Consider the following 93,777-nt stretch of genomic DNA (forward strand, 5'->3'; position numbering starts at 1 on the left):
ACTACCATAAGTTGCTAAGGAAAACAAAAGTATTATTGTGATATAATTTTTTTAATCGGATTGAAAGCTGAACTTAACTTTATAAAAAGGGGGGAGACTATTGAAAGCTAACTTGTCTCCTATTCACAAAAAGGGCACACGATATTATTTAACAATTAATAAGAAATTTTGGATTAGCCATGTCGTATCATTAATGTGGTTAATTTTTTCAATCTATCTTTCAATTCCGTGGTTAGATGATTTATCTGATGTTGTTACCTTTCCCGTTGCAATCATTATTATAAGTGGTATTGCTTATATTCCGGGCTATATGAGCACTTTTTTAGTAATAAGTTTACTACTCGATAAACAACCTAATTTTAAAAATGAATTTCCTACGGATTCGGTTACAGTATTAGTCGCGGCTTATAATGAAGAAGGAGCTATTTTTAATACGTTAAAATATATTTCAAATCAAGATTATACTGGTCAAATAAACGTTATTGTGATAAATAATAACTCAACTGATAAAACAGATCGTGAAGTAATGAGAGCGAAAAAAGAGTTAAAATCAAATATTACGTTAATCCATGAATCAAAGCCAGGTAAGTTTCATGCTCTGAATAAGGGTTTGGATTATGTAAAAACGCCTTATGTTATTACATTAGATGCAGATACATTAATACATCCTTCAGCGCTCAGATATTTAGTTTCAAGGATGAAAAGTAGTCCTTCTGATGTTTGTGCGGTTGCTGGTTCTATGCTAGTGCGTAATAGCCGTGAAACATTTTGGACTAAAATTCAGGAATGGGATTACTTCTTAGGAATTGCTTCAATTAAAAGACTGCAAGGATTGTATCAAGGAACACTTGTTGCTCAAGGTGCATTTAGTTTATATAGAACTGATTGTGTAAAGGAAGTTAATGGGTGGCCAGATGCGATTGGAGAAGATATCGTTTTAACTTGGAGACTTTTACAGAAAAAATGGAAGGTTTATTTTGAACCATTAGCAGTAGCATTCACTGATGCACCGACAACGTTTGGTCACTTTGCTAAACAAAGATCAAGATGGGCTAGAGGAATGGTTGAAGGGCTTATTGAAATTAAACCTTGGCAACAGCCGCAGGTTTATACTAAATATTTAACGGGTATAAATCTAATGATGCTTTACTTAGATTTAGTTTACACTTTATGTTGGATACCTGGATTGATTTTAGCCTTTTTTGGTATTAATTTAATAGTCGGTCCAATGACACTATTAGTTCTTCCGTTAACATTCGTGAGCTACTCAATCCTTTATTTTTATCAGCGAAATTACGTTTTCCGCAATTTAAATTTAAGAATTAGAAATAATCGTATCGGATTTTTATTCTTCCTATTATTTTATCAAATGATTATGTCACCAGTTTCACTTTATGGTTATATTCAGGAATTTTTTAAATTAAAGCGAGTTTGGGAATAGAAACCTTTTAAATAGCAAAGAGGACCTTAAAAGTTAAAGTACTTTTTTAGGTCCTCTTTTGTTTTATTCATTAAGAAAGTTTAAATTGGCAGAAGAGAAGAAAAAACGAAGTAGTTCCAATTTTAGGAATTAAGTATAAGTGCTACTACCCCTTTGTTTTCGCCAATCGGCGAGTTTTCTTTATTCTAAAAAAAACCGATCTCGAATTTCCTTGGAAGGAATCATACATGTTTCATTTTTACCAAAAAATTTATAGCGATTTTTAGCAATAAGTCGATAGAAGAAATTACGGATTGGTTTAGGAATCATTATAAAGACAAAGCATAATTTTGGCCAACCGTCTAAATGTTTTGCAATCCTGAGTGCTGCTGAAGATTCATATTTAATTTTTCCATTTTGTATTAGAATAATTGAATCAATCGAACTAAGTTCAGGATGTTCTAAAATAAGTTTTTCTCCAAATGATGATTGTAAAGCGGCAAAATGAAAATAACCTTTACGGTCATGTTTAATAATAAATTGAACAGCTCCATTACATAAAATACATTCTCCATCGAAAAGTATAACTGGATTATCGCCCATTTTAATCCCCTACTTATTATTCTTGGTTAACCATATGGTAAGCAACATTTCTCAGATGTTGCAATAATGGATCTTTAATTTCTTCGTCTAAATCTACATCGTCCATAGCTTTTGCCATGCAATCCAACCAGTCATGAGCTAATTCAATTGTAATTGGAAACGGTAAATGACGAGCGCGCATTCTTGGATGACCTCGTTCCATACTATAATATTGTGGACCGCCTAAAAATTGTGTTAAAAATAGTTTTTGTTTTCGTGCTGTTTCTTCCCAGTCACCTGGAAATATAGGTGATAATCTTTCGTGTTTAGACACATAAGAATAAAAAGTATCAACTAGCTCTTCCAATTTTTCTTTCCCTATATATTCATACATTGTTTGATTTTGATTAGTCAAAAGATAATACCTCCATTTATTTCAAAAAATACAGTATAGATAGGTTTATTTTATCTCTTTTTAGACTTTATGAGAAGCAAATAGAGCAGGTACAAAGTGGAAAAAGGTTAGGTTGGGGTATGATTATGAAGAAAAGTTGGCTCAAAGGAATTGATTAATTTGTTAAACCCCTTTTCTAAATAGAAGAGGGGCTGTCACTTTCATATGCTTTTATTAATTCATTTAAATTAATTTTAGTTTTCGTTTGGAGGACTGCTTTCATCACGCGTTCAGATTTTTCTAGATTAGGGTCATTTAATAATTGTGGTAAAATAGAGGGAACAATTTGCCATGAAACGCCGAATTGATCCTTTAACCAACCACATACTTGTGAGCTTTTGTCTCCGTCTTTTGAAAGTTTATCCCAATAATAATCGATCTCTTCTTGAGAATCACAATGGACGATGAAAGATATTGCTTCAGTAAATTTAAAATGTGGACCTCCATTTAATGCAACAAAATCTAAACCTTCTAAACTAAATTGGATCGTCATTACAGATCCCTGTTCCATCTCACTTGGGTCGTGTCTTACCTTGCCGTAACGGGTAATTCTTCCTATTTTTGAATTCTTAAAAATTGAAGTGTAATAATTTACAGCTGCCTCAGCCTGTGTATCAAACCATAAATTCGTTGAGATTTTTTGAATTTTACTTTGCATAGCTTTTCTCCTTTATTACTAAAAACGTTATAATAATTAGAAATTAGTTTTTAAAATTTGACTACAAATTTTACTAGTTTTCCCTTTTATGGAACACTAATTCAAATAATAGGAAATATAACAAATTGATATTATACTAGCATAGGAGGTGTAGCAATGAATCAATGGGCGCCAAAGAGCGGAAGAGTTATTTTACATGTTGATATGAATTCGTTTTTTGCTTCAGTTGAAATAGCAAATGATCCATCATTAAAAGGTAAACCGGTAGTTGTAGCCGGAAATGAAAAAGAGCGCAGGGGTATCATCGTAACTGCAAGCTATGAAGCTCGTGCTTTTGGAATTCGTGCAACAATGCCATTATGGGAAGCACGAAAAAAATGTCCTGAGATGATTGTGAAAACTCCAAATTTTGAAGCTTACCGAAAGGTCTCAAGGCAAATATTTGAAAAATTAGGTGCAATAAGTCCTAAAATTGAAGTAGCATCAATTGATGAAGGTTATATTGATATAACTGATTGTGATGAGAAACTAGGTCATCCAATTGAAATAGCTAAAATGATTCAGTCAATGCTGTTAGAAGATCTAGATATGCCATGTAGTATCGGGATTGCTCCAAATAAGTTTTTAGCAAAAACTGCTTCAGATATGAAAAAACCACTTGGAATTACTGTTCTTCGAAAAAGAGATGTTCCTACTATTTTATGGCCCAGAAAAGTAGGAGATATGCATGGCGTTGGTAAGAAAACGGAAGAAAAATTAAATGAAATTGACATTATGACAATAGAAGATTTGGCAAAAAGTAACGAAAAGAAAATACAAGATTTACTAGGCGTAAACGGTAAATCATTAAGAAATAAGGCAAATGGAATAGATGATAGAGAAGTCGATCCTAGTCGTATGCTTTCACATAAGACAATTGGTCAATCAACGACATTTTCAATTGATGTATTTGAAGAACCGATGATTGTAGAGAAGTTTGAAGCACTTTCCAACCGTGTTGCTGAACGTTTAATTAAGAAAGGTTTAGTTGCAGACACAGTAACAATTACTCTTCGTTTCAGTGATCGGAAAACAATTAACCGGAGTAAAACACTTTCTACACCTGTACAACAAGGTGATGAAATATTTAAAGAAGCATTTGACCTTTGGAAAAGAAACTGGAATGGAGAATCATTACGTTTAATCGGAGTAACTGCATCTCAATTAAATCCGAAAGATGAAGTATCTAAGCAATTGGATCTATTTTCTTTTGAAAAGGATGCAAAACAAGAACCATTATTTGAAACATTACATAAATTGCAAGATAAATATGGTGAACAAGTTATTAGTTTAGGTAGACAAAAAAAGAAAATTGACCCAAATAATATATTAGATATATTGAAATCTACTGAGTAAATAACCATTTTTGAGATGTATTTTTCAATGAAAAAAAGGCGGTCTAGTAGCTTGACCGTCTTTTTTGTTAAATTTTTTAAACTTTTTCAATGATTATTTTGCTTGCTGTTGGAAGATATTGTGCTACTGCATTTAGTACATTTTGATCATCTTCATAAGCTCCGACTTGTACTCCGTCGACGATTACTCTATGCATCTCAGAATTAGACTTAGCTGTTAAGTTAAATGCTTTTGCCAATCCATTTACATGCCCTTGCGCTACTTTTTGACGCCAATTTGGGTCTTTCAGTTTAGCTGCATCACTGGCATTATCAATGAATCCATTTTCAGTTAGAATTGATGGCATATTTGATTCACGTAATACATGAAAATTAGCTTTCTTCTTACCTCGATCAGCTAAACCATTTACCTTTACGATTTCTGGATGTATAACGTTTTGATATTGAGCTGAAGTAGACGTATCCGACAAACCATCGTATATATAATCCTCGTAACCAGACGCTGATGTATTAAAAGAATTGATATGAACCGATAAAAAATAGTCAGCACCCCATGAGTTTGCATCGTTAGTACGTTCTGATAAAGAACGATCAGTATCTGTAGATCTACTCATTCTAACGACTACATCATTATAGTTGTTCAATAAGTCTCTAATTCTTAATGCGATATCTAAAGTTAGGTCTTTTTCCTTTAATCCATTGCCGACTGCACCTGAATCAGTGCCACCATGACCTGGATCTAAATAAAGTTTTAACATTATTCTAATCCCCTCCTTGTATTAAACTATTCAAAGTGCTTTCCTTTGAAATGGACAAGCAACCACCGACATAAAACAAATCATGATAATTTTTACATTGTAGAAAATGAAATAGAGCTGTAACAGATCTACTATTTTAAGTGAAAAGTATAAATTTAAATTAGAATTCGTATTTAAGTAGGGGATTAGCAGAATATTGTCGAATTTAATTCTTTATTAAGTTAATTTGTTTTATAACTAACCCAGGCCAGCGCCAAGGAGGAAAAGTATGTTTACAAAAATGAAAGTAAATGAACATGTTTATTCATCAAATCGTAATGTGGTGTATGCGAGAAATGGTATGGTAGCTACTTCACAACCATTGGCTGCACAAGCAGGCCTAGATATTTTAAAAAAGGGTGGGAATGCAGTTGATGCAGCAATCGCAACAGCTGCTTGTCTAACTGTTGTTGAGCCGACTTCAAATGGAATTGGTGGAGACGCATTTGCATTAGTTTGGATGAACGAAAAGCTATACGGTTTAGATTCAAGTGGACCTGCACCTAAAAATATATCGATTGAACAAGTTAAAAATTTAGGTTATGAAACGATGCCTAAATTTGGCTGGATCCCAGTGACTGTCCCTGGAGCTCCTGCTGCTTGGGTTGAGTTATCGAATCGGTTCGGAAGGCTTTCATTAAAGGAAGTGTTACAACCGGCGATTGAATATGCTCGAGAAGGTTTTCCAATTTCACCTACTTTAGGTAAGTTTTGGAAGAGGGCTTATGAAATTTACAAAAAAGAACTAAATTCTGTTGAGTTTGATGCTTGGTTTGAAACGTTTGCTCCAAAGGGAAGAGCTCCAGAAGTAGGAGAAATTTGGTCATCGTTAGATCATGCAATAACGTTGGAAAAAATTGCTGAAACAAATGGGCAGGATTTTTATAAAGGAGAAATAGCAGATAAAATTATTGCATCTTCTAATCAACACGGAGGCTTTTTAACAAAAGAAGACTTACAATCTTTTAAACCAGAATGGGTAAATCCAATTAGTATAAACTATAGAGGCTATGATGTATGGGAAATTCCACCTAATGGACAAGGCATCATTGCGCTTATGGCCTTAAATATTTTGAAAAATGAACAGTTTGATGAAAAAGAGAACGCATTGACATATCATAAACAACTTGAAGCAATGAAGTTAGCCTTTGCATGTGGAAAAGAATATGTAACGGATCGGAAATTTATGAAGACTTCAGTCGAAAGCTTGCTAAGTGATCAGTATGGCAAAGAACGTTTTCAAGAAATATCTGAATCAGCAAGTACACCGTTACCAGGTAGACCAGCAAATGGTGGTACTGTTTATTTAGCAACAGCTGATAGCGATGGAAATATGGTCTCGTTTATTCAAAGTAATTATATGGGATTTGGGTCTGGGATTGTTATTCCAGGAACGGGAATCGGTTTACAAAACAGAGGGCATGATTTTAGTTTAAATGAGTTACATGCTAATGCTTTAATTGGCGGGAAAAAATCATATCATACGATTATTCCGGCATTTTTAACAAAAAATAATAAAGCTATTGGACCATTTGGTGTAATGGGTGGGTACATGCAGCCTCAAGGACATGTACAAGTAATAATGAACAGCATAGATTTCCATTTAAACCCTCAAGAAGCTCTTGATGCACCAAGATGGCAATGGATTGAAGGGAAAACGATCGAAGTTGAACCGAGTTTTTCTCAATCAATGGTAGTAGATCTTCAGTCCAAAGGTCATGAAGTCAAGTTTGCAAAAGAAACTGGTAGTTTCGGACGTGGACAAATTATATGGAGAAATGAAGAATCCGGGGTTTTAATGGGTGGTACAGAATCGAGAACGGATGGCTGTATAGCAAGTTGGTAAAATTGAAAAGGAATTGATTTAATGAAACAATTAAGTATATTTATCGCATTTTTTCGCAGTAGCATATTAGGATATGGTGGTGGCCCATCAACAATTCCTTTAGTTTATAAAGAAGTCGTCGATACATTTAAATGGATGAAAGATGAAGAGTTTTCAGAAATATTAGCGATTGGAAATATGCTTCCAGGACCTATTAATACAAAGTTAGCGGGTTATATTGGCTATCGAATTGGTGGTCTGATTGGAATGCTTAATGCAATTATCGCAACGATTTTACCGACGATTATTTTAATGATTGTTCTTTTAACCTCATTAACTTCATTTAAGGACATTAAATGGGTAAATGGGATGAAGGAAGCAATTGTACCTGTTGTTGGAGTGATGTTAGGCGTATTAACGTGGCAATTTTATCAAAGCTCGAAAAAAGGATTGAAAACACCAACAATCTTAATTCATTTAGTTGTAGGTTTGATTCTTATCCAATTTTTGCATATCCATCCTGCAATCATAATCGGTGGATTATTACTGTTTGCAATCTTTCAGCCAGTAAAGTCAACTTCCCGAGAACATCCTCATAAGAGGAAGGGAAGTGAAAACTGATGATTTATTGGAAACTGTTTCTTTCTTTTTTTATAACGAATCTTTTGGGTTATGGTGGCGGACCTGCAACAATTCCGTTAATTCAAAATGAAGTAGTTACACAAAAACATTGGTTATCACAGCAAGAGTTTCATGAAGCTTTTGCGATGGGGAATGCTTTACCAGGACCGATTGCAACTAAAATGGCAGGATATATCGGATATAAAATTGGTGGGGTTTTTGGTTCGTTTATAGCAGTATTTGCGACAGTTATACCATCTTTATTATTAATGATTTTGTTAATTAGGTTATTATATAAAAATCGAGAATCAATTCGAGTAAAAAGGTTGACAGCATATGTAAAGCCTACAATCGTTATATTATTAGGTCTTCTAACATACCAATCTTTTTCAGATTCATTTCATGATATAGGCGCATTCCAAGTTGTTTTTATTGCTGCATGCACATTTTTCCTAATGGAAAAATTTAAAATTCATCCAGCTTTTGTAGTACTTGGTGCATTAATATATGGCGCAATTAATCTTTAAGACATGCCATGGAAATATAGAAAAAAGAAACCAATTAATTGGTTTCTTTTTCTTTTTCTTCTTTTTCTAATTCTTCTTGTTTTGCGATTGCTTCTTCGTAATCTTTATTAAACCAAAGCGGATCCAAATTATCTACTTCACCATTGTAATTTATTAAAATCTCTTCACCAGCTTTAATATCTCTGTAAGCGAAGAAATCAAATGTGTGATTATCAAAGTTAATGTCGTAAACAGCATTTGCTTCATATGAATGGTTGAATAGCATGCCGTATCCTAGAAGAATGGCTGTATGATTTATACCATACTCAAATGCATAATCTGCTAATAAAGTTTTCTCAATATGTTCATGCTCTTCGTTCGGGTAAGAAATTACTGGCGCTTCGTGTATAAGCTCTCCTTTTGCAATATCGCGTGTTGCAAAAACGCCTCTGTTAAATTCGCCGTCACTTAATGTAGAAATTTTAATTTCAATCATAATTACACCTATAATTCTCTCTAAAGTCTATATAGATAGTTTGCCACTATTTTAAATATAAATCAATTTTTTATATTTTTTACACGAAATAACTTAAATTAAATTTTTACAAGATTTTGTAGTTCAGACAAGGTTGACAATGAAACCGAATTGGCTAAAAAAGTGAAAAGCTTTTTCAAATAGAAAAATAATGAAAATTAGAGAATTCTAAGTATATAATTTGCCAATTCATCAAAATATAAAATTGTTCTAGTTTATAGGGAGGCAGTTTATGATGAAAATTTTTTATAAGATTATGTTTTTATTGATTGTAATGTCTTCTATTCTTCCTAGTAATATGCATGCAAGTGCTGCTACTAAAAACGATTTTCTACAAATCGAAGGATACAAGTCAAAGCATTCACATCCTGTAAATCAAATTCCTAAGGTTACTGATCTATTCCAAGTTTCAACGAATCAAATTTTAGTAACTTTTGATGCACAAGTTGAACTTAGTGAAGGAACAAAAGCATCAGTTTATTGGATTCAAAGTCTGTCAGATACAATCCCAACAGGCATTGCATCACTTGGAAATAACAGCAAATTTAACGCAAGTAATGCTTTATCAAGTAACCAAGTAACGATTACAAAAGTACAAGGAGATAATAATTCATTCTTGTTAACGTTTAAACAAGAAATTCCGTCGAATAAACGATATAAACTTGTCGTTCGTAATTTGAATGCTCCTGGTGCTAAACCTTTTAATGGCTTAAATGGCATGAAAGTATTTACGGGTAAATAATTAACTTGATTACACACTGATATCCCCTAAGTAAAGGGGATTTTTTTTGTCTACATACGATTTAGTTTTCAAAATAAGATAGAATATGGAATTGACATTGACGTTGCGTAAAGGTGTATTGTTAAGTTGTCAGGAGGTCGTTACATGGAGTATACAGTTCAAAAGCTTGGACATTTAGCAGGAATCAGCACTAGGACTCTTAGATATTATGATGAGATTGGTATTCTTAAGCCGGCAAGAATAAACTCATCTGGATATCGTATATATGGTCAAGCGGAAGTAGATCGATTACAGCAAATTCTATTTTATAGAGAACTAGGGATGAATTTAGAAAATATAAAAGAAATTGTTACATCACCGAATTTTAACAGTTCCAAAGCTTTAAAAGAACATCGTGAACAGCTTCTTGATAAAAGAAAGCAATTGGATTTATTAATTTCAAATGTAGAAAAGTCAATTGCTCAAAAGGAAGGGAGAACTATTATGACTAATAAAGAAAAATTTGAAGGCTTTAAGAAAGATATGATAGAAGAGAATGAAAAGCAATATGGTAAAGAAGCACGTGAAAAGTATGGGGATGAAGCTGTTAACAAAGCAAACCAAAAAGTAATGAATATGACAGAGGAAGAACATAAAGAAGTAACGCGACTATCTGAAGAGTTGACAAAAACATTAGCCGAAGCATTTAAAATAGGTGACCCATCTAATGAGATTGCACAAAAAGCAGCTGATTTGCATAAGCAGTGGTTAAGTTTCTACTGGAGTAAGTATAGTAAGGAAGCTCACGCTGGATTAGCACAGATGTATGTTGATGATGAACGCTTTCGAGCATACTATGATAAAGAACAACCTGGAACAGCTGAATTTTTAAGAGATGCCATTCAGATCTACACAAATAATATAAAATAAGTAAAAAGGTGTACTTAGAGTTTATCTAAGTGCACTTTTTTCATAAAATAAGGGAAAAAATATTAATTCTATTTAGTAAAATTTGGTATAATAATTTTTATCATGACGAATTTAAGATATAATTTAAGTAAGGCAGTATGATAAATTTTTAAATAATGGAATGTTTATGTACAATATAGGTAAGAATTTGATTAAATAATTCAATTTTTAAACTAAGGATGTACTGCGATGGAAGAACAATTTATACCAAGGAAAGACCGACATAAGAAAAATTTATTTAAAAAAGGTCCAAATATTGAACGAGAAAAAGTAAAATTTAGCACTTATTTATTAAGTGTATTTTATTATTTTCTATTATTTTTAATTTTTAATCTCGTACAATTTTATATATTTAGATATGCAAACCACTATCACTCATTTAAACTAATAGGAAATTATGATTTAGTTAGAGCGGTGTTATCAGCAATAATTTATCTAATTTGTATAATTTGTATTGAAGATACATATAAAAGATCTCGCATTCCTTCGACGTTTATTCGCTTGTTAATACCAATAGTGGTGTTTATTGTAGCAATGGCGACTATGTATTTTTTTATCTATGTATTTTTTTAAAATCAACTTAGAGAGCCACAAGCATTCAAAACAGTTAAAAAATACTTCTGGATGATAAGAAGCTGTGTGATGTTGATTTCCACTGCAGGATTCTCGCTTTCCATGGGGCGAGACCTGAGCCTCCTCGGCTGTGCCTGTGGGGTCTCAGCCTTCCCGCATCTCCCATAGGAGTCGAGAACCCTTCCGTTACAATCAACTCATTAAAATAAAAAGGATGTTAAAATGAACTTTATTAATCCCACTCATTACTTTTAAAATTCTGAAAAAGAGCTACTTATAAAGTTTGTTGGTATTCAATAATAATTATCTATCAAATCAAATAAAAAACATCATCAAAAGATTACAAATTTACTATCAAATATACCGCATAGTAATGTTTTAACTATTGACCATTTTATATTTCAGCACTTTGAAAGTATTACATCAATAAAGGATGTAATACTTTTTTGAATTAAACGATTCATCTTTATTAGATAGTGGACATGATCCTATTTAATTTGAGCTGTTTTGATTAGTTTTGATCATGGATGACTCACATTCATTTCTAATAGTCTTTTATGAATCCAGACAGCGGCTTGGGTTCCTTCGCCCATTGCGATTGTGACCTGTTGTGAATGGGTCACAAGATCACCTGCTGCCCATACATTTGTTATATTTGTCTCTTTTGTTCGGGTGTCTACAATGACATGTTTGTTATTTAGCATTTTTACACCTAGTTGAATTGCAAGACTGTTTTGTACTTCATTTCCACCGAAGGCAATGAAAGCTCGCTCTCCATAAATTTTTTCACCGCTTTGTAAACAAATGCCATTAAACGTAGAAACTCCATCTTTTAGAACTTCTTTGATATTTTCTTTTCGGTATTGAATCCCATTTTTCATAAGTCGCTCGTGTAAATCTGGAGTTAATTCATTACCTTCGTGATTAATATATGTAATTTGATTTGACCAATAAGTTAATGTAATGGCAAGTTCAGCACCTACATCTCCAGATCCTAGTATGATTACACTTTTATTTAAAACTTCATATCCATCGCAATCTGGGCAAACGAATATAGTAGACCCAAGACAATCGACTAAATTATTAATTTGTGGAAATCGATCAATTAGCCCAGTCGCCAATAATATTGTTTTGGCAGAATAAGGCTTTCCAGCAATCGTCTCCATTTTGTAGTGATTGTTTACATTTTGTACACTGATCACTTTATCTTCAAGAAAAGATATGCCGTAATTTTCAGCATGTTTTCTTCCTAGTTGCCTTAGTTGTTGTCCACTAATCCCAGTTGGCCATCCTAATATATTCCGATATGATTTACATAATGTTGAACGACCATAATTTGAGTCTATTACAAGTACTTTCCTTTGGTATCTTCCAAGCTGAATGGATGCTTGTAATCCTGCAAAGCCTCCTCCAATAATGATACATTCGTATAATTCGTTCATAACCTTTTCTCCTAAATCAATTATTACAATTTCATATATGTTCAATTTTTCCAATATAACAGTTTCTAAACGCATATTTCTCATTTACTCTGTTTATCCTAAAATTAATTTTTTGTTGATTAATATTTTCTGAATATTTAAAGTGTGTTACGATTCTTCTATTAATAGATAACAGAATTATTTTTTAGTGGAAGGAGTTAACATGAGTACAAATAAGATTGCACTATCAAATTCAAGAACAAAAGGAATTATTCTCGTATTAACTGCGGCCATTTTATGGGGAATTTCTGGAACTGTGGCACAGTTTTTATTTCAAAAAAATCATTTTAGTCCAGAATGGTTAGTTGTTGTCAGATTGCTTTTTTCGGGTATCATTTTACTAATTTTTGCTAGTTTAAAGGAAAAGAAAAATATTAGTGAAATTTGGAAAAATAAAAAGGATGTCATAAGTTTATTTTTATTTAGTATTTTTGGAATGCTAGCGGTTCAATATACATATTTTGCAGCAATTAAAAATTCAAATGCTGCTACAGCGACTATTTTGCAATATTTAGCTCCAGTTATCATTACTTGGTATTTGGCAATGCGTTTAAAAAAAATGCCTACTACTAAAGAGATATTTGCTGTCATTTTAGCACTTGTCGGTACATTTTTATTAGTAACACACGGAACGATTAAAGGACTATCTATTACTGGTTGGGCACTATTTTGGGGGCTAGCATCTGCATTTTCTTTAGCATTCTATTCTTTGCAACCTCAAAATCTTTTAAAAAAATATGGGTCAACAATCGTAGTAGGGTGGGGAATGCTAATTGGAGGAATTTGTTTCAGTTTCATCAACTCACCTTTTCATTTTCAAGGTCACTGGTCAATTAGTGCATATTTCGCAGTGATTTTTATTGTTATTTTTGGGACATTAATTGCTTTTTACTGCTATTTAGAGAGTTTAAAATATATTAATGCTTCTGAGTCTAGCTTACTTGCTTGTGTTGAACCATTATCTGCTGCAGTGTTATCTGTAATTTGGCTAAATGTAAATTTTGAATTAGTAGACTGGATCGGAAGCCTATGTATTATTAGTACTATCGTTATATTATCGATTACTGATCACAAGGTCGAAGCTTAAAGCTTAATTTAATAGACCTTTTTCTGTCACATAAGAGCAGAAAAAGACAGGAATGATAAATTTTAAATTGATATGATGTATTTAAGGGAGGAGTCCTATGGCTTGGGTTGAATCATTACAAAAGGCAATTGATTATATCGAAGACAATTTACTACACGAGTTAACGATTGAAGAGATTTCTAAGCAAGCAAATTCTTCAGTATTTCATTTTCAGCGAACATTTTCTATATTAACAGATATAAATATTGCTGAGTATATAAGGCGGAGAAGGCTGACATTAGCTGCAAATGAATTAACAACAACAGATCTAAAAATAATTGATATCGCCTTGAAATATGGATATGACTCTCCTGAATCTTTTTCAAAGGCATTTCGAAGACAGCATGGTGTAACGCCAAGTGAAGCAAGAAAGTTTATCGGAAAACTAAAATCGTATAACCGCCTTGTCATTCAGGTGAGTTTGAAGGGAGCAGAACCAATGCAGTTTAATATTGTAGAAAAAAGTGCTTTTCAAGTAGTTGGAGTGAAAAAAGAGTTTTCATTTCTAAATGACCAACAACAGCAGTTGATTCCTAAAATGTGGGAAGAAGTTAATTCAAATGGTACGAGTGACCGTTTGTATGAATTAAATAATGGTGATATTAAAGGTGTGTTAGGTGTTTGTATGATGAATGAGGAGCAAAAATCAAAAAATCTACTAGAATATTGGGTTGCAGCCGTGCATGAAGGTGAAACACCAGAGGGATTTGATCATCATGAAATATCTGCTTCAAAATGGGCCGTATTTGGTGTCCATGGGGCAATGCCAAGTGCAATGCAAGATGCATGGAAAAAAATATTTTCGGAATGGTTCCCTTCAAGTGGTTATACGCATGCAGGAATTCCTGAATTTGAACTTTATCCAGAAGGAAATCCATTTAGTGAAGACTATTATTCTGAAATTTGGATCCCAGTTAAATAAGTAATAGTTAAGAACAAAAAAAAGGTGTATTTCAATTAAGAAATGCACCTTTTTTATGTATAGATTCTAAATCTTCTTTAAGGCTAAATTATCCGCGTAATGATTCTAAAACTACTTGTGCCTCGTACCCTTCTGAGAAATCAATGATAGTTGCTTCTTCACCTTTAAGGGCTTTTACTAAATTATTAATTAATGAATCTGCTAATGTTTGATCGGATTCAATAGGCCTAATAGGTTCACCAAATTTTCCACCTTCTAGATCAGCCCAATTAACTAATGAAATAGTTCCTTCTGATCCATAAGCTGTAAATTTAATTTCTTCTTCACCCGCAATTTGGCTTAAGCCGTCTATTAATACAGGCGTTCCATCTTCTAATTCAAGAAAGGCAATGATCCCATTTTCAGATGCTAGTGGGTCAGTGGGATATTGAACATGCTTTGTAATGACTTTCATCTTACCAAATATCTTTTGGATTTGTTGTATGTAATGGACACCAACCTCTAAAACATAGCCACCTTGTTCTTTCGTAGCAACCCATTCATTTTGTTGCCAAAGTCTTGGCCAATTTGGAAAACGCATTTTGAGTTCGACTCTTCTTATGTTCCCAACATATCCTGATTTAACTAAGCCAGCAAAGGACTTACTTCCAACATTGTAGTTTAGAGGAAAGTTCATTGCTTGAAAAATGCCTTTTTCTTTTGCTTGCGTAAATAGTGCTAATGCTTCCTCAGTTGAGTTCGCTAGAGGCTTTTCGCATAAAACATTTATTCCTTTTGAAATTACATCAGATACGACTGTATAGTGATATTTCGGAGGTACTGTAACGTAAACTAGGTCTAGTTCGGTATTTTCAAGCATTTCAAGATGATTTGTAAATGATTGAACAGACTCTAGTTGATTACTAATTTCTTGAACTCTAACTTGTAATGTGTCACAAATTGCTACAATTTTTGTTTCTGGATGATTTGAAAATAAAGGAATTAATCTTTGGGCAATTGCGCCAAGACCAATAATACCAACTTTTATCATAAGAAAAACACCTTTCAAAGTAGATTTATAATGTAATTATAGTAAGAAAAATTAAATTATTAAAGGATGAGATACTTATTTCTTACAGGTTTAAATTAAATCTAATGCAAATTCCTTAGTATGGATTGAATTTTGAGTAAAAAGATTCGTAATTTTCCAATTTTTAAAAGGTAATTTCGTCTGCTTAAGCGAATTCAATTCATAGATAAGTACTGGATGGAGGTGACATGTTGGAAAAGAAACCTGTGTATTATGATGGTAGTGGAGATTGGGAAGATACTATTCAACCTATAGTAATAAAAAATCTCTTGAGTATTGATCCTGAAATAAGAAAAAGTTTAGCTGCAAATCCATATGAAATTGATTGGAATCAAGTGAAGGAAAAATAATTTGTTAATTATTTTTATTTGTTCTTAATTAAGAATAATTTTTGTAGAATAAAAAAAGAGGATGTCTCAAAGTCAGTAATTAGACTTATGTGGACATCCTTTTTGATTATACTTTATTAACAGTTACCATCTAGATCGCAGCTAAGCGAAGATTGCTCACTTAGTTTTTCGTTATTTAACGCTTGAACAAATGCTTCTTTGCTTTGAACGCCTTGTAAAACTTTATCACCAATAATAAATGATGGTACTGCATTAATAAAATTAGGGTTTTGGATAGATGAATCGTATTTTGTACTTGAAACAGCTTCAATAAATTGAGAACGGTTTAAGCCAAGATTCTCTACAATCTCTGCAAGAACATTTACATCTCCAATTTCTTTACCTTCTGTCCAGAATCCAGCTAATACGGCTTGAGCATATTCAGAACCTTTGCCATTTTCTTCTGCAAATAAAAATCCTCTATGTGCTAACTTAGTAGAAGGGTGGGGATCCATTGTTGGTAAAATCATTTCAACGCCAAGCTTTTGAGCTAGTGGTTGAACACCGAATTTCCATCCTTGTTGAATATATGAACTATTAGGACTTAATGGTTCAGTCCCTTCAGGTCTTAGTTGGAATGGTTTCCATTCAAGCTCTACACCATCAACTTCTTTAAGTGCTTCCTCAAGTGGTTTTTTTCCTAAATAACAAAACGGACACACATAGTCCGAATAAATCGTAACTTTCATTTCATAAACCTCCTAAATCGATTAAAGAAAGTATATACAAAATTAGAACATAATCTCAATTTTTAAGCTCTCAATTGATTAGTTTTTAATTTATCCAATTAATAAAATTTTTTTGATTTCTCTACAAACTAAAGAAATAGAGCATGAAGGCTCTATTTCTTAGAATTATTTAAGTCATCGTTATGATTTTCCTCAGGTGGAAGATTTGTTTCAATTAAAGCAGGGTTTAGATCAAAGAATGTGTTTATAAAATACTTTCTTCTTAAAAGTAAAACGAAAAATAGTAATAGACCACAAATTGAAGTGAAGATCATTCCTGTAAGTAATCCACCTATATACATAAACGTATCCATTTGAGATGTAAACATTGACCATATTAATATTGAGAGGATTCCGTCTGCTAAAACAATGCCAAGCGATACTACTAAAAACGGTAGAAATTGACCAGTTTCTTTTGTTTTCTTTGAAACATACCTATATCCAATTGGTACTGATAAAAAGATTATAAAACAATAGAACAGTAATATGAAATCCCGAATAGACATAGTATCACACCTAACTTTTTTTGTTGGTACTATACTATATGCGAAATATTCATAAAATTGGACAAGATAATTTTTTTATTTTCCTATTTTTACTTTTTTCTTTTTGATTTCACCTTTTTCAGGCTTTACTGGAGAGAAGTTATCAAAATCTTTTTTGTTTTCTGGTACATCGATATGTCCTGTTCTGATATTTGCTTGATATAGATTAACTTGTTTTACTGTATCTTTATTTAAATTTTTCTTATTTTTTGAAAGTCCAACACCGTTTTCTTTTATACCCCATCTTAAGATACGGCCACCTTGAAAGTTTCCTTTCAATTTCTTTGTGATTACTTCATCGACACCTTTATCAATTCTTTTGATTGCAGATGTAAGAGTGACATTCTCTGGTAAACCTTCTTTATACTGATCTCGGTCGACGCCTATTACCCAAACTTTTTTACCACTTTTCTTTAATTTTTTTGCTTCAGTAAATACGCCTAGGCCTGTTTTTCCTGCTACTTGAAAGATTATATCAACATCTTCCCCATACAAAGATTTGGCCAATTTACTTCCTTCTTCAGGTTTGTCGAATGTATTAGCAAATTTAGTCTTTACTTTTATTTTTGGGTCTACTGACATAACACCTGCTTTAAAACCGTATTCAAATCTTTTAATAAATGGATCCTTTGTACCTCCCACAAAGCCAATCTTATGGGTTTTAGTATTCATTGCAGCTGCAATTCCTGCTAGAAATGCTGATTGTTCTTCACGATAAGTGATACTTACGACATTTGGTTTTTCAACAATCCCGTCAACGATGACAAAATCAGATTTCCTTTCTTTACTTGCAATTTCAGCGATTGCCTTTTGAAATGAATAGCCGATGCCAAATATTAAATCATACTTTTTCTTTGCATACTTCGTTAATTCTTTTTTTGCGTCCTTGTCTGAAGGGGCATCTGTTTTTACATAATTTTTCTTTTCCTTCCAGTTATGTTTCTCCCCCGTTTTTTTAATACCATCCCAGACTGCTTGGTTAAACCCTTTATCATGAATTTCAGTTTTCCCCATCACGATTCCGATTTTAAACTTTTTTTCTTTTTCATTGTATGAACTACTTATATTGTTATTTCGACTAGTACAGCTAGTCAATGTCATGCAAGTAATGATTGAAACTGTAGCGATTTGGAAAAAACGTTTTCGCATTGTTTTCCTCCACATAATTAAATTTAAAAACGAAGCTCTATTGTGTAAATTTCCCAATCAATTCATAAATCATTCTTTAAAGTGTTGGCAATTTAAATTACAAGTGGTACTGTTACAATTAGAAATGAATTAGATGGAGGCATTAACGTGAAGCTTGTATTTTTAGGAACGGGAGCAGGTATGCCATCGAAAGGTCGAAATGTAACAAGTATCGCTCTACAACTTTTAGAGGAAAGAGGAGTTACTTGGTTATTCGATTGTGGCGAGGCTACACAGCATCAAATATTACATACGCCAATTAGACCACGACGAATTGAGAAAATATTTATTACTCACTGTCATGGGGATCATATTTTCGGATTACCTGGGCTGTTAAGTAGTAGAACATTTTTAGGTGGAGAAGATTTATTAACTATTTATGGACCTAAAGGGATAAAGGAGTACGTTGAAACTAGTTTTAGAATTAGCGGTACATACTTAAAATACCCTATTAAATATATTGAGACGACTGAAGGTATTATTTTTGAAGATGACCAATTTATTGTCCAAGCGATCGAGCTTGAGCATGGCATTCAATCTTTTGGTTACCAAGTAATTGAAAAGGATTTACCTGGTGAATTAAATGTAGAAGAATTAAAGAAAATTGATGTAAAACCTGGACCTGTTTATAAGTTCCTGAAAGAAGGGAAAACCGTAACATTAGAAGACGGAAGAGTGTTAAACGGGAAGGATTTTATCGGTACCTCAAAAAAAGGACGCAAAATTGCAATTGCAGGGGATACGCGTATTACTAATAAAAGTAACTTACTTGCAAGAGGGATGGACTTAGTAGTTCATGAATCTACTTTTGCTGATGATGAATCCACTCACGCATATGATTACTATCATACAACAAGCACTCAAATTGCAAATGTCGCTAAAAGTGAGGAAATACAAACACTATACCTAACACATATAAGTGCAAGGTATCAAGGTGATTCTTCGATCAAATTATTAAACGAAGCACGTGAAATATTTGAAAATACATATATAGCGAATGATTTTGATGAATACGAAATAAAAAGAAAAGAATGATTTGCATATTTTATTTCACGTTAAAAAATTTAATTTTGTAAGGACGAAGAGTAATTATAAGTGCAACTTCTCATCTGTTTTCGTATAACAACTCGCCAATTGGAGAGTTTTCTTTATGAGCTTTGACTTTTAAGAAATTGAGTTCTGTACATAAAAGAATATTTTAGAGACATGATATAAGTATTCTGTGTAAAAGGAAGGTCGGGGCTTTGAAACAGTTAAAAGTTATCCTTTTATTAATATTAAGTTTCCAATTCATTTTGTATAATTCAAAAAACGTAAATGCTGAAAGTAAAAATCGTTATTATTATGAAAAGCAAGGTACTGCTATTTGGGAAGTACCAGTAAAAGAAAAAGTAATCGCTATTACTTTTGACGATGGGCCGAATGATGAATATACTCCTGCTGTACTAGATTTACTAAAGAAGTATAATGCTAAAGCTACATTTTTTTTAGTTGGTGAACGCGTTGCTAAATATCCTGAAGTTGCTTTAAGAGAAATTAACGAAGGACATGAAGTTGCAAATCATACTTATACTCATGCTAGACTTCAATATTTAACTGATGAGCAAATTAGAGATCAATTACATAAAACTCATGATGCGATTATTTCAGCTACACATGTTGAACCGGTCTTATTCAGACCACCGTTTGGTTATTATAGTGAGCGCTCAATCAATACGGTTCACGACCTTGGCTATTTAACTGTAATGTGGTCTTGGCATCAGGATACATTTGATTGGAAAAACCCAGGTGTTTATAAAATCGTATCAAATGTATTAAAAGATACTAGAAAAGGAGATATTGTTCTTTTTCATGATCACGGTGGTGACCGTAGTCAAACAATTGAAGCATTAAAACAAATACTACCAGCACTTCAAAAGCAAGGTTATCAGTTTGTAACAGTATCTCAGCTATTACAATTAAAAGCAGGAGTTAAATTACCTAGCTTTTAGTATAAAACCAGATCAATGGATATCCATTTTGATCTGGTTTTTTTGTTTACCTGGCTCCTTCTACTACTTAAGACCGATATAAAACCATTCCTCAGGCCATTATTCGAATATAAAAACTTGTATAAGATAGGAGTATAAGTTGAAAGGAGGCGACGAGGTCATGAAGAAGTTTTTATTTTTTATCCTCGTACTAATATTAATTGGAGTTGCTTTAGCGAATTTAGGTGGCTTAATTGCATTAGCACTTGGATTAGTCATTACGTATTTCAGTTTTAAAAAGTTTATGAAAACAGATTCTATTTTGATGAAAATCTTCTGGACGATTATCGGATTAATCGGTTTAGCGATAGCCATAAATGGTCTTCCTTCTTTAATAGGTGTTGCAGCAGCAATTCTGCTTTACTACCTATATAAAGATTATAAAAATCAAAAAAGACTAAAAGAAGATGAATATAAAATTTACGATGAAAATTTTAACCCTATAAAATAAGAGGAGCGTATGAAAATGAAAAACTTATTTACTAGAATTAAAGATCAAATCTCAGCAGATTTACATGGTTTATTAGATGAAAAGGAACAACAAAATCCAATTTCTCAATTAAATTACTTCATCAAACAATCTGAAAATGAGTTAGGCAAAGTAAGAGGATTGATTGATAAACATTATTCACTACGTACAAAATTCCAAGTTGAGCGTGAAGGATCTCTACAAATGGTACTTAAGAGAGAAGAGCAACTTAAGGTAGCAAACGAAGCCGGTGCAGAAGATTTAATTAAACGTGCAAGTGAAGATTTAACTTTTTACAAAGAACAAGCTGAAAAGTTTGCAGTTTTAATTACTAAAACAGAAGAAGAAATTAGCTTTATGCATGAGCAGCTTAATCAAATCGAAAAAAAATTAAAAGAGCTTCATACGAAAAAATATGATTTAATGTCTCGTCAAAACATGGCTCACGCTACAAAAAAGATTAATGAAACACAACATTTACTTAATAGTAAAATGCCGTCAATTGATTTCAACTATTTTGAAAAACAAATTCGCGATTTAGAATTAAGAGTCCGTTCAGAATTTGATTTACAATCATTTGATTATAAAATTGATCAATTAAAAAAAGATTTAAAAGTTAAATTAAGCAAATAGTTTAAAGAAGAAGAGAAGGTAATCACTTCTTTAGAGTGTAGAGAATCCCTTAAAAATTTCTCTACACTTTTATTTGTTTAGATGAAAAAATAGTCTGACGTACATTGATTTAGATAACAGAACATTAAATGCTTGTTGTCTAAATAGACAAATTTGTAATATCGTACTTAAATTTACACATGCCAAACAACCTAATTACCATAAATTGGGTTGTTTTTTTTGACATGAAATATATCCTAATGTTAGGATATAGGAGTCCTAATATTGAGAATATTATAATAATATTCAATTTAAATGGAGAGAAATATAAATGATTCTTTAAATAGAAAAACTAAAATAACCTTGGTTGATGCAAAAACAAAATAAACTGGATTTCGTGTTTGGATGAAGGCTTCCAGAGCTGATGTTGTAGAAATAGGTCTTTAAGAAAGACAAACAAACCCAAATAATACAAGAGCTTCTAATGTTGTACCGCCCTAGGAAGGAATAGCATTATTTGACGAGATTTTTCCCAAACACGTTGCAACCAATTCTAAAAATTTATCATTTTTCCCGCATGATGATAAAGATCAGCGAAGTGATTTATTTAAGAGAATTGGATTAGGTGCACAAAATTTGGAAAAATATATTTTAATAAGCTAAATTAGGAGGAAATAACAATGACAAGTGAAAAATTAAAAGTAGGTATTATTTTAGGTAGTACAAGACAGGGACGAGTTAGCCCACAAGTGGGAGAATGGCTTAAAGGATTAGCTGATAAACGTGAAGATGCAAACTATGAAATTGTAGATATAGCTGATTATCAATTACCTTTTTTAGGAACAACTGATGGAACTGAACCAGGAATAGCAGCTTGGAACGAAAAACTTAACAGCTTAGATGGATTCGTATTTATCGTTCAGGAATACAATCACAGTATTACAGGGGCATTAAAAAATGCACTTGATTTCGCTCGTGATGCCTGGAATAACAAAGCAGCAGGTATAGTTAGTTACGGTTCAACAGGCGGTGCCCGTGCAGCTGAACATTTAAGAGGAATATTAGGCGAGCTAATGATCGCAGACGTTCGTACTCACCCAACACTGTCATTATTTACCGATTTTGAAAACTATACTACTTTCAAACCAGCTGAATTACACCTTAATAATGTAAATGCAATGCTTGACCAAGTTGTTGCTTGGAGTGGCGCATTAAAAACATTGAGAAAATAATTATTATTGATAAGAATATCAGTCGCTAAAGAGCGTCTGATATTCTTTTTTTACTAGTGAATATAGTGAACGCCGTATGAGTTAAGAAATTCCACAAATGCCCTCTATCCTTAACTCAAGAATCCCTTCAATTATCACCTATAAAAAACTACAGCTATTTTTTAGGAATAAATTTCTCATTTAGAAATATTAATAAAATGTTGCCTTTGTATTGTTTAGTATAATTATTTGAAAATTAAGAATTAATTGCAAATACAAAAAAGGTACATTTTGAGAAAGAGCGAATTTATTATGAAAGGCTTCGAGATTGTTCAAAAGAGTTCTGTTAAAATAGTTCGAAATATAGTTTAAGGTACATCCGCAAAGTTTCCTGCAAATATACTAAACATCTTGATATACAGCGGGGAAAGAATAAGGAGGCTTAAAATTGAGGAAAGGTGGGAAGTGAGCTGATTATATCATAACTACTTTCGATAACAGCGCTTAAATCTACAGCTTGAAGAAGCTTTTATATGTGTAAATGTATTTTTTATTGAGAAAAATTAGGAATGATTCGTAAAATAAATATTGAAAGTAGGGTTTTGATTGAGAATTAAAAGTAATATTGTAAAAAAACATGATGTAGTACATTGTATGGTTTCTACGGAAGCGCAGTTTGCCTGGGATTTATTAAAGAAAACGAAGTATCGATGCATTCCAGTTTTAAGTGAAAACGATAAAGAGTATGTAGGAAATTTATATCGAGTAGATTTAGCTGAGTATTTAGTAGATAATGATTCTTTACAAGGGAAAACGGTAAATGATTTCGTACGTAAAGAATGTCCTCCTATTCAAGAGGATGCACCATTTTTTAAAGTGTTTTTTACGATTAAACGTTTTCCATATTTAGCAGTAGTAAATGATTTAAATGAATTTGTTGGGATTCTAACACATAAAACAGTTTTTGAGTTACTAGAAGAAGCTTGGGGACTGAAGGATGGCGGTTACTCCCTAACAGTAAGTACGATGGAACACGAGGGTGCATTAGCAACTTTAGCTAAACTCGTAAATAAATATTCGAATTTGAAAAGCTGTATTACACTAGACAGTGATTCGGTTTATAGAAGAATTTTAATTACACTGCCACCAACAATTAGTGAAGATGATTATAAAAAGCTGAAAAAAGACATCATTAAAAAAGAGTTTCATATTATGCATGAAGAAGTTGCAACTAATCATGCTACTCAAAAATAATAGTTAGTGAGCAAGGGGATTTGTAGATCCTCTTGCTCTTTTTAACTTGGCAACGGTGTATAAAAATCGATGTAGTTTCCAATTACTTCTTTCTTCCCCTAAAGGCTCGTCAGTCTATGAGTTATACTACAAGAATATTGGTCGGCATTAAAGTAGGATTTATTTATTTCCCCTTAATTCTGCCTTTATGTATGACATGATTAACTTCTTTATTTTTCTTCAATGAATCAATCTTTGATAGTAGGAGAGTTGATACTTTTTGAGGATAACTAAGTGGTTTATCTTTTGCTTCAACCATTGAATTGCCAACAACATAACTGATTGTTAGAAAGCCAATTAGTAAAATTAAAGTAACGATTAAAGCGAAAGTGATGAGAATACGCTTTATACTTGCTCGTAATACTTTATTGTTTGTTATTTTCATCATAAAAACTCTCCCCCTTAGGACAACACAGTTACCTGTATCATTTTATTACCTAAGGAGGAGAGTCATGACAAGCATATTAAACTTTATTAATTTTTTCATATTCCTCTTGGATTTCACGTGATCGTACAGTTGCCTCAATAAAGCAATTTAAAAATGAATTAGCAACTTCACGGTCTTCAAGTACAGATATTCCTGCTTGAGTTGTTCCATTTGGACTCGTAACTTTCTTTCTTAACGTCAATGGTGATTTATTCGTTTCTTGAAGCATTGAAATAGATCCCATTAGAGTTTGTTGAATAAATGGTTTAGCAATATCACGATGGATACCTAGTGCCATCGCAGCTCGTTCAAATTGTTCAATGACATAATATATATAAGCTGGTCCACTACCAAATAATCCAGTCATTGCATGTAATTCGTCTTCCTCTACTTTAGCTACAATACCAACTCGCTCAAATAATCTTTTTGCTGTTTGCACTTTTTCAAATGGAACTTCATCTGGGTATGCAAGAGCAGTTGCTGATTTTCGAACAAGAGAAGATGTAGTTGGCATTGCTCGAATTATATTCATATTTTCATTTCCAATCAGATGTTTAAGTGTACTGATTGAAACACCTGCTACTAATGAAATGATTAGTTGCTTTTCATTTAAAAGACTTTTACATTGTTCAAGTGCGACTCCAACATCTTTAGGCTTCATCGCTAAAAAAACTACACTAGAACCAGAGATGGCAAGCTGACGGTTAGTAGTAGCTAATACACCATATTTAGTATGTAATGTATCTAAACGATCAAGATCCTCTTTATTTGTAATAGCAATTTGATCACTTTCAATATACCCACTATCTATTAATCCTACAATTAATGCTTCTGCAATACTACCTGCACCTATAAACGCAACTTTTCCTAGAAACATTACACTCACCTCACCCTTATTATAATAGATAATTATATTAGAGAAACATATGCTATATTCCTTGTTGACATTGTGCTTTTATTTAATTTAATAAATTTATTTTTTGGCTTTAACTGGAGGTAAGTCATTTTTTTAGTAATATTAGACTGTGCTTTGAAAAATTTAAAGCAACTTAGTTTGTATTTTTGAAAATGTATATTAGAATTAACTGTAAGAAGATTCAGATAAGGAGGAATAAGGATGATCCCTGAAAATAAGATTCACCAACTTACACTCCCGGTTCCGTATGCTATGAATACAGTAAATGTATTTTTAGTTGAAGGAGATTTATTGACTTTGATTGATACGGGAACAAATACACCTGATACGTTAGATGCACTGAAGAGTGAATTAGATAAAATTGGTTATAAATTAGAAGATATTGAACAAGTAATTTTAACGCATCATCATCCAGATCATGCAGGATTATTAGAGGAGTTTAATGAGGATATAAAAATTTTAGGACATGAGAGAAATATTCCGTATTTAACTCAGGATGAATCGTTTTTAAACTACTACAATGAGTATTTTATTGAAAATGCAAAACTTTACGGAGTACCGAATGAGTTTGTAAAAAAAATGCCACGCACGACCGAGAAGATGCCGTATACAAGTAAGCGTTCATTAACTCATATTATCGATGAAGGCGATCGAATTGAAAGTATTTTTAATTTAAAGGTGTTGTACACACCAGGTCATGCAACTTCTCATATTTCTTTAATTAGTGAAGATGATGGTATTGCTTTTGGTGGAGATTTGTTATTAGATAAGGTTTCATCTAATCCAATTATTGAGCCTCCTTTAAATGGTGAAACAGAACGAGTAAAGCCATTACTTCAATATAATCATTCTTTAAAAAGAATAGCAGAACTTCCAATCACAAAATTATATACTGGACATGGTGACCCAGTTACAAATATTAAAAGTTTAGTAAAAAGTAGATTAGAAAAACAGAAGGCTAGAGCTGAAAAAGTATATGAAATGATTAAACAGCAGCCACTTACAGCCTATGAAGTTTGCCAAATGTTATTTCCAAAGGTTTATTTAAAACAACTTTCACTTACTCTATCAGAAACAATCGGTCAATTAGACTACCTGGAAAACTTAGGTTTTATTAGTTTAAATGAACGAAATGATGGTATACTTGAGTATAAAACGAATGAGCATTCAGTCAGTCAATAGTAGAGGTGGAAATTTTTGAGGTTAAGTAACCAAACAGTAGTAATAACAGGTGCTTCTAGTGGGCTTGGTAAAGATTTAGCTTTAGAGGCAGCGAAAAAAGACGCTAATATTGTCTTAATTGCTAGAAGAGAATCAGAGCTAAAAAACTTAAAGGAAAAGATTCAAGAAGAATTTCCTGTTAAATGTCATTATTTTGTAGTGGACGTGACAGATGAAACAGCGGTATATGATGCATTTCAACAAATTGAAGAACAATTTGATGGAATTGATGTTTTAATAAATAATGCAGGATATGGTCTATTTCAAACAGTTGAGCAAATGTCAATTCAAGAGATGAAACAAATGTTTGACGTAAATGTATTTGGCGTTATGACTTGTTCAAAGCTTGCACTTACATCTATGAAGTTGAAAGGTAAGGGACATATCATAAATATCGCTTCTTTAGCAGGGAAGATTGCGACGTCTAAAGCTGCTGCATACGCAGGATCTAAACATGCAGTACTTGGATTCAGCAATGCTTTAAGGCAAGAAGTTGAAAAGGACGGAATTATTATAACAAATGTAAATCCAGGACCGATGGATACACCGTTTTTTGATATTGCAGATGAGACAGGTTCATATGCTAAATCTGTTCGTAAAATGATGCTTGAGCCAGAAAAAGTTGCATCTAAAGTTATTTCGTTAATCGGAAAAAATATTCATGAAATTGATTTACCTTCTTGGATGGGATTTGGAACAAAACTTTATTCTTTATTCCCAAGAGTGAGCTATTATTTTATGATGAAGTTTGCTAATAAAAAGTGATGTAATCGATTCAATATGAAATTAAGTAAGTAGGATAAATAACATAATGAGTAGGTCCTAAAAATCTAGAGGGACCTCTCTTTTTTTATGCTTTGTAAAATTGAAAAAAGAGCTGTAAAAAAGAAAATAGAAATTGTGAATAGGTCAAACTGCAAATAAAAATGTTAATCGTTATTCAAGTATCTTAATTTGTAAAATATTTCTAATGACAAATTAGGATAACGGACCCATTCATTCTAACAGACAAGCCATAAGATATAGTGGTGGTAGTGCCTGGTAAACACTATTCCATACACTTCTTGTATAAAAAAAGGATTTTCAATGAAGATCCTTTTTTTTGTTTATCAACTAATGCAAATGGTTAGTTGATAAATCTTAAAGCGGAAGCTGTAGTTTTATTCTTTTTTAATTAAATGGCATATCAGTAGAACAAGGGAAATATTAACTTTCGCCGAATAATAGTAAAAGTGCCGTTTTAATAAGTCTTTTTGAATTGGAGAGAGAAAGTGAATTTAAAAACTTTAGCAACAGATATTTCAATTATTTATAAGAAAAATCCAAAGGTTGAAGCTGTTTTACTTGCTGGCTCAGTTTCACGAAATTGGGAAGATGCATTTTCTGATATTGAACTTTTAATATTTTGGAAAGAAGAACCGACTGATGAAGACAGGAAAACTCCTATTCAAATACTAAACGGAAATATTATTGATTTTCATGCTTTTGAAGAGGATGAGTGGGCTGAAACTTATATTACCAAGAATGTGAAACTTGAGATTAGCAGTTTTCTAACAAAAACGATTGAAAGAGTCATCGACGAAGTTATATTAAACTTTGAGACAAGCTTTGATTTGCAATGTCTTATAGCATCTATCTATTATGGTGTACCTTTATATGAGGAAGATTTGATTTCAAAGCTTAAAGAGAGAGTTAGTGAGTATCCAAAGGAATTAAGTGAGGCAATGATATTAGAACATATTGATTTTGGTAATCGATGGAATAATCGAGAAACATTGCTTAGCCGTAAAGACTGGTTGATGTTTTATAAAGTAGTTGTCTCAGTACAGACTAGTATAATGGCTTTGTTATTTGGACTTAATCGTCAATATGTCATACATCCTGGGTTCAAGTGGCAAAAAAACACTTTAGATACAATGAAGAAGAAACCAGAGAATATATTAGAACGACTTGAACTTATTTTCACTAGAAAGCCAGAAGATGGATTAAAAGAATTAGAATTAATAATTCAAGAAATTTATCAATTAATTCAAGATGAATATCCTAATATAGATTTATCAACTTATATTAACAAATCCGCGTTTTTACGACCAAAACGTATTTAATTTATTTATTGGTTCAAGAGCTTTTAAATACAGTTATTATCCATTTAATACTAAACGCATTGCGTAAGTTGAAGAAATTGATTGACAATTTTGTCGATGTTTTTAAGCTAACTGACAGTATTGATCAATTTAGAAATGGGGAAAATATTAATGCTTTGACGTTAAAAGCTAGACCAAACAAGGATTTTTTTTCAAGTGAAGAATTTAGGTAGAGAATTAAGAAGAAAAATTTCTTAGCAACTATAAAAACATTAATTCCTTGTTTATATAAATAGAAGAAAACACCACTAACATAGTAAATAGGAGGATTTTATGAGAAATGTTATTTTATTTTTACATTCTTCTTTAGATGGCTTTGTAGAAGGACCAAACGGTGCAATGGATATAGGATGGGTTGCTTACAATGAAGAATTAGAAAAGCATGCTAAAGAAATTTTAAGTACTGTAGACACAGTGTTTTGGGGGAAAGGGACATATGAAATGATGATGAATTATTGGACATCAGTACCCTCTAACCCTGATTCAACAGAATATGAAATTGAACATGCTAAATGGATAGAAGAGACATCAAAGGTTGTTTTTTCTACGACACTTGAACAAGCTGATTGGAAGAATTCAAGATTAGTAAAAGAAAATATTGAAGAAGAAATTAAAAACATAAAAAAGCAGTCAGGTAATGATATCATTATTTTAGGTAGCCCAAGGTTTGCACATAGTCTTATGGAACTTGATTTAATTGATGTAATTAAAATTACTATTTCACCAGTCATTATAGGAAGTGGATTACCTTTATTTAAGGGCTTAGGATCTAAACGCAGCCTCTCACTTGTAGAGAACAAAACATTTAATTCAGGTGTAATTGGCCTTACATATAATATTGTAAAATCATAATTAAGATATCATGTATCTATCTAGGTAACGCATGAAAAAATCGGCTGAAAAGCCGATTATTTTTTATGGAGCTATATGGAAGTATAGTTGATGAATAAGGATTGTCTGAAATTTGACTTTAAAATAGGACAAATTCCCCTTAGTTAGAAATATTTAGGTATAATTGTCTTGATCGTATTTATAACTCTGGTGGGGTAAAAAGTGAAAAATTCGATTTGAATAAACACTTTTATCACGGTTATTTGTTTTTTGACTTTCTCCTTACAACCTGACCACTTTTCTTAGAAATTAGGACTGATAGGTATTTTTGTTATGGATGCGATAGTTTAATATAATGCTAAGTTCAAATGAGATTTGTTAAAGAAATGGAGATTAAAGAAATGAAGTATTATTCAAAAGACTGGTACAAAGAAATGCAATTATATGGTTTCTTGAATTTTCCAGATACAAAGGAAGAATGGGATGAAACGATTAAGTATTTTGAATCGAATGGTAGAGATTATATTAAAAATCTTAAAGAAGACTTAGAATTTTTTAAAAACGATTTGCTAAAATTTCTTCCTGAATCGTTCCATTCATATATTAATGATGGAACATTGAATACAGCGTATCCATCAGAAAAACTTAGTAATATGATTAATAATTGGAAAGATGAATACAACCAGCACATGGAGGATCTGGATAAAGAGTATCGATCAAAATATAACGCGAGTAAAGATTTACTTCCAATAAGCATTGTAAAATTAAATGAGATTTTATTACATGATTCAAATGTAAAATCAATTGAAAATCTTTCAAACGATACATTTGTTATAAATTTAGATTGTGCAGGCGGATTTAATGATTTTACTGAAATCAAACTCACCTTTAAGGGAGTTAAAGATATAAGTATGCCTGAGAATATTAAAGGTGGTTTTTGGCTTTACGATGAGGTTTATCCAGCAAAGTCAGGTTTTGAACTTCATGTCCTATTCGACATTCCATTTATAGAATTTAAGATTGTGGCTGAAGATATAATAGTCGAAGGGAAGAGTGATAACTAATATTTAACTAATAGGTCATGGAAAGTACATCTAAGAATGTTGCATTCTAAAAAACAATCAGTACAACCTGGGAAAGTGTGAAGAAAAAATATGAAAAAAATCTTAATTTATATTTTAAGTTTGATTGTGGTCTCATTATTGTATAAAGGTGCTCTATTCTTTATCATTCCATTATTTGGTGCAGCCTTTATTCCATTAGTTCTTTTAGTTAGTTATCATAAATTCATCTTTAAAGATAATCTTTCTGGTAATTTATTTACAGTATTATTAACTATTGTGGCGATTCTAATTGGAAGTTTAGTTAATCATATCGGTTGGGTTTATAGTTCGGGTAACTATCATAATTTTTTCCATCCTGATCGTGAGTCGTTTATATGGTTGGAATACTTTACTCTAATTAATTTGGCAGGAACATTTGTATTAGGATTAGTCTTTCTAGTATTTAAAATGTTCCAAAGAAAAAACCAACTAGTTAATAGCTGAGTTCTGTCCCAAAAATCATCCATATTCGACTAACTCACGCATAAGTTGTAAAACTTGCTCGGTTGAATTGTTGAATAACCTAAGGGAGCCGAGAGTTTGTCTAATTAGTGCCGCTACTGTTGAAGGGGGCTATATTTTTTTGAGAGAATATCAATTAGAACTTTTCCATGCATTGAAAAATATTAAAGATTTAGAAGTCGACTTATCTAAAATCATATCTTAATAATCCTAGGGACAGTTCATTAAACAAAGAGTATAAGTTACTAAAACAAAAGTTAATCACCGAAGAAGAGATTTCTGCATTTAAAAAAGTGCAAAATGAAACTATAGAAAGTGTTATTTATAGAATACTGGAAATGATTGCTGGATATGGTGGTTTGTCTTATGATGTTGAATTAATCAATAAGAATAACAATGAATCCGTAAGAGGAAATATCGAATTACATGATCAATTTATGAATTATATTTACGACCAAGAAAATGAAAAATGAATATACCTTATGCAACGAACGCAATGCTATAGTATAGTAACACAGATCGAACGAATGATTTGAACCTACTTTACTAAGTAGCATTTTACTCGAAGAAGGAAAAACTGATTTAATATAGAATGTATTTGATAGTTCATACTACTATATCTGAAATTGGTAAAGGGGATACATTTAATGACAGAGGGTTTTTACAAAGTTCAAGAAGTACTTGAGAATTACAGAACAGCAGTGTATGAAAAAGATGTGGAAAAATTTTTATCCTTGTACGCTCCTGAAGTACATATTTTTGATGCTTGGGAGAATTGGGAGTGTAATGGTATTTCTTCTTGGAAGGAAAATGTAGTAGGTTGGTTTAACGGATTGAGAGAGGATGGCGTTTTACTTAATGTTGCATTTAATGATCTAGTAATTGAAGAAAATTCAAATCTCGCATTTGTTCATTGTGCTGTAACTTTTGCTGCACATCAAGAGGAATCTGGTGAGAAGCTTCGTCAAATAACAAATCGGTTCACGTACGGTTTAAAAAAAGTGAATGAAACTTGGGCTATAGTTCACGAACATTCATCATTACCAATAGACATTGGAACTGGTAAGGGAATTTTTAACTTGAAGTAAACAATAAACTATTTTGATACGCGCCTCTACAGGTTGTCTAATTTGACAATCTTTTTTTAGTTCAAAAATAAACAATTATATTTAACAAAGGCTGCATACAAGTCGGTAATCTGACTTATATGGCAGCCTCTTTTTATATTTAACACAATAATATTTTACTAGTAGTTATACATAATGTTATTTCAATAGTCTAACTTTATGAGCTTTCAACTATATATATATAAATGAGATATAAGTGAAAGATGGTGGGGTAGTATGACGAAAAGAGATTATTTAATAAAACCGCTTGTAGGTGAAAACTATCCAATAATTGATCGAGGAGAAACTATCTACTTATGGGACAAGCAAGGTAAGAAGTATATTGATGGTTCTTCAGGTGCTGTAGCGGCAAGTATTGGTCATGGCGTAAAGGAAATAGTTGATGAAATGGTAAAGCAGGCGAATAAAGTTGCGTTTGTTTACAGATCGCAGTTTACTAGTGAAGCTGCGGAATTATTAGCAGAAAAGATAGGTCAACTCACCCCAGGGGATTTAAACTGGAGTTTTTTTGTTAATAGCGGTACAGAAGCAACTGAAACGGCTATGAAAATGGCAATTCAACATTTTCAAGAAAAAGGAATTCAGACAAAAACTAAAATAATTTCGAGAAGTATGAGCTATCATGGTATTACGATGGGAGCCTTATCTATGTCGGGACATCCTTTAAGAAGGAAACGTTTTACTAGCTTACTAGCCGATTATCCAATGGTAGAAGCGCCATATTGTAAAAGATGTCCATACGAATTAGAACCTGGAAAGTGTGGCTTACTATGTGCTACTTCACTTGAGCGTTCCATTCAAAAATTAGGGTCTGAAAATGTAGCTGCTTTTATCGCCGAACCGATCGTTGGTGCAGCAGGTGCTGCGTTAACACCTCCGAAAGGATACTATGAAAAAATAAAAGAAATTTGTGAAAAACATGATGTACTATTTATTGCAGACGAAGTGATGACAGGAATTGGAAGGACCGGAGAAATGTTTGGAATTAATCATTGGGAATGTGTGCCCGATTTATTAGTTCTTGGAAAAGGATTGGCAGCCGGATATACACCGATTGCAGTTGCTATCGCAAGTGACCGTGTCATGCAACCGATATTAGAAGGAAGTCGTCTAGTTATGAGCGGACACACATTTAGTGCAAATCCACTTTCTGCAAATATAGCTTTAGCCGTTTTAAATTATGTTGAGAAAAATGGATTAGTACAAAATTCTAAAGTACAAGGTGAAAAAATAAAATTAAAACTAAAAGAGTGGCAGAAAATTTATCCTTTTTTGTTTGATATCCGAGGAGAAGGATTACTGATTGGTATTGAAATAAATGAAGAATTTTTTAACTGTAAAAGTGTAACAAATCGTGTCATTGAGATTGCGAAAGATAAAGGTTTATTGTTATACCCTTCTGTAAGTGGACCATATGGAAGATCTGAAAATAGTTTCTTGCTTTCTCCACCTTTAGTCATAACTGATGCACAAGTTGATGAATTGCTAACTTTATTGATGGATGTATTTATTGAGCTAAATAAAGAGGCGAAGGGGACAAAATAATGGCAATTAATACTTTCAGAAAAATCATAAGTATTGAGGAAGCCTTACAATATTTTAAAGATGAGATGGTTTTAATGTTTGGTGGGTTTGGCGGTATTGGTAACCCACCTACATTAATACAAGGCATTTTAGAAAAGGGGTTTAAAAATCTTACTTTAATAGGTAATGATACTGGGTTTCCTGATGTTGGAATCGGACAGTTAGTGACAGCTAAACGAGTAAAAAAAATGATTACAACTCATATAGGATCAAATCCTAATGCCGGAAAGCAAATGACTGATGGTACGTTAGAAATCGAATTTAGTCCTCAAGGCACTTTTATTGAACGTATTCGAGCGGGTGGCGTTGGATTAGGCGGTGTATTAGTAGATATTGGGATTGATAGTGTCATTGATGTTGATAAACAGAGAGTGAATGTATTTGGGAAGGAATATTTAGTTGAAACACCTCTTATTTCTGATGTCTCAATTGTATATGCGAAAAAGGCTGACCCATTTGGAAATTTAGTATTTGATAAAAGTGCTCGAAATACAAATCCATATGTAGCGATGGCTGGAAATATAACAATTGCAGAAGTTGAGGAAATTGTACCTTTAGGGACATTAGAACCTGAGGAGATTATTGTACCAGGGGCATTTGTAAATCACATCGTTCAATCGGAAGGAGTGAATTGGAAGTGGGTTTGGGAAAAATAAATCCTCGTGAAATGATGGCAAAACGAGCAGCTAAAGAAGTAAAGAATGGTATGATTGTCAATCTTGGGATTGGAATTCCTTCACTGATCCCAAATTACTTATCTGATGATTGCAATGTTATGTTTCATGCAGAAAATGGTGTATTAGGGTTAGGGCCTACTCCTCAAAAAGGTGAAGAAGATGAGAATTTGTGTAATGCAGCAGGATTACCAGTTACATTAATTCCAGGCTCCAGTTATTTTGATAGTAGTATTGCTTTTGCCATTATTCGAAAAGGTTTATTGGATTTAACAGTACTTGGTGCACTAGAAGTTAGTAAAAATGGTGACTTAGCAAACTGGATTGTTCCTGGAAAAAGAGTACCTGGAATTGGTGGAGCAATGGATTTAGCCCAAAAATCAAAAAAAGTAATCGTCTTAATGAACCATACAAATAAAAATGGTGACCCAAAAATAGTTTCAGAATGTACACTTCCTCTTACATCGCCAAAATGCGTGGATTTAATTATTACAGAAATGGCTGTAATTGAAATTAAGAAAGAAAGCGGAGAGCTTTGGTTAAATGAAGTTATGTCTCCATATTTAGTTAGCGATGTAATTGAGAAAACAGGTGCCCCACTTTTTGTGAATCCAAATGTCATTGTTCATCGTTGGGAGTGATTAAAATTGGATTTAAAAACAAAAATTAATGAATATATTACTAAAAATAAGAGCAAGGCAATTGAGTTACTTCAAGATCTTGTTCGTGAAAAAAGTGTATCAGGAAATGAAGCGAGTGCCCAAACTATTGTCACAAATTATTTACAGAATCTCGGATTAGAAATTGATAAATGGGAGCCTTCGATTGATGAATTAAATAAATCATCGTATTTTATTTCGGAGAGAAGTTCATTCAAAAACAGTCCCAATATTGTCGCAACTTTAAAAGGAACAGGAAATGGTCGATCAATTATTCTAAATGGACATATTGATGTTGTTCCAGAAGGAGAAATAAGTAGCTGGGATTGTCAGCCGTATAGCGGTGATATAGTAGGAAACCGATTATATGGCCGAGGGACGACTGATATGAAGGGTGGCAATGTATCTGCACTTTTAGCGATTGAAGCAATAAAGAAATCAAAAATTCGTCTTAAAGGTGATGTTTATTTTCAAAGTGTAATAGAAGAAGAGAGTGGAGGGGCAGGGACATTAGCTGCTATATTACGTGGCTACGTTGCAGATGCTGTCCTAATTCCAGAACCGACTAAAACGAAAATATTTCCAAAACAGCAAGGCAGTATTTGGTTTCGTGTAAATGTAAAAGGTAAAGTTGCCCATGGTGGAACAAGATATGAAGGTGTTAGTGCAATTGAAAAAAGTATATTAGTTATAAACCATATTAATCAATTAGAAAAAGTACGTAATTTAAGATTACTAGATGACCCTTTATACAAAAATGTGCCGATTCCCATTCCAATTAATATCGGAAAAATAAAAGGCGGAACTTGGCCTTCCTCTGTTTCAGATTTAGTTACACTTGAAGGAAGATTAGGAGTGTCACCAAACGAAAAAATAGAAGAAGCTAAACTTGAATTAAAGAAATGGCTAAAAACACTTTCTTTAATTGACGACTGGTTTACTGAGCATCCAGTTGAAGTTGAATTTTTTGGTGCAAGTTGGTTACCAGGAAGTATTGATCTACAACATCCATTTATGGAATCTCTGAAAAAATCTTTTCAGCAAGTATATAATAAAGAGCCCATCATTGAAGCATCCCCATGGGGAACGGACGGCGGATTATTTACACAAGTAAAACAAATACCTACAATCGTATTTGGCCCAGGAGAAACAAAAGTTGCACACTATCCAAATGAGTACATCGACTTAGATGAAATGTTTCGTTGTGCGGAAGTAATTGCCAACACATTACTTGATTGGTGTGGTGTAGTTGACTAATGAATTATTTTATTAACGCTAAGTATAATGCGATAATTTGTCTAAATTATTTTCTTGGAAATAAAATTGATTTTATATATAAACAAAAGTTGTTACTATATGAAAACGTAAAAGTAATGTAATTGAACCTTGGATAGGACTCTAAGGTTCTTTTGTTTTTGGTAAAAACTATGATCGTATATCAAATGATAGAGATTAATCACAATAAATGGAAGTTAATGTACCTTGACTCTTTAGTAGAATCAGGAGATTTTAGGATAAAGATAATATGAGATCGATTCCAAACTTTTTTAGGTATTATGAACGTAATAAAAGTTATAAGAAACACGAGCATAATGAAATTGAACATTTTTATCACCTATTCCTTAGATCGTTTATTTTACTGAAAGAATTTAACGAACGAAATTTTATTATTTTTTATTATAACTTAACGAACAGTAGTTGTAACTTGGGGGAATATCGGCAGTTTCTACTAGAAAATTAACTTGAAGACTCTATTTAAATAAAATTGAGTCACTGTTAATTGATTTCCATAAATGTTTATTCTAATTTAAATTTTCGAAAAATAGTATAGAAAATGAGAATGATAATTGTTATCATTAATTTTGTAACAACAATAATGATACCTAAGGAGATGCTTATGGAAAAACAATTAGAGCTTCAATTTGAAAATTTCGAGAGACTTCAGTCTCAATGTAAAACGCTGATGATCAGTTCAATGGATGATAAAGGGGAGCCACATGTCAGTTATTCGCCATTTATTATTCATGAGGGAGAATTCTATATTTTCATTAGCAAAATAGCAGCACATTTTCAATACTTAGAAAATAATAAGCATGTTAGTATTATGATCATTGCAGATGAGGCAACTTCACCAATTTTATTTGCTAGAGAGCGAATTCGTTATAAATGTACTCCTGAGTTCGTAGGGAATGTGGACAAAGAACATATCTTCGAAAAATTCGTAGAGAATCACGGGGAACAGATGATAAAAGTTTTAAGAGGCATTGATTTGTCATTATTTAAGCTTACACCAATAGAAGGACGCTATATCGCTGGATTCGGGCAAGCTTTTGATATTAACCCGATTGAAGGAACTTTTATTCAAATAGACCCTTCGAAAATGAACCATTAATCGAATAGCCCGTTATGAATAAAAAGTAACGGGCTTTTGCATAATATAAGAATTTGAGTATTGTTTTTCTATCTTAATTTGACAACCATTTTTAAATATTGGCTCTGTTATATTAAAATGTTGATTTGTAAACATAAGAAAAAGACCACATTTTTATGGTCGAACGTGACGAGTATAGTTGCATAAGTAGTTATTACGTTTTTTAATTTTTAATCCAAGTTAGCATACGTAGGATTAGAAAAGGTTCAAACCAAGTAATCAATAAAAATATGATAAAAAACGAAGATACTGCAAAAAATTTAGAGTTCCCTCTTTCTCTTTTGGAAATTGCAATAAAGCCACAAATCGCCCCAAATAATAACAATAAAAAACCAATTAAAGCAATAAGTTCGTTGAAGCCTGGAACCACATAAATTATTCCAAACAAAAACAATCCAATGATTAATAATATTAGTGAAATTGTGCTGAAATTTTTCATAGTTTCACCTCTTAACTAATAATAATTTTTTATGTTAGCTACTTAATATATTAACATATATTTCCATTTTATTGTTATACTTGTGCAACTAATCTGGCATTTAGTAGAACAAGAAAATCAATAATCTACTTTAACAGAGAGCTAAAATAGTAAAAGATGTCTTTTGATCATGTTTAATTTAAAGAAATATCTACACATTAATGTTAAAAATACTACAAATCATGATAGATAAAATGGAATTTGGAACACTAAATAGTAAAAAGTAAAAGTGAGGAGTTTTATGAGAAAAATTTCTTTATTTTTTCTATGTCTATTTTTGTGCATTCAGGTGCCTGCAAAGACGAGTGCAGCAGGAAAAATTCCAATTTTAATTTATCATTCCATCGATGAATTTACAGGGCACGGAGTAAGTGCTTTGTTTGTCACACCCGAGAATTTCGAAAAACAAATGATTTATTTACGTGATCATGGTTTTACACTATTAACCTTTGAACAATGGGGAGAACGTAATAATGTAAAGAAGCCAATATTTATAACGATAGATGATGGATATAAAAACAACTTAAATGTATTTAAAATTTTTCAGAAATTACAATCTGATACGTTCGAGCCTAGAGCAACTATATTTGCGATTTCTGATTATATTGGATATCCGGATCGTCTTTCTAGCACGGATTTAAAAAAACTGTCCGATTCACGGATGTTTTCAATTCAATCGCACACTGCAACACATCCTGATTTAAGAAAAATAACAGACTATAACCATGAGTTAAAAGATTCAAAAGATAAAATTCAAACAATTACTGGTAAGCCAGTCATCGCTTTATCTTATCCCTATGGTAATTATAATGATAAAGTAATTGAAGAAACGAAAAAGTATTATAAATATGCAGTGGCAACCGAACCTAAATATTATATGGAACAAGGTACAAAGAATGAAAACTACCGTTTACCTAGAATCTATATTAAGTATGATACTACTATGGATGAATTTGCTAAACTTGTAGAAGGACAAGCTAAAGTGATTTTTAATTTTCGTGAAGTTGAGCCTATTTATGAAAATTGAATGATATGTCTTAAGGGGCATATAGTACACTTTAATAATAGTTCTAATAATAGTGTTAAATGAGGCCATCCTAAAAGTCAGCTTTACAGACAAATAGGTGGCCTTTATTTAATTTCGAGATGTAATGTTGATCTTAATCTGTCTTGGAGTAAAGTGGGGGTATTTTAGCGGCGTTTTTCAATTAGCGTTGATTTTATCATCTTCATTTGTATATATTTAGTGGATTTTTTTACCTTTTTAGTTGTTTTAGAAAGAGTTAGTGCAAATATTTTGATTTTCTATCTTTGTATATCTACTTTTGAACAATTATTCAGGTTAGATACCCTAACCGGTATGGGTAATATTCTATCAAATATGGGATTCTAGGGAATTTAATTGCAGTTTCGTTGATTTTAATTAAAGTTTCATTTTTTTTATTTGCAGATTCTCAATTTTTATTAGCACTTTGGCCTTAATTTGCACTTCAGCCGTTAATTTCAGTTTTACTGGTTTTATTTGCACTTGGTCTTTGATTTCAGCCACTTTTCTTAATATTATATTGGGGCACCTCCATTTTTTGTTTAAGCAAGAGTGTCTCACTAAAGTGAATTTTAGAGATTTAAAAATGGAACTGAAATATTTTTAGAAAATTTAGAATTTAATCTTGAATAAAAGAATAAACTTCAATATAATAAAAAAAAAGGATATCCTTCATAAATTGGATAGGAGAATTGCAATGGAAGAATTAAAGCAAAAAGTTCAAGATGAATTCGATAATTTTTCGAAGGGGTTAAAAAAGGTCGCAAAATATTTCCTTGCAAATCCGGAAGACTTCGCAATGGATTCAGGTGTTCAAGTTGGACAGAAGATTAATGTAAGTGAAACAACCGTTATTCGATTTTGTCATGCTCTAGGTTATAGTGGTTTTAGCGCATTACAAAAGGATATTCAGACTCGACTGTTAAATCGTAAAAGCACATTGGTTGAATACCATTCCATGAAAAATAAGATGGACATGGATCGAGATTTTTCTAAGAAAATGATGCATAAGGATGCAGAATTAATATTGCAAACTGCTGAAGGACTAAATGAAGAAGAGTTTAATTTGGCAGTAGAGCGATTAAGTCAATCTGAAAGGATACTTGTTTCTGGTACCCGTTCTTCTCATGCAATGGCGCATTGGTTTTCGTTTGCGCTTGAACTAATCCGAGGGAATGTTAGGATGTTTCGACCAGATACGGATGATATTGTTTTACGCATTGGTGAAATGAATGAAAATAGTACGTTTGTGGCGTTTTCTTTTCATCGCTACGCATTAGAAACAATTAATATGGCTAGAGAGGCGAAATTACGAGGTGCGTTTGTGATTAGTTTTACAGATTCCGAGGTTGCACCGATTCGTGAGTATACTGATGTATTATTTACTGTTCAGCTACCGATCAAGTCAACTCTGGATGTTAGTCCGGCAGTTTTTTCTCTTATGAATTCCTTACTTGGGGGAGTTGTCGTAAAAAATTCTGATCAGTTTATGAAGCGTACAAAGGCATATGAGAATTTTCATTTGCACCATTTCTTTGGGGAATAAAAGCTTTTCCTCTTATTTTTATAAAGAAAGTGGGTATAGGAATGTTTCAAATTAAACGATTGGAGGAAATTGGTGAAATAGAATCCATTCAACAAATTGAAAAAGAAGTGTGGAATATGTCACCAATACCCATTCATCAAACGTACACAGCATCTCATAATGGTGGGCTGATTTTAGGAGCTTTTCACGAAAATCAATTAATAGGGTTTCAATATAGCTTTCCGGGATTTATGGACGGGAAATCCTATTTATGTTCACATATGTTAGGGGTTTTGCCTACTTATCAAAAAAGTGGGCTGGGTAAAAAGTTGAAAGAGGCACAGCGGGATTATGCTCTAGAAATGGGCTATTCATTAATTGTTTGGACATTTGATCCATTAGAGAGTGTTAATGCCTACTTAAACTTACATAAGCTAAAGGGGATTGGCGCATCATACATTGAAAATCATTATGGCGAGATGACTGACTCGCTAAACAAAGGATTGCCTACAGATCGTTTTTTAGTAGAGTGGTGGATTCGTAGTGATCATGTATGTAAGCCTACAAGCAGGGTTGACTTAAAAGGCTACAAACCATTAGTAGAAACAAAGCTTGATAACTTTGGTTTTCCAACAATTAGCAGGGAATTTGAAATCAATTTAACGGAAGATATTTATGTAATTCCAATCGCTGAAGACTTTCAACAAATAAAAAATAAACAGCCTGAGCTTGCGAAAGAATGGCGGTACAAAACAAGAAATTGGTTCCAAACCTTGTGTGAAAATGGCTTCGCTGCAAGTGATGTTATTCGAAATCCAGAAGGAAGAGTAAGTTACTATATTTTTGAAAAACGTAGAAATTTATCTCTTTAAGCTTCCAAACTCTTTATAGGAGGAGAGATTTTCGTGGTTAATTTTCAAAATAGTGCATTAACGATTGATGGACACTTTGATATTTTAATGGATGTCCAGGTCCAACGGGAAAAAGGAAGAAAGAAAGTAATTGAAACAGATTATTACCCTAGGTTTGTAAAAGGCGGCATTAATGTCATTATCGCTGCCATCTTTATAGACAGTGCATTTTTGCCAGAAATGGCTCTTCGCAAAGCACTAAGCCAAGTAAGTGCGCTTTATGAAGAAGTACAGGAGTCTCCTGATAAATTAATGATTTGTTATAACGGAGCCGACATGGATCTTGCGAAGGAACAAGGAAAGATTGGTTTCTTACTTTCCATTGAAGGAGCAGAACCGTTAGGAACAGATCTTAGTTTATTACGAGTTTTCTATGAATTAGGCGTTCGTAATCTAGGATTAGTTTGGAGTAGGAGAAATGCAGTAGGGGATGGGAGTTTCTTTCAACCGGTCCCTGAAGGACGAAAGGGGGGGATATCAAGCTTCGGAGTTAAGGTGATTAAAGAGGCAGAAAGGCTTGGTATTTCTATTGATGTTTCCCACTTAAATGATGAAGGCTTCTGGGATGTCATTGAAATTTGTGAAACGCCAGTTATTGCGTCCCATTCCAACGCACGTTCTATTTGTTCAACAATGAGAAATCTGACCGATGAACAAATGATGGCAATTGCTTCCACAAATGGTGTAATAGGGATTAATGCTGCTAGTATGCTAGTTTCGGAAGACGATTCTAAAGGCAACATTGTGCAGCTCGCTAATCACTTAGATCATCTTGTGGATGTAGCAGGTATTGAACATGTTGGAATAGGGTTAGACCTTTGTAATGACTTTATGAAATATTTATCACCAGATGATTTAGCAAGTTTGCCAAGAGTACCATTTGATGTGATAGATGGACATGACAAGTTACCTCTTTTTATCGAAGAGTTAATGAATCGTGGGTATAAGGATGGAGAAATATTAGCAATATTAGGAGGTAATTTTAGAAGAATTTATTAAATAAAGTGGAAGGTTTTTACAAAAACAGTTCACTTTCATAGGAGGTTTTAGAATGACTAATAGTCCAATTACAATTCGGCAAATTACGTTGCACCGATTAAACATGAAGTTAAATGCTCCTTTCACTACAAGCTTTGGTACCTTTGAAGATAAAGAGTTTTATATTATTGAAGTGGAGGATGAGTTCGGGAACGTTGGGTTTGGAGAATCTGTAGCCTTTTCTAGTCCTTGGTATAGTGAGGAAACGGTTAAAACGAATAAACATATTATGGAAGATTTTCTCATTCCGTTATTGTTTGAGGCTCCAATTCATCACCCAGATGAAGTGTCTGAACGTTTCCAAGCGATCAGAAAAAATAACATGGCAAAGGCTGGACTAGAAGGAGCAGTTTGGGATCTTTATGCTAAAAGACAAAAATTACCACTCTATAAAGCACTTGGTGGAAATAAAGACCAAATCGATGTTGGAATTAGTATCGGTCTTCAGCCAACAGTAAAAGGACTTCTTCAACTGGTGGACTCTCATGTCGAGGCTGGTTACAAACGAATAAAATTAAAAATTAAACCTGGGTCTGATTATGAAATGTTAAAGGAAGTAAGAAGGGAATTTCCAACTATTTCAATGATGGCTGATGCAAATTCTGCTTATACTTTAGCCGATATAGAGATATTAAAAAAACTCGATGAATTTAATTTAACGATGATTGAACAGCCGTTAAGTCATGATGATATTATTGACCATGCCAAATTGCAGCAACAGCTAGTGACGCCTATTTGTTTGGATGAAAGTATTCATTCACTAGAAGATGCTAGAAAAGCGATTGAGTTAGGTAGCTGTCGAATTATTAATATTAAAATTGGACGTGTTGGCGGACTGACTGAGGCAAAAAAAATACACGATTATTGTTTAATGAAAGGTATACCTGTTTGGTGCGGAGGTATGCTAGAAGCGGGTATTGGTCGTGCTCATAATATCGCCTTAACGACATTAGATCAGTTTATTTTACCTGGGGATACTGCGGCATCAGCAAGTTACTGGGAACGAGATATTATTGATCCTGAAGTAATTGTAGATCATGGAGTTATTCATTTACCACAGAAATATGGTATTGGCTATGACATAAATCGAGAGGCATTAGATTACTATTGCGTCGAAAAAAATGTATTCCTAGAATCGAATTACAATGTGAAAACTTAAAATTTCGAAAAGTCAGAAAATATAATTGACTAGAAATTCTAAGAGACTATATAATAGGTCAAAAGGAAATACTTTATAATTTATGAAAATGAAGTGTTTGCTTTTTTATAGTGATACTTAATGGTTTAATCAAGTTAAAAATACAACTAATTATCTTATCAAATAACCTACTAATCATCTAATCATCTAATCATCTAATCAGCTAACCTCAAAAAAATCTTACTTTAGTACAAGTAACGTTCCTACCCATTCATTCAAGAATCGATCACCAATAAGAAAATAACTTAAACTCTAGTAGTCACACCTAAAGTTAATTAATTTTAGGTTTAATAAAATAATATTAAGGGAGAGTGCTGTAATGGGACACAATGTATTGAAAAAAGTAAAAGAGTTTGAAGGGTATTGTAATGAAATCGTAGAGAAGTATCAAATTCCTGGGTATATGATTGGTCTAGCAAAAAATGGTGAACTTTTCTATAAAAGCGGTTTCGGTTTCCGTGATAAAGAAAATGAGTTACTTTTATCCTCTGACACAGTACTTGGAATTGGCTCGGTCACTAAATCTTTTACTTGTGTAGCCATTCTCCAATTACAAGAGGCAGGGAAATTATCGGTTCAAGATCCTATTATTAAATATTTACCTGAGTTTAAGACAAGCAATGATGAATATACAAAACTGATGACGATCCATCATTTTATGACACATTCAGCCGGGCTTCCACCAATTCCAAGTCTTTATGGTGCTATGAGTAAAACGCTAGCGTTAGATCCAAAATTTGATGACGGCAAAGAGGAAGAAAAGTCTCCTGAAATTCCATACATTTCTACATACGAGGAATTAATGGAATCGATCGCTAAGGGAGAATATGCTCTTCTTGGTGCTCCTGGTACTGAGTTTAGTTATTCTAATGATTGTTATGCCCTGCTTGGAGCTGTTGTAGAAAGAGTTAGCGGTATTACTTATGAGCAGTACATGAAGGATTATATTTTAGAGCCAGCTGGCATGAAAAATAGTGTCTTCCATCTTCATGAATTGGATGGGCATGAAGATATTTCTAACTTATATGCTTCTAGAAAAGTAGATGACGAGACGATTGTGTTTGAGTCAAATAATCCATGGGATGCACCGTCGATGCGTGCAGCAGGATTCTTAAAATCAACAGTAAACGATATGCTTAAATATGCAGAAATCTTCCGAAATGAAGGCAAAGTAGGAGATGCTCAAATTTTAACTCCTGAGAGTGTTGAAGCTATGACTACTCCTTTTATCCAATGCGGATATACTGAATTCTATGGCTACGGAGTAATGATTCATCCAGATTTCTATGGATATAAACTTGTTGAACATGGCGGTTCTATTAAAGGGGTATCAGCTCAACTGAATATTATTCCTGAGTTAGGTTTAACTGGTTTTTCGAATGCTAATTTAATAGGTGTTCCTTCTAAGAAACTTTTAAATAGTGCCTTTGCAGATTATTTGGAAAAACCAATAAGATCTTCAAACTTAAACGTGGCGGAAATAAATTTAAATGTAGAACAATTACAAGAATATGTAGGGAAATATGTTTCTGGTGAGGGCGGTAAGGTTGAGTTTTCAATCAATGATGAAGGAAAACTTTGCGCTCAAATGGAAGGGATGGTAGACTCGCTCGTTAAACCGATTGAGGAAGATTGGTTCTTATTTGAAATGAGAGAAGATGAATATTCAATTCAATTTAAAAGAGACGAAGAAGGAAAAATTAGTCGTTGTGTATTTGGATTCAGACAATTAGTAAAAACGGAATAAGGAGGCTAGTCAATTGCGTACAAAAACTGCACGTAAAATATTCCCAAGATTCGCACTATTATCAGTGAGCGTTCTTACTATTTTTGCAATGACTGCATGTAATTCTACTGACCAAGCATCGACGAATAAAAAGAATAATGCGACAACTGCTTTAACTTCTCCACAAACAGGTGGAACAATTACGGTTGGGCTTTCGCAGGAACCAGATACGCTTGATATTCAAAAAACAGCAATGAGTACAGCTGATGAAATTTCAAATCGTTTAGGAAATACGCTTTTAACACTTGATCCAAAAACGAATGAAATTGCTCCAGGTCTTGCAGAAAGCTACCAAGTATCTAATGATGGTAAATCGATTACGTTTAAAATTCGTCAAGGTGTTACCTTCCATGATGGAACACCTTTAACATCGAAGTCATTTAAAGAAACATTTGACCGTATGTTAAATCCAGCTACTGGTGCGCCTTTAGTTAGCTTTTTAGCTGGTGTAAAATCGGTTTCGACTCCAGATGATCAAACATTAGTCGTTGATTTGGCACAACCATCGGCACCATTTTTAAATAACTTAACGACTGGATTTTTACAACCATTATCGTTATCCGCTATCAATAAAGGTGGAGCTAATTATGGAAGGAACCCTGTCGGAGTTGGTCCTTGGAAGTTTGAGAAATGGGAAACAGGACAATCTGTTACATTAGATCGAAATAATGACTACAATTGGGCGCCATCCTTCTTTGCAAATAAAGGAAAGGCTTACCCAGATAAATTAGTTTATAAATTTATTACGGATCCACAAACAATGCTTGCTGCTCTTGATAGTGGCTCGATTGATGTTCTAGTAAATGCGGCTCCAAAAGATGCTGAAAGATATCGCAAGAATGATAAGTTCCAAGTCCTAGATGCTGATCAACAAGGGCTAGGATTATTCTTAGAGATGAATCTTGATAATGAACTGTTAAAGGACAAAAATGTGAGAACAGCATTGAACATGGCTATTAACAAAGATGCCATTATTAAAGCAGCTCTTAATGGTGAAGGAACAGCGGCATATGGACCACTTTCATCTTCTATTTTTGGATATGATCCGAATGTGAAAGATTACGGCATTAAATACAATAAAGACGAAGCGATCAAATTATTAGAAAGCTCAGGCTGGAGTAAAAATAGCCAAGGTATTATGGAGAAAGACGGAAAGAAACTAGAGTTTGATCTTTCAGTCTATAGTACACAAAGTCAAGCTGCACAAATCGTTCAAGCGATGTTAAAGGATATTGGTATTACCATTAATATTAAACAAATGGAAACAGCAACTTTAATCCAAAAAGCATCTAAAGGAGAATTTGATCTGTCATTCTTAAGTTATTCTTACTCAGATCCTGACATTCTTTATATGCTATTCCATTCAAGTCAAATTGGTGGATTAAATCACATTCGAGTGAAAAATTCAGAGCTTGATGCTTTATTAGAAAAAGGTAGAACAACTACCAATGCTGATGAAAGAAAACAGGTTTATGCTGACGCTCAAAAGTTGATTGTTGAAAATGCTTACTGGGTACCAATTTATTCTCCTAAAGTATTTTATATTGTCAATAAGAGGGTACATGATATTAAACTTCAGTCAACAAATATACTTTTAAATGATAGTTGGGTGAATAAGTAATGACTCAATACATTCTAAACCGGATCGTTTCAGCCATCATTGTTATTTTTGGTATCTCGATACTCTCCTTTTTTCTAATACACTTGATACCTGGAGATCCAGTCAAAATAATGCTCGGTTTAAATGCTTCACCAGAACAAGTAGCAAAACTAACACACCATTTGGGGCTGGATAAGCCCCTTTTGGTTCAGTATTTACAATACATTAATAATGTTTTTCACGGCGATTTTGGGACTTCCCTGAAAACAGGTAGACCAGTATTGACTGAGATTTTAGATCGTTTCCCTGAAACAATAAAGTTAGCAGCAACTGGGATGGTATTTGCCGTCATAATTGGAATCGCGTTAGGTATTTTAGCAGCAAAATACAAGGATACGATAATCGATACATTTTGTACCGGCCTAGCAACCTTAGGTGTATCTATTCCTAGCTTTTGGTTAGGAATCTTATTAATTTTAGTATTTTCTGTAAAGTTAAGCTGGTTTCCGATTGCTGATGGAACTGGACTCAGATCACTCATTCTACCTGCTATTACTTTAGGAGTAGTCATGTCAACTATGATTAGTAGATTAACTAGAAATGGAATGGTGGAGGTTCTATCGAATGACTTTATTCGTACTGCACGCTCGAAAGGTTTAGAGGAACGTCATATATTATTCCGCCATGCCTTTAGAAATGTGCTTATTCCAATTATTACGGTCATTGGATTGCAAATAGCAGCTCTACTTGGTGGTACAGTAATTATCGAGCAAGTCTTTAATTGGCCTGGTTTAGGTACACTTTCCATTGGTGCGATTATGTCAAGGGATTTTCCGATGATTCAGGGTACTGTTTTATTTATGGGAGCTGTTTACGTTAGCGTTAATATATTAGTAGACATCGTTTACAGTTTAATCGATCCACGTGTTAAATTGAATGAAAAGGGTGAAGGGTAATGGCAAAATTGAGTGAGGCATATAAACCAATTGAGGCTCCCACTCTACGTAGGACACCTAAACTTATTAAACTCACAACTTTCCATAAAATTCTTAGCTATAAGCGGGCCAAATATTGTTTGATTTTTTTACTATTAATTGTTTTAATTGGCATTTTTGCTCCAGTCATTGCACCGTATAATCCTGAGAAGCCTTTCTATGATGCCATTTTACAAGCTCCAAATAAGGAGCACATTTTTGGAACGGATTCACTAGGAAGGGATGTATTCTCAAGGCTAGTTTATGGAGTTCGCGTTACTCTAACTGTTTCCACACTTGCTTTAGGTATCACTTTAGTCGCTGGTACGTTTATCGGGTTAATTAGCGCTTATATCGGTGGGCTTGTGGATAACGTTTTAATGCGGATCATGGATGTATTGTTAGCTTTACCAAGTATTGTTTTAGCTCTTGCAATTGTTGCAATCTTAGGTCCAAGTCTAACAAATGCCATGATTGCAGTTGGAATTGCTTCAATACCGGGCTTTGCCAGATTAACTAGAGGTGCTGTATTGACGGTGAAATTTTCAGATTTCGTCGAAGCAAGTCGTTCGATTGGAAGCTCAAATAGCTGGATTTTGAGAAGACAAATTTTACCTAATATTTTTGGGGTTCTACTTGTTTATACAACATTATTTATCGGAGTTGCCATTTTAGATACAGCTGGACTTAGTTTCATCGGACTCGGTGCCCAACCGCCGACGCCTGAATGGGGAACCATGCTTAGTGAAGGGAAGCAATATATTAATGACGCTTGGTGGCTAGCAACATTTCCTGGTCTAGCGATTACGGCTGTTGTGTTTTCGGTTAATTTCTTAGGTGATGTTTTAAGAGATGTATTTGATCCAAAAGCATCAAGGTAACGAGAAGGAGAGGGCGATTATGTCTAATGTACTAGAAGTAAGAGGCCTTACCACAGAATTTAAAAGTAAGCACGGTTCACTTAAGATTATAGAGAACATTGACCTTACTGTAAAAAAGGGCGAGATACTAGGAATAGTTGGGGAATCGGGCTGTGGAAAGAGTGTGACTTCTCTTTCGATTCTTCAGCTATTAGATAAAAAGGCTAAAATTACTAGTGGAAGCGTTACATTTAATAATAGTAACTTAGTAGATAAATCTGAAAAAGATATGAGGAAAATAAGAGGAAACGAAATATCTATGATTTTTCAGGATCCTATGACCTCTCTTAATCCTGTTTTGACGATTGGAATCCAAATAGGCGAAGTGATTCAAAAGCATCAAAAATTAACTGGATCAAATTTAAAGGAAAAGGTTGTCCATTTATTAAAATTAGTTGGAATACCACGTCCAGAAGCCATCTATCACGAATACCCACACCGTTTATCGGGAGGAATGAAGCAACGTGTAATGATTGCCATGGCTATATCTTGTAATCCATCACTTTTAATTGCTGATGAACCAACCACTGCACTTGATGTAACAATTCAAGCTCAAATATTAGCATTACTTAAATCCCTAAAAGATGACTTACATATGTCGATCTTGCTTATTACACATGATCTTGGAGTAGTAGCAGAGATGTGTGATCGAGTAGTGGTTATGTACGCTGGACAGGTTGTGGAAACAACGGATACAAGAACACTATTACGTAATCCTAGGCATCCTTATACCATCGGATTGATTCAATCCACTCCGCATCAATCTAAAGGCGAGAATCGTCTTAAATCGATTCCAGGTCAAGTTCCAACTCCTGACAACTATCCAAAAGGTTGTCGTTTTGCTGACAGATGTCCAAAGGTGTTGGGAATATGTAGAACTAGCCTTCCACCACTTATCGAAGTTGATGACCAAACATCTTGCAGATGTTGGTTGTTACAACAAAAGGAGACGTTCGTATGACAGCCCCCCTCTTACAAGTGAAACAGTTAGAAAAAAAGTTTAAGGCCAATAAATCCTGGTTTAAACCTCCGCAATATGTACGTGCAGTAAATGGGGTTAGCTTGTATTTAAATCAGGAGGAGACGCTTGGGATTGTTGGTGAATCCGGTTGTGGAAAGTCAACAACTGGTAGATGTTTATTACGCCTTACCCAGCCCACGAGCGGAGAAGTAATTTTTCAAGGAACAGATTTACTTCAGCTTAGTAAAAAAGAAATGAATAAATATCGTAAGGATATTCAAATGGTATTTCAAGATCCAATGGCTTCCTTGAATCCAAAGCTGACAGTGAGAGAAATTCTTTCTGAGCCGTTAATAGCCAATCGTGTTCCAAGGAAAGAACATGATGATTTAATTAAACATACTCTTAGTTTAGTAGAACTATCTGAAAGCTATTTATCAAGATTTCCTCACGAACTTTCTGGGGGACAGCGTCAACGTATTGGAATTGCAAGAGCAATTATCATAAGACCAAAGATCGTCATTCTTGACGAACCTGTTTCAGCACTTGATGTTTCAGTTCAGTCCCAAATTCTTAATTTGCTACAAGACTTACAAGAAGAACTTGGTCTTTCGTATATCTTCATTTCACATGATTTAAGTGTAGTAGAACATATCGCTCATCGTGTTGGTGTAATGTATCTTGGGGAAATCGTGGAAATTGCAGATAAAGAACAATTATTTAAAAAGCCGCGACATCCATATACGCAAGCACTAATCTCGGCTATTCCAAAGACAGATCCAGACGATATTAAAGAGCGTATTATTCTTACTGGGGAGCTGCCGTCTTTAGACAACCCTCCTAGTGGATGTGCTTTTCATCAAAGATGCATTCATGCCATGGATTCCTGTAAAACTGTTAAACCTCAAATGCAAGAAGTAGAAGGAAGAAGAGTAGCTTGTCATTTATATAATGAAGAGAATAAAGGATGATGAACAGATAGTGAAGCCCAGTTAATTGGATTCACTTTCTTCATTTTGGAGGAGAGAAAATATGACTATAAGACTTACGAAACCAGAAGATATTTATCGTTTTGAATGGCCAAGCAATCCCGTGATATCACCTGATGGGAAACAAGTAATCTATGAAAAAACGAAAGCTTGTGAGAAAGAAAATGATTATAATACGCATTTGTTCTTAGCTAATATAGAAGGAACAATGGATCAGCAACTAACTACTAACGGAAAAAGTAACACCCAACCTATCTGGTCGTCAAACGGAAACACCATTGCATATCTTTCTAATCGAAGTTATGGTTCGCAAATTTGGCTATTATCACTAGACTCTAAGCAGGAGAGATGTCTTACAAAATTTAAATATGGTATTAGCTCAATTATTTGGTCACCAAATAGAGATATGATTTATGGTTTAGTACCAGTAGCACAAAACAAAGAAGTGGAAGTGTTTAATGAAAATATAAGTGAAGCCGAAGCCATTGATGAAATCAATGCTCGAAATAAACAGTGGCACGAAGGTTCGAAACGCTTCAACAAGCTTTATTACAAAAATGATGGGATTGGTCTTCAACCCCCCCACACTCGCCAGCTTGTTTCAATAAATGTCAAAACAGGGGAGTTCGAACAATTAACGAATAGACCACACCATATCTCAGAACCTACTATTTCACCGGATGGGAAATATATTGCTTTTACTTCTTCAAATGATGGAGAGAGTGGACTATATGGTAAAAGGATCTACACTATACCAGCACATGGTGGAGAAGAAAAATTGGTGTATCCAAAAGCAAATGCGCATTCGCCATCTTATTCACCTGATGGAAAGTGGATTGCGTATTTTTCCTACTATTATAATCAAATTCAATTACAACTAATTCCGGCTTATGGAGGAGAAGTTAGACATTTAAGTAAACAATATCATGATACGCTAGGTGATATGATTTTTACTGATATGCGCTTCCTAAAAAGTCCTTTGAAACCTCAATGGTCCAGAAATGGACAGTACGTATTTTGCCTAGGAACTCGAGAAGGCAGGAATGAAATTGTCCGATTTGCTGTGGATGATTCAGATGGAAGAGGTCGTATAGTAATTGGTGGAGATCGGACTATTTTTCATTTTTCTTATAATGGCGACCAAACATTTGTTTTAGCGTATTCGTCTTACGAACACCCTGGAAAAATTGCTGTCGTTAATGTTAAGAATAATACGGGATATCATTATATTAAGAGAGAACCAATGGAAGAATTTTCTATTCCAGAAGTACCATCCTTATTCACAAACGAAGTACGTATAGATGACTGTAATGATGCCTACATATCTGAGGTAAAAGTAGTCAAACCAAAAGTCTTTTCGTATCGTTCGGAGGATAAATGGCAGATTCAAGGATTTGTTCTTAAGCCAGCTAATTTTGAGGAAGGAAAAAAATACCCTGTATTATTAGATATTCATGGTGGCCCCCATTCTTCGTTCGGTTTTACATATTTTCACCAAATGCAACTATTCTCTGCACAAGGATTTGCGGTTGTTTACCTTAATCCACGGGGGACTTCTGGGTTTGGTGAAGATTTTACGAATGCAGTGTGTGGCGATTATGGCGGAAAGGATATGATCGACCTATTTAATGGGTTAAACGAGGCTTTACGTCGATTTGATTTTCTTGATAAAAACAAGGTGGCAGTCAATGGAATTAGTTATGGTGGATTTATGGTGAATTGGCTAATTACTCATACCGATCAATTTTTTGCTGCTGTATCAGAAGGTTGTATTTCAAATTGGATTTCAATGTATGGTACTAGTGATATCGCGCCGGAATTTATGGATGTAGAATTTCAAGGGAAAACGGATGTAGTATCACTTTGGAAACGCTCTCCACTTGCTTATGTGGAAAATGTGAATACACCACTTTTGCTTCTTCATAATGAGAGTGATTTAAGATGTCCAATCGAACAGGCGGAGCAGTTCTATTCACACATTAAGAGGAAGGGAGGAGAGGTGCAATTTGTCCGGGTACCGAACTCAAGCCATGCACTTCTTCAAATTGGGAAACCTACGTTGCGAATTCAAAGGTTAGAAGCCATGCTAGATTTTGTAACTTCACAGTTACAAGAATCATTATCAAAAGGGAGTTTGGCCATCCATGAATGAGATTAATACGTGGGTTTCTCAGCATGACGAGTCGATAAAGTCTACTTATCAGTATCTTCATAAACATGCTGAAATTAGTTGGAAAGAATTTGAGACAACTAGGTTCTTATGTGAACAATTAGAAAATTTGAATATACGATATGAAACGTTTGAGGACATTACCGGTGTCGTTGGATACTGGGGAAATAAAGAAGAAGGACCAACAATTGGGATCAGATCTGATATGGATGCTTTGTGGCAGCTAGTGGATGGAGAATGGAAAGCAAATCATTCCTGTGGTCATGACGCTCATATGACAATGGTACTTTATGCCATAACTTGTTTGAAGGAAATTGGATATGAACCTAAAGGATTAATAAAAATAATCTTTCAACCAGCCGAGGAAACTGGGAAAGGTGCACAAGCGATGATTGAAAGAGGGGTTCTAAATGACGTGAAACTTTTACTTGGTCTTCATGTGCGCCCTATTCAAGAATTGAAATTTGGAGAAGCGGCACCTGCTATCTATCATGGGGCTACAACTCTATTAAAAGGGACGATCAAAGGGAAACAGGCTCACGGAGCTAGACCGAATCTCGGAATAAATGTAGTAGATTCCCTTGGAGCAATCATTCAAGCAGTCAATGCGGTAAAGGTAGATCCATCTGTTTCTGCATCTGCAAAGGTAACAATGGTAACGGCTGGTGGAGATAATGTAAATATCATCCCAGATTTTGCTGAGTTCGGAATTGATGTACGAGCCGAACGAAATGAAATAATGAAAGAGTTAATCAAAGATATTGAACAAGCGGTTTTTGCAGCTGGAACGGCCAATCATGCAGAAGTTTTTATGGAAACCATTGCAGAAATGGTGGCTGCAGAAAAAAGTCAGTTGATGGAAAAGGTCGTAAAAGAGGCGATCGTGGAAGCAACCGGAATTGAAAGCTTAGCTCCAGCCGTTAACACACCTGGAGGAGAAGATTTTCATTTTTACAAAACAAATTTCCCTCATTTACAATTAACAATGGTAGGATTAGGAACAGACTTGAAGCCAGGCTTGCATCACCCGAATATGAGTTTTAATCTAGATTCTCTATCAAACGGTGTTAAAATCTTAAGTACGGCATTGATTAAGATGTTGGCGTTATAAAGTAACTTAGTGACGAATCTATTAAGTCTAATGATGCCGCTAACGTCCATACTTATGTAGTATTACTTGAGCCAAATTAAAACGCTTTTAATGTATTTCAATCCTATTGAAGAATTTACTTGGCTCGTTGAAGCATAGGCATAGGTTATTGTTGATTTTAGAAAGTGTGTGACTGTTTAACTTGAAAGAGGGTTTCTCATTCTTATGAGAAATCCTTTTTTTGATGAAACATTGATTAGATCCCATAGAAAATAATAGCTAGATAAAGTTTAGGCATATTGTGACATTTGGTGAAATTTCACGTACCAAATTTTATCTATTTTTAAGTACTTACTAATCAATATTGTATTTAAGTGTGGGAAAAATTACCTTTTTTTAACTTTGTCGATAAATAGGAGGTTTGTGAATAGTTTGACTCATGGTATGATATAGTAAGTGATAGATTAATGAGATAGAAAAGGTGATTAAATGAGAGCAAATCCATCTCAAAGACCATCATTAAAGATGAGGTCTGTATGGAGAATTACATCACTATTAAGTAGTATCTCTCTAGTTACATTACCAATTATCTATTATTTTCTTATGAGACATTTTTCACTTCCTTTCTTTATTTTAATGATTATTATAGCTGTCGTTATAGTGTTAATTCTTTTTTTAACTTTATTTTTCCCTACACTTAGATTCAAATATACTGCATATGAGATATATGAAAATGAGTTAGAAATTCAAAAAGGAATATTTGTTATTAAACGAATCGTTATTCCGATGGTCAGAGTTCAACACGTTACGACTGAGGTAGGACCAATACTACGTCGATACGGTTTATCTACAGTAAATATTTCCACGGCTGCCACCACACATGAAATTGAAGGCTTAGAACACCATGTCGCTGAAAAGCTTAGAGATAAAATTATCTACCTAGCAAGGATAAGTGATGACGATGTTTGAGCCAAAAAGACAACATCCAGCTTATATCCTAACCGTATTTTTAGAACAAATAAAAAACGTACTAATACCACTTATTATTCTTCTAATTTCAGGTGGTAAAGGGTCAATGTTTCAATATTTGTTTGCTGGAGTTCTAATTTTTTTTCCTGTTGCATCAGCGATCATTAAATGGTATCGCTTTACTTACTATATAACTGAAGAAGAGTTTCGAATTCGTTCAGGATTATTTGTAATTGAAAATACATTTATTCAAAAAGAACGAATCCAATCTTTTTCAATCAATGCTGGTTTTATTCAACAGCTTTTTAATGTTGTGAGTGTTCGAATTGAAACGGCTGGTGGAAAAAAAGCTGAAGGTATTTTAAATGCTATACCAAAAGAAGTGGCACTTTCATTAAAGAATGAAGTCTTAAGTTCTAAAAAGAAAAAAGTAGATTCGGTTGTAGCTGAGGGAAATAGTGTACAGGCAGAATCATTTGTTGATATTAGTTTAACAATTGAAACGAGAAAACTTTTTTTAGCTGGAATCACTTCATTTGAGGTTGGACTAGCTTTTGCCGTACTAGCATCGTTATTTTCACAAATTGAGGACTTGCTTCCACATAGTATATATGTAGCAATATACAATCAAATTCAATCGTTTACTTATATGATGTTTTTTATTGCATTTTTAGGTAGTTTATTGCTTGCGTTAATCTTCTCTACAATAAGATACATATTAAAATTTGCAAACTTTACAGTCCAAAGAAGAGAAAATCGAATTATTATAACAAGAGGATTATTAGAAAAAAATGAATTTACGGTTTCCTTAAAAAGGATTCAAGGTGTCGTTATAAAGGAAGGGATCATTCGTCAATTATTTGGTTATTCAACAGTTTATGTAGAAGCTGTTGGGATGGGGGATAAGCAGGAGCAAGGTAGGCATGTTCTTCATCCATTTATTAAAACGAAGGATGTACAATTATTCCTAAAAAACTTTCTACCTACTATTAACTATGAAGATATTGCAAATCGAGCACCAAAAAGAGCCCGAAAAACGTATTATTCTAGAATGTTGATTATTTTTCTTCTTATTGCAAGCGGGATCGTATTACTTCCATTTGTCCATTTTTGGGCATATGCAATCGTATTAATAGGCTTACTTATTGCTGAATTAGGATTTAGAAACGCCGGCTATACATTATTAGATCGTACAGTGATTGTTCAATCTGGTTACTTCTCAAGAACAACTGCGATTTTACCAAAAGAGAGAATACAAGTACTGATAGGTGAACAAAGTTTTCTGCAAAGAAGAGTAAAACTAAAAACGATTTATATAACAATCCTATCAAGTCAATTTGGTCACACTTATCAAGTAAGACATTTAGATGAAAAAGATGTAAATCGAATGATTGGATGGTTTAGTAAATAAATTGTCTTATATTATAGAGTAAGTAGTTTTTACAAGATTTTTAGTTCTGTTAAACTTTTAATGATTATTAGTGAACAGGACAATAGTGTTAAAAAAAAAAGACGTGTTTACATTATTGTAGTCACGTCTTTTTTTAACGCTTAAGTTTATTTTATCTATTAGGGGGAAAAGAACGTGAGGAAAAAAATAATAGTAGGAATACTCCTCTTAACAGTGTTTGTTACAGTTTTACATACTCTATGGAATAAACCAACTCCATTAAAGCATGGAATGATTGATGATGTTGGACACCTACTTCCAACAAAAATTGATCGTGTTGTTAAAGGGAAAGAAGTAGAACAATTAAAGAAAATTGTCATTGATGCAAAAGAACAAGGCAAGACAGTTTCAATTGCAGGCGAGCGCCATAGTCAAGGAGGACATACATATTATAAAGATGGAGTTGTGATCGACTTAAAAACATTTAATAAAGTTGAAAAAGTGGATCCAGTTCATAAAACAGTAATTGTTCAAAGTGGAGCAACCTGGGGTGATATACAAAAAGCAATTAATCCGTATAATCTGGCTCTGAAGGTAACTCAGTCTCAAGAGATATTTTCTGTCGGTGGATCATTAAGTGTGAATGCACACGGACGTGATATTCGGAATCATTCATTAGCTAGTACAGTTAACTGGTTCACATTACTAACTCCAAAAGGGAAAGTAATCAAAGTAAGTCGTACTGAGAATAAAGAGCTTTTTCCTTATGTATTAGGTGGTTATGGACTATTTGGAGTTATTTTAGAAGTAGAACTTCAATTAACAAATAATGAATTATATCAAGTAGAAACAAAAACGATGGATTATGATAAATATCCGGCGTATTTTAAGAAAAACGTTTTAGAAAATAAAAATGCAAGGATGCATATCGCTAGAATTTCTGTTGCACCAGATAGTTTTTTTGACAAAGTTTATGCCATTAATTATATGGAAACATCTCGTAAAATGTCAGATTCGGATAAAGAGCTGAAGGAAGATCATTCCGCTTTTTTACCAAAGCTTGCTCTCGGTATGTCCAGAACATCGGATATTGGTAAAGATCTTTTCTGGCAACTGCAATATAGCTTTATTCATTCATTAAATGGAAGCTATGAAACTCGTAATAATGTTATGCGCTCAGAAAGCAAGTTTATGGAATTCGATGATCGTCAAGATACACAAGTTTTACAAGAGTTTTTCGTACCTGTAGATGAATTTGTTAGCTATATTGACGAGGTTAGAGAATATTTACAATATGAGCATGATTTTAATCTTTTAAATATAACGATTCGATATGTTGAAAAAGATAATGAAACAGTCATGAATTATGCAAAAGATGATATGTTTGCTTTTGTTGTTTTGATTCAACATGGAAAAGATAAAGATTCTGTTCATAAAGCTTCAGAGGTTATTCAAAAATGGACTGATCTAACAATAAAACATCGAGGAACCTATTACTTACCGTATTATCCTTATCAAACTAAGCAACAAATGCAGTCGGCTTATTCAAGAACTGAAGATTTTTTTAATAAGAAGAAAGCGTTTGATCCAGATAGTGTATTTATGAATACTTTTTATGAAAATTACGGGGAGTAAATCCTATGAATCGTTATGTAATCGCATTACTTAGTATTATTGGCTTTAGTAGCTCTTTAGTCTTTCCATATTATGTCCTCTTTTTAAGGAATATAGGGGATGCGTATGATGTATTTAGTTTATTGTATGGACTTTTTTCATTAAGCTTAAGTGTTGTAGTCTACTTTGGTGGCCGTTTTGTTGACTCTGTTTCGCCCTATTTATTAATGGTATTGCATTCATTATTTTGCTGTCTTTTGTTCTTTTCACTACCTTTGGTCGATAATATAAAAATTGTTTATGTTGGCCAAGTTCTATTTGGTGGTTTTACTGCATTGTTCAAGATTGCTGAAAAAAAGTTATTTATGAATGCTTCGTCTGATTTTTATAGAAGCTACTTATTTTGGACATCTTTTGTAACGGCAATATGTATTATAGGTGTAGGAACTTTGCTTGAAACAATTGACATCCAATTTATGTTTCATTTAGCAGCATGGCTATTTTTAATTAGCGCATTTGGTCTTGGTTATAAAATGATCAGAAGTAAGAAATAAACAAAACACTCTTTATTAGTGAAAAGTCAATGCAACACAACAATGTTTTGTTTTTACCTTTTCATTTGTGCCGTAACGTTGTTGCATCCCTTTTTTATTCAATAATATTAAGGTTTTATTGTAATCATTTACATATAAATTATTGTTTTTAATAAAAATACTACAATAAATTTTAATTTTTATATTGTCTAAGTAACGAAACAATGTTATATTAACTTTAAATTAAATAAAGTAACGCGCTTATTATTTTATTTGAAGTTAAATTGTATGAAGGGATGATTATATAATATGAGACACGAAGAAGCTGTTGGTCTTTTTTATGGAGCTTTTGTAATTTTAGGTTTAGTAGTTGGTTTAGGTGTAGGTTATTTTACATCACATCTAATTGTAGGTGGCTTTCTTGGGTTTGGAATTGGTATAGGTTTAGGTCTATTAAGCAATGCTATTTTATACATTAATAGAGATTGAATTTGAGACTGTATTTTGATTTATAGGCATGAAAGGTAAAGGAGAGATGATTATGCAAAAAAGGGAAACAAAATTGGTTCCTGTTATGATTGCGTTATTACTAGGGATATTTTTCGCTTCTCTTGATAACACAATTGTTTCAACTGCGATGCCAACAATTTTAAAAGACTTAGGTGGCTATGATAAATTTGTTTGGGTAACGTCAGCTTATTTAGTGACTGAAATGGCTGGGATGCCAATTTTCGGTAAACTTTCTGATATGTACGGTAGAAAAAGATTTTTTATGTTAGGTATTATCTTATTCATTTTAGGCTCGATTCTTTGTGGAACTGCAACTTCTATTATTCAACTTAGTGTTTACCGTGCGATTCAAGGTATTGGTGGAAGTGCTTTAATGCCAATTGCTTTTACAATTATTTGGGATGTGTTTCCTGTTGAAAAGCGTGGTAAAATGAGCGGTATTTTTGGTGCAGTATTTGGATTATCAAGCGTACTTGGACCACTAATTGGTGCTTACATTACAGATTATATTAACTGGAGATTTATTTTCTATATCAATATTCCATTTGGACTTTTAACATTAGGATTAATCGGTTATTTTTATGTTGAATCGAAAAACCATACAAAGCAACAAATCGACTGGTGGGGTGCAATTACATTTGTAATTAGTATTGTCTGTTTAATGTTTGCACTTGAGCTTGGCGGAAAAGAATATGCTTGGGATTCAGTTCAAATTTTAGGTTTATTTGCTGGGTTCGCAGTTTTCTTAATTGTTTTCTTATTTATTGAACGTAAAGTAGCAGAACCGATTATTTCATTTGATATGTTTAAATATCGACTTTTTGCTGCTAGTAACTTTGTCGGATTATTCTACGGGGCGGCATTCATCGCTGCAACAATTTATATCCCGATCTTTATTCAATTTGTTCAAGGTGGAACAGCAACGAATTCTGGCTTAGTTTTATTACCAATGATGGTAAGTGTAAGTATTTCTGCTACACTGGGTGGGGCATTAGCAAATCGAATGAGTTATCGTAGTATAATGTTCGGTTCGGTTGTCCTATTATTAGCAGGTATTATTTGTTTAGGTACGATCACACCTGATACGAGTAAATTCCAAGTGATTGTGTATATGGTTATTGTTGGACTTGGCGTTGGAGCTTCATTCTCAGTTCTTGGTATGTCTGCAATGCATCACTTTGACAATGAAAATCGTGGTTCAGCAAGTTCAACAAACTCATTCCTACGTGCATTAGGAATGACAGTAGGGATTACTGTTTTTGGTGTTATTCAACGAAATGTATTTACTGACAAAATTACAGATGCTTTTGCAGGTAGCGGAGCACCTCAAAATTTCTCTAATATTAATCAAGCATTTACACCTGAAGCTCAAAAACTGATTCCAGCACCAATATTGACGAAAATTATAGATGTGTTTTCTTCTTCAATCGCCCATACTTTCCTTTGGACACTAGTTCCAGTAGGATTGGCGCTGATTTCAATTTTCCTAATGGGTAATGAACGTTTATCTGATAAAGATTTTGCTAAGAGTAATGCTTCATAAATAGTGATATTAAAAAGAAAGACCTTTGGTCTTTCTTTTTTTAGAGGTTTGATATAGTAAAGCAAGATGATGAAAATAATACGCTTTATGAACAAAAATCTCTGTTTTATGAACAAATTTACGGACTTTATGCATAAATATCATCACTTTATGAACCAAGTGCACAACTTTTTGCACATTGTTCATAATCTGTTCGCCCTGCCCGAAAAGAGGGCTTGAGGAAGTAAATAGTAAGATACTAAAGGAGAGAGATTATTATGACAGAAATTTGGGAATCAAGTTTTATCGAAAATCAAATGATGTGGGGGTTAGAGCCTGCAGATTCAGCAATTTTGACAAAAGACTTTTTCGTTGAGAAGAATATTAAGGACATATTAATTCCGGGTTTTGGATATGGTCGAAATGCAAATGTTTTTATTGAAAACGGAATAAATGTAACTGGCATTGAAATCTCTGAAACAGCGATTGAATTGGCTAGGAAAAATGGAATGAGTTCTCATATTTTTCATGGTTCAGTTACCGATATGCCTTTTGATAACAGACAGTATGATGGGATTTTTTGCTACGCACTTATTCATTTATTGAATAAACATGATCGAGAAAAGTTTATTAGTGATTGTTATAACCAATTAAGTCCAAATGGATATATGATTTTCACTACTATTTCAAAAGATGCTCCAATGTTTGGTAAGGGCAAACAACTAGGTGAAAACTATTTCGAAATAACGGAAGGGATGAAATTATTTTTTTATGATTCCGAATCGATTAAACAAGAGTTTGGAAAATATGGATTGATCGAAGCATTAGAAATTGTTGAACCACATAAGAATATGGAAAATAAACCTCCATTTAAATTTACGATGATAAAATGTCAAAAAAGATAAAATATAGCGAACTAAGGGGAGTCCATAGGCTTCCTCATTTTTGCTTAGAAGTGCAATATTAACAGGTGGTTGTCTTTTTCGTAAAATAGTTTAGACTATTAATTGAGGTGAAAGCTCTTGAAAGATAAGGTTTCTAGTACGAAATGGTTTGGACTAGCACTGCAATCTCTACTCATTTTAGCAGAGCAAGATGGAATATGCCCAAGTGCAGTTTTAGCTCAGAAACTTGAAGCCCAGTCAACCTTCTTACGAAAAATTCTTGCCAATTTAGTTAAAGCGGGGATCATTTCAGCTAAAGAAGGTCGAGATGGTGGATATTACTTAGCGAAAGATGTTAATGAAATTACTTTAAAAGATGTTTATGATGCGATGAGATCTGATCCATATTCCAAAGGTTTCTTGGATGTTAATAGTAAGGAATGTTTTGCTCCTTCTACAAAATCGGCTTTATACGAGTTAAAAGACGAGATGGAGAGCTGGCTAGTTGAAGGCCTTGCGAAGAAAACAATTTCTGACTTATTACCTAATGAAAAAGAGAATGGGTAAAATAAAATCGAAACAATATAGTTTCGATTTTATTTTTTTTTAGAAACTGTAGTTGACTTTTATACAGTTAAAGTCATATACTGTACTTGTAAATAATACAGTTAATCAAGGAGAGATCAATATGTCTAGTACGAAAACAGAAAGAGAAGAATATTTAAATAAAGTAAACGAAATTGATTTTGGAACTGATGCACCTAAAGAAATTGAAAGCACAGATTTCTTTACTGTCGCAAAAGAAAGAAGATCAGTTCGTCATTATGATCCAAGTTTTCAACTGTCTGATGATGAAATTAAAGAATTACTTGAAATTGCAATCCAAGCTCCATCATCATCAAACTTACAACCATGGAGATTTCTTGTCATTAAAGATCAAGAAACAAAACAAAAATTATTACCAATCGCAAATAACCAACAACAAGTTGTTGATGCATCTGCAGTAATCGCTGTATTAGGTGATATTGAGGCATTCAAAAATGCTGATCGCATTTATGATGAATTAGTCGCAAAAGAAATGATGACTCAAGAAGTTAAAGACTTCTATGTAGGCTCAATTGTGAAAAACTATGGAAGTTTACCAGAAGAAGTAGCTACAAAAGTTGCTATGATTGACGGTGGATTAGTATCAATGCAATTTATGCTTGCTGCAAAAGCAAAAGGCTTAGACACGGTACCAATGGGTGGATATGACCAAGCGAAGTTTATCGAAGCATTCAATGTACCAGCAAACTTCAAACCAGTAATGTTAATTTCAGTAGGTAAAGGAATTAAAGCAGGCTTCGAAAAAGTTCGTCTAACTTTAGATGAAGTTGTTACTTGGGATAAATATTAAGAAATCAGGGTTAAAAGAAGGGCAGGGAATAGGGAGAACCTAGTACCTGTTCTTTTTTATTGTTATTTCTAAATTTCTTTCCCTTAGCACATCATCTCCTCACACGGAACTACTAGTATTATAAGAATATGTATTGTAAAATTTAATCGAAGAAGTTTGTGAATCTATTGGGAATTTTGTTTCGGTACATAATGGCTATACTACTATAAAACGAACATATTAAATCCTTAAGATCGGTTATTATCTGTTTAAGTAATTTTGTGAGGTGTTATTGATGGAGAATGGGAATATGCATCCTAAAGTTGAAGCATTTTTAATTAGAGCCAAAAAGTGGCAAGAAGAATTTTATAAATTGAGAGAAATCGTGCTTGAGTGTGAATTGACCGAAGATTTTAAATGGATGCATCCTTGTTACACTCTTGATAATAAAAATGTAGTTTTAATACATGGTTTTAAAGAATATTGTGCACTTTTGTTTCACAAAGGTGCGTTGTTAAAAGATCCAAAAGGTATTCTAATACAACAGACGGAAAATGTACAATCAGCACGTCAGATTCGGTTTACGAATATTCAAGAAATAATTGAAATGGAAAGTGTCTTAATCGATTATATTAAAGAAGCAATCGAAGTGGAAAAAGCAGGTTTGCAGGTTGAATTAAAAAAGACTGCAGATTATGAAGTTCCTGAAGAACTACAACTTAAATTAGATGAAAACCCTGCCTTTAAAACTGCTTTTGAAGCATTGACTCCAGGGCGTCAAAGAGCTTATATTTATTATTTTTCTCAACCAAAACAATCGAAAACTAGAGCGTCACGTGTAGAAAAGTATATTGATCATATTCTTGACGGAAAAGGTTTAAATGATTAGTATAAAATTAGTAAAAAAAATATATACATGCTAAATAAAGAGTGATTATCACTAGTAATATAAAAAGAAGGAGGGAATCGTATGGGACAAAATAAACATGCAATTCATCTTCACAATATGCATCGTAACCATAATCAACGAGTAGCTAAGTTTCATAAGCAACACGCTATTCAGATTGCAAATGGAGAAAATGGAAATGGTTTATTAGCTAGATGGGAAAGATTCGTTTTTTTCAAAGCAAGAGATTTATTTAAACTAATTAAAAACGTGATCAAGTGAACTTTAAAAAAAATGTAAAAACCACAAGGAATTAATTCCTTGTGGTTTTTATTTTATCTTGATTTATTAAGCTTCACCATGTAAACGATAAGCCATATGATTTGTTGGGCCTACGTATTGATTAATTGGGAATGAGTGACGAATTGCTTCAGTAATGAATTTTTTTGCAGTGTTAATTGCTTCTCTTGGTTCTGCACCTTTAGCAAGCTCTGCACAAATTGCTGCAGAGTATGTACAACCTGCTCCATGTGTGTATGTAGTTTCAATTCTGTCAGATTCTAAATGTTCGATTTTTTCACCATCAAATAATACGTCTATTGCATTTTCATGCTGAATTTTGCTTCCGCCTTTTACTAAAACATATTTTGCACCTAACTCATGGATCTTGCGTGCTGCTTCCTCCATTTGTTCAACTGTACAAATTGGTGCCATTTTAGCTAATTGTGCTGCCTCGAATAAGTTTGGCGTTACAACTGTTGAAAGGGGAACTAAAATTTCTCTTAATGCATCATTTGTTTCTGGATGAAGAGCTTCGTCATTTCCTTTACAAATCATAACTGGGTCTACAACTACGCGATCAATATTATGTTTTTTAATCGTTTTTGCAGCTAACTCAATGATCTCAACTGATCCTAGCATTCCTGTTTTCATCGCTTGAATTCCAACACCAACTACGATTGTTTCTAATTGTGCTGCAATTGTATCTATATCTATTGGGAATACTTGATGATGCCAATGATTATGAGGATCCATCGCTACTAAAGTTGTAATTGCACTCATTCCATAAACATTACGTTCCTGAAATGTTTTAATATCAGCTTGTAACCCTGCTCCACCACTACTATCTGATCCCGCAAGTGTAAGTGCTTTATAAATTGTCATGTGAAAAATTCCTCCTTTGAAGTACATAGAAATATTATACATAAAGGAAGTCGAATGGTACAAGGTAAGCGCATTAGTCGTTAGACAATATTAGTAAAAAAATTGAAGTCTTACAATAAATTTGAGTTTTTTACTAATCTTTCATGGTCTTTAGAACCAGAATTCTCTTCATGTTACCCTCAAAATTTGTCGAAAAATCTATTGACAAACTAGATTAGTAGATTGTATATTGAACTTATAAAATTAAATTTAATATGATCTTTATCTCGTATGGATAGAGGCGCGGTTTTGATTAGTCATTACTTTGAGGTTTATGGGACCTATGATAAGTAATAAAAGGCGAAACTGCCGAAATAATAAATTTACCATTTAAATTTATTATTGGGCCTATTGCTAAATAAGCGTAGGACTGTCACAAGATTTCTTGTGGAGGGCTATTGAAGAGATGTTGATGCTGTTTGACACATATATTTGAGTCTAGAACACGTGAACATTGATTCACGTGTTTTTTGTTTTTTTTACTGGATTTTCCAATCTTTACATATTGTTGAAAATCATGAGTAAAATACACATCATACAACACTTTATACCGTCCCATATTCTCGCGTAAAGATAAGATTGCAAGAATCAAGAGGAGGCAACATGATGGGACTAACAAACCCGAAAAATGATCGTACAGAAACGAATACTAACCAAACTTCTTTAAAAAGAGGTCTAAAAGCAAGACATTTAACTATGATTTCAATTGGTGGATCGATAGGGACAGGTTTATTTTTAGCTAGTGGATCTTCAATAAGTGAAGCTGGTCCTGGTGGTGCTATTTTAGCTTACGGATTAATTGGTATAATGGTTTATTTCTTAATGACTAGTTTAGGTGAGATGGCGACTTATTTACCAGTTTCTGGTTCATTTAGTACTTACGGATCTCGCTATGTAGACCCAGCATTTGGTTTTGCAATGGGTTGGAATTATTGGTATAACTGGGCGATTACATTAGCTTTTGAATTATTAGCTTCAGCAATGCTTATGAAATATTGGTTCCCACATACTCCAGCAGTATTATGGAGCGGAATCTTTTTAGTTATTATTTTAGGTTTAAATTTACTTTCAGTTAAAGGTTATGGTGAATCAGAATTTTGGTTCTCATTAATTAAAGTAGTTACTGTTGTTGTCTTTTTAATTGTTGGTATTGCAATGATTTTTGGTATTTTAAAAGGGCATGATGCAGGTTTTAAAAACTTTACTGTTGGTGATGCTCCATTCCATAATGGATTTTTGGGTGTATTATCAATCTTTATCGTTGCAGGATTTTCATTCCAAGGAACTGAATTAATTGGTGTTGCAGCAGGTGAGACAGAACATCCAGAAAAAAATGTTCCAAAAGCTATTCGTCAAATTTTCTGGCGTATCCTTTTATTTTACGTGTTAGCGATTGTAGTAATTGGCTTGTTAATTCCTTATACAGATCCTGACTTAGTGCGAGGCAGTGTTGCTGTTAGTCCATTTACTTTAGTATTTGAAAAATTAGGTGTTGCATTTGCAGCGTCTGTTATGAATACAGTTATTTTAACATCAGTTTTATCTGCAGGTAATAGCGGAACATATGCGTCAACACGTATGTTATATACTTTAGCATTAGAAGGAAAAGCACCTAAATTCTTAACAAAAGTAAATAAAAATGGTGTTCCTACAAATGCTTTATACGTAACACTTGCAGTTGGTTCTTTAGCTCTTTTATCTTCATTTTTCGGTGAAGGTCAAGTTTACAATTGGTTATTAAATTTATCAGGTTTATCAGGTTTTATAGCTTGGTTAGGTATTGCGATTTCTCACTACCGATTCCGTAAAGGGTATGTTGCTCAAGGGAAAGATTTGAAAGAACTTCCTTACCGTGCAAAATGGTTCCCTCTAGGTCCAATCTTAGCATTCTTAGCTTGTTTATTTATTGTTTTAGCTCAAAACTATCAAGCATTTACTGGTCATGCAATTAACTGGCAGGGTGTACTTGTTTCATACATTGGAATTCCTGTATTTTTAATTGTTTGGTTAGGTTATAAAGTTAAACATAGAACAAAAGTTGTACCTTATAAAGAAATGGATTTAAGTAGAAAATAAATTACTATTTGATCTAACCCTTTCATCTATGATGAAAGGGTTTTTTAGAAAGATAAGAAAGTATAAATTTTGAGGTGTACCACGGTTCTAAAAACTGTGGTATTTTTGTGGCTGTACTCTAAGCAAAAAAGGACCAGACTATTTTTTGCCCGTTTTTTTATGGAGTTATTGATATACGTACAAAACTGTGACATTGTGGGAGAATCAACCAATTAACGCAGAAACCATTGGCATTATGGATGAAATCAATTGATATACTCTAAAGCTAGATATTTTATGCACGAAATCCTTCCAATTAGCACGGAATTCATTGATTTATGCACAAACCCAAGGATTGCAAAGTCTGCCAACCATCTTATCAACAAAAAATCCTATATATCAACAAAAATCAGTACTATATCAACAAAAACAAATGCTTTATCAACGAAGTTCACAGCTTTATCAATAAAGTACACAAAGTGTTCGCCATTACCAAATAACAACTAGATCCAATAGTTTTCAGCTTACAAAAAATGGAAGTATATTTAGTCATTTTAACGATTTTTATGTAAAATTTGGAATTTTTGTTCACAAAAACTAATACCATTAGTATTATAAAACTAAAGGTATTAGTTTTTATTATTAGGAGGGTATAATATGAAGATTACGAAAAATAATCATCTTTATGAGTTGAGCTTTTTACCCAATTTCTTTCCTGTAAATTGTTTTTTAGTTGAAGAAGAAAACGAGCTTACGTTAATTGACACAGCGCTGTCTTTTAGTGCGACTAAAATTTTAGAAACAGCAAATCAAATAGGCAAAAAAATTACGAATATCGTTTTAACACATGCTCACGGTGATCATGTCGGTTCGCTTGATCAATTAAAAGCATTACTTCCAGATGCGGTCGTGTCTATTTCAAAACGAGATGCAAAATTATTAAAAGGGGATACTAGTCTAGAAGCAAGTGAACCCAATATTCCTATAAAAGGCGATGTTCCTAAAAATATAAAAACGATTCCTGATCGTTTACTTCAAGAAGGTGATACGATAGGCTCTTTAATAGCGTTTGAAGTTCCTGGTCATACGCCAGGCTCGATGGCATTTTTGGATCAACGCACAAATGCAATTATTGCTGGTGATGCTTTTTCGTTAAGAGGAGGATTTGCGATTTCTGGTCAATTAAGAATTTTATTTCCTTTTCCAACTCTTGCAACTTGGAGTAAAGAGACTGCATTAAATAGTGCGAAGAAAATTAGTGATTTGAAACCTACATTATTAGCAGTTGGTCATGGTACGATGCTAAGTCATCCACAAGAAGCGATTGACCGTGCTCTTAAAAAGCAGTAGTGGGAGTGGGGAGGATATGTCACCAAGAATTGGATTGAATTTTAATGAATTACTGAGGGCTTCAATTAAAATTGTCGATACAGAAGGGTGGGAAGCTTTAACGATAAGTTATCTTGCAAAGAAGCTAACGATTCAACCACCATCGATCTATAATCATATTAAGAATTTAGATGAACTAAAAAATAGTGTTGCCCTATATGCTATTACACAGCTTTATGAACAACTTAAAGAGGCTGTTAATCATCAAAGGAGCGAGAAAGCAATTTTTGCTTTAGCCTTTGCTTATCTTAATTACGCTCGAACTCATCCAGGTTTATACAAAGCTACCTTATCTCCGTCTCAAACACCAAAAGATGAGTATCATCAAACAGCGAATAAAATTTTAAACCTAATTTACGAAATAATGAAACCATATAATTTAACCGATATTGAACTGATTCATGCAGTTAGGGGTTTAAGGAGCTTACTCCATGGCTTTGTCTCACTTGAAAAAAGCGAAGGATTTGGTATAAATATTCCAATCGATGAAAGTGTACTTTTTGTATTGAAAAATTATATAAGTAATTTGAAGCAGTGATTTGTATCCATAATTAAAAGGATAGGAAGGTTTAATACCCTCCTATCCTTTTTATCGAGAAAATACGTTTTATTTAAAAGTAAGTTTTATGTCTTTATTTAAAATCAAATATTTACGCCATCTTCAAAGTTTTTATTCCAGTTTTTATCTCCAAGATGTTCGAAATCTTCAGTAGTACGCTCTAATACGTCAATTAGTAGCTTTTTCATATTGTGAATATTGCTATAAAATAAAGTTTCTTCTTCTAAATCTGGTTTTGCATGATGAGCTGCTTTAATTGCTGTTTCGTCACGAAATCTTTTAACTTTTGTGTCTAACTCATCGAAGACATGTTTAACATACTTTACAATATTTCTATGGTTCAACGTATTTCTCTCATTTAATTCCTCTAATTTGTTTACCATAGTCATTTCCTCCATCAATAAGATTAAAAGATTTATATTGATTATACTGAAACAAATCGAAAAAACAATGATAATTATAAAAATTTAACCATTATAATCAAAACTTTAGGATTCAGTGAATTGCAAAATTGTATTTTTTTAGAGCTGATTTATGCTACAATGACTTCAAAATATTTTCCATTACGAAAGAGGGAGTCAATATGAAAGCGATTGTAATTCATCAATATGGAGATAGTTCTGAATTTAAACATGTTGAAATTTCAATGCCAAAGCCAACTAGTAATCAAGTATTAGTAAAGGTTGCTGCAACTAGTATTAATCCGATCGATACAAAAATAAGAAAAGGCATTGTGCCGAATGCGTTTCAGCCTAATTTTCCTATGATTTTACATAGTGATTTTTCTGGTGAAGTTGTTGAAGTAGGTGAGAATGTTTCACATTTTGAAGTTGGCGATTTAGTATTTGGTTTAAATGTCTTTAGTGGGACGTTGACAGATTATTTTTTAATTGAAGAATCGTTTATTGCTAAAGCTCCAAAGAATTTACCGATTCAAGAAGCGGCTAGTTTACCATTAACGTCTATAACTGCTTGGGAAGCACTTTTTGATAGAGGTAATTTAAAACAAGGTGATCATATTTTAATTCATGGTGGGACTGGTGGTGTTGGTCACGTTTCTATTCAATTGGCGAAAGCTTTTGGAGCAATCGTTACGACAACTGTTTCATCAAATGAAAAAGCTGATTTAGTTAAAAAGCTAGGTGTTGATCATGTCATCAATTATAAAGAAGAGACTGTAGAAGACTATGTAAATCGACTAACAAATGGACAAGGCTTTGATCTTGTTTTTGATACTGTTGGTCAAAAAAACCTAGATAAATCATTTCTTGCAGTGAAACCACAAGGTACCGTATTAGCGATCGCTGCACGTTCGACACATGACTTAACTCTTTTACATAATAAATCATTATCTTTGCACGTCATTTTTATTATGCTCACTCAAAAGACGAAAGAAGGGCGAATGGAGCATAGTGCTATTTTAAATAAAATTTCTTCTTTAGTTGAAGAAGGAAAATTAAAGCCACTCATCAATCCAAAATCATTCACGTTTAATCAAGTGAAAGAAGCCCATGATTACTTCGAAAATAATGAAGTGCAATTTGGTAAAGTATTAATTGAAAATAAGTAATATGTAGAATCCCTTTTGTTATTACATTAGGGATTTTTTTATTTTTCGTTCATTAAAATCTTTTTTCTACTATTAGTAATTGGTTTAAATAGGTATATAATGGAAATATAATTCGTGGAATAAAGGATGTGAAAACGAGGTAGAAATTTTCTCCCTCTATTCAAATGAAAATAAAACTAATTATTGCAGATGATAATTCATTTATTAGGGAAGGACTTAAAATAATATTGAGTTCTTATGAAGAGTTTGAAGTGTTAGAAACTGTAGATGATGGGAATGAGGCGTTTAAATATTGTCAAAGTCATCAAGTAGATGTTGCTCTTTTAGATGTTCGAATGCCTAATATGAATGGTGTGGAGGCTACGAAGCTTATTTCTGAGCAGACTAAAACGAAGCCACTTATTTTAACGACTTTTGATGATGATGAGTATATTATTGACGCTGTGAAAAATGGAGCAAAGGGCTATTTATTAAAAAATAATGATCCAGAACGAATTCGAGAAGCGATTAAAAGTGTTTATCATGGAAATACAATCATGCAGGACTTAGTACTGGATAAAATAAGAACGAATTTATCAAATAATACTAATATAACTGACACAAAGATTGATACAAGTTTATTTACTCAAAGGGAGTTAGATGTAATGTCTTTAATTGCAAAAGGCCTATCGAATAAGGAAATATCTAAGCAAATATATATATCAGAAGGTACTGTTGCTAACTATATTACTTCAATTCTTGGGAAGACAGGTTTAGAACATCGAACACAAATTGCTATTTTCTATATTACTGGGAAAGTAGACTGACTCTAAGGGTGTTACATATGGAGCGTTGGATTATTTTAAATAAGCTCTCTGTTATTTTGTATATTGCTTTAATTTGTATTTATAAGGAAATTCCTAATTTCTCTTGGGTTCTTTTTGCACTACTTGTTTATTTTTGTATAAACATTAGTCTGTATTTAATAAAAAATTCAAACTTTATAAAATGTTTGCTTATTTTATCAATTTGTTTAATCGTCTATTCCAATTTAAAGATTCAGCCATTATTTTTCTTGTTACTGCCTATGTCTATTTTTGAGATTGTTTCTTTCTTTATTTCGAAAAAATGGATTAGTTGGTTTTTTTCGTTACTCCCAATTTTTCACCTACATCATTCTTTACAGCCGATTTATGGTTTAATTACGTTAGTTAGTTTTATTGTTTTTTCAATTGTGGATTTGTATAACACTAGATTACGCTTTAAAGAAGATCAAATTGACAAGATGAGAAGTACAATTCAAAAGCTTTCAAAAAAATTAAATAACCATAGTGAGTTTATGGAACAGTCAGAGTACACGTTTAAATTAGAAGAGCGGAATCGTATTTCTCAAGAAATACATGATAAAATTGGGCATTCTATGACAGGTGCATTATTTCAAATGGAAGCAGCTAAGCATTTAATGGGTCATAATCAGGAGAAGGCATTAGAATTACTGCAAAATGCAATTAATATTTCAAAGGATGGAATTGAAAATATAAGACTTACTTTAAAAAATATGAAGCCACCGACTGAGCAAATGGGAATTCATCATATGAAATTATTCATAGATGAATTTTCAGCTAAGCATGATTTAAAAACACTATTTGTTTATAAAGGAAACTTAGACCTTATTACGCCAATCCAATGGAAAATAATTCAGGAAAATGTAGTCGAGGCATTAACAAATACGATGAAATATGCTGATGCAACAGAAGTTTCAATTGAAATTTATGTAATGAATAAAATGATTAAAACGAATGTGAAAGATAATGGTAGAGGGAAAGTGATCGTTAAAAAAGGGTTAGGAATTATTGGTATGGAAGAGAGAACGGCAGCTGTAAACGGTAAAATAATTGTTGATGGCCAAGATGGTTTTTCGGTAACCACTTTGCTTCCAATTGAATAATTTCATAATGGTTTATTCATTTCTATGAAGTCCATAATCATATTACCTATGAAAAAACATGAATATTCTCATGTGGAAAAGGTGAACTAATACACTGATATTAGTTCACCTTTTTGCTTATAATAGCAACATAACGAACGGAGAGGTGAGAGAATGAAAGTTTTAGAGATAAAAAATTTAACGAAAAAATTTGGTGATTTTATAGCCGTTGATAATATGTCTTTGTCAATTGAAGAAGGAGAAATCTTTGGATTTCTTGGTGCAAATGGAGCAGGGAAAAGTACAACAATTAATATCATTTCAGGATTACTTCGAAGTAATCAAGGTACTGTTGAAATCCTTGGTAAAAATAGTAAAAAGTATAATAAATTTGCGAAAATGAATATTGGAATGGTACCGCAGGATTTAGCTATTTATGAAGATTTAACTGCATATGAAAATGTCAGATTTTTTGCCGGCTTATACGGACTAAGAGGCTCAGAATTAAATGAAAGAGTAGAAGAAGCATTACAATTTGTAGGGCTTGAAGATAAATTTAAGGAGTATCCAAAAAACTTCTCTGGTGGGATGAAGAGAAGATTAAATATTGCTTGTGCGATTGCACACCGACCAAAGCTTATTATTATGGATGAACCTACTGTTGGAATTGACCCACATTCACGTAATTACATTCTTAATAGCGTACGTAAGCTAAACGAAATGGGCTGTACAATTATTTATACGAGCCATTACATGGAAGAAGTGGAAGAAATTTGCTCTCGTATCTCGATCATTGATCATGGGAAAATCATCGCTGAAGGAACGAAAGAACAGCTTAAATCGATTATTACGAATACTAAGGATATTCGAATTGAAGTTAAAACAAATGAAAAAATTGATGTGACAGCACTTAAAGCTATTAATGGTGTAGAGAATGTTCATATTTTGGATAATGTGATTACTATTACATCAGATAATGGTGTAAATAATTTAAATAAAATTATTCAGCATTTTATTAATAGTGAGATTGAAATCAGCTCATTACAGGAAAACGCGCCTAACTTAGAAACTGTTTTCCTTACATTAACAGGTCGAAACTTACGCGATTAACTTCGTGAAAAATCAATTAATAAGGAGGCAATTGGCTTGAATATTTTTAATATTGCTTTCATGGAAATTAAGCGTGACTTTCGAGATGTAAGGACCCTATTTTTTATGTTAGCATTTCCAATACTTTTAATGCTTGTTTTAGGTACTTCACTTTCAAATGCTTTTTCAACATCTGTCCCAATTAAAGATGTACATGTCTTATACAAAGATCAATCAACTACAGGTGAATTTTCGAAGTATTTTAATGAATTTGTGAAAGGAACGAAAGATTCAGGAATTCATTTTAAAAAGGCAAATAATAATACAGATGGTGAGAAGGAAGTAAAACGAAATCAATATGATGGATACATTTCTATTCAGGATAATGGAATTAAGCTTTATATAAATGAAGGTAACAGTGTTGAAGGTAGCGTTATTCAAGGAATGTTAACTTCTTTTGTTGATAAATATAATGTTGGAGTCGAGGTCGCAAAAATTGATCCAACTCAAGTTAAAGAAGTCTTTTTAGCAAATCATGACGATTATATTAAGGATACTTCTATTGCATCAAATAAACAGCCAGGTTCGATGGATTATTACGCGATTGCAATGACGACTATGATCGCACTTTATGGTGCCATGTCTGCAAGTAAATTGATTACTGGTGAAAGAGTTAGAAAAACAGCTGATCGATTAATTGTATCGCCTATTTCTAAATTTGAGATTTTTATAGGGAAAATACTTGGAAGTTTAGCAGCTAATTTTCTTTGTATTATTGTAGTTGTCTATTTCAGTAAATTCTTTTTTAAAGCAAACTGGGGGAACCATCTTTTATTAGTATTTATTGTATTACTAACTGAAGTGCTTCTTTCAATCAGTTTAGGATTGGTTGTAAGCTATATAACGAAATCAAATGCTTCTTCAAGAGCGATTATCATGATTGTTGTGCAACTATCATCATTCTTTGGTGGAGCTTACTTTAAATTAGGTGATACTAGTGGGATCTTAAAAATCATTACACATTTTTCTCCACTAACATGGGTTAATACAGCAATTACAAAAATAATTTATACAAACGATTTATCAGCTGCAATTCCCGCTCTTATTTTTAATATAGGTTTTTCTCTACTATTTTTAGTAGTTGCATCTATTTCTCTACAAAGAAGGGAGGGGCTGTAGGATGCAGACAGTTTTTTGGCTAATTTCGAATACTTTAAGAGCTACGTTCAAAAACAAGAAAAATATCATTATGTATATAGGTGTTCCTTTAATTGGTATTTTTATTTCCTTCCTAGCTTATGGAGGTTCAAGTAAAACAGTCGTTCATGTTGGAATTGTCAATAATGATCACCAGTATATTGCGAATGATACGGTCAAATTTTTAGATCATCTAGATAATGTTAAAATTGAAAAAATAAAAAAATCTGATGTTAATGATAAAATTGCTTCCGGATCACTTGATTGTGTCATTTCGTTAGATAATGGCTTCACAAATAGTGTTCGTTCTGGTAATCCAGGGCATATTCAAATCACTTCTATCAAAGGTGCTCAAATTACAAGCTTCGTAAAATCTTATTTATATAATTATGTCGACAATATTTCAGCAATAGGTAAAGTTGCAAAAACAGATCAGGCTAAATTTGATCAAATGTATTCTAACTATCAAAGTGCAAGCTTCAAAGTATCAACAAAAACAGTATCAGATTCATCCCAATCTGAAAATATGACGACATATAGCTTAGGATTTTTGATTATGATTATGCTAATGTCAGCAGGGAATCTTTCTGAAATTATTTTAAAGGAAAAAGAAAATCGTATTTATTACAGACTTTTATCAGCTCCTATTAATGCTAGAATGTATATTTTCTCAAATATTGTAGTGAATATGATTATAATGACTGTTCAAGTAATCCTTACGCTCTTCTTTATGACGAATGTGTTCCATATCGATATCCATATTCCGTTTTGGGAAGCAGCAGTTGTTATGATGCTTTTTGCTTTGATTGCTGTAGGAATATCATTAATGATTGTAGCGTTCTCAAATAATTCAAAATCATCAGGAGCATTACAGAATTTAATTGTTGTACCAACCGTCATGATTTCTGGTTGTTTCTGGCCGATCGAAATTATGCCATCATCAGTTCAAAGAATTGCAGATTTTCTTCCTCAAAGATGGACGTTAGAGACATTGACGAAGCTACAAAATGGAAGTAGCTTAGGAAGTTTATATTTAAACATCTTAATTCTTCTAGTATTTGCGATTGCATTTTTCTTAATTGCTATTTATAAGTTTAGTCGTAATAGTTCTACGAGAAATTTTGTGTAATTCAGATCGGAAACAAGTTTGATAATTAAATCTTTGTATTTTAAAAAATCCATCTCTGTATTTTAGAGATGGATTTTTTAGAGGGTTGAAATATCAAATTTATATAGACAAAGTTATAAAAAAGTATGAACTTAGACAGTCGTTTTCCTATTTTTCCTCATGTGTATTAGATTTTTCTGAGGCTTTAAATTCTGTGCGACTAATGTAATGCGTTGGTTTAATAAATAACTCCACTTTTATTGCATAAAATCATCGTTTCCTAAGTATATAAAATATGCACTAATTGTCATTCCTCACGCTTTCAAGCATTTGATGCTTATAACCAAACAACAAATTCACCAGAATAACTTATTGTTTTTTACATAACATAAAGCCGTTTAGGAGGTGAAATATGATGTCTAATCAAACAAATAAAAACAACGAACAAAAGAACCAAAGTCTTTCAGAAAATATAAAAGATACCGCAGGAGCTGCATTTCATTCTGTTCATAGAGGATTAGAAGCCACTGAGAATGCTGCAATGGATGCTGTTGACGCAACTACAAACGCTGTTAAAAATTTAACAGACAACTAATAACAACAAAAGATGCAAGAGGAATGATGAATAAGCACATATAAAACAAGCCAGTATTTGGCGTTGTTTTATATGTGCTTCTGAATAAAATTTTTAAAATCTTCTAGTTACGAAATGAGAAATCAACTACGTTACAAAAAAGAAAGGATTTTCACTTCACTTGTTCCACTATCCTGCCATTTGGAGCCGTCTATTCACTAACACAGTGCTTTAGTTGTACAAGGACACTTAACTAAATTTCATGTAATATAATAAGGATAATAAACTCGATGAAAGATATTAATGGATATTAAATTAATTTCAGAAGTATATAGAATAGGACTAGCAATAGGACTTTTAACGATCGAGGATGTTATAAATTGGGCAGATAAAGTAATTGAATATCACGATTTCCCACCTTATCAATTTATTGAATTATCACTATCAACAAAAGAGAATTTAGAGAAAATTAGTTTAAAACTTATGATGATCGAAGGTGGGGTTGATAACGACTTGCCTCCAAAAATAATACTTGGATTACTAAATGAATACTTACATTCCACACAAGATATGCTAAACGTCATAAAAATAATGGATAAGTTAATCAAGCATTTACCAGATACTTGTGAATGGATAGAGATAGAAATTCATTTTTATCAGATGGATATTATTTAGCCGCTCAACAAATCAATGGGGAGTTGAAAGATGTTCGAAATAATGTGAAAATTTTTCTTGATCAATTCACTGTTTATATAAATTATATTTCTTAAGTTATTCAGCACACATGGATGATTGAGTCAGGTTTTAAAAAAATAAATAAGGGACAGTCATGACTGCCCCTAATTATTAAATGAAAAGGATCAATGGATGTTTTTATTGATTATAAAGTTAGCCCGCCGTCTACAAGAACAGTTGAACCGGTCATATAGCTTGCTTTATCTGATGCTAAGAAAACAACCATTTCAGCGAGTTCTTTCGGATCAGCATAACGACCCATTCTCATATTTGGAAGGTCTTCTGGAACGTAACCACCTGTTGCAAACTGAGCTTCAACACTTGTTGTTAATGCTGTTTTCACACCTCCTGGACAAAGTGCATTTATGCGAATTCCTTTTTTCGCATATTCTAATGCAGCGCCCTTGGTTAAGCCTACAACCGCATGCTTGCTTGCAGAATATACAGCGACACTGTGTTCAGGACGAACCCCTGCAGTAGAAGCAGTATTAATAATAGAGCCACTTCCTTGCTCCTCCATCACTTTTAACACATATTTCATTCCAAGGAAGACCCCTTTTACATTGATAGACATAATACGGTCAAATTCAGATTCTTCTACTGAAGTGAAAGGTGCGAACTTTTGGATAACACCTGCATTGTTGAAGAAAATATCAATACGTCCATATGTTTCGACTGCTTTATTTACATAGTTTTGCACATCTTCTGTTTTCGAGACATCAGCCTTTACGAAGATGCCTTCTCCACCGTGTTCTTTCACAAGTTTTAACGTTTCTTCTCCTGTTTCCTGATTGAAATCGACTAATACAACTGTTGCACCATTACTTGCAAGTTTCAAACTGCTTGCTCTTCCGATTCCACTTCCTGCACCAGTTATGACAGCAATTTTATTTGATAATTCCATTCCTAATTCCTCCCTACTTATTCTACTTACATGAATCATTTTATTGCTTGTTTACAAAATTTTATTGTATTATTTTACGAATAATAGTAATTATTAATATAGTTTTTTAAAATGAACGAATTAATAAATATTTGAAAGGAGTTTATAGAATAGATGGAAATTGCCATACAAGATTTACAATATATTTGTGAGCTTATTTATAAGGCTCATAAAATACCTGTTTATTATGTCAATCAATTTGGTGAGATTGTATATGAATTTTCAAGTAGAGACTTAGGGAATCATCCATATTACAGCCAGTTCAAAGAGCAAATAAGTGTATATACTTATGAAGATAATCCAAAGGATTTTCCTATATTCTTCTCTAATTCAAATTTGAACTTTTTCTTTGTCAATCTAATAAAAACGAATTTATTTTTAGGTACCATTATTTTAGGTCCTACTCTTGAGTCAGAAATATCTGTTGAAATGATCAGCAAGATCATGGATGCTTTTAATGGAAACCTTAATAAAAGAAAACTCATTGAATACTACCATTCCATTCCCATTATTGGTAGTCAACAATTCCTATCGATTAGTCTATTGGTTTATTATTTGATATACCATAAAAAGCTTGATAAAACGATGGTTATCCAAAATAATGAAGCGTTGAGCCTTGATATGATTGAAATAGAGAATCTGGATCTTGAGCTTTCAAAAGGGAGAAGTAATTTCATTTTTCATTCCAATCTTTCATATGAACGGGTTTTGCTTGAGTATGTTAAAAACGGAAGGATAGATAAATTAAAGGATATCTTCGATTACTCTATTGTCGGTGAGGCAGAATTAGGATTATTATCGAAACGAAATCGCCTAAGAAGTGAAAAAAATTTAATGATAACGGGAATTGCTCTTGTTTGTAGAGCGGCAATTGAAGGTGGTTTATATGATGAAACGGCCTTTACCTTAAGCGACTTCTATATTCAACAACTAGAGGAATTAGAAAGCTTAAATGCAATATTGAAGTTAACGGAAGAGGCGATAATGGATTTTACCAAACGTGTGCACCAATTAAATGAAGAAAAATATTCTCCAACAATTACGGCATGTCAGCATTATATTTATGACCATCTTTATGACGATATCACACTTGATCACCTTGCAAAAATGAGTCGTTTAAGCCCAAATTACTTATCATCAGTTTTTAAAAAAGAGGTTGGTATACCAATAAGTGAATACATTCAACGGCAACGAATTGAAGAATCAAAAAAGCTATTACAATTAACAAATTATTCGATTTCAGACATCGGCACATCGCTAAATTTCAACGACCAAAGTTATTTTATAAAAATATTTAAAAAATACACTGGTTTAACCCCCAAGCAGTTTAAAAGTAATCTTTTTTCCGAGCATAAATCGACATAAATATCTATCAATGATAATTTATAACAATGAAGGCTAAAGACGCTGCAGGAACGAAGAGGTTCAGGTCTCGCCCCATGGAAAGCGAGCAACCTGTAGTGGAAATCAACATCACTGGGTAACATTTACGGCAATTTGGTAAATAATTTTTCAATAGCTAAAAAATCCATCTCTTTATTTAGAGATGGATTTTTTTTAGCTATTTTATTAGCCCATTGAACTACAAATTTCAATATAATGGCCATCTGGATCAGCAACGTACGCTACTGTTTGACCCCATGGCTTTGTAATTGGTTCTTTGATGATCGTTACACCATTTTTTCGTAAATCTTCTATCGTAGAATGCACATCTTCAGTTACAAAACCAATTTCAAAGGTTTGCGAAGATGTTTCAGTACTTTTATAGGTCAATCCTGTTAGCTCTTGAACATTTTCACGTTCAATCATAGCTAGTACAGTATTACCAGTATCTAATTCTACATACGTACCATGGTTTCCTCGGATAGGAAGACCTAAAGATTCAGTATAGAAAGTAAGAGATTGTTCTAGATTTGAAACATATAAAATTAAATACTTCATTTTTAACATTTCATTTACCTCCAGAATAGTTTAATCTCCATTTCTTTCTACAAAGATCTTGTTCATACCTTCTTATTCGAAATGATAAGTATAGAATGATTCTTTTGCAAAAAATGATTTTAATCGATCGTCTGGAATATCTTCAAACTTTTCGATTTTTACAACGTCTTTTAGCATTGACTCTGTTTGAGAGCGGTGTGCTTTCATCGTTCTTAGTTTTTGGGTTGCAACATCCATTACATCATTTACGATATCTGGTTTTCCTAAAACTTCAAAGCGTTCTTTCGTAATCGCAATACACCATACAGTAGGGCGATCATCTTTATCCATTCGACGAACCGCCTCAACAGCTGCTCTTGCAGTTGCATCATGGTCTGGGTGAACACCATGTTCTGGATAAAAAGTAATTAATAATGTTGGCTGAATTTCGTCGATAATTTCTTTAATTGGCTCGATTACTGCCTCAGGATCTTCGAATTCAATTGTTTTATCATGGAATCCTAGCATTCTTAAATCTTGGATTCCCATTTCTCTACAAGCATCGATTAATTCGTTTTTACGAATTGTAGGAAGTGATTCTCTTGTTGCGAAAAATGGATTTCCCATATTACGTCCCATTTCTCCTAAAGTTAAACAAGCGTATGTAACGGGAATTCCTTTATTTGTAAATTTAGAGATTGTTCCAGCAGCCCCAAAAGCTTCATCATCAGGGTGAGGGAACACAAGTAATACTTTTTCTTCTTTTTGACTCATTTTTAGTGCTCCTCTCTTAAAATGGTGTATGACTTAAATGAATTGCAATTGCAAGCTTTCCGTCTTCATTATGACCTGCTAGTAGGAGGCGATCTTGATCATCAACTTCAAAATCTGTTAATCCTTCTGCAACAACCCATCCTTCTTCAAGTTTTAATCCTACTCTGTATGGGTATTTTCCTGTAATTGTAGCACGGCTAATTATTACCTTCGTATTTCGGATAAAGGCATTTACTGTCATTACTTTTTCGTTAAAATGATTAGCGTAAGCTCCATTTGTAGTTTCTAAATGTAAATAGACTGTCTGATTTATATAATTTTGAAGTGCATCTTGGGCAGCACTGATTTCTAATTTTTGCATTTTTTTTAGCCTCCTTTAAAAAGTATTATAATCCAACTTTCCCTAAAATGGTAATTTGAGGGCTTCTTGTATTTAAATTTTAAACATAAAAAGATCCCTATCTATTGGGTGATAGGGATTGGGGGGATGTGTATAACATGATTACTAAAATTTAACTGTTTAAATATTCAGTTAATTTATATTAAATATACATTATAGGAAAATATTCGTCAACTAGTTTTATTAAAAAAATTTAAAATATTCAAAAAATAATAAAGAATTTAAGAATTGCTGACTTTTTGCCGATGATATACATGACTAGTAGTCGACAAAAAACATGTATTTGTGCAAAAAAGGCAAATTTTTACTTGTTTTGCCTTTTTTTTCTTTTCTAATAAAGCATTAGTTGTTAAACTAGAATAGAATAATCACTTTTAAAAGGAGGTTTTTAACGTGAAGGCAGAAGCGCGAAAATTATATAATCCACAAAGAGAAGAAATGAATAAGCCTTCTCGTAATCAATTTCCGCAGACTCATAAAAGAAAGACAATCCGAATCCATAGGATCACTTTGATGATTTTATATTTATCTCTAATTATTGGATCTGTAATGTATATGTTTAGTCAAAATAAAATTGTTTCAGCAAAGCAACGTGAACTGTCAAAACTACAAGTTGAACAAAAAAAATTGACTAAAACAGAAAAAGACTTAAACAGGCAAGTTAGACTATTAAATGATCCGGATTACATCGGAAACTATGCTCGCGGTGAATACATGTTCTCTAAAAAAGGAGAAACAATTATCATCGTACCGAAACCGAAAGAAGATAACAACTAAAAACATTTAATTAATCGAAAAGATTCTCAAAAATTTTGGGAATCTTTTTTTCTATATTTTTATTATAGAACGGTTGTTCGTTTGTTGCAAGAAAGAAGACGAACATACAAACTAAAATGGGAGGATGGATATAGCTTAATAAAGAAAATTCCCGTTCCCTTAGCCAGTTTTTGCAATTTTTGACTTTTTTTTAATTCGAACTACCTATATTTTCTACAAAATTTTCACTATTCTGAAAAATGTATTTTTGATATAATTTAGTTAAGCTTAAATAAGGAGGAATAACATGAAGAAGTTCATTTACGTTTTTGCTATTCTAATTGTACAAGTCATATTGACGTTCCTTGTTAGTGTTCTCGCGGATTCAGCGGCTAGTAATATTGCTATTATGGTAGGATTCGTTACGACGATGTTCCTTTACTGGAAAACAGCTAAAAAAGAAAGCTATACACCGTTACAAAGGTATCAATGGTTACGCGTTGCAGGGCTAGAATTAAACGATTTACATAAAGATTTCCAAAGGAAAATTGCTATTAAAGCATCTCTGATGTATAGTTTTTCTGGTTTAGTAGTTACACTGTATACATCACATATTTTACTATAAGGTTGATCAAAAAGAAATGGACAAGCATAACGCTGTCCATTTTTTGTGCTGTTTTATATTATTTATTCTGGTTCTTGCTGTAGGCGTTTAATTCTTCTTCTAAATGCTACAGATGAGACAAGAATACTTAGTTCATATATAACCAATAGCGGTAAGCTTGTCATCATATCGGATACAAAATCAGGTGGTGAGATTGCCGTCCCGATAATGATAAGGATAAAGTAGGCAAATCGTCTTGATTTTTTTAAAAATGCTGGTGATACGATTCCGATGCTTGTTAAAAACATGATAATGACTGGTAAATCAAAGAAAAATGCAAAAGGAATAACTAAGTTAAATAAGAAGCTAAAATAGCGTTCAGCTGTAAATGTAACTGTTACTAAGTCTGCTCCGATGTTTTGTAAAAACTTTAAAACGTTCGGAAAGATAAAATAATATCCAAATGCTAAGCCACAAATAAACAATATGAATAAAGCTGGTATGTATAGCATTGTAGTTTTTCGTTCTTTTACATGCAAGGCCGGCTTTACAAACGCCCATATTTGATAAGCGATAAATGGGATACTACACGCAATCGCGAATACTCCACCAATCATTAGATAAATCCAAAGTACATCACTTGGACCTAATGCTAGAAGTTTTCCATTCAAATCTTTAACAAGGAAATTGAATATAGTTTTCGTATAATACAACCCAATCCCTAAAAAAATAACGAATGCTACAATAACTTTTATGATTCGATTTCGAAGCTCATCTAAATGGTCAATGACACTCATTTCTTTTTCTTGCATAATTTCCCCCAAAGCAAACTGTGAAAGTATTTTATTACACTTTAAAAAGTATAAATTGGCAGCAGTATTTTAGAATACGATTTAGTAGCCATCTCTATCGAATAAAGTGTAAGTGCAACTACGTCATTGTCTAAAGGACTCTCCAATCGACGAGTTGTAATATTGAGCTTCCTATATTTTGTCAGAAAAATGAACAATCGTCAATGATATCAGGACTTTAATTACCATCTTTTGTTAATATATTAATATGAAATCTAACCTTGTCCGACTATAATTAGAGTATGAGTATGTAAGATAAGGATGGTAAGTATTTTGGATGGAAAAAGTCATGTAATTGTAGGATTATTTGCAACTGGTGTCACAATGTATGCAACAAAGAATGATTCTATAATCGTTCCACTTATTGTAGGGGCAATTAGTAGTTTGGCTCCTGATTTAGATCATCATAATAGCTCGCTAACAAAAAAGGTTTCAATGCCGCTAAAAATTTTTTTAAGCTTAATCTTTATAGCAGCTACATTATTTATTGTTATGAAAACTGGCGCGTTAATTTATTCTGGCTCCTGGATTTATGGAGTAGGTATTCTCACATTATTTATTATGATAGTTAGCTGGCTTCGGAACATAAAAACAATTTTGATGTTAACTGGCATATTAATTGCAGTTATTGGCTGGTTTTTCTTTCATAGTTATTGGTCAATCGTTGCGCTTGGGTTATTTGTTGCTGTTTCATCAAGATTAAAACATCGTGGTCCAACGCATTCACTTTATTTTTTAGCGATTTGGAGTGGAATTTGTTATCTACTGCAAAAAGATTTAATGATGAACGGATTATGGTTAGCTGGTACGGTCGGTTATTTTTCTCACCTTTTAGCAGACCAGTTATTTACAAAACAAAATATTAAGTGGTTATAGGCTTCTAAATTCTCACATTTTTTTATCACAAATATCCATACTAAGAATGATGTGATGATGAAAGAAGGGGCAGTATTGAAAAAAATAAATTCTCTGATATCCATGTGGATTTTGTTTTTTATGCTAGCTATGTCATTCCCAGTGGATGCAAGTAGGACCTATAATTCTCAAACTATTAAGGTAAATACGAACTCATTTGTTCTGACTAAACAAACAACAACGAATCTTGCACTTAGAAGATCGTATCGTTCAAATAGAAGTTACAGACCGACAGCACCTAGATCAAGTTATCGGTCTTATAGAAGTCCTGGAAGGAACTTTTTTGGTTATGCAGGTGCATTTGGGTTAGGTTCGCTATTTGGCTCAATGTTAAACCCATTTGGAGGCTATTATGGCGGTCAGCACTTTGGTTTCTCATTTTTTAGCTTACTATTAGATATTTTAGTAATAGTAGTTATTATTTGGTTTATCAAGAGAATCTTTCGTAGAAACCAATATTAACTTTGTGAGGTGGCTTGTGAAAATCTTTTTTGATGAACAAGATGTTGCCAATGCAATTTGTGTATATGCAGCTGACCTTGAAGGAATTCGTCCAGAAAATGTACAAATTGAATTTCAATTTAATGAAGATGATGGCGTATGCTGTGAAGTATCAGCTAATCATCGGAATTTAATTTATTTTGAGCAACAAATAAGTGATGCAATTGGTTTTTACTTAGACGAGATTCATCATTTTTCTTCTCATTCGATGGAAATCATAATTGGTTTTGATGAAGAAGCAGGCATTACGAGTGAAATATCATTTACCTAGTCACAAAACCCTGAAGAGAACAAATGTTCTTTTTCGGGGTTTTTTTCGTTTATTTAGGCATAAGTCGTCACATATTCGTAAACAATATCTTGTACTATTTCATGTAATTCGCGGTCATCCTGTAATTGTTCGGTAATGACTTGATTGTACAGTTCATTTAGCATATCAGCTGTAATCCACTGTTCGTGTTCTCCTCTATATTGCATTAGTGCGCGTTTAATCATCTGTTTTATAAATTGTCCATTCACTGCATTTTTCCTCCCTTAAGCTACTTTTTAGTATATCCAAAATTTTGTATCGTTCCTAGCGAAAAAAACATTGAAATAGAACGTATATTCGTTTAATATATGTTTATAATAAAAATAAGAACATTAGTTCTGCTATTTTTTGGGAAATCGGAGTGATATGTATGAGCATTTGTTATGAAGAGTTACCACATCATCGTATATTATGCATCGATATGAAGAGCTTTTATGCAAGTTGTTCTGCGGTCATGCTCGAATTAGATCCATTGGAATGTTATTTAGCAGTTGTTGGAGATGTAGAAAGAGAAGGAAGTATTGTGCTTGCAGCTTCACCGCGATTAAAAAAGGAGTTTGGAATCAAAACAGGATCAAGGGTTTTTGAAATACCAAAAGATCCGCGAATTAAAATTGTAAATCCTTCAATGGCAAAATACTTAGAAGTCTCAACAAACATCGTAAAATTATTAAATGAATTTGTACCTTTAGAGGATTTACATGTATACAGTGTCGATGAATGTTTTTTAAAGGTCGATGGAGTAAAAAAATTATGGGGGGATGCATGGGAGGTTGCCGAAAAAATTCGTGCTGAGATTATGGCACGATTTCAATTACCATGTTCGGTTGGGATTGGCCCCAACATGCTTTTGTCGAAGCTCTGCTTGGATTTAGAAGGAAAAAAAGATGGGATAGCAGAGTGGACTTATGAAGATGTAGAAAAAAAACTATGGCAAGTAAGTCCTCTTAGTGAAATGTGGGGAATCGGTAAAAGAACCGAGCGAACTTTAAATGGAGTGGGGATTTTTACGGTAGGACAGCTAGCGAAATATCCTCTTCATTTGCTTGAAAAGAAATTCGGAGTAATGGGCAATCAACTATATCATCATGCATGGGGAGTAGATTTGTCTGAACTAGGTGCGCCAATAATGAACGGGCAGATTAGTTTTGGTAAAAGCCAAATATTAATGAGGGATTACACAAAAATAGAAGAGATTAAATTTGTTATACGTGAAATGTGCGAAGAGGTTGCGCGCCGAACTCGAAATGCAAAAAAAGCAGGAAGAACCGTTACTTTAGGAATTGGATATAGTCGTGAAGAGTTCGGTGGAGGATTTTCTCATGCGTTTACAATGGATGAACCTACAAATATTACTTCAGATTTGTATAAAATATGTGCAAAACTTTTTGATCAATATTACGAAGGAAAGACTGTTCGCCAAATCCTCATCTCCCTTTCGAACATTGTTAGTGATGAAATCATGCAACTAAATTTATTTGATCAGAAAAAACCTCAAAAGCGTAAATTAGGATATGTCATGGATGCAGTCCGAAAAAAATACGGATCAACTGCGCTCCTTTGGGCTGTTTCTTATGCAGAAGGAGGAACGACACTATCTCGAAGCAAGCTAGTAGGTGGACATAAAGGTTGAAAATTTCTTGAAGCCGCTCTAGCTAACTTTCCCCTTATAAGTCAAAACAACTAGTATTTGTCTCAACAAGAAGAATAAGAAAAGGAGAAGAATGCCGATGATTCGTGACCGTGGAACGATTAAATGGACTTCAATGATGTTACCTGAACACGTGAAAATACTCCGTGATTGGAAAGTATCCCAAAACTATGAACAACCAAAAGATGTAGACGAACAATTATTAGAGGAAATGAACCGTCAACTTCAGCAGGCAATTCACGAGGATGCAAGTGTGCAAATTACTTACTATAAAGATCACTATCATCATAATGTAAAAGGAAAAATAGGGAAAATCAATTTACACCAAAATAGACTATCCATTTATGAAGAACAAGCTGGATATATGGAGCTATACTTAAGCGATATTGTTGACGTCAAAATTGAATCATAAAATAATGTTAATCATTAACGAAAAATCCCCCCTACTTCTGTATATATACATCGAAAGGGGGAGTTGAAAATGGCACAAATTGCTACTCAACAACTTACATTGTATGTAAATTTACATGCAGGAAAAGATGCACAAGGAAAAATCATCATCAAGAGAAAGGCATACAAAAATGTCCGAGTTGATCTTGATTTAGTGAAGCTAAGCGAAGTTGGAAATGCTTTAGCATCACTGCAAGAACTACCATTAGTAGACCTAGCAGTACTAAGCAACGGAATACTTTTAAACAGTCTGTAAACAAGGAGGAAAGTGACATGATTCAAACATTAGAACTAAAATTTTTAAATGAAAGTGAAAAGGTTGTTACTCTCACAGTAGACAATCCAACAATCCCAGTTAGTCCAACATTAATTAATCAAGTAATGGACAAAATTGTAGCAAATAACGTATTCACTTCTTCAGGTGGATTTGTTGTAGCAAAGCAGGGTGCTCGATTGGTTGGGAAAGAGATTGTTGAGATTGAGTTATAGGCTCTAAAAACTTAAAAAATAAGCGCTACTATAGGATAAATGACAGAAATAGTAACGATGTAAGAGCCTTGACCATTAGTTTAAAGACCTTCTTAAATGCAGAAGGTCTTTTTTTGCGTTATAATAGTAAAGAATGAACTCATAAAATAGTAGATAGTAAAATTGTAATAAGAATGTTTTAGTAGAATTAGTGAATACTTAGCATTCAAATAGCAATAGAATAGTAGAAAAGGGGAGAACGACATGGCATTAATTGCAATTGATATGGATGGTACACTTGTAAATGGTAAAAATGGGATACCAGCAGAAAATATTGAAAGCATCCGGGCAGCACAAAAGGAAGGAATCCATGTTGTCATTTCTACGGGCAGAATGTATGAAAGTGCGAAGGAAGCATTAGATGAAGCTGGATTGACTTGTCCGATTGTTTGTTTAAATGGATCTCAAATATATGACTATGAAGCGAAAATTTTGCATAATGATTCAATGGATAAAGAAATTTTTGCAAAAGCTTTAAGCATATGTGAGGCGGAAAATAAGACATTTATTATAAGTACTAGTGAAGGATCATTTACGAAGTGCCGAGATACTCTATACGATGAATTTTTTACTGATAAGAATACTGGCAAGACGCATAAGGTTACGGCTACTTTAAGAAAAGTTCGAAATTACACATCAATTGAGGATTTTAATAATCTTGATGTTTATAAAATATTATTTCTTTCCAATAATAAAGAAGCTATTAGGCGTATTCGACTAAATTTAATGCAAGAAGAAGGGCTATTAATTACTTCATCAAGCTCAAACAATGTTGAAATTAATGCCGCAAATGTTAGTAAAGGAGCGGCTTTATTGAAGCTTGCCCCAATTCTTGGAGTAGATTTAAAGGATAGCATGGCAATAGGAGATAGCTTTAATGATGTCTCTATGTTTAACCGAGTAGGATTTCCGGTAGCGATGGGAAATGCGAAAGAAGAACTAAAAAGCCATTGTACATTTGTTACGAAAACAAACGAAGAAGCAGGCGTAGCGCATGCGATTTATCATTTTTTAGACCAAAAACAAAAATTGAAGCAAAACTAATTAAAGATTAGTCATAGAGGGAACTCAGAAAGTCAAAGTACTTTTTGGGTTCCTTTTTTTAAATTCTATTAAATCAAAAAAATATTAAAAAACTAGTGGACATGCCGTAACGAAAAAGGAAAATTTTCATATTAATAAGATATAGACAAGCCTTTAACTAGTAATTTCGAAAGAGGATTTATGTCTAATAATAAGAAAAGGTGATAGTATGAGACATCCGAGACACCCAAGACATCATTATCCGCCAATCCCTCCAGGGGAAAATTTTGCATTTGTTACAAATAGCGGAGGAAAAGTTGAGGTAACAAGTAAGGGTACAAATATAACTTTCCCATCATTTCAATATTTAGGCGAAGGAATTACAATTAATCGAGCAAATGATCGCTTAACAATTGAGGAACCAGGTAATTATTTTATTACTTACACTGTGAATTTAAATTTACTATTGGGAGTATCTTCAAGAATTTTAATAAATGGTCGACCTATAAATGCATCCGTAATCGCAAATGAAGTGAATAGATCCATCTATAGTAGTCAAATGGTTTTACCGTTAGATGCTGGAAACACAATTTCACTTCAATTATTTGATTTTGAAGGAGAAGTTACGCTGTTACAAGGTGCGGGAGCAACTATTAATGTTTTCAGAGTTCACTAATTTCAATTAATTGCTCCTTATTGCAAAAAATGCATTACTTTTTTTAAGTAGTGCATTTTTTTATGGATTGAAAGCATAGAGTAAAAAGGGATATCTACTGCTAGACGCGAAAGTACATAAACGAGCAAATAAAAAAGGTTAGGAGAAATATATATGAGTAAAAAAGAATTTCTATTAGATCAATTAGAAGTTTGTCGCAATGTTGAAAGTTGGATTCAGCCTTTAAGTATAGCATTAGAAAATTTAAGCTTAGAAGATATTAGATGGAGACAAAATGAGTCTACACATACGATTTGCGAAATCGTAAATCATCTTTATTTTTATAATGAAAGATGGTTAAGAAGATTTAATGGGGAAATCCCTACTGAAATGAGAGAAAGTAATGCTTCAACTTTTCGTAATTTAGAAAATTTAACAATAGAAAGCTGGCAGGAGTTAGTTCAGCGGTTAGATGAAAACTTAGCCAATTGGCAGCTAGCTATAAAAGAAATAGATGAATCAAAACTGCATGAACAAATTCCGAATTTTCCAGTAGATGCAAATTGGTGGGGAGCGTTATCTAACTTATGTACTCATAATACATATCATATAGGGCAAATCATTTATATTCGAAAAGCACAAGGTTCGTGGCAATCGAAAGAAGAGTAAGGGTTCATGAGTAAGCAAAAAAGCAGAAATCATTAAAAATGTTACTAATAGAGGGTTCACTTAGCGATGATATTGTTGGACGCTAATTGACCAACTCATTTTTCAACAACGTGAAATACGATCTTTATAGAAAAAGATCGTATTTTTTTATTGCTGGAATAGAAATAGTAGGCTAATTTGGAAGAAGCAGGAATATATAGAAGTAGAGTTGAAAAAAGTATATAAAATAAGAAAAATGGAGACCAAAAATGATTGCACAAAATGTTATTGCTTACATTTTAAAGAAGTATAAGCTAGATGAATCAAACTTTTTAGGAAAAGGACAAGAAGCAGAAGTTTATGCTTATGATCATGAGAGAGTTTTAAAAATATATAAGCTAGCAGCCTATCCAAAACTAAAGATATTAAAGCAATTTTATGAGTCATTAAACTTTAGTGATGTACATTTTGAACTGCCGAAAATTCACGAAATTATAAAAGAAGAACATACTATTTTAACGATTGAAAAACGAATTGAAGGTAAAAATATTCAAAAGGATTTATCAAAGTATAATGAGCAAAAATTAGATTCTTTTTTTGAAAACTATTTATCTACAATATTAAGTATCCAAACAATTAAATTAGAAAACCGAATTAAAGGCATTAAATTATTAAGTGATTATGAAATTTCTTCTAAGGATTGGTATGATTTTTTAAAACAGTCATTACTAAAAAAGAATATCGAAGTAGAAGGCTATTTAAAAAAAGATGTAATGGATTATGAAGTGAAATTAAATCGACTACTGGAAGGATTTTCGGTTAAATATGAAGGGGTCTATTCACTTGTACATGGGGATTATTATCCATCAAATCTATTAGTAAATGAAAATGGACAAATCAATGGAGTAATTGATTTCGGATTAATGACATTATATGGGGACCCATTATTTGATGTTGCATTGAGCTGGATTTTATTTGATTTATATGATGAATTGGGAGAAGTAAAATTAGAAAGATATTTAAATAAAATAGTTAATAAATTAGGTGAAGAAGTTAGAAGTACAATCCATTTATACGTTCTTTTTTATAGTATTTATTCAGCTAATTTCTTTTCGGAAAATTGCAGCGATGGACATTATCAGTGGAGTGTTCGCAATTTAAATAATGAGAGATTTTGGATAGCGCTAGGAAACTAAAAATTATATGAAACGATGAATAATAAAAACTGCTCACTATTACTAGCGAGCAGTTTTTTGTTTATTTATTGACTTCAGATTTTACTAAACTAGCAACAAGAATATAACGCTTTGGTGCATGTCCAATAAAATTAAACGGGTAACAAGTGCTCACCGTTAATGTAGGTCTTGGTTTTGGAATAATAACAGTGCGATCATCTTTATCAACGATACGAATTCTGTGGACTTTGTAAGTAAAAGTACCAGCAGAAGTTTTTACAATTAATGAATCGCCTATTTTTACTTCACCAAGATGACGAAATACAGTATCTCTATGACCAGCAAGAACACTATTATCTCTTTCACCTGGCATCACGGATTTGGCATAATGACCGATTCCTTTTGCAAGCTCGTCCTCATCTGTCCCGTGAAAGATTGGTAGAGTAGCTTCAATTCTAGGAATCGTTAATGTGCCCATTTCTTCGCCAAATTTAGGATAGGTCTTATAAAGTGGCTCATTTTTTTTAATTTGCTTCAATTTAGTTGCTGTTTCAGTTTTAATTTCTTTTTTAAAATCATCCTTTGACTGTTTATACAGTACATAGGTTTTAATCAATGAATAAGCATTAGTTGAAGCAAAAAATAATCCGATAATAAAAAGAAGTGCAGAAAAAATAAGAAGTACTTTTCGTTTTCGACTCATAGCTTATCGTTTTGCAATTACCTTTTTACGTAAAACAACAGCAGCTAACATCATTAACATACCAACCATTGTCCATTCAGTTGTATGAGTTGCAGTAGTTGGTAGTTTTCCACCATTTTCTGTTCTAACAGTAACAGTTGGTTTTTTCTCTGAAGTTTTAACTGCTTTTTGAGTATCTTTCACGATATCTACTAATTGGTCATCGCCTAGTAGTGCATCTGGTGTAAATAAAGCGTCTAATAATAGATTACCAGCGTTATCATAAATCTCTAAATATACTTTTAGATCTTCCATAGAATCCATAGAATCATCCATTGTAAGTATTTTAGCAAAAGTTAAAGGTGTTTTAACGCCTTTTTGTTCAATTTGAACTTTAATATCAATTTTTAAAGTAGATTGAAGCTCTTTTACGATATTCATTAATTCTACTTTTAATGCATCGGGTAATTCTTCTGGAGTAGCCTCAGTATCCATTGAGAAAAATTCAGGATAGTTTTCTTCTAAAGCAGAAGCACGGTCAGCTAAAGCTTCTAATTTTGCTTCAATAGCAGGATCATCATTCACAACTTTTTCTAGGTATGAAGATAGATTATTCATTTCTGCTTCAGTAATGCCAAACGCAGAAAAAACATCAGAAAGATCATCCATAGAAGGGAACTCATCTTCTGAACTACCTGACTCATCTTGATCTAAGTAAATTAAATTTTCAATATCAGAAGTGAAGTAGTAAGTATCAAGTAATGATGCATTTTTGTCCATATCATCATAATAGACTGCTAGATCAATAACTTCTTTCTCAGTATAACCATTCTCTTCTAGAACTGCGTCTAATGTTTTTTGCGTAAGTCTTTCACCTAAAGTCTCTTCTAACTCAGCAACTGAATCGAAATCAGAGATCGACTCTCCGTAGTATGATTGTAAGTAGTCGTTTAATTGATCTTGAGTCAAACTGATACTCTTTAAATAACTATTTAATTCATTTGTGTTTGGCGCTGCGTAAGCAGATACACCTGGTGCAACTAGTGCTGCTGATAAAACGACTGATGCTAATACCTTTTTCATGTTACTTCCCCCTTGAAATGAATCCTAAAGTTAAGTGTGATTAGATTAGTCTTATGAATGTTTCAAATAGATTAGAGGTGAGGGCATTAAGAAAGCCGATTATTTAAAATAATTCAATAATCGGCGCCAGAAAAATAATATTATTCTGCTTCTTCTTTAGGAGCTCGAACGACAGATTCAAACTTTCCTTTGTGAGTACCGTCACAGTATGGTAATTTACTTGATAATCCACATCGGCATAATGAGAAAGCCGCTTTTTGTGGATATGTATTTCCTTCAGCGTCAACTAGATCTACTGTACCAGTGACACGTAAAGGACCATTATCTAAAACTTTAATTTGAACATCAGACATAATTCATTCCTCCTACACATCTAAAATCATTATATTACATTTATGTTAAATTAAAAGGGGGATTTTAATTTAAAATTAATTTTTAACATGAAATTAATATAAAAA

At 33.0% G+C, this 93,777-nt stretch carries 102 protein-coding genes and 1 riboswitch; of the genes, 78 read left to right on the forward strand and 24 right to left on the reverse strand.

Annotated features, from left to right (window positions below; all coding sequences use genetic code 11):
- Nucleotides 1–100: 100 nt before the first annotated feature.
- Nucleotides 101–1,441 (forward strand): glycosyltransferase family 2 protein, encoded by a 1,341-nt coding sequence (locus ACFCYN_RS12285; protein ID WP_375949548.1) that lies wholly within the window; start codon nt 101–103, stop codon nt 1,439–1,441.
- A gap of 180 nt (nt 1,442–1,621) precedes the next feature.
- On the opposite strand, the gene ACFCYN_RS12290 is transcribed toward ACFCYN_RS12285, so the two are convergent.
- The 3 genes from ACFCYN_RS12290 to ACFCYN_RS12300 all read right to left on the reverse strand — a co-directional run bounded on the left by ACFCYN_RS12290 (nt 1,622) and on the right by ACFCYN_RS12300 (nt 3,114).
- Nucleotides 1,622–2,023: a thiol-disulfide oxidoreductase DCC family protein gene (locus tag ACFCYN_RS12290; RefSeq protein WP_375949550.1), complete on the reverse strand. Its 402-nt coding sequence runs from the start codon at nt 2,021–2,023 to the stop codon at nt 1,622–1,624.
- Nucleotides 2,024–2,039: 16 nt separating this feature from the next.
- Nucleotides 2,040–2,396 carry a globin domain-containing protein gene (locus ACFCYN_RS12295; RefSeq protein ID WP_172447581.1) on the reverse strand — a complete coding sequence of 119 codons (357 nt, stop codon included), beginning with the start codon at nt 2,394–2,396 and terminating at the stop codon, nt 2,040–2,042.
- 196 nt (nt 2,397–2,592) lie between these two features.
- The gene (locus tag ACFCYN_RS12300; RefSeq protein WP_375949552.1) at nt 2,593–3,114 is read right to left on the reverse strand and encodes a VOC family protein; all 522 of its coding nucleotides are present in this window, start codon (nt 3,112–3,114) and stop codon (nt 2,593–2,595) included.
- Nucleotides 3,115–3,270: 156 nt separating this feature from the next.
- Between ACFCYN_RS12300 and ACFCYN_RS12305 the strand changes: the two genes are divergently transcribed.
- The gene (locus tag ACFCYN_RS12305) at nt 3,271–4,509 is read left to right on the forward strand and encodes a DNA polymerase IV (protein WP_375949554.1); all 1,239 of its coding nucleotides are present in this window, start codon (nt 3,271–3,273) and stop codon (nt 4,507–4,509) included.
- A 76-nt stretch (nt 4,510–4,585) separates the two neighbouring features.
- Here the strand turns inward: ACFCYN_RS12305 and ACFCYN_RS12310 are convergent, their stop codons facing one another.
- A complete protein-coding gene (locus ACFCYN_RS12310; protein ID WP_375949556.1) occupies nt 4,586–5,266 on the reverse strand; it encodes an N-acetylmuramoyl-L-alanine amidase family protein in 681 nt (226 codons plus the stop codon).
- 268 nt (nt 5,267–5,534) lie between these two features.
- Between ACFCYN_RS12310 and ggt the strand changes: the two genes are divergently transcribed.
- Genes ggt through ACFCYN_RS12325 form a run of 3 tightly spaced genes read left to right on the forward strand, consistent with a single transcriptional unit; the run spans nt 5,535 to nt 8,278 of the window.
- On the forward strand, nt 5,535–7,151 hold the full coding sequence (gene ggt / locus ACFCYN_RS12315) for a gamma-glutamyltransferase (protein ID WP_375949558.1): 1,617 nt from the start codon (nt 5,535–5,537) through the stop codon (nt 7,149–7,151).
- A 21-nt stretch (nt 7,152–7,172) separates the two neighbouring features.
- Nucleotides 7,173–7,751 (forward strand): chromate transporter, encoded by a 579-nt coding sequence (locus tag ACFCYN_RS12320; protein ID WP_172443956.1) that lies wholly within the window; start codon nt 7,173–7,175, stop codon nt 7,749–7,751.
- Nucleotides 7,751–8,278, forward strand: coding sequence for a chromate transporter (locus ACFCYN_RS12325; protein ID WP_375949561.1), 528 nt, complete (start codon nt 7,751–7,753; stop codon nt 8,276–8,278). Before ACFCYN_RS12320 ends, ACFCYN_RS12325 begins: the two co-directional genes overlap by 1 nt.
- Nucleotides 8,279–8,312: 34 nt before the next feature.
- Here ACFCYN_RS12325 and ACFCYN_RS12330 read toward each other — a convergent pair whose 3' ends face one another.
- Entirely contained in the window at nt 8,313–8,753 is a 441-nt protein-coding gene (locus tag ACFCYN_RS12330) for an SET domain-containing protein (RefSeq protein ID WP_172443958.1), read from the reverse strand.
- 271 nt (nt 8,754–9,024) lie between these two features.
- Between ACFCYN_RS12330 and ACFCYN_RS12335 the strand changes: the two genes are divergently transcribed.
- Together ACFCYN_RS12335 and ACFCYN_RS12340 are read left to right on the forward strand one after the other, a co-directional pair.
- Nucleotides 9,025–9,534, forward strand: coding sequence for a hypothetical protein (locus ACFCYN_RS12335; protein WP_375949563.1), 510 nt, complete (start codon nt 9,025–9,027; stop codon nt 9,532–9,534).
- 144 nt (nt 9,535–9,678) lie between these two features.
- Complete coding sequence (locus ACFCYN_RS12340; RefSeq protein ID WP_375949565.1) at nt 9,679–10,443, forward strand: MerR family transcriptional regulator; 765 nt, start codon at nt 9,679–9,681, stop codon at nt 10,441–10,443.
- A 1,133-nt stretch (nt 10,444–11,576) separates the two neighbouring features.
- Here ACFCYN_RS12340 and ACFCYN_RS12345 read toward each other — a convergent pair.
- On the reverse strand, nt 11,577–12,497 hold the full coding sequence (locus tag ACFCYN_RS12345; RefSeq protein WP_375949567.1) for an NAD(P)/FAD-dependent oxidoreductase: 921 nt from the start codon (nt 12,495–12,497) through the stop codon (nt 11,577–11,579).
- A gap of 202 nt (nt 12,498–12,699) precedes the next feature.
- Between ACFCYN_RS12345 and ACFCYN_RS12350 the strand changes: the two genes are divergently transcribed.
- On the forward strand, nt 12,700–13,623 hold the full coding sequence (locus tag ACFCYN_RS12350) for a DMT family transporter (protein WP_375949569.1): 924 nt from the start codon (nt 12,700–12,702) through the stop codon (nt 13,621–13,623).
- Between the two features lie 97 nt (nt 13,624–13,720).
- Complete coding sequence (locus ACFCYN_RS12355; protein WP_172443962.1) at nt 13,721–14,584, forward strand: AraC family transcriptional regulator; 864 nt, start codon at nt 13,721–13,723, stop codon at nt 14,582–14,584.
- Nucleotides 14,585–14,672: 88 nt separating this feature from the next.
- Here ACFCYN_RS12355 and ACFCYN_RS12360 read toward each other — a convergent pair whose 3' ends face one another.
- A complete protein-coding gene (locus ACFCYN_RS12360) occupies nt 14,673–15,614 on the reverse strand; it encodes a Gfo/Idh/MocA family protein (RefSeq protein ID WP_172443963.1) in 942 nt (313 codons plus the stop codon).
- 230 nt (nt 15,615–15,844) lie between these two features.
- Between ACFCYN_RS12360 and ACFCYN_RS12365 the strand changes: the two genes are divergently transcribed.
- Complete coding sequence (locus ACFCYN_RS12365) at nt 15,845–16,003, forward strand: hypothetical protein (RefSeq protein ID WP_172443964.1); 159 nt, start codon at nt 15,845–15,847, stop codon at nt 16,001–16,003.
- A 116-nt stretch (nt 16,004–16,119) separates the two neighbouring features.
- Here ACFCYN_RS12365 and ACFCYN_RS12370 read toward each other — a convergent pair whose 3' ends face one another.
- From ACFCYN_RS12370 to ACFCYN_RS12380, 3 genes are all read right to left on the reverse strand, one after another.
- Nucleotides 16,120–16,731: a DsbA family oxidoreductase gene (locus tag ACFCYN_RS12370; RefSeq protein WP_375949572.1), complete on the reverse strand. Its 612-nt coding sequence runs from the start codon at nt 16,729–16,731 to the stop codon at nt 16,120–16,122.
- 152 nt (nt 16,732–16,883) lie between these two features.
- Entirely contained in the window at nt 16,884–17,276 is a 393-nt protein-coding gene (locus ACFCYN_RS12375; protein ID WP_172443966.1) for a hypothetical protein, read from the reverse strand.
- Between the two features lie 75 nt (nt 17,277–17,351).
- Nucleotides 17,352–18,464, reverse strand: a complete 1,113-nt coding sequence (locus ACFCYN_RS12380) for a BMP family lipoprotein (protein WP_172443967.1) — start codon at nt 18,462–18,464, stop codon at nt 17,352–17,354.
- A 147-nt stretch (nt 18,465–18,611) separates the two neighbouring features.
- Here ACFCYN_RS12380 and rnz point away from each other — a divergent pair, with 147 nt between their 5' ends.
- From rnz to cbpA, 6 genes are all read left to right on the forward strand, one after another.
- Entirely contained in the window at nt 18,612–19,538 is a 927-nt protein-coding gene (rnz, locus tag ACFCYN_RS12385) for a ribonuclease Z (RefSeq protein ID WP_172443968.1), read from the forward strand.
- 209 nt (nt 19,539–19,747) lie between these two features.
- Complete coding sequence (locus tag ACFCYN_RS12390; protein WP_172443969.1) at nt 19,748–20,494, forward strand: polysaccharide deacetylase family protein; 747 nt, start codon at nt 19,748–19,750, stop codon at nt 20,492–20,494.
- 160 nt (nt 20,495–20,654) lie between these two features.
- Complete coding sequence (locus ACFCYN_RS12395; RefSeq protein ID WP_172443970.1) at nt 20,655–20,984, forward strand: lmo0954 family membrane protein; 330 nt, start codon at nt 20,655–20,657, stop codon at nt 20,982–20,984.
- A 15-nt stretch (nt 20,985–20,999) separates the two neighbouring features.
- Complete coding sequence (locus ACFCYN_RS12400; protein WP_375949576.1) at nt 21,000–21,635, forward strand: PspA/IM30 family protein; 636 nt, start codon at nt 21,000–21,002, stop codon at nt 21,633–21,635.
- A gap of 659 nt (nt 21,636–22,294) precedes the next feature.
- On the forward strand, nt 22,295–22,846 hold the full coding sequence (locus ACFCYN_RS12405) for an NADPH-dependent FMN reductase (protein WP_172443972.1): 552 nt from the start codon (nt 22,295–22,297) through the stop codon (nt 22,844–22,846).
- Nucleotides 22,847–23,431: 585 nt separating this feature from the next.
- Nucleotides 23,432–24,079: a cyclic di-AMP binding protein CbpA gene (gene cbpA / locus ACFCYN_RS12410; protein WP_172443973.1), complete on the forward strand. Its 648-nt coding sequence runs from the start codon at nt 23,432–23,434 to the stop codon at nt 24,077–24,079.
- Between the two features lie 163 nt (nt 24,080–24,242).
- On the opposite strand, the gene ACFCYN_RS12415 is transcribed toward cbpA, so the two are convergent.
- Together ACFCYN_RS12415 and proC are read right to left on the reverse strand one after the other, a co-directional pair.
- A complete protein-coding gene (locus tag ACFCYN_RS12415) occupies nt 24,243–24,506 on the reverse strand; it encodes a hypothetical protein (RefSeq protein ID WP_375949579.1) in 264 nt (87 codons plus the stop codon).
- A gap of 76 nt (nt 24,507–24,582) precedes the next feature.
- The gene (gene proC / locus ACFCYN_RS12420; protein WP_375949581.1) at nt 24,583–25,422 is read right to left on the reverse strand and encodes a pyrroline-5-carboxylate reductase; all 840 of its coding nucleotides are present in this window, start codon (nt 25,420–25,422) and stop codon (nt 24,583–24,585) included.
- A gap of 240 nt (nt 25,423–25,662) precedes the next feature.
- Between proC and ACFCYN_RS12425 the strand changes: the two genes are divergently transcribed.
- From ACFCYN_RS12425 to ACFCYN_RS12485, 13 genes are all read left to right on the forward strand, one after another.
- The gene (locus ACFCYN_RS12425; protein ID WP_375949583.1) at nt 25,663–26,643 is read left to right on the forward strand and encodes an MBL fold metallo-hydrolase; all 981 of its coding nucleotides are present in this window, start codon (nt 25,663–25,665) and stop codon (nt 26,641–26,643) included.
- A 15-nt stretch (nt 26,644–26,658) separates the two neighbouring features.
- Nucleotides 26,659–27,447, forward strand: coding sequence for an SDR family NAD(P)-dependent oxidoreductase (locus tag ACFCYN_RS12430; protein WP_172443977.1), 789 nt, complete (start codon nt 26,659–26,661; stop codon nt 27,445–27,447).
- A 506-nt stretch (nt 27,448–27,953) separates the two neighbouring features.
- Nucleotides 27,954–28,787, forward strand: a complete 834-nt coding sequence (locus ACFCYN_RS12435) for a DUF4037 domain-containing protein (RefSeq protein WP_375949585.1) — start codon at nt 27,954–27,956, stop codon at nt 28,785–28,787.
- A gap of 312 nt (nt 28,788–29,099) precedes the next feature.
- Entirely contained in the window at nt 29,100–29,678 is a 579-nt protein-coding gene (locus ACFCYN_RS12440) for a dihydrofolate reductase family protein (protein ID WP_375949587.1), read from the forward strand.
- A gap of 380 nt (nt 29,679–30,058) precedes the next feature.
- Nucleotides 30,059–30,721: a DUF4085 family protein gene (locus tag ACFCYN_RS12445; RefSeq protein ID WP_375949589.1), complete on the forward strand. Its 663-nt coding sequence runs from the start codon at nt 30,059–30,061 to the stop codon at nt 30,719–30,721.
- A 90-nt stretch (nt 30,722–30,811) separates the two neighbouring features.
- Nucleotides 30,812–31,204, forward strand: a complete 393-nt coding sequence (locus tag ACFCYN_RS12450; RefSeq protein ID WP_375949591.1) for a hypothetical protein — start codon at nt 30,812–30,814, stop codon at nt 31,202–31,204.
- 356 nt (nt 31,205–31,560) lie between these two features.
- On the forward strand, nt 31,561–31,695 hold the full coding sequence (locus ACFCYN_RS12455) for a hypothetical protein (RefSeq protein ID WP_375949593.1): 135 nt from the start codon (nt 31,561–31,563) through the stop codon (nt 31,693–31,695).
- A 174-nt stretch (nt 31,696–31,869) separates the two neighbouring features.
- Nucleotides 31,870–32,310, forward strand: coding sequence for a YybH family protein (locus ACFCYN_RS12460; protein WP_172443982.1), 441 nt, complete (start codon nt 31,870–31,872; stop codon nt 32,308–32,310).
- 255 nt (nt 32,311–32,565) lie between these two features.
- Nucleotides 32,566–33,894 carry an aspartate aminotransferase family protein gene (locus ACFCYN_RS12465; RefSeq protein WP_172443983.1) on the forward strand — a complete coding sequence of 443 codons (1,329 nt, stop codon included), beginning with the start codon at nt 32,566–32,568 and terminating at the stop codon, nt 33,892–33,894.
- Nucleotides 33,895–33,959: 65 nt separating this feature from the next.
- Nucleotides 33,960–34,589 carry a CoA transferase subunit A gene (locus ACFCYN_RS12470; protein ID WP_257131689.1) on the forward strand — a complete coding sequence of 210 codons (630 nt, stop codon included), beginning with the start codon at nt 33,960–33,962 and terminating at the stop codon, nt 34,587–34,589.
- An 11-nt stretch (nt 34,590–34,600) separates the two neighbouring features.
- Complete coding sequence (locus ACFCYN_RS12475; RefSeq protein WP_216854231.1) at nt 34,601–35,248, forward strand: 3-oxoacid CoA-transferase subunit B; 648 nt, start codon at nt 34,601–34,603, stop codon at nt 35,246–35,248.
- Nucleotides 35,249–35,254: 6 nt separating this feature from the next.
- A complete protein-coding gene (locus ACFCYN_RS12480) occupies nt 35,255–36,523 on the forward strand; it encodes a peptidase (RefSeq protein WP_172443984.1) in 1,269 nt (422 codons plus the stop codon).
- A gap of 640 nt (nt 36,524–37,163) precedes the next feature.
- Entirely contained in the window at nt 37,164–37,658 is a 495-nt protein-coding gene (locus ACFCYN_RS12485; protein WP_172443985.1) for a HugZ family pyridoxamine 5'-phosphate oxidase, read from the forward strand.
- A 202-nt stretch (nt 37,659–37,860) separates the two neighbouring features.
- On the opposite strand, the gene ACFCYN_RS12490 is transcribed toward ACFCYN_RS12485, so the two are convergent.
- Nucleotides 37,861–38,136, reverse strand: coding sequence for a hypothetical protein (locus ACFCYN_RS12490; RefSeq protein WP_172443986.1), 276 nt, complete (start codon nt 38,134–38,136; stop codon nt 37,861–37,863).
- Nucleotides 38,137–38,416: 280 nt separating this feature from the next.
- On the opposite strand from ACFCYN_RS12490, the gene ACFCYN_RS12495 reads away from it, so the two are divergent.
- From ACFCYN_RS12495 to ACFCYN_RS12610, 24 genes are all read left to right on the forward strand, one after another.
- The gene (locus ACFCYN_RS12495) at nt 38,417–39,202 is read left to right on the forward strand and encodes a polysaccharide deacetylase family protein (protein ID WP_375949596.1); all 786 of its coding nucleotides are present in this window, start codon (nt 38,417–38,419) and stop codon (nt 39,200–39,202) included.
- A 715-nt stretch (nt 39,203–39,917) separates the two neighbouring features.
- Nucleotides 39,918–40,766: a MurR/RpiR family transcriptional regulator gene (locus ACFCYN_RS12500; protein ID WP_172443988.1), complete on the forward strand. Its 849-nt coding sequence runs from the start codon at nt 39,918–39,920 to the stop codon at nt 40,764–40,766.
- 41 nt (nt 40,767–40,807) lie between these two features.
- Nucleotides 40,808–41,617: a GNAT family N-acetyltransferase gene (locus tag ACFCYN_RS12505; RefSeq protein ID WP_375949598.1), complete on the forward strand. Its 810-nt coding sequence runs from the start codon at nt 40,808–40,810 to the stop codon at nt 41,615–41,617.
- A 33-nt stretch (nt 41,618–41,650) separates the two neighbouring features.
- Nucleotides 41,651–42,655: a dipeptidase gene (locus tag ACFCYN_RS12510; RefSeq protein ID WP_375949600.1), complete on the forward strand. Its 1,005-nt coding sequence runs from the start codon at nt 41,651–41,653 to the stop codon at nt 42,653–42,655.
- Nucleotides 42,656–42,707: 52 nt separating this feature from the next.
- Nucleotides 42,708–43,853, forward strand: coding sequence for an o-succinylbenzoate synthase (gene menC / locus ACFCYN_RS12515; RefSeq protein WP_172443990.1), 1,146 nt, complete (start codon nt 42,708–42,710; stop codon nt 43,851–43,853).
- Between the two features lie 358 nt (nt 43,854–44,211).
- Nucleotides 44,212–45,639, forward strand: coding sequence for a serine hydrolase domain-containing protein (locus tag ACFCYN_RS12520; RefSeq protein WP_375949602.1), 1,428 nt, complete (start codon nt 44,212–44,214; stop codon nt 45,637–45,639).
- Nucleotides 45,640–45,652: 13 nt separating this feature from the next.
- Complete coding sequence (locus ACFCYN_RS12525) at nt 45,653–47,299, forward strand: ABC transporter substrate-binding protein (protein ID WP_172443992.1); 1,647 nt, start codon at nt 45,653–45,655, stop codon at nt 47,297–47,299.
- Complete coding sequence (gene nikB / locus ACFCYN_RS12530) at nt 47,299–48,234, forward strand: nickel ABC transporter permease (RefSeq protein ID WP_375949605.1); 936 nt, start codon at nt 47,299–47,301, stop codon at nt 48,232–48,234. The genes ACFCYN_RS12525 and nikB overlap by 1 nt, the downstream gene beginning before the upstream one ends.
- Nucleotides 48,234–49,133 (forward strand): ABC transporter permease, encoded by a 900-nt coding sequence (locus tag ACFCYN_RS12535; RefSeq protein ID WP_172443994.1) that lies wholly within the window; start codon nt 48,234–48,236, stop codon nt 49,131–49,133. Before nikB ends, ACFCYN_RS12535 begins: the two co-directional genes overlap by 1 nt.
- Nucleotides 49,134–49,152: 19 nt before the next feature.
- Nucleotides 49,153–50,133, forward strand: coding sequence for an ABC transporter ATP-binding protein (locus ACFCYN_RS12540; protein ID WP_375949607.1), 981 nt, complete (start codon nt 49,153–49,155; stop codon nt 50,131–50,133).
- Complete coding sequence (locus tag ACFCYN_RS12545; protein ID WP_375949609.1) at nt 50,130–51,104, forward strand: ABC transporter ATP-binding protein; 975 nt, start codon at nt 50,130–50,132, stop codon at nt 51,102–51,104. The genes ACFCYN_RS12540 and ACFCYN_RS12545 overlap by 4 nt, the downstream gene beginning before the upstream one ends.
- A 61-nt stretch (nt 51,105–51,165) precedes the next feature.
- Nucleotides 51,166–53,274, forward strand: coding sequence for a S9 family peptidase (locus ACFCYN_RS12550; protein WP_375949611.1), 2,109 nt, complete (start codon nt 51,166–51,168; stop codon nt 53,272–53,274).
- Entirely contained in the window at nt 53,267–54,403 is a 1,137-nt protein-coding gene (locus ACFCYN_RS12555; protein ID WP_375949613.1) for a M20 peptidase aminoacylase family protein, read from the forward strand. Before ACFCYN_RS12550 ends, ACFCYN_RS12555 begins: the two co-directional genes overlap by 8 nt.
- Before the next feature lie 468 nt (nt 54,404–54,871).
- Nucleotides 54,872–55,351, forward strand: coding sequence for a PH domain-containing protein (locus ACFCYN_RS12560; protein WP_172443999.1), 480 nt, complete (start codon nt 54,872–54,874; stop codon nt 55,349–55,351).
- Complete coding sequence (locus ACFCYN_RS12565) at nt 55,344–56,762, forward strand: PH domain-containing protein (RefSeq protein ID WP_375949615.1); 1,419 nt, start codon at nt 55,344–55,346, stop codon at nt 56,760–56,762. The genes ACFCYN_RS12560 and ACFCYN_RS12565 overlap by 8 nt, the downstream gene beginning before the upstream one ends.
- Before the next feature lie 174 nt (nt 56,763–56,936).
- The gene (locus ACFCYN_RS12570; RefSeq protein WP_375949617.1) at nt 56,937–58,376 is read left to right on the forward strand and encodes an FAD-binding oxidoreductase; all 1,440 of its coding nucleotides are present in this window, start codon (nt 56,937–56,939) and stop codon (nt 58,374–58,376) included.
- A 5-nt stretch (nt 58,377–58,381) separates the two neighbouring features.
- Nucleotides 58,382–58,909, forward strand: coding sequence for an MFS transporter (locus tag ACFCYN_RS12575; RefSeq protein ID WP_172444002.1), 528 nt, complete (start codon nt 58,382–58,384; stop codon nt 58,907–58,909).
- 288 nt (nt 58,910–59,197) lie between these two features.
- Nucleotides 59,198–59,377 carry a hypothetical protein gene (locus ACFCYN_RS12580; RefSeq protein WP_098120896.1) on the forward strand — a complete coding sequence of 60 codons (180 nt, stop codon included), beginning with the start codon at nt 59,198–59,200 and terminating at the stop codon, nt 59,375–59,377.
- 52 nt (nt 59,378–59,429) lie between these two features.
- Nucleotides 59,430–60,941, forward strand: coding sequence for an MDR family MFS transporter (locus ACFCYN_RS12585; protein WP_375949619.1), 1,512 nt, complete (start codon nt 59,430–59,432; stop codon nt 60,939–60,941).
- Nucleotides 60,942–61,198: 257 nt separating this feature from the next.
- Nucleotides 61,199–61,825 carry a class I SAM-dependent methyltransferase gene (locus ACFCYN_RS12590; protein WP_172444004.1) on the forward strand — a complete coding sequence of 209 codons (627 nt, stop codon included), beginning with the start codon at nt 61,199–61,201 and terminating at the stop codon, nt 61,823–61,825.
- Between the two features lie 117 nt (nt 61,826–61,942).
- Nucleotides 61,943–62,371, forward strand: a complete 429-nt coding sequence (locus ACFCYN_RS12595; protein ID WP_172444005.1) for an RrF2 family transcriptional regulator — start codon at nt 61,943–61,945, stop codon at nt 62,369–62,371.
- 121 nt (nt 62,372–62,492) lie between these two features.
- Nucleotides 62,493–63,200 (forward strand): nitroreductase family protein, encoded by a 708-nt coding sequence (locus ACFCYN_RS12600; RefSeq protein WP_172444006.1) that lies wholly within the window; start codon nt 62,493–62,495, stop codon nt 63,198–63,200.
- A gap of 274 nt (nt 63,201–63,474) precedes the next feature.
- On the forward strand, nt 63,475–64,068 hold the full coding sequence (locus tag ACFCYN_RS12605; RefSeq protein ID WP_375949622.1) for a YdeI/OmpD-associated family protein: 594 nt from the start codon (nt 63,475–63,477) through the stop codon (nt 64,066–64,068).
- A gap of 81 nt (nt 64,069–64,149) precedes the next feature.
- Nucleotides 64,150–64,347: a hypothetical protein gene (locus tag ACFCYN_RS12610; protein ID WP_375949624.1), complete on the forward strand. Its 198-nt coding sequence runs from the start codon at nt 64,150–64,152 to the stop codon at nt 64,345–64,347.
- A gap of 66 nt (nt 64,348–64,413) precedes the next feature.
- Here ACFCYN_RS12610 and pdxK read toward each other — a convergent pair whose 3' ends face one another.
- Complete coding sequence (pdxK, locus tag ACFCYN_RS12615; protein WP_098120902.1) at nt 64,414–65,229, reverse strand: pyridoxine/pyridoxal/pyridoxamine kinase; 816 nt, start codon at nt 65,227–65,229, stop codon at nt 64,414–64,416.
- A 267-nt stretch (nt 65,230–65,496) separates the two neighbouring features.
- Nucleotides 65,497–65,674, forward strand: a riboswitch (Lysine riboswitch).
- Between the two features lie 197 nt (nt 65,675–65,871).
- Here pdxK and ACFCYN_RS12620 point away from each other — a divergent pair.
- The 3 genes from ACFCYN_RS12620 to ACFCYN_RS12630 all read left to right on the forward strand — a co-directional run bounded on the left by ACFCYN_RS12620 (nt 65,872) and on the right by ACFCYN_RS12630 (nt 69,250).
- Nucleotides 65,872–67,344 carry an amino acid permease gene (locus tag ACFCYN_RS12620; RefSeq protein WP_375949627.1) on the forward strand — a complete coding sequence of 491 codons (1,473 nt, stop codon included), beginning with the start codon at nt 65,872–65,874 and terminating at the stop codon, nt 67,342–67,344.
- Nucleotides 67,345–67,980: 636 nt separating this feature from the next.
- Nucleotides 67,981–68,673 (forward strand): MBL fold metallo-hydrolase, encoded by a 693-nt coding sequence (locus tag ACFCYN_RS12625; protein WP_375949629.1) that lies wholly within the window; start codon nt 67,981–67,983, stop codon nt 68,671–68,673.
- Between the two features lie 16 nt (nt 68,674–68,689).
- Complete coding sequence (locus ACFCYN_RS12630) at nt 68,690–69,250, forward strand: TetR/AcrR family transcriptional regulator (protein WP_172444012.1); 561 nt, start codon at nt 68,690–68,692, stop codon at nt 69,248–69,250.
- Between the two features lie 104 nt (nt 69,251–69,354).
- Here ACFCYN_RS12630 and ACFCYN_RS12635 read toward each other — a convergent pair whose 3' ends face one another.
- The gene (locus ACFCYN_RS12635; RefSeq protein ID WP_172444013.1) at nt 69,355–69,654 is read right to left on the reverse strand and encodes a hypothetical protein; all 300 of its coding nucleotides are present in this window, start codon (nt 69,652–69,654) and stop codon (nt 69,355–69,357) included.
- 200 nt (nt 69,655–69,854) lie between these two features.
- On the opposite strand from ACFCYN_RS12635, the gene ACFCYN_RS12640 reads away from it, so the two are divergent.
- The 8 genes from ACFCYN_RS12640 (at nt 69,855) to ACFCYN_RS12675 (ending at nt 77,390) form a co-directional block, all read left to right on the forward strand.
- Nucleotides 69,855–70,841: a zinc-dependent alcohol dehydrogenase family protein gene (locus tag ACFCYN_RS12640; RefSeq protein ID WP_375949632.1), complete on the forward strand. Its 987-nt coding sequence runs from the start codon at nt 69,855–69,857 to the stop codon at nt 70,839–70,841.
- A 164-nt stretch (nt 70,842–71,005) separates the two neighbouring features.
- Nucleotides 71,006–71,647, forward strand: coding sequence for a response regulator transcription factor (locus ACFCYN_RS12645; RefSeq protein WP_098120908.1), 642 nt, complete (start codon nt 71,006–71,008; stop codon nt 71,645–71,647).
- Nucleotides 71,648–71,664: 17 nt separating this feature from the next.
- Complete coding sequence (locus ACFCYN_RS12650) at nt 71,665–72,768, forward strand: sensor histidine kinase (RefSeq protein WP_375949634.1); 1,104 nt, start codon at nt 71,665–71,667, stop codon at nt 72,766–72,768.
- Between the two features lie 153 nt (nt 72,769–72,921).
- A complete protein-coding gene (locus tag ACFCYN_RS12655; protein WP_172444016.1) occupies nt 72,922–73,857 on the forward strand; it encodes an ABC transporter ATP-binding protein in 936 nt (311 codons plus the stop codon).
- 36 nt (nt 73,858–73,893) lie between these two features.
- On the forward strand, nt 73,894–75,015 hold the full coding sequence (locus ACFCYN_RS12660; RefSeq protein ID WP_375949636.1) for an ABC transporter permease: 1,122 nt from the start codon (nt 73,894–73,896) through the stop codon (nt 75,013–75,015).
- Between the two features lies 1 nt (nt 75,016).
- Entirely contained in the window at nt 75,017–76,162 is a 1,146-nt protein-coding gene (locus ACFCYN_RS12665) for an ABC transporter permease (RefSeq protein WP_172444018.1), read from the forward strand.
- Nucleotides 76,163–76,553: 391 nt separating this feature from the next.
- A complete protein-coding gene (locus ACFCYN_RS12670; protein ID WP_375949639.1) occupies nt 76,554–76,736 on the forward strand; it encodes a hypothetical protein in 183 nt (60 codons plus the stop codon).
- Between the two features lie 282 nt (nt 76,737–77,018).
- Nucleotides 77,019–77,390: a hypothetical protein gene (locus ACFCYN_RS12675; RefSeq protein ID WP_375949641.1), complete on the forward strand. Its 372-nt coding sequence runs from the start codon at nt 77,019–77,021 to the stop codon at nt 77,388–77,390.
- 205 nt (nt 77,391–77,595) lie between these two features.
- On the opposite strand, the gene ACFCYN_RS12680 is transcribed toward ACFCYN_RS12675, so the two are convergent.
- Complete coding sequence (locus ACFCYN_RS12680; protein ID WP_172444021.1) at nt 77,596–78,354, reverse strand: SDR family NAD(P)-dependent oxidoreductase; 759 nt, start codon at nt 78,352–78,354, stop codon at nt 77,596–77,598.
- A gap of 153 nt (nt 78,355–78,507) precedes the next feature.
- Between ACFCYN_RS12680 and ACFCYN_RS12685 the strand changes: the two genes are divergently transcribed.
- Nucleotides 78,508–79,758, forward strand: coding sequence for a helix-turn-helix domain-containing protein (locus ACFCYN_RS12685; protein ID WP_375949643.1), 1,251 nt, complete (start codon nt 78,508–78,510; stop codon nt 79,756–79,758).
- A gap of 204 nt (nt 79,759–79,962) precedes the next feature.
- Here ACFCYN_RS12685 and ACFCYN_RS12690 read toward each other — a convergent pair whose 3' ends face one another.
- From ACFCYN_RS12690 to ACFCYN_RS12700, 3 genes are all read right to left on the reverse strand, one after another.
- Entirely contained in the window at nt 79,963–80,343 is a 381-nt protein-coding gene (locus ACFCYN_RS12690) for a VOC family protein (RefSeq protein WP_375949645.1), read from the reverse strand.
- Nucleotides 80,344–80,406: 63 nt separating this feature from the next.
- Entirely contained in the window at nt 80,407–81,087 is a 681-nt protein-coding gene (gene bshB2 / locus ACFCYN_RS12695) for a bacillithiol biosynthesis deacetylase BshB2 (RefSeq protein WP_172444023.1), read from the reverse strand.
- Between the two features lie 16 nt (nt 81,088–81,103).
- A complete protein-coding gene (locus tag ACFCYN_RS12700) occupies nt 81,104–81,448 on the reverse strand; it encodes a YojF family protein (protein WP_172444024.1) in 345 nt (114 codons plus the stop codon).
- A gap of 432 nt (nt 81,449–81,880) precedes the next feature.
- On the opposite strand from ACFCYN_RS12700, the gene ACFCYN_RS12705 reads away from it, so the two are divergent.
- Nucleotides 81,881–82,264 carry an FtsB family cell division protein gene (locus ACFCYN_RS12705; protein ID WP_172444025.1) on the forward strand — a complete coding sequence of 128 codons (384 nt, stop codon included), beginning with the start codon at nt 81,881–81,883 and terminating at the stop codon, nt 82,262–82,264.
- A 286-nt stretch (nt 82,265–82,550) separates the two neighbouring features.
- A complete protein-coding gene (locus ACFCYN_RS12710) occupies nt 82,551–82,868 on the forward strand; it encodes a hypothetical protein (RefSeq protein WP_098120922.1) in 318 nt (105 codons plus the stop codon).
- Between the two features lie 62 nt (nt 82,869–82,930).
- Here the strand turns inward: ACFCYN_RS12710 and tatC are convergent, their stop codons facing one another.
- On the reverse strand, nt 82,931–83,659 hold the full coding sequence (gene tatC, locus ACFCYN_RS12715; protein ID WP_098120923.1) for a twin-arginine translocase subunit TatC: 729 nt from the start codon (nt 83,657–83,659) through the stop codon (nt 82,931–82,933).
- Nucleotides 83,660–83,971: 312 nt separating this feature from the next.
- Between tatC and ACFCYN_RS12720 the strand changes: the two genes are divergently transcribed.
- The 3 genes from ACFCYN_RS12720 (at nt 83,972) to ACFCYN_RS12730 (ending at nt 85,385) form a co-directional block, all read left to right on the forward strand.
- Complete coding sequence (locus tag ACFCYN_RS12720) at nt 83,972–84,574, forward strand: metal-dependent hydrolase (RefSeq protein ID WP_172444026.1); 603 nt, start codon at nt 83,972–83,974, stop codon at nt 84,572–84,574.
- A gap of 75 nt (nt 84,575–84,649) precedes the next feature.
- Nucleotides 84,650–85,075, forward strand: coding sequence for a hypothetical protein (locus tag ACFCYN_RS12725; protein ID WP_375949649.1), 426 nt, complete (start codon nt 84,650–84,652; stop codon nt 85,073–85,075).
- Nucleotides 85,076–85,091: 16 nt separating this feature from the next.
- Nucleotides 85,092–85,385 carry a DUF2653 family protein gene (locus ACFCYN_RS12730; protein WP_375949651.1) on the forward strand — a complete coding sequence of 98 codons (294 nt, stop codon included), beginning with the start codon at nt 85,092–85,094 and terminating at the stop codon, nt 85,383–85,385.
- 53 nt (nt 85,386–85,438) lie between these two features.
- Here the strand turns inward: ACFCYN_RS12730 and ACFCYN_RS12735 are convergent, their stop codons facing one another.
- A complete protein-coding gene (locus ACFCYN_RS12735) occupies nt 85,439–85,633 on the reverse strand; it encodes a YqzH family protein (protein ID WP_375949653.1) in 195 nt (64 codons plus the stop codon).
- Nucleotides 85,634–85,794: 161 nt separating this feature from the next.
- Here ACFCYN_RS12735 and ACFCYN_RS12740 point away from each other — a divergent pair, with 161 nt between their 5' ends.
- The 8 genes from ACFCYN_RS12740 (at nt 85,795) to ACFCYN_RS12775 (ending at nt 91,575) form a co-directional block, all read left to right on the forward strand.
- Entirely contained in the window at nt 85,795–87,057 is a 1,263-nt protein-coding gene (locus ACFCYN_RS12740; RefSeq protein ID WP_098120928.1) for a Y-family DNA polymerase, read from the forward strand.
- Between the two features lie 97 nt (nt 87,058–87,154).
- Complete coding sequence (locus ACFCYN_RS12745; RefSeq protein ID WP_172444030.1) at nt 87,155–87,487, forward strand: YolD-like family protein; 333 nt, start codon at nt 87,155–87,157, stop codon at nt 87,485–87,487.
- Between the two features lie 69 nt (nt 87,488–87,556).
- Nucleotides 87,557–87,781: a DUF1659 domain-containing protein gene (locus tag ACFCYN_RS12750; RefSeq protein WP_172444031.1), complete on the forward strand. Its 225-nt coding sequence runs from the start codon at nt 87,557–87,559 to the stop codon at nt 87,779–87,781.
- Between the two features lie 17 nt (nt 87,782–87,798).
- Complete coding sequence (locus tag ACFCYN_RS12755; protein ID WP_216854077.1) at nt 87,799–88,014, forward strand: DUF2922 domain-containing protein; 216 nt, start codon at nt 87,799–87,801, stop codon at nt 88,012–88,014.
- Between the two features lie 243 nt (nt 88,015–88,257).
- Nucleotides 88,258–89,097 (forward strand): Cof-type HAD-IIB family hydrolase, encoded by an 840-nt coding sequence (locus ACFCYN_RS12760; RefSeq protein WP_375949655.1) that lies wholly within the window; start codon nt 88,258–88,260, stop codon nt 89,095–89,097.
- Between the two features lie 208 nt (nt 89,098–89,305).
- Nucleotides 89,306–89,752, forward strand: coding sequence for a BclA C-terminal domain-containing protein (locus ACFCYN_RS12765; protein ID WP_172444033.1), 447 nt, complete (start codon nt 89,306–89,308; stop codon nt 89,750–89,752).
- 153 nt (nt 89,753–89,905) lie between these two features.
- Nucleotides 89,906–90,400: a DinB family protein gene (locus tag ACFCYN_RS12770; RefSeq protein ID WP_375949657.1), complete on the forward strand. Its 495-nt coding sequence runs from the start codon at nt 89,906–89,908 to the stop codon at nt 90,398–90,400.
- 248 nt (nt 90,401–90,648) lie between these two features.
- Nucleotides 90,649–91,575, forward strand: coding sequence for an aminoglycoside phosphotransferase family protein (locus ACFCYN_RS12775; RefSeq protein WP_172444035.1), 927 nt, complete (start codon nt 90,649–90,651; stop codon nt 91,573–91,575).
- Between the two features lie 61 nt (nt 91,576–91,636).
- Here ACFCYN_RS12775 and ACFCYN_RS12780 read toward each other — a convergent pair whose 3' ends face one another.
- The 3 genes from ACFCYN_RS12780 to ACFCYN_RS12790 all read right to left on the reverse strand — a co-directional run bounded on the left by ACFCYN_RS12780 (nt 91,637) and on the right by ACFCYN_RS12790 (nt 93,672).
- Complete coding sequence (locus ACFCYN_RS12780) at nt 91,637–92,257, reverse strand: class D sortase (RefSeq protein ID WP_098170976.1); 621 nt, start codon at nt 92,255–92,257, stop codon at nt 91,637–91,639.
- A gap of 3 nt (nt 92,258–92,260) precedes the next feature.
- On the reverse strand, nt 92,261–93,319 hold the full coding sequence (locus ACFCYN_RS12785; RefSeq protein WP_375949660.1) for a processed acidic surface protein: 1,059 nt from the start codon (nt 93,317–93,319) through the stop codon (nt 92,261–92,263).
- Between the two features lie 140 nt (nt 93,320–93,459).
- Nucleotides 93,460–93,672 carry a CDGSH iron-sulfur domain-containing protein gene (locus ACFCYN_RS12790; RefSeq protein WP_172444036.1) on the reverse strand — a complete coding sequence of 71 codons (213 nt, stop codon included), beginning with the start codon at nt 93,670–93,672 and terminating at the stop codon, nt 93,460–93,462.
- Nucleotides 93,673–93,777 lie beyond the last annotated feature (105 nt).

Source organism: Gottfriedia sp. NPDC056225 (genome assembly GCF_042267765.1).
In the GTDB taxonomy this organism is placed as follows: domain Bacteria; phylum Bacillota; class Bacilli; order Bacillales; family Bacillaceae_G; genus Gottfriedia.

Bases quoted from the DNA above. Each gene is read 5' to 3' on its own strand.
- ACFCYN_RS12375 (WP_172443966.1), bottom strand. From the start codon at position 17,276: ATGTCTATTCGGGATTTCATATTACTGTTCTATTGTTTTATAATCTTT.
- ACFCYN_RS12325 (WP_375949561.1), top strand. From the start codon at position 7,751: ATGATTTATTGGAAACTGTTTCTTTCTTTTTTTATAACGAATCTTTTG.
- ACFCYN_RS12360 (WP_172443963.1), bottom strand. From the start codon at position 15,614: ATGATAAAAGTTGGTATTATTGGTCTTGGCGCAATTGCCCAAAGATTA.
- tatC (WP_098120923.1), bottom strand. From the start codon at position 83,659: ATGCAAGAAAAAGAAATGAGTGTCATTGACCATTTAGATGAGCTTCGA.
- ACFCYN_RS12295 (WP_172447581.1), bottom strand. From the start codon at position 2,396: ATGTATGAATATATAGGGAAAGAAAAATTGGAAGAGCTAGTTGATACT.
- ACFCYN_RS12630 (WP_172444012.1), top strand. From the start codon at position 68,690: ATGTCACCAAGAATTGGATTGAATTTTAATGAATTACTGAGGGCTTCA.
- ACFCYN_RS12415 (WP_375949579.1), bottom strand. From the start codon at position 24,506: ATGATGAAAATAACAAACAATAAAGTATTACGAGCAAGTATAAAGCGT.
- ACFCYN_RS12350 (WP_375949569.1), top strand. From the start codon at position 12,700: ATGAGTACAAATAAGATTGCACTATCAAATTCAAGAACAAAAGGAATT.
- ACFCYN_RS12395 (WP_172443970.1), top strand. From the start codon at position 20,655: ATGAAGAAGTTTTTATTTTTTATCCTCGTACTAATATTAATTGGAGTT.
- ACFCYN_RS12460 (WP_172443982.1), top strand. From the start codon at position 31,870: ATGACAGAGGGTTTTTACAAAGTTCAAGAAGTACTTGAGAATTACAGA.
- ACFCYN_RS12560 (WP_172443999.1), top strand. From the start codon at position 54,872: ATGAGAGCAAATCCATCTCAAAGACCATCATTAAAGATGAGGTCTGTA.
- ACFCYN_RS12750 (WP_172444031.1), top strand. From the start codon at position 87,557: ATGGCACAAATTGCTACTCAACAACTTACATTGTATGTAAATTTACAT.
- ACFCYN_RS12690 (WP_375949645.1), bottom strand. From the start codon at position 80,343: ATGTTAAAAATGAAGTATTTAATTTTATATGTTTCAAATCTAGAACAA.
- ACFCYN_RS12745 (WP_172444030.1), top strand. From the start codon at position 87,155: ATGATTCGTGACCGTGGAACGATTAAATGGACTTCAATGATGTTACCT.
- pdxK (WP_098120902.1), bottom strand. From the start codon at position 65,229: ATGACAATTTATAAAGCACTTACACTTGCGGGATCAGATAGTAGTGGT.
- ACFCYN_RS12765 (WP_172444033.1), top strand. From the start codon at position 89,306: ATGAGACATCCGAGACACCCAAGACATCATTATCCGCCAATCCCTCCA.
- ACFCYN_RS12645 (WP_098120908.1), top strand. From the start codon at position 71,006: ATGAAAATAAAACTAATTATTGCAGATGATAATTCATTTATTAGGGAA.
- ACFCYN_RS12580 (WP_098120896.1), top strand. From the start codon at position 59,198: ATGAGACACGAAGAAGCTGTTGGTCTTTTTTATGGAGCTTTTGTAATT.
- ACFCYN_RS12290 (WP_375949550.1), bottom strand. From the start codon at position 2,023: ATGGGCGATAATCCAGTTATACTTTTCGATGGAGAATGTATTTTATGT.
- ACFCYN_RS12345 (WP_375949567.1), bottom strand. From the start codon at position 12,497: ATGAACGAATTATACGAATGTATCATTATTGGAGGAGGCTTTGCAGGA.
- ACFCYN_RS12700 (WP_172444024.1), bottom strand. From the start codon at position 81,448: ATGCAAAAATTAGAAATCAGTGCTGCCCAAGATGCACTTCAAAATTAT.
- ACFCYN_RS12335 (WP_375949563.1), top strand. From the start codon at position 9,025: ATGATGAAAATTTTTTATAAGATTATGTTTTTATTGATTGTAATGTCT.
- ACFCYN_RS12685 (WP_375949643.1), top strand. From the start codon at position 78,508: ATGGAAATTGCCATACAAGATTTACAATATATTTGTGAGCTTATTTAT.
- ACFCYN_RS12400 (WP_375949576.1), top strand. From the start codon at position 21,000: ATGAAAAACTTATTTACTAGAATTAAAGATCAAATCTCAGCAGATTTA.
- ACFCYN_RS12600 (WP_172444006.1), top strand. From the start codon at position 62,493: ATGTCTAGTACGAAAACAGAAAGAGAAGAATATTTAAATAAAGTAAAC.
- ACFCYN_RS12495 (WP_375949596.1), top strand. From the start codon at position 38,417: ATGAGAAAAATTTCTTTATTTTTTCTATGTCTATTTTTGTGCATTCAG.
- ACFCYN_RS12305 (WP_375949554.1), top strand. From the start codon at position 3,271: ATGAATCAATGGGCGCCAAAGAGCGGAAGAGTTATTTTACATGTTGAT.
- nikB (WP_375949605.1), top strand. From the start codon at position 47,299: ATGACTCAATACATTCTAAACCGGATCGTTTCAGCCATCATTGTTATT.
- ACFCYN_RS12490 (WP_172443986.1), bottom strand. From the start codon at position 38,136: ATGAAAAATTTCAGCACAATTTCACTAATATTATTAATCATTGGATTG.
- ACFCYN_RS12355 (WP_172443962.1), top strand. From the start codon at position 13,721: ATGGCTTGGGTTGAATCATTACAAAAGGCAATTGATTATATCGAAGAC.
- ACFCYN_RS12370 (WP_375949572.1), bottom strand. From the start codon at position 16,731: ATGAAAGTTACGATTTATTCGGACTATGTGTGTCCGTTTTGTTATTTA.
- ACFCYN_RS12485 (WP_172443985.1), top strand. From the start codon at position 37,164: ATGGAAAAACAATTAGAGCTTCAATTTGAAAATTTCGAGAGACTTCAG.
- ACFCYN_RS12755 (WP_216854077.1), top strand. From the start codon at position 87,799: ATGATTCAAACATTAGAACTAAAATTTTTAAATGAAAGTGAAAAGGTT.
- ACFCYN_RS12445 (WP_375949589.1), top strand. From the start codon at position 30,059: ATGAAGTATTATTCAAAAGACTGGTACAAAGAAATGCAATTATATGGT.
- ACFCYN_RS12405 (WP_172443972.1), top strand. From the start codon at position 22,295: ATGACAAGTGAAAAATTAAAAGTAGGTATTATTTTAGGTAGTACAAGA.
- ACFCYN_RS12465 (WP_172443983.1), top strand. From the start codon at position 32,566: ATGACGAAAAGAGATTATTTAATAAAACCGCTTGTAGGTGAAAACTAT.
- ACFCYN_RS12575 (WP_172444002.1), top strand. From the start codon at position 58,382: ATGAATCGTTATGTAATCGCATTACTTAGTATTATTGGCTTTAGTAGC.
- ACFCYN_RS12675 (WP_375949641.1), top strand. From the start codon at position 77,019: ATGGATATTAAATTAATTTCAGAAGTATATAGAATAGGACTAGCAATA.
- ACFCYN_RS12625 (WP_375949629.1), top strand. From the start codon at position 67,981: ATGAAGATTACGAAAAATAATCATCTTTATGAGTTGAGCTTTTTACCC.
- ACFCYN_RS12545 (WP_375949609.1), top strand. From the start codon at position 50,130: ATGACAGCCCCCCTCTTACAAGTGAAACAGTTAGAAAAAAAGTTTAAG.
- ACFCYN_RS12550 (WP_375949611.1), top strand. From the start codon at position 51,166: ATGACTATAAGACTTACGAAACCAGAAGATATTTATCGTTTTGAATGG.
- ACFCYN_RS12585 (WP_375949619.1), top strand. From the start codon at position 59,430: ATGCAAAAAAGGGAAACAAAATTGGTTCCTGTTATGATTGCGTTATTA.
- ACFCYN_RS12310 (WP_375949556.1), bottom strand. From the start codon at position 5,266: ATGTTAAAACTTTATTTAGATCCAGGTCATGGTGGCACTGATTCAGGT.
- ACFCYN_RS12790 (WP_172444036.1), bottom strand. From the start codon at position 93,672: ATGTCTGATGTTCAAATTAAAGTTTTAGATAATGGTCCTTTACGTGTC.
- ACFCYN_RS12610 (WP_375949624.1), top strand. From the start codon at position 64,150: ATGGGACAAAATAAACATGCAATTCATCTTCACAATATGCATCGTAAC.
- ACFCYN_RS12590 (WP_172444004.1), top strand. From the start codon at position 61,199: ATGACAGAAATTTGGGAATCAAGTTTTATCGAAAATCAAATGATGTGG.
- ACFCYN_RS12520 (WP_375949602.1), top strand. From the start codon at position 44,212: ATGGGACACAATGTATTGAAAAAAGTAAAAGAGTTTGAAGGGTATTGT.
- ACFCYN_RS12340 (WP_375949565.1), top strand. From the start codon at position 9,679: ATGGAGTATACAGTTCAAAAGCTTGGACATTTAGCAGGAATCAGCACT.
- ACFCYN_RS12470 (WP_257131689.1), top strand. From the start codon at position 33,960: ATGGTTTTAATGTTTGGTGGGTTTGGCGGTATTGGTAACCCACCTACA.
- ACFCYN_RS12300 (WP_375949552.1), bottom strand. From the start codon at position 3,114: ATGCAAAGTAAAATTCAAAAAATCTCAACGAATTTATGGTTTGATACA.
- ACFCYN_RS12640 (WP_375949632.1), top strand. From the start codon at position 69,855: ATGAAAGCGATTGTAATTCATCAATATGGAGATAGTTCTGAATTTAAA.
- ACFCYN_RS12440 (WP_375949587.1), top strand. From the start codon at position 29,100: ATGAGAAATGTTATTTTATTTTTACATTCTTCTTTAGATGGCTTTGTA.
- ACFCYN_RS12665 (WP_172444018.1), top strand. From the start codon at position 75,017: ATGCAGACAGTTTTTTGGCTAATTTCGAATACTTTAAGAGCTACGTTC.
- ACFCYN_RS12380 (WP_172443967.1), bottom strand. From the start codon at position 18,464: ATGCGAAAACGTTTTTTCCAAATCGCTACAGTTTCAATCATTACTTGC.
- ACFCYN_RS12770 (WP_375949657.1), top strand. From the start codon at position 89,906: ATGAGTAAAAAAGAATTTCTATTAGATCAATTAGAAGTTTGTCGCAAT.
- proC (WP_375949581.1), bottom strand. From the start codon at position 25,422: ATGTTTCTAGGAAAAGTTGCGTTTATAGGTGCAGGTAGTATTGCAGAA.
- ACFCYN_RS12555 (WP_375949613.1), top strand. From the start codon at position 53,267: ATGAATGAGATTAATACGTGGGTTTCTCAGCATGACGAGTCGATAAAG.
- ACFCYN_RS12455 (WP_375949593.1), top strand. From the start codon at position 31,561: ATGATTGCTGGATATGGTGGTTTGTCTTATGATGTTGAATTAATCAAT.
- ACFCYN_RS12450 (WP_375949591.1), top strand. From the start codon at position 30,812: ATGAAAAAAATCTTAATTTATATTTTAAGTTTGATTGTGGTCTCATTA.
- ACFCYN_RS12680 (WP_172444021.1), bottom strand. From the start codon at position 78,354: ATGGAATTATCAAATAAAATTGCTGTCATAACTGGTGCAGGAAGTGGA.
- ACFCYN_RS12670 (WP_375949639.1), top strand. From the start codon at position 76,554: ATGATGTCTAATCAAACAAATAAAAACAACGAACAAAAGAACCAAAGT.
- ACFCYN_RS12635 (WP_172444013.1), bottom strand. From the start codon at position 69,654: ATGGTAAACAAATTAGAGGAATTAAATGAGAGAAATACGTTGAACCAT.
- ACFCYN_RS12320 (WP_172443956.1), top strand. From the start codon at position 7,173: ATGAAACAATTAAGTATATTTATCGCATTTTTTCGCAGTAGCATATTA.
- ACFCYN_RS12760 (WP_375949655.1), top strand. From the start codon at position 88,258: ATGGCATTAATTGCAATTGATATGGATGGTACACTTGTAAATGGTAAA.
- ACFCYN_RS12425 (WP_375949583.1), top strand. From the start codon at position 25,663: ATGATCCCTGAAAATAAGATTCACCAACTTACACTCCCGGTTCCGTAT.
- ACFCYN_RS12650 (WP_375949634.1), top strand. From the start codon at position 71,665: ATGGAGCGTTGGATTATTTTAAATAAGCTCTCTGTTATTTTGTATATT.
- ACFCYN_RS12780 (WP_098170976.1), bottom strand. From the start codon at position 92,257: ATGAGTCGAAAACGAAAAGTACTTCTTATTTTTTCTGCACTTCTTTTT.
- bshB2 (WP_172444023.1), bottom strand. From the start codon at position 81,087: ATGAGTCAAAAAGAAGAAAAAGTATTACTTGTGTTCCCTCACCCTGAT.
- ACFCYN_RS12535 (WP_172443994.1), top strand. From the start codon at position 48,234: ATGGCAAAATTGAGTGAGGCATATAAACCAATTGAGGCTCCCACTCTA.
- ACFCYN_RS12605 (WP_375949622.1), top strand. From the start codon at position 63,475: ATGGAGAATGGGAATATGCATCCTAAAGTTGAAGCATTTTTAATTAGA.
- menC (WP_172443990.1), top strand. From the start codon at position 42,708: ATGACTAATAGTCCAATTACAATTCGGCAAATTACGTTGCACCGATTA.
- ACFCYN_RS12620 (WP_375949627.1), top strand. From the start codon at position 65,872: ATGATGGGACTAACAAACCCGAAAAATGATCGTACAGAAACGAATACT.
- ACFCYN_RS12475 (WP_216854231.1), top strand. From the start codon at position 34,601: ATGATGGCAAAACGAGCAGCTAAAGAAGTAAAGAATGGTATGATTGTC.
- ACFCYN_RS12785 (WP_375949660.1), bottom strand. From the start codon at position 93,319: ATGAAAAAGGTATTAGCATCAGTCGTTTTATCAGCAGCACTAGTTGCA.
- ACFCYN_RS12710 (WP_098120922.1), top strand. From the start codon at position 82,551: ATGAAGAAGTTCATTTACGTTTTTGCTATTCTAATTGTACAAGTCATA.
- ACFCYN_RS12740 (WP_098120928.1), top strand. From the start codon at position 85,795: ATGAGCATTTGTTATGAAGAGTTACCACATCATCGTATATTATGCATC.
- ACFCYN_RS12500 (WP_172443988.1), top strand. From the start codon at position 39,918: ATGGAAGAATTAAAGCAAAAAGTTCAAGATGAATTCGATAATTTTTCG.
- ACFCYN_RS12540 (WP_375949607.1), top strand. From the start codon at position 49,153: ATGTCTAATGTACTAGAAGTAAGAGGCCTTACCACAGAATTTAAAAGT.
- ACFCYN_RS12505 (WP_375949598.1), top strand. From the start codon at position 40,808: ATGTTTCAAATTAAACGATTGGAGGAAATTGGTGAAATAGAATCCATT.
- ACFCYN_RS12330 (WP_172443958.1), bottom strand. From the start codon at position 8,753: ATGATTGAAATTAAAATTTCTACATTAAGTGACGGCGAATTTAACAGA.
- ggt (WP_375949558.1), top strand. From the start codon at position 5,535: ATGTTTACAAAAATGAAAGTAAATGAACATGTTTATTCATCAAATCGT.
- ACFCYN_RS12775 (WP_172444035.1), top strand. From the start codon at position 90,649: ATGATTGCACAAAATGTTATTGCTTACATTTTAAAGAAGTATAAGCTA.
- ACFCYN_RS12655 (WP_172444016.1), top strand. From the start codon at position 72,922: ATGAAAGTTTTAGAGATAAAAAATTTAACGAAAAAATTTGGTGATTTT.
- ACFCYN_RS12565 (WP_375949615.1), top strand. From the start codon at position 55,344: ATGTTTGAGCCAAAAAGACAACATCCAGCTTATATCCTAACCGTATTT.